This is a genomic window from Tritonibacter mobilis, from assembly GCF_001681715.1.
Taxonomy (GTDB): Bacteria; Pseudomonadota; Alphaproteobacteria; order Rhodobacterales; family Rhodobacteraceae; genus Epibacterium; species Epibacterium mobile.
This window is the reverse complement of the sequence record NZ_LNWY01000011.1, coordinates 1-91157: the sequence shown is the minus strand read 5'-3', so window position 1 is coordinate 91157 and position 91157 is coordinate 1. Positions and strand designations below refer to the sequence as shown.

Genomic DNA, 91157 nt, shown 5'->3' with positions numbered 1-91157 from the left:
TTTGTCAACACGTCCTAGGCACCCGTGTTGCCGGACGTTCGGGGCAACTACGTGAGGTTGTCCAACCGATTGTCGCCGAAGATGCGCATCCACGATCCCTGAGCGCGCAATATGGGTTAGGCGCTTTGCCGTTTCATATTGAACTCAGTCATCGCCCGAGACCATGCCGCTACCTGCTTCTCGGGTGTATCGATCCAGGCGAGACACCTACGGCAACGATGTTACTCGATTGGCGCAAGCTCGGCTTTGAGCGAGAGGAGCTTGCGCTTCTCGAAGAGGCACCAGTCCTCGTTCGCACCGGTCGACGATCCTTCTACTCGACCATCCTTGCGCCGGGCGGAACGTTTCTGCGCTACGATCCCGGCTGCCTTGAACCTCTGGGCGAGCGTGGCCGAGAAGCTATGCAACTAGTCGCGGACAGGATCACGCGCGCCCATTCGTACGCGCTTCATTGGCGGCAGGGCGACATCCTAATCATTGACAACTGGCGCGTCCTACTCGGACGCAGCCGGTCGGCCCACGGGTCCGGCCGAAGCCTCGCGAGGATTCTCATCGATGCCTGAGAATGTCTACATCGCCATCGACAGCGATGCGCTGCATGCCAAGTCGAAGGTCTACATTGGTCGCGCCCTCGCGCGGAAGGGCGTCGGCGATCTTGATGAGTACCAGCTCTGGGCCTCGCTCGCGCTCGAGCTACTCGGTAAGGCTGCGCTGGCTCGGAAACACCCCAGCCTCGTGGTTGATCCGACACACTGGCAATCGTTGTTCGTCGCTGCCGGCATCAACGTGACTACCGACGTCAAGACGATCGCCACAAAGACTCTTTTCGAACGGCTCACTCACCTTGTCCCCCGTTTCGACAAAACGGTGCAGAAGTTTTGCCAAGATATCGCCGAGCGTCGAAACGCGGAGCTGCACTCAGCAGACCTCCCATTTAGGACCATGCGGCTCGACGCCTGGGAGGCGCGCTATTGGCATGCGTGCGACACGATTCTGCACCAGATGGGATCATCTCTGGAGAAATGGCTCGGCGCCGCGGATGCCAAGGCCCCTCGCCAGTTGCTCGAAGAGGCAGCAAACGCCCTCGATGCTGCGGTCAAACTACGCGTTGAAGCCGCAAAGGAGCGGTTCGGCGCACTGAAGAAGTCTGAGCGGGAGCGCTTGGCCGCCGAGGCCGATCTACGCGAGCCGCACCATCAGGTGGAGCTTTTCAAGGGACGCTACGACGAGATTTGGGTCGAAAGCTGTCCGGCCTGCAAATGCCGTGCCTTCATGACGGGCGAGCAGTCCAGCGAGGAGATTAGCGAGGAGCGCGATGAGTACGCGATCTGGGAAATCGTCGACCGGGAGTTTCTCGGCGAGGAGTTCCGCTGCCCGACGTGCGACCTGATGCTCATGGGAAGCGACGAAATCGATGCCTCCGGTCTCAGCTACATCCATGAAGACCAGCAGGAACGCGAAATGGAATACGAGCCGGACTACGGCAACGATTGAAAACACGAACAATTCAGACAAGGTATGGGGGGGCACTAATTTGGCGAGGCGACCAGGTAATACGCTTGAGAAGTGGGAGGTCGCGATCGTCAAGGCGATGTTGTCCCGCAAATACGTGCCCCAAGATATCCAAGCGTACTTCTCCCGGCCGACGCGCTCGATCAACAACGCACGCATCTCCGAGATAAAGGACGGCACGAAGCACAAGGCCATCAAGGCCGCGTCTGATGATGAGCTCGATACCTTTCTGGACAGTTGGCCGAACATTGATCCCAAGACCGGCCTCCACCTCCAAGGCGACGAGCTGATTGTCAAAGCGCGTGAAGCCATGATCGCTGCCGTCCACACCTTCAATAGCGCCGGTCTCTACTTTAGGGCCGAACTCTTCATAGTCACCGCGATCATCGCGTGGACCTATCTAATGCACGCCAATTATAAGCGTGAAGGCATCGACTACCGGCACAAGAAGGCTGGCGTTGTTGAACGCACGCCATCCGGAGCCGAGAAATACTGGGAACTGAGCCAGTGTATCTCGACTGGTGCCTGCCCCCTCCAAGGCGGCGTCGTCAACAATCTTAAATTCCTGATCGAGATCAGGAACGAGATCGAGCATCGGTCCACCAACAGGATCGATGATGCGCTTAGCGCGAAACTGCAGGCCTGCTGCATCAACTTCAACGATACCATCAAGGACCTCTTCGGACGCGAATTCGCCCTAGAGAAGCGGCTTCCTATCGCGCTGCAATTTGTAACTTTTGACGGTGTACAGCGGCAAAGCCTGATAGCTACCGACCTACCGGCGCATATTGCGACTGCCATGGACGCCTTCCACGAGGGGCTTTCGGAGGATGAGCAGAAGGACCCGAAATTCCGGTTCCGCGTCGCCTTCGTCCCGAAGGTCGCAAGCAAAGCCAGCAAGGCGGATCTCGCGGTGGAGTTCATCAAACCAGGCTCTCCGGAAGCAGAGGCCGTCGAGCGCGTTCTGTTGAAGGAGGTCGAGCGACCGAAATATCTGCCTGGCGAGATCGTCACGAAGGTGAAGGCGGCAGGACACGCCGCGTTCAGTATGTACGATCACACCAAGCTCTTCCAGCAGCTTGATGCCCGCAATCCCGGCAAAGGCTATGGCGTGAAGGTCGCGAACACTTGGTATTGGTACGAAAACTGGCTGGAGAAGGTGCTCGAGAAGCTCGACGAAGGATGGACGCGACCGAAGAAAGTGTAGCTGGGCGTCAAGGAGCAGTGATTTGATACAGGCCATCTACCGTGCCGAGCGCGAAGGTCGGATCAGGGCCGGGAATGTCTAGCATTTACTGTTTCATATTGGCGCTGCGCGCCAATATAGGAGCAATGGCGTGTGATAGCTAGATGCCACTTGCGGGGTCAGATGCAACGCTTACGTTCGACGCTCATTGGCGTGGCTTCCGGGACTTCGGCGGCATACCCGGTCGCGGGATTTACGATAGCAAGTCCTTGTTCGCCATTGCTTCAACAACAATGGACGCGCGATGACGGCGGTGGACCGCGTTGGCAAATGCAAGCAGCGCAATATCAATGCACGCTTCGAGGCGATGGCCAGCCACTACGTGTTTGAGCCTGAGTATTGCAACCCTGCAGCCGGTTGGGAGAAAGGCCAGATCGAGAAAAGTGTGCGGGATGCTCGCAACCGCATGCGGTAGGGATTGCCTGTTTTTGCTGATTTGGAAGAACTGAACCAGTGGCTTGAAGATCGCTGCATCGCTCTGTGGGCGGAGACACCGCACAAGTCCTTGCCGGGCGGGGTCCATTGCTGAAGTCTGGAAAGCCGAGAAGCCTGTTCTTATGACACTGCCGCCGGCATTCGACGGCTTAATAGAACACAGCAAACGTGTATTGCCCCTCTCGTGACATTGCCTTTGGCAATTCACTGCCGGGCAGTGGACGTGCCTTATCACATTCGAGCGCAATCGCTACAGCGTGCCCGCCAGACTTGCGCACCATCGGATCAACTTACACGTGTATTCCGAACGGCTGGTCATCGTCGCTGAGGGGCAAACGGTTTACGAGCATGCGCGGATTATTGATCGATCCCATCGCAAGCCGGGCAGAGTCATCCATGACTGGCGCCACTATCTCGCGCTGGCCATTGTTCGAGAGCAAGGGCCGCAGTCAGCCCTAGTCGAACGACAGCGAAGCGCAGAAAGCACCATTTGCAAAGTCGTAGAACTTAGGGGCCCGATGAACGGTTTGTGCTGCATATGCAGTGGCAAAAGCGGCCATTCGCTATGAGGTTAACGCTAGAGCATGCCGTAACAAATCGTCTGGCTTGCCTGACTGGACCAAGGCTAGATACTTGGTCGAAGAAGTGCCCCGAGCCTAATTCAGGAGTGACAGCAGAATGATGGCGAAGCAGGCGGTATTTGCCCCAATCAAGAGCGCGACCGCCAGCGATCCAAGGTCTTTTGCGTGCTTTGCTTGTTGAGACCATTCGGGCGAAACCAAATCAGTCAGGACTTCGATGGCAGTGTTGAGCGCTTCAATCGCTAGTAGCAGCAGGAAAAGAATGGAAAATGCTCCAATCTGCATTCCCGGCGCACCCAAAACCCAGAGCAAAATGATCGCTGCGCCCCCTATTGCAAGTTCTTGCCTTGCCGCGGCTTCTGCGATCAGCCGCTGAAAACCACCTAAAGAATAGCGAGCCGCGGCAAACAGATGCGCAAGACCTGTCACTTTAGGTGGGATTTGCGGAGACGTCTTTTGTGAAGCTTTAGGTTGTGTCACGCCGGGGTCCTTTCGGTGCGGCAGTTGGCTGTTATGTCAAGCTCTGGCCGATAGACCTCAGTGGAGATGTCCATCAATCCGAGTACTGTATGGAAAAGATTATCCTGACTGACCGGTTGTGAGGTGCGGTCAGTCAGACATGCAGCGTTAACGTGCATGGTTTCTTGGAATTTTTGTGGCAACCACATCAGAAAAGGCACCTGCGTTTGAACTTCGGGTGCCATGAACATCGGAGCAGCATGCAGGTATAGCCCTGCCTCTCCCAAAGACTCACCATGGTCAGACAGGAAAAACAGAGCGGGCGACACGCGATCCTGCTGGTCCAGCATTTTAATGGCGCTGGCGATGATATGATCGGTGAAAGCAATACTGTTGTCATAGGCATTCACGATCTCCTGCTGGCTGCAGTAGTCGAACTCAGCCGTGCGACAGTCTGGAACAAACGGTGCAAAACCTTCCGGATAGCGCAGGTAGTACGCGGGACCATGGCTACCGATCATATGTAGAACCAGAACCGTATCCTCAGTGATGCTGCCGATCTGGGCACTGAGTTCCGTCAACAGAGCCGCATCAGTGCATTCGCCACCAGCACATGCGGCTGGGTTCAATGTCACATCGACCATCCGTGCGCCCGTCCGTCTGGCGATGTTTTGATCGCCTGTATTGTTGTCAACCCACACCGGATCCACACCTGCGTGGGCAAGCACATCCAACAGATTTTCGTTGCCCATAAATCGCTCGTGACTGTAGTTCGAGCGATCAAATGGGGAAAACATGCATGGCAATGACACTGCGGTCGAAGTCCCACAGGACGTAGCGTCTTTGAAATTGAAGACATCGAGTTGGGACAGCTCTGGCGTGGTGTTACGGCTGTATCCATTCAGCCCAAAATTCTGCGCACGTGCCGTTTCACCAGCAAACAGGACCAGCAAAACCGGCTTCTTTGTCGCCAGCAAAGCAGGCCCCTTAGCCGCATCCTGCCCCAACGGTTTAACTTCGACATTCCCGGCACGGAGTTCCATTTTTGCATATCGCACAAGGGCGCCGATCGTGGCACCGGGCTGATAACTACCCAGCAGCTCGTGATGCTCGCGGATGATGGAAACATTGGCTTTGAGGTTGATGAACAAAAATCCAAATGTCAGCAGGAAACTCGCCGCTATGGTCAGCGGAAATCTCCACAGCAATCCCCGGACCCGTGCATATGTGATGCGCGGCCAAAACAGTAAAGCAGCAGGTATGACCCCGGTCAGAAACATGTGGCGCAAGTAGGGTACCGTGATCAACTGCCGCGACTCTGCAACCGTGGTGTTCATTACGTTCTGGATCATCAGCTTATCGATGACCGCTCCCAGGTGATCCTGATACCATGCCGCCGCCGCAGCCAACAGGATTAACCCTGCAGCGAGGGGGCGGTGCAACAACGGCAAACTGACCAGACTGAGCGTAAAGAACGTCAGCATCCATACTGCCACCCCAAAGCACGCAATGTTCATCGGTGCGCCTTCAAAAAGGCGTAGAAGATGTCCCCAAAAGGCGGCGTTGAAGGCAACCATCATGTAGGTGGCGACAATCAGATTAAGCCCTGCAGGCGTGAGAGTCGGCTGCCAAGCCTTCGCTTTGTCACCTAGCTGTAAAAAATGCCGCCCGAATATTTTTTTCAGTGGCGCACGCGATGATGTTGTCGGGATATGTGTCAAAAGCTTAGTGTCCTGCTCGATGTCCGAGCAGGGATAGGTCAACGCAGATCACTCAAACCTTGCGCGAACTATACCAATCCGTAATCTTCTGGCAGGTTGACGGTCAGAAAATCCACAGTATTCAAATATCCAGACCTCTCCTTCGGAAAGCGGATGAATGCGTGTCCTTGTTGTCGAAGATGACCTTGAAACAGCCGACTATATTACCTCGAGCCTGAAGGCGCAGGGCCATGCTGTTGATCATTGTGACAATGGCAAAGATGGCTTTTTGAATGCGTTGGACAACGATTATGACGTGATGGTCTTTGACCGAATGTTGCCGAGATTGGATGGGTTGACGCTCATAAAGTCAGTTCGCGGGGCCGGGATAGAGACACCTATTCTATTCCTAAGTGCGATGGATGGCATCAATGACCGAGTTGAGGGCCTTCTAGCCGGGTCTGATGATTATTTAGTCAAACCGTTTTCGTTTCATGAACTCTCGGCCCGTTTGGTTGCGCTGGCACGCCGTCCGCCGCTCAAGACAGAGGAAACTGTGCTGCGAGTGGCTGATCTTGAGATGAACCTGATCCGCCGGACGGTTAGCCGGGGCGGCACCGAAGTCGAGTTACAGCCGCGCGAGTTCAGCTTGTTGGAGTATCTGATCCGGAATGCAGATCGGGTAGTCACCCGGACAATGCTGTTGGAGGCGGTCTGGGATTTTCATTTCGATCCCAAGACGAATGTTGTCGAAACCCATATCAGCCGCCTGCGCAACAAGGTCGACAAACCCTTCGCGACAGAGCTGATCCACACAATACGCGGCGCAGGGTATAGTCTGCATGGCTAGGGACGCGTTATTGGGCCGATTTCTTCGCTCGACCTCGGTGCGATTATCGCTGAGGTTTGCGTTCTTGTATTCTTTTGTGACAGCATTGGTTTTCGCGGGAGCTTACAAACTCGCCGAATATGAGACGACGGACTGGATCAAGGAACAGCTTGTCGATGAGGAGGCCGCGTTTCTCGCTATATATGAGGATCAAGGTCTTGATGGGGTGATTGAAGGGCTGACAAAATACGGCGCATTCAATTTCGAAGACCACCGGATATACCTGCTACTTGATGCAAACGGCCAGCGCATCGTGGGAAACGTCGACACCATTGGCCGGACAGCCAAGGCTGATTACGTCGACGCCTCCGCCATAGGCTTCTCGGGGCACAACGAAAACGAAGCCTTCGGTTATATCCTGCGAAGTGTTAACCTTGGCGAGAACACTCTGGTACTTGGGACAAGCACCTACTTCCTGCTGGAACTGCTTGAGGGTTTCGGCGGTGGATTGATAATTGGTTTCGTCGTTGTGATCATGGTTGGGTCTGGCGTTGGTATCGCCGTCGGTCGCCGTACGGAAACACGCTTGAGGCAAGTGTCTGGAACGCTCGAACGCGTTGCAAAGGGGGATCTCGGGGCGCGAGTGTCTTTACACCACAACGATGCAGATGACTTGGCACGTTTGTCGCGTGAGATTAACAGCACCATAAGCCAGCTTGAAAAAATGGTGGAAAGCCAGAACCAGATCACAGCAGATATTGCGCATGATCTGCGCACACCAATGCAGCGCTTGCGACAAAGGCTCGAAGCCATTGGCCAGTCCGAGGAACTCGCTGATCACCTGAGTGGGCAAGTTTACCAAGCTATTGAGGCCGCTGACGATCTGATCGAGACGTTTCATGCACTCTTGCGGATTTCTCAAATCGAGGCAGGTGCGCAGCGGGAGAGCTTTCGCGAAGTCGATCTTACAGCGGTTCTGTCCCGAATTGAGGATGCCTACAGTGCGGTTGCAGAAGAAAATAACCAGACACTCGTCTTCACAGGAGGCGCTGCACCCCACACCGTCTTAGGGGATCAACAACTCCTCACGCAGATGGTGGCCAATGTGGTTGAGAACGCATTGCGCCATTGCCCCTCGAAGGCACGTGTCGAAATGTCCCTCTTGTCGACGTCAGATCACACCACCTTTACAGTCTGCGACAATGGGCCGGGTATTCCCGAAAGAGACCGCGAAAAAGTCTTCCGGCGCCTCTACCGGGTGGAGAAAAGCCGCACCACATCGGGAAACGGTCTTGGCTTCAGCTTAGTTAAAGCGATCGCCGATCTACATTGCGCCAAAGTGGCCCTTTCAGACAATCAGCCAGGTCTGAAAGTCACTGTTCTTTTCTCCAAATAACTTTCTGCCAAGAGATGACTTTAGGGAGCGTGTGGAAAGCAGCGCTGCAGCGGATCTTTCAGCTTGGCGTTTCGGACGGCTGAGTTCGAACACTCCAGTATTTTTGTTTTTCTGGCATCGGGGTCAACCGCTGCATCATTGTGATCAACATCGCCGACCTATCAAGGTCCGGTCTCGGTAATTTGGAGGAATTTATTGCTCCTGAGGCAAAGTGCCTGCAGCGCCTCTATCGAATGACTGCATTGGGCTGGGAGCTGTTGACCGGCCTCTATGCAGCGCGCACTTGGGCCGTTAGGTCTGCTTGGCACAAAAAGTGAGTTTGGCAAAGTCAGAGCGGCCAGCGAGGCCCAAGGGTTTAACAACCCGGAACGGACATTCGCAGCGCGGCGAACAAAGGTCAGCACAGGCCCGTCTACTGCTCGGCTTTCTCGTCAACATCCGTGGCTCTGTAAAAGCCGGTAACATGGGCGAATATTTCCTCCACGTCCTCCCATTGCCCCGCCATTGGAAAAATTGCCCGATGGATAACGAGCCAGATGGAGTAAACAAAATATGGATCAAAACGCCTTCTCAACACTTTGCATGAATATCGGCGTACAACGAATCGTGGGATAGCTCGTCGAAAATATCTCCCCCACTGGGGGATGAAACAACGTCCTGTCAGGATATTGCGCGACCATCCGGTCGAATTGCGCCTGTGCCTTTCGGTGATAGACCATGTCATCAACGCCGGTAATTGCGCCGTTGCGCATGACGAACCGCCCCGCGATCATCACGTCCGACACGTCACGACCCGACCCGTTGAGCAAGATGGTCTGAATTGGATCAATGCGTTGACCGATGTCGGGGCTGTCCAACCGGATGACATTCAGGTCCGCCGCACAGCCCGAGGCAAGCCGTCCCAGATCCGGGCGGTTTAGCGCGGCCGCGCCGCCCAGAGTGGCGGCATCGTAGAAATCGGCGGCGCGAACGGAAGTCGGATCGCCCTCCGCGATGCGGGCGGTCATCACGCCCAGGGCCATGTTCTGGATCATGTCAGCGGGATGCGTGTCGGTGCCCATGCCGATAGGGACGCCCAGGTCCCGGAACCTTACGAAGGAATGCATGATCTTGCCGCCGCGGGCCATCACCAGCGGGCAATGCGCAAGGGCGGCGCCGGACGCCGTCAGGATATCGAGGTCGGGCGCGGCATGGGTGATGCCGTTGAGGCCCGACAGGAACAGCCCATGTGGCAGGATCGTGGACGGCGCAAAGAAGTCGGTATCGCGCAGTAGCTCCAACGGGCTCTTACCATGCTGTTGCAGTACAAGATCGTATTCCAGCCGCGACTGGCAGCAATGCAGGCGAATCGGCACTCCGAGAGAGCGGGCAGCGGCACCGCTGCGGCGCAGAAGCTCGGGCGTGCAGGTCTCGATCCGGTCGGGAGCCAGCATGGTACGGATCAGCCCGCCTTGGGTGTTTTCGTGCCGCGCGACGAAATCTTCAGCCTCTGCCACCCCCGTCAATCCGCGCGTTTCGTCGTAGTGAAAACCGATCTTCCGATTAACATCGACCACCAGATTACCACTGCGATAGGCCGGGCCGAGATAGACCCGCAGCCCGAGGTCCGCCGCCGCTTCTGCCGCGGCGTCGAATTCCTCCGCCGTTTCGCCCCAAGCGCGGTAGAAGAGCGAGGCAATGGGCAACGCCGTGGTGATGCCGTTGCGGATCAGACGGGTGAAGGCATAGCGTTTCTGAAAGGCCAGTTCCTCGGGCGTGTACATCTCGCGCGGGCCGGCGGCCATGTAGCTCTCGGGCCAGACCCGACCCTTAAGTTCAGGCGGATGATTGTCATAGCTCAAAACGGTGGTGTCGAGATCGGCCAGCGCATCGAGGTCGATGAACCCCGGCCCGATCAGCGCCGCACCAAAGTCGATGGTTTCGGCCACGTCGCCCACGAAGTCATGTCCAACGTGCAGAACCTTCTTGCCTTCGACGACCACGGTGCCGTTGCGGTAGAGGCAATGTTGCCCGTCCACGTGCCCCACGACCCAGTCGGCGGTCAGCGCGGTGCGTTTCAAGCGCTCTGCCATGTCGCCTCCGTCTCGCCATTGCGGGCCACGATCTGCCCGCCCGACAGTACCAGTCGGCGCGGCGGCCGTTGGGTGACCGCTTCCGAGATCGCCTCAACATCGACCAGCACCAGATCGGCACGATGGCCTTCGGCAAGGCCATAGCCAGCAAGACCCATGACCCGCGCGCCGTCGGTGGTACAGGTGTCGAGGGCCCAACCGACCTCCACATCCGCGCGGAAATTGTTGCGCAGGCCCACCAGCATGGCGCGTTCCAGCATGCAAGCGTTGCCATAGGGCGTCCAAGTGTCGCGGATGCCGTCGTTACCTGCGCAGATCGCGATCCCGCAGTCGCGGCAAGCGGCGACCGAGGGCACCGGACGCGCGGCGGGCGCGGTGGTGGCCAGCGAGACATCCAGCATCGCGATCCGGTCGAGCAGCCCCGCCACCCGCGCCTGATCACCCATGCCGAGGCAGAAGGCATGGCTGACCGTCACCCTACCCTGCATCGTCAGTGCTTCGGTCCGGTCGAGGATCATCTCGAGGCTGAAGGCACCCATCTCGCCCGGCTCGTGCAGGTGGATGTCTATCGGCTTACCGTGTTTCTCCGCCAACCCGAAGACTGCGTCGAGTTGCCCCTTGGGGTCGCGGTCGATGCCGCAGGGGTCGAGCCCGCCGACAATATCGGCGCCTTCGCGCAAGGCCTGGTCCATCAGCTCCAGCGTACCGGGGCGGATCATCAGGCCCGATTGCGGGAAGGCGACGATCTCGATCTGCATGACATCCGCATAGCGCGCCCGGGTGGCGACCACCCCCCGATGCAGGCTCAACCCATGCTCGGTGTCGATATCGACATGGCTTCGGATCGCCGTGGTCCCCTTGGACAGCGACAACGCCACCTGCCGTGCCGATTGCCGCTCCGCGTCCATATCGAGTTCGTGGCGCAAAGCCCGCTCGGTGTCGATCATCTGCTGCAGGCTCTTGCCCTGCTGGTGCGGATGCCAGGGCATGCCCCACAGCGTCTTGTCGAGATGGGCATGCGCATCGACGAGGCCCGGCAGAGCCAGCGCGCTATCGCAGTCCTCGACGGTGACCTCTGCGGTCGGATTGATCTTGGGGGCGATCTGCGCGATGCGCCCGTCCTCGATCAGCACATCGGCGGCATCCGTCCCCATCAGCCGGAGGTTCTTGAGCAGCAAAGGCTTGGTCATATCTTGTCCTGTCTATCGTGTCAGTGGAGCGACGCGCACTTGCGGTACGGGAGATTGCTTGACGCGCGGCAGGGCATAGGCACCGGTCTTGGCGGTCACCAGCCCCGTCGCGGCAAGCCCGGCCGCTATGCGTATGGCAAAGCCCACGCCGTCGATCACCGGCACGCCCGCATCGCGGCCCAATTGTTCCAGATGCGCACTCATGCCCGCGCAGCCCAGCACCACGGCCTCGGCCCGGTCTTCCTCAACCGTCTGGCGAATTTTGCGAGCGATCAGAGGCAGGGTCTGCACCGGCGCATATTCGAGATCGAGCACCGGGATGTCAGCGGCATGTACGGCACAGAGCGCGCGGCCACATCCGTAGCGGTCTCCGAGGTCTTCGATGATCGGCACAGCCCGCGGCAAAGTCGTCACAACCGAGAAGCGCTTGGCGATCCGTCCAGCTGCAATGAGCGCCGCTTCGCAAAGACCGATGACCGGCCCCTTGGCAACGGCGCGGGCGGCATCGAGACCTGGATCGTCGAAACAGGCGATCACATGAGCCACGGCCCCCGCCGCCTCTGCTTCAAGAATTGCGTCGAGCATGGCAGGCACGGCGCGGGCCTCATCCGCATAGCCTTCGATGCTGGGCGGTGTTGCACGCGCAGTGGCAGAGACGACCTCCACCCCCGGCCCGGCCTGAGCGCGGGCGGTACGGGCGATGGCCTCGGTCATGCCCGCGGTGGAGTTCGGGTTGATCAGGTGAATTTTCATCAATTGGCTTTCTGTGTCACGCCAACCGGCGGCGTGTCGGGGACCTTGAGCTCAAACTGCCGGTCGGAGGTGATGTAATTGTCTGCATGCAGCCGCGCGATGGGCTGGTAATTCTCGGGCCGGACATAGCGACCCGCGTCGTCAAGGCAGTTGTCGCGCACATGCATCTGCAGGACACGGCCCAGTATGATTTCGCGCCGCGCATAGCGGATGGTCTCTTCGACCACGCATTCCATGGCGCAGGGGCTTTCCGCGATCCAGCCGCCGTCGATCTGGCTGGCGGAGGTCATGGTCAGCCCGGCAGTCGCGATCTCATCTACGTCGGGCGCATAGCTGATCCCGCAAGTGATCATCGCCTCGGCCAGCGCCATATCGACCATATTGACGCAGAAACTCTGACGGCGGGTGATGTTGGTGACCGTATCCTTGATGCTGCCGTCGGGACGACACTGGATGCCAAGGATTACGATCGGCGGCTCCTGCGAGAAGACGTTGAAAAAGCTCATTGGTGCGGCATTGGCGATACCTTCGGCGCACAGCGTGGTGACGAGCGCGATGGGGCGTGGTGCCACGAAGCTTGAGAGCAGCCGGTAGCGGTCGCGCTCTGGCAGGGTGGTGAAATCGAACTCCATCCCCCTACTCCGCCGCCATTCTGAGCCAAGGCTTCAGCCGTTCCTCGTCCGCGGCATGGCAAGCCGACTTTTGACCGCCCTCGCGCAGGTTGAGCGCGGGGGCCACACTCCGACAGGTGTCGTTCGCCATCGGACAGCGCGGGTGAAAGGCACAACCGGACGGCGGCGAAATCGGGTTTGGCACCTCCCCTGCAACTGGCACTCGCTCGGAACCGCCCACGGTCAGCTTGGGCACGGTCTCCATCAACAGGCGCGTGTAGGGATGCTGTGGGTTGCCGAAGATCTCCTCCTTCGGGCCGACCTCGACGATCTTGCCCAGATACATCACCGCCAGCACATCGGCCATATACCAGACCACCGCCAGATCGTGACTGATGAAGATGTAGCTCATGTTGAACTCGTCTTGCAGGTCCTTCATCAGGTTGAGAATCTGGCTTTGAACACTCACGTCCAGCGCCGAGGTCGGCTCATCGCAGATCAGCAATTCGGGCCGGGTGGTGAGGGCGCGAGCGATCGACAGGCGCTGGCGTTGACCGCCGGAGAACTCATGCGGGAATTTCTTGGCATCTGCGGGGTTCAGACCGACCTGGCTCAGCAGTTTTTCAACCTCTCGGGTAACCTCCGCATTGTTCTTGCAGATGCCGAAGTTCTTGAGCGGCTCGCCGATGATGTCGCGCACCCGCCAACGCGGGTTGAGCGAGGCATAGGGGTCTTGAAAGATCATCTGCATCCGACGTCGCAACGCCGCGGGTTTGCCGGGGGGCATACGGGTGATGTCGTCCCCCTCGAACCGGATCGTGCCGCCACTTGGTGTATGCAGCCCCATCAGAAGCCGCGCCACGGTGGATTTTCCGCAGCCCGACTCGCCCACCACGGCAAAGGTCTTGCCGCGCGGCACGTCGAAACTGATGTCGTTCACCGCCGTCAGGATACGGCGCGGGCGGCGCTCCAACACCCGGTTGAGGAATGGCTCGGACACGTCGAAGCGCTTGGAGATGTTCTGCACGCTGAGGATATCGTCGGGGGTGATCTGGGGGGTCATGACGTCTCTCCGTAAAAGTGGCAGGCGACCTGCCCGGTGCCGGCGTCCTGCGGCGCGGGGCGGATGCTGTGGCAGTGTTCCATCGCCCGGGGACAACGGGGCGCAAAGGCGCAGCCGGGCGCAGCGTTGCGCAGGCCGGGCATGGCGCCCTCGATCTGCGTGAGGCGCCGGTCGCGGATGCCAATCTGCGGGATCGAGGCCATGAGGCCGCGGGTATAGGGATGCAGCGGCTCCTCGATGACCTGTTTCACATCGCCGATCTCGACCAGCCGTCCCGCGTACATCACCGCGACGCGGTCGGCGGTCTCGGCGATCACGCCCATATCATGGGTCACCAGCACCACCGCAGTGCCGTTCTCGCGGCAGAGCCTTTTCAGCAAGGCGAGGATCTGCGCCTGCACGCTGACGTCGAGTGCCGTGGTCGGCTCGTCCGCAATGATGAGCTTTGGCTCGGCGCAGAGCGCTAACGCGATCACCACCCGCTGCCGCATCCCGCCCGAGAACTGGTGCGGATACTGGTCGAGCCGTGCCTCGGGGGCCGGGATGCCGACTTCGGCCAACCAATCGATGGCGCGCTGGCGGGCAGTCTTCTGGTCGAGGTCGAGATGCACGCGCATCGTGTCGATAAGTTGCTCGCCCACGGTATAGACCGGGTTGAGGCTGGTCAGCGGGTCCTGAAAGATTGCACCGATCTCCTTGCCGCGGATGCGGCGCATCTTGTCAGCAGGCAGGTTGTCGACCCGCGCGCCGCGCAGCCGCACCTCGCCCGAGCGGATCAGGCCGGGCGGTTCGATCAGCCCGGTGATCGCGGCCCCCGTGATCGACTTACCGGCGCCGGATTCACCGACCAGCCCGAGGATCTCACCTTCGTCGAGGTCAAGGCTCAAGCCCTTGACGGCCTCCAGCGGACCGCGCCGGGTGGGGAATTCGACAACGATGTTGTCCAGTTCAAGAAGTGGCATGGGATTACCTCAGCGCAGTTTGGGGTTGAGCGCATCGCGCAGCCAGTCGCCCAGCAGGTTCACCGCCAGCACGAGGATCGCCAACACAGCGGCCGGAAAGACGACGACCCACCAGATGCCCGAAAACAGGAACTCGTTGCCGATCTGGATCAGCGTGCCGAGCGAGGGCTGGGTGGGCGGCATGCCGACACCGAGAAAGCTCAGCGTCGCCTCGGTCAGCACCGCCATGCCGAGGTTGATCGTCGCGATGACCAGCACCGGCCCCAGCACATTGGGCAGGATATGCTTAATCATGATCGCCAGCTTGCCGGTGCCGAGGGTGCGCGCCGCCTCGATATACTCTTTGCGGCGCTCCACCATGGTCGAGCCGCGCACGGTGCGAGCATATTGCACCCAGTTGGTCAGGCCGATCGACAGAATCAAAACGATTAGCGCCGACTCGGCCTGCGCCGAACTTGGCAGCGCACTGCGCAGCACGCCGTTGATCAAAAGCGCCACGAGGATCGGAGGGAAGCTGAGCAGCACGTCGGCGATCCGCATCAGCACCGCATCAACGATCCCGCCGAGAAAGCCGCCAAGAAGGCCAAGCGCTACGCCCATCACGGCGGCAAGGATCACGCTGGCGAAACCGACCAGCAGAGAAATCCGCATCCCGTACATGATCGAGGACAGCACGTCGCGGGCCTGAGTGTCAGTGCCGAGCAAGTAGGCGGCGCTGCCGCCCTCGACCCAAGCGGGGGGTAACTCGCTGTCGAAAAGGTCCAGCTCGGCGATGTTGAACGGATCCTGCGGGGCGAGGCTCGGGGCGAAGATCGCCGTGAGGAATATCGCCAGCAGCACCAGCGCCGAGATCACCGCCACGCGCGACTTGCGGAAGCTGTAGGTGATATCGCTGTCCCAGAAGGCGTAGAGCATGGGCATGAAGTTTGACATGGGGGAACCTCCTCAGACGCCGTGCGCGGGCGTTCTCTCGGCCCGCAGGCGCGGGTCAGCGACGTTATACAAAAGGTCGACCAGCGTGTTGATGACGACGAAGATGAAGGACACCAGCACCAGATAGGCGGCCATAACGGGGACATCGGTGAAGTTCACCGCCTGGATGAACAGGAAGCCCATCCCCGGCCACTGGAAGACCGTCTCGGTGATAATGGCAAAAGCGATGAGCCCGCCCAGTTGCAGACCGAAGATGGTCATCACCGGAATAAGCGTGTTCTTCAGAGCGTATTTGAAATGCAGCATCCGGTTGGGAATGCCGCGCGCCTTGGCGAACTTGATGTAATCAGCACGCAGCACCTCGAGCATCTCGGCCCGCACCAGCCGCATGATCAGCGTCATCTGGAACAGGGCGAGCATGATCGCGGGCAGGATCAGCGCCTTGAGGCCCGAGGGGGTGAGGAACCCCGTCGTCCACCAGCCGAGATCGACCACCGTACCCCGCCCGAAGCTTGGCAGCAGTCCGAGTGTGACCGAGAAGACGAGGATCAGCAGGATACCGGTGACGAAAGTGGGCACCGAGATCCCCAGAAGTGAGATCACCTGCAATCCCTGGCTCAGCCATCCGCGCGGGTTGAGCGCGGTGTAAATGCCCAGGGGCACCCCGAGCGCAAGCGCCAGACCTGCGGCGACCAACACCAGTTCGGCAGTGGCGGGAAAGCGTTCGGCAAGAAGGTCCGACACGGGGCGGTTGTTGCGGTAAGATTGCCCAAAATCACCCTGCGCGGCATCGGCGATAAAGCGGCCGTATTGCACCAGGACAGGGTCGTTGAGCCCCAGTTTCTCGCGCATCTCGGCGCGGTCCTGCACGGTGGCGTCCTCGGGCAGGAGGTTGGAAATCGGGTCACCGAGAAAACGGAACATCAGAAAGGCGATCGAGGCGACGACGAGCATCACCAGCGCGGCCTGTATGATGCGACGGATAAGAAAAGCGAACATGCTGGCCTCCGGCTGGCAAGGTTGAACTGGGGCGGACGTGGGGAGAGACGCCCGCCACGGGGGAGGTTACTCGATCCGGGCGAGCCAGAGGCGCGGCTTGTCATCCGCGGTCTGGGGGATTTTCACCGCATTGCGCGCGGCCCAGGACAGGGGCTGAGCGTGCAGCGGCAGCCAAGCCACCTCCTGATCGGCGATCCAGAAGGCCTCGATCATCATCTCCATGCGCTTCTCGGCATCCAGCTCGGTGGCCACGGCCTTGGTCAGGCGGTCGACTTCGGCGTTGGAATAGCCACCGGGGTTCCAGGTGCCCATCTGCCCCTCGGGAGTGTGCAGCATCGCCGAGAGCACCGAATAGCCGTCGAGCATCGGCAGCGTGGCCCATCCCAGCATGAACATGTCAGTCTCATTGGCGCGGGCGCGCTCGAAGTGGATGGCCTTGGTCTCTGCAGTGAGGTCCGTCTTCACGCCCACACGTGCGAACATCGCCGCCAGCGCCTGACAGATTGCGGCATCGTTGACGTAGCGGTCATTGGGGCAGTTCATGTTCAGGCTGAACCCTTCCGGATAGCCGGCATCGGCCAGCATCTGCTTGGCCTTTTCGGGATCATAGGCAGGGATCTCGTCGACCGCTTCGTCGTAGCCGGGCACCTGCGGGGCGACCAGACCGCCGAGATTGCGGGATTTGCCGCGCATAATCTTGTCGCGCAGTAGGTCATAGCTGATCGCATGGACCAGAGCTTGACGGACCTCGACCTGCTGCAGCGGGTTACCCTCCTGATTGGGGTTATTCGACGTACCAGACAGGTTGAAGCCCATCATGATCGCGCGCAGGCCCGGTGCCTCCAGAACATGCATACCCTCGGTCGCCTCGATCCGCTTGGCGTCCTGCAGGGGAGACGGCACGATCATATCGAGCTCGCCTGAGAGCATCGCCGCCACGCGGGTCGCATCGGAGTTGATGGGGTTCAGCTCGATCCGGGTCAGGTTGTGCTGCGGCTCGTCCCACCAGTCGTTGTTGACTGTCAGCACGGTCTGCGCGTCAGGAGTGCGGGACTCAAACCGGAAGGGGCCGGTACCATTGGCGTTCGATGTGGTGTAGCCTTCTTCGCCCTTCTGCGCATCGATCGGGTCAAGCGCGTCATGCTCTTCCAGCCAGCCGCTGTCAAAGATCAGAACGTTGGTCAGGAAGTTGTTGAGCAACGGGTTTGGACCGTCCAGCATCAGATCAACGGTCATCTCATCGACCATCTTGGCATCGATCAACCCGGCGATATTACCGCGAATGGGCGAGTCCTCATGCGCTGCGCGCTTTACCGATGCCACCACGTCCTCGGCCGAGAAGTCCTGACCATCGTGGAACTTGATCCCCTCGCGCAACGTGTAGCGCACGGTAGTCTCGTCGATCTGTTCCCAGCTTGTGGCCAAGGCTGGCTCAATCTTGAGGTCAGCGTCATATCGCACCAACGCCTCATAGACGTGGTTGAGGAATGAGACAGTAAAGCTGTCCGTCATCGAATGTGGATCAAGGCCGTAGAGGTCGCCGCTGGTGCCCAGCCGAAACGTTTCGGCCTGAGCGCCCCCTGCACAGGCCAGCGCCAGTGCCGAAGTAACCGTGAATAATAGCTTGCGCGGTGTCATTGTTGTCTCCCTGTTTCTGTCGCCAAGCGGGCTCGAGCGGCCTGCAGTTCAGCAACTGAAGAAAGGCTGGCACAAATCGTTTTTTCTGTCTACAATTATTGTTAACAATTTTTGCAGACATTAAATGCTTGCACTTCTGGTGTCGTTTCGGCGACTGTTGCACAAGGTACGAGCAGAAAAGTTACGGGTGGGGATAAGCAGTTGCCGGAAACCAAACTCACGGAAAAGCAGATCTATGAACGGATCTGGAGATCAATCGCAGAACGCCGTCTGCCGCCCGGCACCCGTCTTAAAGAGGAGCGGCTGTGTGAAATCTTTGGCGCGAGTCGCCCGCGAATCCGCCGGGCGCTTGACCAGCTGACCCACGATGGGTTGGTGAGTCACATCCCCAATCGGGGAGCCTTTGTCACAACGCCCTCCGTGGATGAGGCGCGCGATGTCTTCTTCACCCGCCGAGTAGTTGAACGGGGTGTTATCGACGCACTTAAGAAGCATGGTGCGCAAGATAAGTTGGCGGCGCTCGAGGCCCATATAGCCGAGGAACGCGAAGCTTTGGCCGAGGGGGATACCGCCCGGATCATCCGCCTTTCTGGTGCCTTTCATATGTTGCTGGCCGAACTCGCGGCCTCGCCCTTGCTTGCAGATATCCTGCGCGACCTTGTGTCAAAGAGCACCTTGGTCACAGCGGTTTTCCAACCGAAATGTGACACGCAATGTGGCCCGGATGAACATGCCGCCATCGTCGCCGCACTGGCTGCGGGGGACTTTGACACTGCTAAAACTGCGATGGATGAACACCTGCAGGAAGCGGAAAGAACATTGAAATTGGAAGCGTCAAGTGAAGGCAACATCTTGCAGGACGATGTCCTCGGCACAGCCTTGAGCGAGGGTTAAGAATGACTATCCATGCGATTACCAACACCACCGCGATTACGATGGACTCCCACCGGAGGGTGATTGAAAACGCGACGATCCTTTTTGAAAATGATCGCATCACTGCCGTTGGTTCGGCAGATGAGGTTGCCGTGCCTGCGGAGGCAGAGCGGATCGAGGGCGCGAATATGATTTCGCTGCCGGGACTGATCGACAGCCATGCCCACGCGGGCCACGGCCTGACACGCAACTTGGGCGGCGGCGATGGCGACGCATGGTTTCAGGCCTGCGAAGCAATCTACACAAGGGAGTCCACACCCGGATTCTGGCAGGCCGAGGCCCGGCTCTCGGGGCTTGAGCGGCTGAAGGCGGGGATCACCACCTGCACGATGCTGCTCGGCGGCGGGGCGGATCACTACCGCACCGATACGGTCGAAGCGGGCAATCTGCATTGCGAAGCCACGCGCGAGATCGGTATCCGCACCATGCTCGCCGTGGGCCTGAACCGCCGCCCCTTCCCCAAGGCATACCGCAGCCTAGATCTTGCCAAGGAGGTCAGCCTGTCCTTCGAGGACCAGCTTGAGGTCTGCGGTGAACTCGCCCGAACCAATCGGTACTTCCTAAACGATTGCGCGGGGATTTGCCTCATTATGCCGGTCTATTCGCCGGAGGATTTCGCACAGGCTCCCGAGGATATCCGCCGGATGTGCCGCGCGGTGATGGACCTGCGCGAAGACCATGGCCTGCTGTTCACCCAGGACGGTCATCGATCCGGCTCCATCGCGCTGGCCGAAGAACTCGCCATCCTTGGCCCCTGGGCCTATCTGTCCCATTCGGTCGACCTCACGCCCGAAGACATGGCGGCCGCCAAGCGCAGCGGCGCGTCGATCGTCCACAACCCTTCGGCCATCATGTCGGTTCTGGGCCGCTGCCCCGCGCCAGAGCTGCGCGACATGGGGGTGAATGTGGCGCTCGGCTCGGATGCCGCAGCACCGGACCGGGGCTATGACATGTTCCGGCACATGGCCCAGTGCCTGCACTATCACCGCCGGCACTTCCGCGATCCCGAGGTGATGATGCCGAGTGACGTCTTGCAGATGTGTACCATCGATGCGGCCAAGGCCATCGGGATGGAAGCAGAGCTTGGGTCTCTGGAGGTGGGCAAGAAGGCCGATATCATCATGCTAGACCGCCGCAAGCCGCATCTCTACCCGCCGATGATGCCCCTGACCACGGTCGCCCAGTTCGCCAATGCGGCGGATGTGGATACGGTCATCGTGAACGGCAAGATCCGCATGAAAAACCGCCAGACGGCCTTGGACGAAAGCGCGATATTGGACGCGGCTGCAAGCGAGATGGATGCTGCCCTGTCCCGAAGCGGCCTCACGCATCTGCTTGTTGAATAAAAATAGGTTCGCATAATGCTCCGAGAGCGTAAGTGTTGGCGTTAGCGTCGGCTGGAAAGCTATAGCGAGTAACTCGTGCTGGCCGGATATTCTTTTCGCCACCGATGTGAAGCGGACGTTCGTTGCAGATGCCACAAACGGCTGCTTCCCGCTCGATTAGTGTTCATCATTGAAGGGCGCATGTCCGGTTCTCGACTGCATGTCTACCTAGATGGTCCTTTGCAAATCGGTTAGAATGGTTCAATCAACTCCGGCCCGTCGTCCCGCACGCCAAAACTGCGCACTTGGTGATGTTGCAGGCGCACGTCGCTTCCGAGGTCTTGCACCTGGTCGCTGTCAGACAGCCAGAGTTCGCGCTCATCGAGGTTTAGGATCACTGGCATGCGATGGTGGATATCTGCGACGTCTAGGTTCGCGGCGCGTGTCATGATCGTACATGTGAGCAATTCATCCCAGCGTGAGGCAAGGCCAGCAAATCAGAGTGTGTTCTCGTTGGAGTTGGACAGCACCGCGTATGGTGTTTTCTGGCCATTCTCCCCGGTCCATTCATAATACCCGCCAGCAGGGATTAGGCAGCGACCGTGCCGCCACACTCCGCGAAAAGTCGGCTTGTGCTGTGCCTCTTCGATCCGGGCGTTGAACGTTGTCGCGTGCCAATCCTTTAGGTCGCCCTTGTGCCAAGAGGACACGAGTCACCAGCGCGCATTCATTGCCACCAGCGGCGACTTCCCCAAGATCAGAATGTCTTGTGTCGGGACAACGTTGTAGCGGCGCGGTCAGCATGGCGGGATGATAACCGGCTGCTCTGGAAACGGATCAATCTTGGTTTCTGAGTGCTCTTGGTCAGTTCCAATGAGTTCCGGTTCAATAAATCGACCACACATACTGTCCTCTGCCAAACAGGATACTTGGGACAGTGTGAACGAAATTGCATCAGTGGTCTATCACAGCGTCTAGGATTTCGAATGGCTAAGCCTAAGCGGAGGCCTCCAAAAGAGTTCCAATGTCATGTATATGCGCAAGACTTGAAATACTCTTGAAGAATATCAGTGGAGTTGCGGGTCTGAAGGCATCGCCTGGGTTTATGGCAACGTGCAATATGACTAGAGGAGTTTCGATGCCACAAAGGTTGCGATCCCCTAAAGAGCGGGCTGCAAGGGCATTGTGTGATATGCATGGGCGTCCACCTGACAACAAGATGGGCGGGCAGCCAACGTGGGTGTCCTACCTCCCAGAGGCGGATGCAGTCTTAAGTGCGGCTATGCCTAGGCAAGATTGGATACAGAGGGAAGAACATGGTGCTGTCGATCAATAACGACTTATGATGCAGAGCGAACTAGTGGCAGCGAAGCTGCAGATAGCGACGTTTGCAAAGATCTGCACCAGTGCCCGGGCCGAGAACTGGAACGTCCCAAACCGGCCGTATGAGCGATTGTCAATGCCGCTGCGCGGTGTCCCGAAAGCGGACCCATGCTATCCTCGCCAGGTTGTGAACCCCGAAATGAATGCCTTCCGTATCAGCTCGGCCAAGGTGCCAGCGAAAAGACCCCAAAGCGGGTTCAACAAGACCGTAGCTAAAGCCGTTGTCGCGATGACCGGATGGCATGAGGGCCGCGCGTCGATCAGGCGGCGGCTGACGGCAAGATCCCATGCCGCGATCAACAGCAGTGCGCCAAGCGTCGCGGTGGGAATGGCGGACAGGACCGCCCCCTGCATCTGGGCGGGCAGCAGCGCGACGACCAGCAGCATGCCCCCGATCAGGCAGGGCGCCGCACCGTTGCGGGCACCGAAGCGGTGATGCGCCGCAACACCGCCCGCGCCGTGGCACATGGGCAGGGCCCCCAGCGGCGCCAGCAGCAGATTGGCCAGCCCCGAGGTCAAGCACAGCCGGCGCGGGGTGACATGGGCCGCGCGCGCGCCGAACAGATCGCCCGCGACCAGCGAGGTCAAGACGACCGCATTGGTCAGGGTCAGGGCCAGTTGCGGCAGGGCCGTGTCGGTGACCGCGCGGCGCAGTTCCTGCACATCGGGGATGCCCAAGGACCAGGGCGCGGCGGCAAGCACGGGCGCCTCGGGCAGGCCCAGCATCATCCCGGCACCGACTCCGGTGGCAATCGTCAGCATGGCCGCATGGGTTCCGACCCGCAGCGCGGCAAGCGCGCCCCCAAGAGACAGCGCGCCGATCAGCCAGTGTTTCCACATCAGTCCGACCGCGACCCAGGCCAGCGACAGCCCCAGTTGCAGCCCCGACAGCACCGATTGCGGCACCAGCCGCCTGATCCGGTCGATCAGCCCGGTGCCACCCAGCCCCAGCAAGACCAGCCCAATCAGCACCCCGCTCAGGGCGATCTCGGTCGGCGAGGCGACCCCCAGCAGCACCACCGCCGCAATCGCCTTCATCGGCTGCGCCGGGATCGGCAGGCGATAGACAAGCCCCGTGGCGATGTAGAACAGGCCAAAGCCCAGTCGCACCATCGGCGGCGACAGCCCGGTAAGCGCGATGACGCCAAGGGCCAGCGGCAGCAGCGTGCCGATGTCGCCCAGGGCCCCGTTGGCCTCGCGCAGGTCGAGGCGGAATGCATGTCCTCGCGGATCACCCATGGCCATTTGCTCCGTTGAAATCGCTTCGCCGCATCAAATCCTGAAGGCAAGACAATTTCAGCAACAGTGGAAAGCCCATGAAAATCAGCGCGCGCAACAAGCTGGCCGGAACCGTTGTCGGCATCGAGAAGGGCTCGGTCAATTCCACGGTCCAGATCGATCTTGGCGGGGCGGTGATCGTCACGGCGATGATCACCAATGCCTCGGTCGAGGAGATGGGGCTTGAGATCGGCAAGACCGCCTACGCCATCGTGAAGGCGTTGGACGTCATGGTCGGCGCAGACTGAGACAGCGACGGCAGGCAGACCCTGCGGCCCGAAGAGGTGGTTTCGACCGTCACCGGCAGGCCGTAGACGGTGGACAGGTTCGCGTCCGTCAGCACCTCCGGGGCGGGGCCCTCGGCGTACACACCGCCCCGGCACATCAGCAGAACCCGCGCGTCCAGCGCAAAGGCCTGATCCGGGTCATGGGTGGACAGGATCACCCCGTGACCCTCTGCCGAGGCATCGCGGGCCAGGTCCGCGACCTGCGCCAGCACCTGCGCCTGGTTGCCGAAGTCGAGGCTGGCGGTCGGCTCGTCCATGACGATCAGCGCCGCCTCCTGTGCAAGGGCGCGGGCGATCAGCACCAGCTGCCGCTGGCCGCCGGACAGGCGCGAATAGTCGCGATGGGCAAGGTCGTGGATGCCAAGCCGCCGCATGGCGTCATGGGCGGCGGCGCGGTCGGCCTTGCCGGGCTGTGAAAAGGCCCCCAGCCGGGCGGTCCGCCCCATCAGCACGACCTCGACGGCCTCGAAGGGAAAGGGCGGCGCGTGGGCCTGCGGCACATAGGCGACCGCCCGCGCGATCGCGGCCCGGGTCATGGCGGTGATCGGGCGCCCGTTCAGCAGCACCGTGCCCCCATGCGACGGCAACAGGCCCAGCAGCGTGCGGAACAGGGTGGTCTTGCCGCAGCCGTTCGGCCCCAGCAGACAGAGGATCTCTCCGGGTTTCACCGCGACCGACAGGCCGGTCCCGATGGGCCTTACGCCATAGCCGATGGCAAGGTCACGCGCCTCCAGCATCACGACCACCCACGGCGCCCGCGCGCCAGAAGCCAGACAAAGAACGGCGCGCCGATGACGGCGGTCAGCACGCCCAGCGGAACCTCGACCGCGGCGATGGTCCGCGCCAGGGTGTCGACGATCAGCAGGTAACAAGCGCCGATCAGCGCCGAGGCGGGCAGCAGCCGCGCAAAACCCGGCCCGACCAGCATGCGCGCGATATGCGGAATGACCAGCCCGACCCAGCCGACAACCCCGGCCAGCGCCGTGACGCTTGCGGTGATCAGCGTCGCCGCCGCGATCACCACGAACCGGGTGCGTCCAGCCTCGACCCCCAGCGCACGGGCCTCGTCGTCGCCCAGCGACAGCACGTTGATGCGCCAGCGCAGCAGCGCCAGCGGGATCAGCCCCACAAGCACCATGGGCAGGGCGGGCAGGATGTCCCGCATCGTGATCGAGGCCAGCGAGCCCAGCAGCCAGAAGGTGATCGCGGGCAGCTGATCGTAGGGGTCGGCCATGACCTTCAGCAGCGAGGTCGCCGCCCCCGCCAGCGCGCCGACCACCACCCCCAGAAGGACCAGTGTCAGGGTCCGGTCGGTATTGCGCACCAAAGCGCCGACCAGCATCACAACGCCCACCGCCACCATGCCCCCGACAAAGGCCGAGGCCTGGATCGCCGCCACCGGCAGCGACAGGAAGATGCCCGCCACCGCGCCCAGCCCCGCGCCCGCCGAAACCCCGAGGATGTCCGGCGAAACAAGCGGGTTGCGGAACAGCGCCTGATAGCTTGCCCCCGCCGCCGCAAGGGCCGCGCCGACCAGCAGCGCCGCGCCCACGCGCGGCAGGCGGATGTTCCAGACGACGATCTGCGCCTGCGGGTCGCCCTGCCCGGTCAGCGCCGCCAGCACCTGCCCCGGTGTCAGCGCATAGGGGCCGATCATCACGGCCCCGAAGGCCAGAAGCGCCAGCGCGACCGCCAGCGCCCCGGTCAGGGTCAGACCGGGGCGCGGCAGGCTTACATCGGCGGTCGTCCCTCGGCCCATTCCAGCAGCCTTTCCAGTTCCTCGTCGGCCAGGTCGACGTGATAATAGAGCTTGTAGAAAGCCCGCGTGTCCTCGCGCAGGTCACCCTGCCAGCGGTCAGGATACAGCAGTCCCGCCATCCAGTGCAGCCCGATCATCCGGTTCAGCGACGGCGGCCGGTCGATCCAGCCGAAGGGCGCCGTGGGCGACAGGTAGACCCGCCCCCGCTGCACCGCGTCAATCCCCTGCCACATCGGATCGTCGAAGACGCTGGCAAAGAAATTCGGATCCCATGTCACGACGGTATCGGGGTTGGCGACGATCAGCTGTTCCATCGAGGCATTCACCAACCCCTTCGACGCCCCGCCGTCGTCGGCCACGTTCCGCCCCCCGGCGCGTTCGATGATCTCGGTGTTGATCGAGCCTTTCATGCCGGTTTCCAGCCCCTCGGGGCCACGGGCAAGATAGACCCTCGGGCGCGCCTCCTCGGGCACCGCCTCCAGCACCGCGTCAAGCCGGGCAAACCGCGCCTCGACATCCTGCGCCAGCGCCGCGCCGCGCTCGGGCACGCCAAGGGCCTCGCCCAGGATGCGCAGCGCCTCGGCGGTGTTGTCGAAGCGCCCGTCGATCAGCAGGTAGGGAATGCCGGTCTGCTCCTGCACCCGGTCGGCAAGGTCGATATAGGTGTCGCGCACGCTGCCGAAGTCGACGATCAGGTCGGGCTTGATCTCCAGCACGCGCTCGAGGTTCGCCTCGCCGCCGCGCCCGGTCAGGCGCCCCGTCTCCGGGAGGTCGCGGTAGGGCTCTGCTACATAGGCGCGCTCTTCGGGACGCAGGGCGCGCGGCCAACCGGCCAGCGCCTCGGGCTTCAGCACGTAGACCAGAACCGAGGCCGGCGCGCCCGCCGCGAAGACGGTGGTCACCGTATCCGACACCTCGACCACGCGCCCGGCGCTGTCGGTCACGGTGCGCGCCTGAACCGGCGCGGCCAGAAGCGCGAGAATAGCAAGGAGAAACCGCATCTTACCCTCCGTTCGGAGTGTCAAAGCCGTAATCGGCCAGCACCGTCTGCCCGTCCGGCGACAGGATGTAATCGGCCAGCGCCTGCGCACCCTCGGGGGCGCCCTCCAGCACGATCAACCCGTAATCGGCACCGACGGACAGCGCCTCCGGGATCTGGACGATCTGCAGGTCCGGCACCTCTTTGCGCGCCAGCACGGCATTGGTGCAGTAGGTCAGGAAGACATCCGCCTGATCGCTGTCCATCACCCAGGCATAGGTGTTGCGGCCCTCGGGCGGCGTCGCGCTGTCGGGGCCGCCGGTCAGTTGCAGCGCCTTGCCCTTCAGCGCCTCGGCGTGGCCGCTCTTGTCGAACAGGGCAAAGGCATAGTCGCCGGACGGGTCCGCCTTGGGGGTCGAGGTGCCCAGCCGGGTGTCCTCGGCCAGCATGACGTCCAGCAGGCTGTCGGTGGAGACCGCGACCTCGGGCCGGGCCAGCGCACACAGGCGGTTCCGGGCGAACAGCGTCACCGCGCCGCCCCTGCCCGCGTCGGCCAGCGTCTGGGGGTGGCGCATGTTGGCCGAGGCAAAGACATGGGCCGTCTCGCCCGCCTCGATCCGCTCGCGCATCAGGCCCGAGGGGCCAAAGCTGGTGGCAACGGCGGCGCCCGTGGCGTCAGAGTAGTCCTGCGCCACGTCCGACAGCGCGGCCTTGAGGCTGCCCGCCGCGAACAGCGACACCTCCTGTGCCATGGCGGGGGTCAGGGTCACCGCGAGGGCGGCGGCAAGCAGGGGGGTCTTGTGCATGGATAGTCTCCCAAATTCTGTCTCAGGCAGTCTGGCTGTCGCCGGGCTGCGGGGGCGCCTTCGGGGTAAAGGCGCAGCGGTCCGGCTTGAGGTCGAGCAACGGCGTGCCGTCGACGCAATCGAGCCCCTGCACATGCAGCACGGGCCCCTCGATCCGCAGCAGCCGCACCATCGACGTGCCGATCGGGTTGGGCCGCGCGGGCGAGCGCAGGGCAAAGGTGCCCACGGTGCTGCCGTCGCTGCGCGGGCTTTGCCGCGTCAGGTCGCGGCGGCTTTGATCGAGCCAGTAAAGCACTTCGATGGTCTGGTAGAATTCCAGTCCGTCCAGCGCGTCGTGCCATTCGGGTAACAACGCGATCTGGCATTCCGGCCCGTCGATTCGCCCCTGCCGCGGGCATTGATCGCGCGTGGACCACGGTGTGCGGATCCGGCCGATGAAGCGCACCGCGGCGTCTGACGCCTGCGCGAGTTGAACGATTTGTTCGTTTTCACGTAGATCCATTCGCGCCCCCTTTCATGATTTGGGAAATTATGCAGTAAAATGGCAGGGCCCAATAGTGTGGCACGCCACATACAGCGTTATTATATGCTGAAAAAAATACAAAAACATAGATTCGAACTTTCTTGGGTTTGAGGCAAGAGATATCGCGCCTGGGAAATAATGCATAACAAAGCACGACTTGGGTATTCGGATCAGGGGGAGACGACGGTGACAAGCATATCCGAGGCGACAGCCGACCCTTTGCACAATGCACACATCCTGATCGTCGATGACGAACTAGGGATGCGGCGCAAGCCGCCGAGGTGGCGGCTTTGACTTGTATTTCCGTTCCAACCGCATCCCCCAAAAGGCCGAACATTTCGCCTGAAACGATGGTCCTCATGGCGGACCAGCGCTTTGCCGCCCAAACCTTTGCGCCAACATGGCGCACGGTTCTCGTCGGCTCCAAACATCGTTCTGCTTCTGCCCGGACCGCGGTATACTCGGTACTCGAATGGCGGCTTTTTGCATTTGTAGGAATTGTCGTGCAACCACAGCGATTTGCAGCTTCCCGTCCGCCCCGCATAAGAGCCCATCACAGCTAAACGACAGGCCGGAGGTCCGCTTCGGGGCTGCCTGGCGTCATTCAGTGACGGGAAGCGGGCGCGGTATCTGTGCAACCAAGCTGCCGTAATGCCACAAGTGGATCGTGGATCCTAACCGACGATGGATCATATCGGCGACGATTTTTGTCACGTCGGCGGGGCATATGTTTCGCCGCGCTACCAACATCTACGACCTCGGACTCGGCGATACGCTCCTAGGCACCTTTTCGCCAAGGTTCTTTTTGGATGGCAACACTTTGCAGCAGCAATGGCTATCTTTGTGGACAGCAAAAAGAAACGGAGCAACATCATGAGACGGTTATTAGTTCTAATTGCGGCAGCGGGCACCTCTTTCGGGGTGGCTGCAGAGGCGGGAAACCACAAATCTGGACAAGGGCATTCAGGCGGTGCGTACAAAGTAACCAATTGCCCTCCTGGCCTCGCCAAGAAAAACCCTCCTTGCGTTCCGCCCGGTCAAGCCCGCAAGTACAACCGTGGAGATGTGATCTATGGAGATTACACCATCATCGGCGATCCGCGGCAGTACGGACTTAATCGCGATCAGACCTACTACCGCGTGGGTGAATATGTCTATCGTGTGGATCGCGATACGCGCGAGGTGCTGGACTTAATTGGCGCGGTCGCGCGCGTCTTGGACTAGTGCGCGATTGCGCAGCTTTGGCTCGAGGGTTTCGAACCGGGACAGCTCGATGCGCGACCGAGGTCGGATGACCTACAACCGAGAGGCCGCGTCGTGGTCTGATGGCCGCGTAGCTACCGCTGTGAACCATGCGTCGTCCCACATCCCCGCCTTTCGAAGGTGATTGGGGCGGTATCTGCGGCGAAGGTCAGGTCTTCCTTGGGTGCCTGCGGAAGGGCTCGCCCCACGTCGTTAAATCCGCCGACTTTGCAAAGGGCGGTATCTGCGCTTCGCTACCCCGGGTGCTGTCTGCAAGCTAGGGATGTTTCAGCTGCCCCCCGGCACAGCCTCAATAGACCCCAGCCGCACCCAGAGATCATAAGGCGCTTGACGGCATCGATGCCATGCTGGTGTTGCTTACCCGCAGATCATTTTTTTTGTCAGTACCGGAGTTGGTCGCCATGCAAAGGAGCGGTTGTTTGCGGAACTTGAAGCCCCGCTCCAGCATATCGATCACATCCCGGTTGGGTTACTCATGCACCTCATCGGTGAGCGCACGATGCGGACGCGGGCCGGATTGCGTCTTCTCCGCCGAGAGCGGCTTGAACTTGCGCTTGTCACCGCTGCGCCCCCGATAGGTCATCTGCCAGACGGGGGTCTCGCCTTGCTGCTGTACGCGACGTTTAAGCACCGGCGATTGATCCACCATCGCCACCGCATCCTGGAATAGGATCCCCGCCTAGTCTTTCTTGGCCGCCGCCGCATAGATCTCGGCCCGGGGCTCTCCATCGGCCACCATCATGTAGAGGCCAATGCCGCCCCGCCCGCTCTTCCAGATTGTGAAGCGGCATGCCCTCCTCTGCGAGGAGCACAAATTTTTCCTCTGCCGGTCTGCGCCCTCGCATCTCCCGATCAACTCCTTGTTCATGTGTCTTTTTCTATTCAATTTCCATTTTGCACAGAAAAAGGCTCTCCCTCCGGTTGCCACCGATTCCGGATTTCCTTCGAACCATCCCCCCGGGGTATTCGCTCCGCTGCGTCAGCGGTTGGCCGGGTGCTGTGGATCCACCGGCCAGCCATCCGCGCCGCGCTCTTCCGAGTATCCGCGCGCCTCCAGCCGTTGTTTGTTCTGATCGTGGTCATCCGGGCACAGCGTCTACAGATTGCCCGGATCCAGAAACAGCGCCGGATCGCCCCGATGCGGGATCACATGATCCACCACCAGGCGGCAGCGCTTTGGGTTCACCTGTCGAGACCTCGACGCCGTCAGCGTGCCATCGTTCAAGATCCCCCGCCGCAGACACGCCCGGCACAGCGGCTCCCGTGCCAGATGCTCAGACCTCAGCCGACGCCGCCACGCCGACAGGTTGTACAAATGGTGATACTCGCTCCGTGCCGTCATACCATACCCCGGAACGCAAAAGCGCCCGCCGGTTTCCCGTGGGCGCAATCAATGATGATGCATATTTTACTGATATGCCGGTGACATCAGCGTCAAGGGGGAATGTGGAAGTGTAGTTTAGAGAGCAGGGTTTTCAAGATCATTAGAATTTCGCGAGCTCACACGAACAATCCTGCGACATTGCGAGTTCCGGCTAAACTTCACCCATTGTATTCCTCTATAATATGTTTTGCAGCGCAGAGGAACGACGGCCAGTGCTCATATCCTGTCTTGCGGGCTTCCTCAGCCACATAGGTACGCCAAAAGCCATTGAATTCTTCGATACCAATAAGGGAGCGATCATTTCTCGCCTTATTAGTTCGCAGTCCACCGATCGTGTAGTCTTGGCCTTCAATCAGTCCATGCTCAAGAAGATACTGAACGATGGCTTGCCTTGTAGGTTGCAATTTCATCCCGTCCAAATCCGATACTGCTTCGCCAATGCAACAATTCTCGGCAAGAGATACGCGACCGCAGATTCTTCGTCTGGCCAAGCCCGATAGGCATTCTTGCTACCTCGCTCGCTGAAATATGTATGCCAAACGCCATCGATCTCCTCGATACCGTCAATATCGCCTCCACCGAGGCCACCATGCGTATAAACTGAGCCGTCTTCGACGCCATGGCGATCTAGGTAGTCCTTCATCTCTTTAAGTGTCATTGTTGTCTTCATGGATACACCTGTCGAATAAATCCGTTGTTAATCAAGTCGTTCAATGGGCGGTCGAGCATATACTGCGTTGCACCACCCACCTCACCAAACCATGGTGCAGCCTGTCCAGCCGACACCGGGAGATCCTGAACGACTTCATAAACCGCATATTGCTGCGTTGAAGGGTCATAGGGAAGTGCACGAGAGCCAAAATCGGTGCCCTCGGGAGATAGATACCTGCCCGTATCATCCAAGCCAGTGCGACCGCTGAACCGGTCAATACGCGTTCCGGGTCTTAAAGTTTCTTGGGTTGGAGCGGCACCAAAGCCATCATTTGGGGGCCAACGAAGTTCCCCAGTTTCAGCGTCATACCACTCCTCATCTAAATCCTGACGCTCCCAAGGCTTTCTTTTTGGGGGAACGCGTTGCACCGCAGAGCTACGTTCGATTTCAATCTCTGCATCTGTAGTCCCTGCACGACGCTCCCGTCGCCCTTTGAGTAGGGACTTCACAAGATCGGTGAGTTTTTCCACCAACCCGATTAGCGTTGAGAATAGATCCCCCAGAACCCGCCCCGCGCGCGCGGCGCGAGTGGTCAATTGAGTGGTTACCCGAGCAGCGAAGGCAGTAAGCCGAGCCGCAAGGGCAGCACCGCCACTCCCTCCCGTGAAGGCTGCGATGAGAAGAAACACAACGGAAATTATTGCCTCGGGGATCAGAAAGCCTATGCCTTGACCGACCACTTCCGCCCAGAAGTTCGGGGGCACAAGCATCAACACTCCAAGCGAAGTAGCTGCCATCACGCGCAGAACATCTGTACGTGTTGCGACCTCGATCATCGCCCCGCTCCATTCTGCTGAGCGACGGACGAGATCTTGGAGAAGTCCTGCGACTTCATTCAAATCAGGGATTTCTGATACGATGTCAGCCAGCGCTTCGATGCCCTGCTCGAAAGTATTCACCGCCCCTTCGGCCAAGGCCTGTATCATTCCGACGATGCGATCACGGTTTTCCCAAAGCGCGCGAGCGCCATCTGTCATGCTATCCCAAGTGTTTCCAATCGCGTCAGGCAAGCCCGCTATCCAGTCTCCGACCGCTGACCAGAATTCACCTTCCCCGTTCCACCAAGCCGTGACGCCACCACGCACTCCTTCAAAGAACGTTCCTATTGCACCCCACCATCCGTCACTTTCCCATTCGCGTATCCAATGCTGCAACGAGGTTTCCATTCGCATCGCCAGCGCACGCAGATCATCTTTAATTTTCTTAGACAATTCTTGAGCTTCTAGCAGAGCTGCTTCGTCGGCAAGCAATTCGGCGACGACTCCGCCACGCTGTGCGTCATTAAACTCGGCATAGCCAAGTTCATTTTCGAGGCCCTCGGTCCCATCGCCATCCTGCCGCCCGAAGGAAGGCATCCCTTGAAGGCGCAAACCACCATCGAGTGCGATACCATTCGCATCTTCAATCCGGAACTCTGACATCGTGATGGGTGAACGCCAATAGTCGTCATAGTAGCCGCGCACCATCACTGGCCCGCGACAGGTGGCACATACACCGTTGGGCGGTGTAGCTTCAGCATATGCGGATCGTTCAGAACGGGCGGCAATTGAGGCAGGTTCGAGTGTCTCCGTCATCAAACTGCCCTCTTCGTGGTGAAAGTCTCGAACCTTCGCCTGAACGCGCGAAATCGCTCAGTTTCGTGCGCATCGGAATCTAGTATGGCCTCCAACTCCCTCGTAGGATCACTCCGCTCGAAGGCCGGACCATAAAACAACGACCACGCTGCAAAAAAGTGAAGATGTGCGTGATTGCGAAAACCGAATGCCCCAAATCGCTCCACCGCATGATGAACGGCCAATTGAATTTGCTCAATGGGACGCCCTTCCAACTCTGTTGCAAAGTCTTGACGCAAACGCTCAGCAATACGGGTGTTTCTCTGGATCGCCCGCTCACGCGCAAGATCATCAAAGTCTGCATAACACAAGCGCAATGGCCGCATCGGTTCTAACAAAAGATCAGCATCCGGAGAGATGCGAACCGCGACAAGATTATCTGGATCTACTGTTTGCACTTTGGAGCTTGGTAGAATGTAGGCTATGGGTAACCCTTCGTCGGTTATCGCCATTCTGCGGGCACGACTTCTGTCATCTTGGATTGTCGTTAAAAATGGGGTCAAGATACGTGGATCCCAAAAGCGGAATGTGAGCACTCTACCGTCATCTAGTATGGGTCGCTTGATGAAGCGCTTCAGATGACCGCGGAGTGCGTCGAATGAAGCATCTGTAGATATAAGTATGCTATAACCTGCAGGCCAATGGCGGGCGAAAAAGTCGTGAAGCAGGCTCACGTCTCCAGGTTCGTTTTGGTTAGAAATCGATAGATCCACTAACCATGGCCCTGCTTCACCAAGACTCTCGGCAACTGTATCGGTGAATAGTGACGATGCATTCGCACTGACCACATCTAAATCAAACAGCCCTGCCACTTCGGCTCGCAGAGTGCCATCTACCAGAAGGTAAACATGTTTCGGCGCACTGGGGCCGTAGAGAGATGCGAGCAAAGCTGCCGGCGCCTCTGGCAAGCTCGAGCGTAAAGCGGAAATTTCATTGCACGAAGGTATATCAACATCTGAAATATCTTCGAGGTGGAGGGCAGTTGACGATACCTGTTCACTAACTGGCTGCCCCGATGTCTCCACCCAACAGTCAAAGCTCTCTTGGCTTCTCACAACAATACCTGCTAATAAAAATACTACCAATAGGTAGCCGCATTGCATATTTGCGAGCAAGACACAACCATAGCGTGACGGCACATTGAGCACGCGATTACTAGATCGTATAGTGTTTCATTTAGCTTTCGAACACTTCGTGAATGTAATATTCGGCGATCTCCGCTCTAAGTTCGTGATGTAAACCGAATGCCTTAAAACGCGGCACCTTCAAAGTATTACCCGCTCCAACACCTCAGCCAAAACCTGCCGCAACGCACCGGACGTCTGCCCCCGCACACTCCACCCATTTGCCCGCAGCACCGCGCTGATCGGCTTGTCCTCCAGACACACCATATCCACCAGCCGCCGATCCGTGATGTTCACGCGTGAACCACGTTTGGACGGGCGGATCTTGCGCACGGCCATAGCAGTACCCGTGCCGATGCGCCTTTGGATGCGCTCGATCTCTTCGCGTTGCCGCAGCACTGCATCGATGAAGCTGCCACTGCCACCACCGCCGCTACGGATGGCCTCAACAGAGGAGCAGCGCACTCCGGCGCAGGCGTGGCGCTCGACCAGATCCCGATAATATCGCCCTGCGGCCACCTGCGCGCGGGTGAAGGGCGCGGGCTTGCCGTTGCTGGCCGCCTTGGCCGCCATCACATCGAACACATCCGCGCACTGCATGGCCGACCGGCCACGGTATCCCGAGGGGCGGGCCTTCCAGTCGTTTTCACCATCGGGAAACAGGCTCATCGGTTGGAACACGCGGATTGCTCCCCGGGCCGGAGCCTCGGGGATGGCATCACTGCAGACCTCGGGAACATAGCCCCGGGCCTTCACCGCCTCGATGCGATCTGCCTCCGCCTTCAGGCGCAGCTGGCGCGCCGCCATGAACTTTGCCACCGGGGTCAGATCCGCCACGCCATCAGATGCTGCGATCACAACATGCTCGCTCATGCTGCTGCATCCCGCTGTACCTGGTCTGCAATCTCTTTGCATTTCTGCAGCGCTTCAGATCGTCGGGCGCGAAAGCTCTCATCCTCCATCGACAACCGATCCCCGCGCCCTGCCCGCATTTCGATATCTGCCCTCCGCCGCGCGGCCCCATCCGCCTCATTGCGGATCTGGGTAACGGTGTAGCGTCCCGGCCATTCCCGCGCCCCGCGCAGGTAGCGCAGCAACTCCGGAGCCCAGCTCCCGGCCGTCGCCTCTTGCCCTAGCGCGTGCCCGAAGACCTTGAGCATCAGCGGCGACGGCCCGCTCTCCGGCGGTTGGATCTCGCGCGCCTTGTTCAGGATCTTCAGCCCAATCGGAAACCGATCCTTATCCTTGCCGCCCGGGTGAGCCTCGACCCAATCCCGCAGCACCGCGAGGCTCGCTGGAGACATATAGGCCAGCTTCTGGCGCAACTCGCCCAGCGTCACCGCAAACTGCGCCTTGGTCAGCGTCGAGGGCCGCGCCAACCCCAATGCCTCCAGCGGCGTGATCAACAACTCCTGCACCCGCCCCTCCGAGACCACTGAACACATGCGGCGCGTTGGAGGATTGCGCGCCGCCGACTGTCCCGAGGTTTCGCACTGCTCTCGCGGTGCGGATCTGGCGCGGGCGGATCAATCCTCCAAGTTGCCCACCGCCCGCGCATCATCCGCCGAGATCAACACCCTTGCGCTCTATGCCGCGGCGGAGACCCTCAGAGCGACACCGATGCATCAGAGGTCCGAACAATTCTCAGACCTCGGCGGATGCATGACTGCGCCCATGTCAGACGCTTGGCTCTATGATGAGGCGCTCTGGCTGGTGGATCTGCTGGGCATTCATAGCACCGGCACATCCCGCCAAAGCGCCCTGAACAGCTGGATCAAGACCGCCTCAGGCGCGTAGCGATGGCCATCCAGATTGCCCCTACAACGGCCAATTGCCCGCGCCGACTTTGGTGCAAGGTGGCCTCAATGGCTAAAGCACTGGTCGCCTGCGAAACCAGCAGCACCATTCGCCGCGCTCTGCTGGCCCTCGGCCATGACGTCTGGTCCTGCGACCTTGCTCCGGCAGAGGATCGGACCAATCGACACATCATCTGCGAGGTCCGTGACGGTATCCTTAATGAGGGTTGGGATCTGCTGGCGGTCATGCACCCGCCCTGCACGTGCCTGTGCCCCTCTGGTCGCCGCTGGATGTCACACCCTGGCAAATGGACCCACCCCAAGAAGCTGCCGGAGGGGCGCCGAGGCGGACATTGTACGGGCGAGAGCAGAGCGAGGTGCAGCATGACGCCCCTCACACTGAAACGGGAGAAAAGAGATGCCTGACATTCAACCCAAGCCATTCACTCCCGACCAACTCGGCGAACGCTGGGGCTGCTCCGGCGAAACCGTCCGGCAACTGGTGAAACGAGGCGAGTTGCGTGGATTCCGCATCGGTCGCATGATCTGCATTCCACAAAAAGAAGTAGAGGAATTCGAATGCCAGACGTCAATATTGGAAGATTGCGCGGCGGCTTGTGCGTCTACTGGACGGGGCCGGACGGAAAGCGAGTGCGTCGTAAACTTGAGGCACGCACCAGAAAGGAAGCAGAATCCGAGGCGATAGAGGTCTATCGCGCGGCCACATTCTCGAGCCGCCCCCAGAACCCGACTATTGCGCAAATTTAGGAAGCCTACCGGGAAGACCTCGAGGGCAAGCCCACGGCTGAGACGATGAAGTGGACCGGGAAAGCAATTCTGCCCCACTTCGGACACCTGCGCCCCGACAACGTGGTGAAAAAGACCTGCATCGAGTACGAGACGCTGCGCCGCGCAGCAGGGAAGAGCCAAGGCACCGTCCACACCGAACTCGGCCACCTTCGGTCAGCTCTTAAATTCGCCTGCGACACCAGGATGATCGAAACTGCGCCGAAGATATGGCGCCCTGCCAAACCCCTGACAGACAAGCGCATCCTTTCCGCTGGTGAAGCTCGCGCACTGATAAATGGTGCAATTGAACCTCACATTAGGATCGCTCTCATCCTGCTTCTCGGCACCGCAGGGAGGGTTGGCGCGATTCTGGATCTCACTTGGGACCGTGTAGATTTTGACCGGGGCACAATCAATCTGAGGCTCGAAGATTCCCAGACCAGGAAATGCCGCGCCGTCGTTCCGATGAACCCAAGCACCCGCGCCGCGCTGGATGTGGCGTATCGAGCCGCCCTCTCAGAACATGTCGTCGAATATGCCGGCGGGCAGATCAAGTCGATCCGCAAAGGGTTTCAAGGTGCGGTGACCAGATCAAAGATCGGGCATGTCCGGATCCACGATCTGCGGCACACGGCGGCGGTAACGATGCTGGCCAGTGGTGTGCCGTTGGAAAAAGTGAGCCAAGTTTTAGGCCACAGCAACACAGCAATCACGTTCTCGACCTACGGTCGCTACCTGCCGGAACACATGACCGACGCCGTAAATGTGCTGGACTTTATGAACCTGAAGGCACACCGCTAGGTTCACACGACCAAGGAACACTTTGTACATCAGTGTCGAGATTTGATAAATCTCATTGTTTTCAAGAGGTAAGGTGGTGGGTCGTGAGAGGCTCGAACTCCCGACATCTTCGGTGTAAACGAAGCGCTCTACCAACTGAGCTAACGACCCGGTGAGCGGGGATTTAGAGAATGCTGAGAGAAAGTGCAAGAGGGCATCGCAAGGTTTTTTGAGAAAATGTGACAGCCTTCAGCGCAACACGGTTTCGCGCCCCTCTTCAAGCACATAGACACAGCCCTGTTCATTGGGCAGGGCCGCCATCTCGTCACGCTCCAGCCCGCATATCAAGCCACGCACCACCTGCCCCAGCAGCCCATGCGCAACCAATACGGTTGGGGCTTCCAGACGCTGCAAGAGGCCCAGAATGCGGTCGTGCAGCGCGGCAAATCCCTCGCCTTCGGGCGCGGCGCAAAACAGATCGAGGTGGGTGTCAACGCGGGCATCGATTTCAGGATAGCGCGCGGCGATTTCCTGAAGGGTAAGCCCCTGAAACTGGCCTGCATAGACTTCTGCCAATGCAGGCTCGGTCACAAAGCTCTGCGTGCCAAGTGCGATACGCGCCGTGTGCTGGGCGCGGCGCAGCGGCGAGACAAGACAGGGCGGTCGCTGATCACGCAGAATAGGCGCCATCAACTCCGCCTGCCGATGCGCATGCGCGATGCCCAATTCTGTCAGATCAGATTCCAGTTGCCCCTGCACGCGCTGTTCAGCGTTCCATTCGGTCTGACCATGCCGCAAGAACCAGATCTTGGGGAAATCTCTCATTTTCAAATCCTTATTGAATGCACACCACGCAGGTGCAGGTCCGCGCCCGTTCCAGCCCGATACCAAAGGGGCTGCCGATTGCTACCCTTGTGAGGACAAACGGCTTGAGAGCAAATCACCGGATTCATCGAGGATCGGATAGCCTGCCATCGCAAAGGAGGTATTGACCTGTTTCAGGATGCGCAAGGTTTCCTGATGAATGGCGCTGGTCTCAATGCTTTCGCTCACGCCTTCGCGCAGGCGTGTCAGGTGTTTGCTTTGTAGTCTCTGCTCTGCAGTGCGGATGCTTTCCTTCTCAGCAACCAACTCGCGTGCATCATCAGGGTTGCGCGTCATCATCACCGTCAGCGCCAGTTGTACGTTGGCCTGAATGCGGTCCATAAAATCGTCGATCTCCTGCTTGCCACTTTTGGAAAAGCTGATCCCCTCATGCGACAGTTTGCGGGCCAGATCGGTCATTTTTCGCGCCACCTGATCGGCGGCGGCCTCAAGGTTGGCCGCCATCAGCGACGCCTCAATCGCGCCATTGACGGCACTGTCATCCAGCTTGTGACGGTTCATCCCCGCCAAATAGAGTTTGAGGTCCAGATGCATCTGTCGCAGCGCTTTGTCCTCGTCACGGATCGCACTGGCGACGCGGTCGTCCCAGACCTCATAAAGGCCCATGGCGGCGACCAGCATTTTCTCGATGACCTCCCCCATCCGCAACAGTTCCCGCGCAGCGCAGCCAAGTGCGCGCGGCGGATCTTCAAGGGCGGCGGGGTCCAAGGCACTCATCCCGCGCCCCAGCGACTGAACGTTGGGATCACGCATCACGCCTTTGCTCATGCGAGCAATGAGGCCGACAAACGGCAGCGCCAGCAGGCACAACGCAAGGTTAAAGGCCAGATGCAGCCCCATCACCTGTACCGCCGCGCCCTGCCCCAGCCATGTGGGATCAAGCGCATCCAAATTGAGCGCAAGCAGCATAGCCAAGGCGCCACCACCGCGCAGCGCGAGATTGGCGCTCACGATACGGCGGGCGCGCACATCGGCCGCCAAGGTCAGCACAAATGCGATCATGGCGCCACCAAGGTTGGCCCCCAGAACCATTGCCATCGCTGCCATCGGCGGCAGCGCCCCCTGCGCCACCATGGTTACAAACAGCAGGATGGCTGCAACGCTGGAATGCACCACCCACGCAAAGACTGCACCCAGTAGGAAGGCGGTCAGCAAATCACTGTCGAGATAGCCAAGGACGGCCACTGCGCCGTCGCTCTGGATAATCGGTGCCGTGGCCGTGCGCAGCATATCAAGCGAGACAAAGATCAGCGCCAGTCCGATCAGGATGCGGCCAGTCTGGCGCAGCTTGCGCTGGTTGCTGCGCAAGAACAGGGCAACCCCTACCAGCAGCAGTGCAGGCACCAATATGCCGGGACGGGCCAGCAGGATCTGCGCCACCAATGCGGACCCGAGATCCGCACCGAGCAGCATCGCCACCCCCACGGCAGCACTCAGCGCGCCTTTGCTGGCAAAGTTTGAGACCAGCATCGCAACGGCAGTAGAGCTTTGTAGCAGCATGGCCGACACCAGCCCAGAGATCGCCGCCAGCAGCCGGTTATCCGATGCCCGCCTCAGGCCTTGTCTGAGTTGCGTGGCAAACGCACGCTCCACACCGGTGCGCACCAGTCGCACCGCCCACAGCAAGAGCGCTGCCGCGCCCGCGATCTGTATCAAAAATGCCGTCAATCCTGTGTTCCGCCCTCGCGTATGGTCGAACCTTCGTCCGACGTTTTTTGACGAGATTACGTCGTTGCGACGATCCAGCTCGGTCGAATTGCGCTCTTCTCGATGTAAGGCGCGACATCATGGCCGCTGAACAGCCCGTGATCGGTGATCAGAATAGATCCGATCCCCGCCGCAGCGCCACCCAGCACATCCGTGTGGAGCGTATCCCCCACCATGGCGATACGGGCGCGGGGAATGTCCGCCAGCCGCGCCAACGCGGTGTCAAAGGCATTGCCAAAGGGCTTGCCAAAGAACATCGCCTTGCCGCCGGTGCGTTCGGTGATGTCATGCGCGATAAGGCCCGGCTCCAGCGACAGGCCCTCTTCGCGCGGGGCCACCAGATCAGGGTTGGCCACCACCAGCGGGCGCGGATTTTCCAGCAGCGCGTCGGTCAGTGCGCGTGTGTCGGCCTCATCCCAGCGCGCGGATGACAGCAGCAAAAAGCCCCCGGCGGTGTGCAGCAGGTCCGGGTTGTCCGCGAGATGTGCAATCTGCACGCCCAAAGGCGCATCGCTAAAGTCATCTTCCTGCGCCGCTGCCGCAGCCCAGCAAGTGCCCTCGGGCAGCGTCGGCAGCCCGGCAAAGGCCACGTCGCGGCTGGAAACCACCTCGGATGCGGTGAAATCAAAGCCAAGCCGGTGATATTTGGCCAGCACCTCTGCGCGCGTGTAGCTGGCGGCATTGGTCAGCACCACCAGCCGTTTGCCCAAGGCGCGCAGTGCTGCCATGCGTTCGACCGCGCCGTCGATGGCGGTCTCGCCTCGGTTCAGCACGCCAAAGGCATCAAGAATATAGGCATCATAGTCATCGACGGTATCGCCCAGATCCCGCCCCTCATGCGACGCAGCGGCAAAACGTGCATCCGGCAGTGTCGCGCGCACGCTCTCATATCGTTGAAACGCCCAGTCGGTGCCGATCATTGTGCTCATATCCCTCATGTCGCGATGGCGGGTGTCGGGACACGTTCGCTCCAGCGCAGGCCGCGCTCCAGCAAGAGACGCTGCACCCGGCCCGGATAATCCGTCACGATCCCATCAACACCGGCATCAATCATCGCTTCGATATCGGCGGTCTCATTGACAGTCCAGACGGTGACCGGAAGCGACAGCGCGCGGGCCTGTGCCAACAGCTCCGGCGTGACATCCTGAAACCACGGACACCACATCTGACCACCGGCTTTGGCGACCACTTCAGGCAGGGCAGTCACATCGGTGACACCTGCTGGTTGCTCGCCTTCTGTTCTGCGCGGGGCCTCGGACAGATAGGAGGTTGGCATCTCCGGGGCCTGACGGCGGCATTCGTCCAGAAGCGCCCAATCGAAACTATGCAGCGCAGTGCGCGCGCTCAGCCCATGGGCGCGCACGACCTCCACCACCGCCGAGACCTGCTGCACGCGGATTGCCGCGATATCCGGATCGCTCAGATCGGTCTTGAGCTCCAGCAGCAGGGCAACGTGGTCATATTGCGGCTCTTTCACCAGCGCGCAGAGATCAGCAAGCGTGGGGATGCGAACCCCGCTCAAAAACGCCTGATCGGGGAACCGCCGCCCATAGGTGGACCGGCTGTCGAGCCCACCCACATCGAGGCGGCGCAACTCGCTCAAGGGCAGATCCGCGACCTGAATGTCGTCCTGTGCGATCCAAGCGCCCCCGGCATCGCGCACCGCCGCTGGCGACAGCGCGTGATTGTGGGTGATCACCGGCACACCGTCCGAGGACAGCACCACATCGAACTCCAGCGCGTCGACGCCGATATCGAAGGTGAAGCGAAAGCCCTCCAGCGTGTTTTCAGGCATGACACCACGGGCACCACGATGGCCGATCACTCGGATCAGCCCAGCTTCGCCACGATAGGCGTCGATTTGGGGAAAATGACTCATGCGTCCACTCGTTTACCGCTCTGCGTGTCGAACATATGCAGATGTTCTGGCGCAATGGCAAAGCGCATCAGCGTTCCGGGCGCGGCGGATACGTGACCGGGCATGCTGGCCACACATTCCACATCAGTGCCGCTTAGATGGCCATGCAGCAATGTGATCGCACCCAGCTGTTCGCAAAGCTGCACATTGATCTCGATGGGACCCGTCTCATCGGCGATCAGGTGTTCCGGGCGCAGGCCCAGCGTCACCTTGCCCGAAGCGGTGCCCCCACCCGCAAGGCGCGCGCCATTGGCCAGCGTCACCATGCCCGAGGCGACCTCGGCAGGCAGGAAGTTCATCGACGGAGAGCCGATGAAGCCCGCGACAAAGAGCGTGGCGGGGCGGTCATAAAGTTCAATGGGCGTGCCGAACTGTTCGACATAGCCGCCATTCAGCACCATCAGCCGGTCGCCCAGCGTCATCGCCTCCACCTGATCGTGGGTCACGTAGATCGAGGTCACGCCAAGGCGCTGTTGCAGCTTGCGGATCTCAAGGCGCATCTGCACCCGCAGCTTGGCATCCAGATTGGAGAGTGGTTCGTCAAACAGGAACACCTGCGGATCACGCACAATGGCGCGCCCCATGGCGACCCGCTGCCGTTGCCCGCCCGACAATTGCCGGGGCTTGCGGTCAAGATAAGGCCCGATTTCGAGGATCGCGGCGGCTTCTTCAACGCGGCGGTTGATGTCGGCCTTGCTGTTGCCGCGGATCTTCAGGCCGTAGCCCATGTTTTCACGCACCGACATATGCGGATAGAGCGCGTAGTTCTGAAACACCATCGCGATGTCACGGTTGGCGGGTTCCAGATTGTTGACCACCCGGTCGCCAATCTGAATGTCGCCAGAGGTCACGGTCTCCAGCCCCGCAATCATCCGCAGGAGGGTGGATTTACCGCAGCCCGACGGGCCGACGATGACGACGAACTCGCCATCGTTGATCGCGCCGTCGATGTGATGCAGGACCTCGGTGTCACCGTAAGATTTCACCAGATCCTTGAGGGTAATGCTTGCCATGTGGGATGCCTATTTATCTGTCTCGGTGAGGCCCTGAACAAAGAGCTTCTGCATTGCGACGACGACAAAGACCGGCGGGATCATCGCCAGAAGGGCCGTCATCATGATGATGTTCCATTGCGGGGATTGCTCTGCGGCCTCCAGCATCTGTTTGATGCTCATGACAATGGTGGTCATGTCGGTGTCGGTGGTGATCAGCAGCGGCCAGAGGTACTGGTTCCAGCCGTAGATGAACAGGATCACAAAGAGCGCCGCGATATTGGTACGGCTGAGCGGGATCACGATGTCCCAGAAGAACCGCATCGGCCCTGCCCCATCGATCCTTGCGCTTTCGAGCATTTCGTCCGGGATGGTCAGGAACACCTGCCGGAACATAAATGTCGCGGTGGCCGAGGCGATGAGCGGCACCGACAGCCCCCAATAGCTGTTGAGCATGCCGAGATCCGCGACCACCTCAAACGTGGGCAGGATGCGCACCTCAACCGGCAGCATCAGGGTGATGAAGATCAGCCAGAAGAACCCCATGCGGAACGGGAACTTGAAATAGACGATGGCAAAGGCCGAGATCAGCGAAATCGCGATCTTGCCCAGCGAGATCATCATCGCCATCGCCAGAGAGTTCAGAAGCATCCGCCAGACCGGGGCAATCTCGGTGCCCGACAGGCCGGAGCCCCAGAGCGTTTGCTGGAAGTTTTCCCAGAAATGACTGCCCGGCAGGAGCGGGATCGGCGCTTGTGTCATGCGCACCGCATCATGGGTGGCGGCCACAAAGGTGATCCAGATCGGCAGCGCCACGATGGCGATGCCGAGGATCAGGACAATGTGGCTGACGATGTTCAGGATGGGTCGATTTTCAACCATCAGTACTGCACCCTTCTCTCGACAAAGCGGAACTGAACCACGGTCATGGCAATGACCAGCACCATCAGGATCACCGACTGCGCGGCAGAGCCACCCAGATCAAGGCCGACAAAGCCATCGTTGAACACCTTGTAGACGAGGATGGTGGTGGAGTTTGCAGGACCGCCCTGCGTCACCGCGTGGATGATGCCGAAGGTTTCAAAAAACGCATAGACCGCGTTGATAACCAACAGGAAAAACGTGGTCGGCGACACCAGCGGGAAGATGAAATCCTTGAACCTGCGGATCGGGCCTGCGCCATCAATGGCGGCGGCCTCGATCACCGAGCGCGGGATCGACTGCATCGCGGCAAGATAGAACAGGAAGTTATAGGCGATCTGCTTCCATGCGGAGGCAAAGACCACCAGCGCCATCGCCTGATTGCCGTTGAGATAGTGGTTCCAGTCCACGCCAACAAAATCGAGGATATAGGGGAAGATCCCCAGCGTCGGGTTGAACATGAACACCCACAGCGCACCCGCCAGAACCGGCGCTACAGCGTAGGGCCAGATCAGGAGTGTGCGATAGGCCGTCGCCCCGCGCACGACCCGGTCGGCAAAGCCAGCAAGGATCAGCGCCATCGACATCGACAGGATCGCCACGGCAGCGGAGAAGAAGATCGTGCGGCCAAAGGTGGCCAGGTAGATGTCGTCCTCGAACAATAGCTCGAAGTTCTCGAACCAGACGAATTCGGTCGACAGACCAAAGGCGTCCTCAATGAGGAACGACTGATAGACCGCCTGACTGGCGGGCCAGATGAAAAACACCAAAGTGATCGCGATTTGCGGCGCGACCAGCAGGTAGGGCAACAGGGATGAGGGGAAATGGACGCGTTTCAGCATAGGCGCCTCGGGGTCCTTTCTGGAAAAGGATAAAAATCGGCCCTCCCCGGCCCTGCATCACTGCAAGACCGGGGAGAGCCGTGGGCGATTACTTCACGGAGCGTTCGAACTTACGCAGAAGTGCGTTGCCGCGTTCCACCGCAGTATCAAGCGCCTCGGCAGCGGTCTTGTCACCAGCCCAGAGCGCTTCGAGCTCTTCGTTGATCACGTCGCGCACCTGCACGAAGTTACCAAAACGAATGCCGCGAGAGTTCGGAGTCGGCGTGTTGAGGCTCAGCTGTTTGATCGCAGTGTCGGTGCCGGGGTTTTTGTCATAAAAACCCTGCTCCTTGCTCAGTTCATAGGCGGCAGTGGTGATCGGAACATAGCCGGTTTCCTGATGCCACCAAGCCTGCACCTCAGCCGAGGACAGATAGGTCATGAATTTCGCCAGACCTTTGTATTCCTCAGCTTCGTGACCGGCCAGCGCCCAGAGGGTCGCGCCACCGATGATGGAGTTCTGCGGCGCATCCGCGACGGAGGTGTCGAGCGGCAGCATGGTCTGGCCGAACTTGAACTTCGCCTGTTCCACCATGGAGCCGTAATAGGCCGAAGAGTTCATCCACATGCCGCATTCGCCATTGGTGAACAGCGGCAGGCTGTCGCCGCGACGGCCACCGTATTTGAACAGGTTGCCCTCGCTCATGGAGGCGATGTCGTCCAGGCGGGCCTCAACCTTGTCGTTGTTGAACACAAATTCGGTGTCAAACCCGGCAAAGCCGTTTTCCTTGGTGCCCATCTCCATGTTGTGCCACGCGGAGAAGTTCTCGATCATCACCCAGGACTGCCAGCCAAAGGACAGGCCGCATTCCATGCCGTTGTCGACCAGCGCCTGTGCGGCGGTTTTGACGTCATCCCATGTTTCGGGGACATCAACGCCCGCAGCCTCCAGCGCGTCGGCGTTGTACCACATCACCGGGGTGGAGCTGTTGAAGGGCATCGACAGCAACTCACCCTCGGGGGTCTGGTAGTAGGAGATCACCGCCGGCAGATAGTCGGATTTGTCAAACGGCTCGCCCGCGTCGGCCATCATCTGCTCGACCGGGTAGATCGCACCCTTGGCGGCCATCATGGTGGCGGTGCCGACCTCGAACACCTGCACCAGATGCGGCTGCTCACCGGCGCGGAAGGCCGCCACGGCAGCGGTCATGGTTTCGGTGTAGTTGCCCTTGTAGGTGGGCACGATCTTGTAGTCGGACTGGCTGGCGTTGAAGTCGGCCGCGATCTTGTCCACGCGCTCGCCATTGGCACCGCCCATGGCGTGCCACCACTGAATTTCAGTCTCGGCCCAAGCGGCACCGGCGGTCAGGCCCGTTGCCAAGGCGCAGGTCAATGCGATTTTTGAAACACCCATCGTTTTATCCTCCTCAGGTCATTCGCGGGCAGCATTTGACAGGAAAGAACATAATTCAAGTGAAAGTTTCACAACAATGTCATAACACAATATTATAAACATCTCATCACCCCTCGACCATCAACCGCAATAAGGATGCAAGAGTGCAGTTCAAATTACGCCAACTTCAGGCTTTCAAAGCAGTCGCGGAGACCGGAAGCATCACCAAAGCGGCAGAGATGCTGGGGATTTCACAGCCCGCTGTCAGCCGGTTGATTTCTGATTTTTCCGCCTCGATGGACCTCGAATTGTTCCAGCGCCGTCGCGGAATTTTGGAACCCACAAGCGATTCTCGGCACTTGTTGACCGAGGTGCGCCGCATCCTAGCGGGTCTGGATCACCTCGAAGATCTGCGCCGCGATCTCAAGGAGCGCACCGGCGGACACATGCGGATTGCCTGCCTGCCCGGCTTTGCCACCTCGCACCTGCCACAGATCCTTGCACGATTTCTAAAAGAACGCCCCGGCGTCACCGTGGCGCTGGAGCCGGATCGCCCCGAGCGCATTCTGGAATGGATCATTGGTGAGCAGTACGACTGCGGCATCACCGATGATTTTGCCGGTCACCCGGCAACCGAGAGCATTGATCTCTTTGTGCGTTCCGCCTGCATTCTGCCCAAAGGGCATCCGCTCGCGCACAAGCCCGTCATTACACCGCGTGATCTCGCCGAAGAGAAACTCATCCACACACGGCGCAACAGCGGCTTTTATCGCCGCCTTTCGCGCGCCTTTGCTGAATATGAGACCGAGATGAACAGCCTTGTGGAGGTGCGGCAGTTCACATCTGCCTGCCTGATGGTGCGCGAAGGTATCGGCGCGTCTGTGGTGAGCGCGCTCGATGCCGAAGGGTTTCGCGATTCTGGCATTATTATCAAGCCGTTCGAGCCCAAAATTCACCACCGGTTGTCGATCCTTTTCCCCAGCGCCGTCAGCGTGCCACGGGTCGTGCGCGATTTCATGGATGTTTTTGTCGACAGCCTTGCCCCGGTTCTGGCCTCGCCGCCGCCCAAGCAATAGCTTGAAAATGAAACTGCCCGCCGTGCTTAAAGCACCGCGGGCAGATTTCTCTCGGATCTCAATCACCCAGCTCAGCTATCCGCACAAAACACCACCGCGTCCTGCTGACGAATCCAGATGCGCCCGGTACCGCGCGGCTGTGGCTCTTCGACGCTCAGGCGCAGGGTGATCCCGGCCACATGCACGTCCTGTTCAAAATGATCGCCAAGATAGCTCTCGGCGCCGAACTCGACAGTGATTTCCGACGCATCTGCGCAGGCCTCGTGGCGGATCAGATGGGGGCGCACCGCCAGCAACTGCTTGCCCGAGACCAGCCCGCCCACCGGCACACGGCCATGGATCGGCTGCCCATCGGCCAACGTAACAGTGCAAGCTCCCGGCTCTGCCACCGCGCCGCCGGACACCTCCAGCAGGTTCGCATTGCCGATAAAGCTCGCTGCAAAAGGATGCTGCGGGTCGCGGTAGATATCTTTGGGGGTGCCAAGCTGGATCACCTTGCCACCGCGCATCACCACAATGCGATCCGACATGGCCAGCGCCTCGTCCTGATCATGGGTCACGTAGATCGTCGTCAGGCCCAGCTCGCGCTGAATATCCTTGAGCCAGACCCGCGCCTGCTGGCGCAACTGCGCATCAAGGTTGGACAGCGGTTCATCCAGCAGCAGCAGCGGCGGGCGGAAGACAATCGCGCGCGCCAGTGCAACCCGTTGCTGCTGGCCCCCAGAAAGCTCGCCCGGATAGCGTTTCGCCAGGCCGCCCAGCTCCACCAGATCCAGCGCCTCGGCCACCCGCTTTTTGCGCTCGGCACTGGGGACTTTGCGCAATTTGAGCGACATGGCGACGTTGTTTTCCACTGTCATATGCGGCCAGAGCGCGTAGCTCTGGAACACCACGCCAAACCCGCGCGCTTCGGGTGGCAGATAGGCGCCTGTATCCGCATCCACCAGCACCCGATCACCAAAGGTGATCCGCCCGCCGGTCGGCTGGTCCAGTCCGGCGATGGAGGCCAGCGTGGTGGACTTGCCGCAGCCCGAGGGACCAAGCAGTGTCAAGAATTCGCCTTCAGACACCGTGAGGTTCAGCGAGTCGATGGCCAGCGCCGCGCCATAGCGGCGAGACACGTCACAGAGAACAAGTTCAGTCATAGATCTTAACCTTGAAGAGGAAACGGGCGAGGAGCAGCAGCGTGGCGACCAGCACGATCTGGAAGGTGGCAAAGGCCGCCAGCACGCCCACGTCACCATTGGTCCAGAGCGACAGCATCGACACGCCCATGACCTCCAGCCCCGGTGCCATCAGGAAGATGGCGATGATGTAGGATTTGAGATGGAACACAAAAAGCAGAATGAAACTGCCCAACAGCGCCGGTTTCAGCAGAGGCAACAGAATGAAGCGCATGGCATCGCTCCAATCCGCCCCCACCGTGCGCGCCGCCCGGTCGAGATCCCGCCCGATCTGCACAATCGCAGGCTGGATCACGCCCATCGCCAGCGGCAGGGTCGCCATCACATAGGCCACCACGATGATCCCGATATTACCGCGAAGCCAGCCCATCGGCGGCAGGATCACCGCAGCATAGAACACGCCAAGACCGGTGATCATGCCCGGCACCACACGCGGCGAATAGGCCAATGCCTCCAGCGTGCCGGCAAAGCGAAAATCGGATCGCTGGATCACCAGCGCCACCGCCACCGCCAGCAACGTGCCCAACCCCGCAGACAGCAGCGCGATTTCGACCGTATTACAGATCGCGCGGATGTTGGCCTCATCTGCAAAGAGCTTATCAAAATTGTTGAGCGTCAGCACCTTGGACACCGGCACCAATGGCGACAGGAAGGAGGTGAAGGCCCGCAAGATGATGCCCGCAATCGGCACAACCACGGTGGTTATCAGCACCGTTGCGAACAGGATCGCCAGCGGCCAGCGCAACTTGCCCAGTCCCAGCACCATCGGGCGCGAGCCCTTGCCCTTTACGGTCTCATAGCGGTGGCCATGGCGCAGCAGCATGCGTTGCAGCATCAGCGTGGAGCCAACCAGCGTCATCAACAGAAGCGATGAGGCCGCAACCAGCCCGTGATTGGGATTGGAGGCCGCGATGCCTTCGGCATAGAGAAAGGTCGACAGGGTATCGATCCGCGCCGGTCGGGCCAGAAACAGCGGGATCGACAGGGTTTCCACCGCAATCACCAGATTGAGCGCCGTTGAGGTGATGATCGACGGAATCATCAGCGGCAGCGTCACCTTGCGCAGCACTTGCAGTGGACCGGCGCCCGTGGTGCGCGCGGCACTCTCCAGTGTGGAATCCACTGACCGCACCGCCCCGTAAAGACAGTAGAGATAGGCCAGCGGAGCCTGACTGATTCCGGCCACCACCGACATGCCCGCAATGGAATAGAGGTTCCACGGCGCTTCTCCGGTGCTTTGGGCGATCAACTGCGTCACAAATCCTGAGGGGCCGTAGATGATCACCCAGCCCAGCGCAAAGATAAGGTGCGACAGATAGAGCGGCCACATCAAGACATCGCCCATGACCTTGCGGCCCGGCATGTCCGTCCGTCCGATCAGCAGCGCGGCGGCGATACCCAGCACCTCGGCGATAATCACACTAAAGAGCGCAAACAGCCCGGTGGTCAGCGCAATGCGGCCAATGCGCTCTGACTGAAAGATCTGCGCAATATTGCCAAGGGTGAACTGCCAGTCATCCGCATAGAGGGGGCGATCAACGACCACCTGCAACAGGATAGGCAGCGCAGGGGCCAGCATCAGCGAGGCCGTGACCAGAAAAATCAGCCATTGAATGAGCCGCGCCCGGTCAAACGGCGGCGGGGAGGCCGTGCCGTGATGGGGGCCGGTCCGAGACAGAAATGCCATGGGGGAGAGGTCCTTTCAGACGGGGCCGATTGCATTTATGCCCATCGGCCCCGGAGAGATTACATGTTGAAGGCTTCGCCCCAGCGGGCGTTGAAGGCCTTGAAACCTGCGACCATTTCCGGATCGTAATCGATCAGGATGAGGTTTTCGGCACCACCGATGGCCTTGATCACGTCATCCAGCGCATAGGCATCCTCGTCCTCGGGTGCGACACCCGGACGATAAGCCGTGAGGCTGCCGGCGCTTACGGCCTGCTGGCCCGGCTCGGAGAGCACAAAATCAAGGAACACCCGTGCCGCCGCTGCATTCGGCGCGCTCTCGGTGATGCCCATGCCACGCAGGAACACTGGCGTGCCATCAGAGGGAAAGGTCCAGCCCAGAACGGCTTCCAGCCCGTCTTTCATCTTGCCAAAGACCACCGGGCCGGAGACGAAGAACGACGAGGACAACTCGCCCGTCAACGTGCGCTCGATCATGCCACCAGCACCGCCCCCCGGACGGGTCAATGGCCCGGCCGCGGCAAACCAGTTCCACGCCGCATCGCCGTGATGCTGAGTGAAGGCATAGCCTATGGAACCACCAAAGGCGTAGCGCCCATCATAGGTGCCTACTTTGCCCTCAAAAACCGTAGGATGCGCGGTGATATTGGCAAAATACTCCTCCATAGAGCTGACCTGCAGCTCTTCGGGCACGGTGATTTTGTTGTAGATCGTCACCATCGGATCGGCAGAGAATGTATAAAGCCCCGGTTCGGGATAGGACCATTCCGGCAGGTTCGCCCGTTCGGGCGAGGCATAATCGGCAATGACGCCTTCCTCGACCGCGCGAATCCAGTCGGGGATCGAATTGGCGATGATCAGATCAGCGCTTTCAACACCGGTGCCCACCTCAGCCTCATAGCGCGAGAAGGCCTCAGAGGGGCCCATCTCGATCGTTTCCACGGTAATGTTGGGGTAAGCCTCTGCAAAGGCTTCGACGACGGGGCCGAGGTTGGTGTTGGAAAGATTGGTATAGATCAGCAGAGAGCCCTCAGTCTCGGCTGCGCTGATCAGTTCTGCATAATCGGCGGGGTAGCCCTCGGGAATGGACTGTGCCTGCGCCACACCTGCGGCAAACAGGGCTGCCGTGCCAGTGATCCAGAAACCTGTCATCTGTGTCTCCTGTCGGATGTTGGAAGAGTGCTTGCTTGTTCTTGGGTCAGCCAATCGCGCAGGATCACTGCGGCGGCCTCAGTGCAGGGGGCAAGCTTATGCCCCACACCGGGAAGTTCTGTGTAAGTCACTGGTGCACCATGGGCGCTCAGGCTGTCGCGCAACGCGCGCGCCTTGTCGATGCGGGTATCTCCGGCAAGGCCTGCGTCACGCGCCCCGAATTTTGTGCCCTCCGCGCGCGAGACCATGCCAGCGGCGCGATCTTCCGCACCGACAAGGATTGCCGTGCGCAGTGTTTTGAGCGCTTCGAAATCCACCTCTGCCCCCACGGCCCGCGCTGCACCACGCAGCCCCGGCCACCAGTCCACATCCGCGCGCAAGAGCGTCACTCCACCGGGCGCTGCAAGGATTAGCCCGTCCAGTTGGGCCGCGCGAAACAGCGCGTAGCGTTGCGCGAATTGCGCCCCACCCGAAAACCCGAACAACCAGATCTGGCGGGGCCTGCCATTGAGCCGCGTCAGCGCATCCGCAAGAATGCGGTCCATCAGAACCAGATAATCCGCACCACCCCCGGTCAGAAATTTGTAGTCATCGCCAGTATTTTCGCCGTCGATCTCTGCCGGGAACAAAGGCGCAAGAACCGACACCTGCCCCTCCAGCGCCACCCCGTCGAGCAAGCCCCGGATGTCGCGATCACTTCCATGCGCCGCGATGACCAGCGGCGCATCCGGGGCCTCGGCCACCTGAAACGCGTAGCGCCAAGGGCTGTCGGTCAGCTGACACGTCGCCAGCGCCTTTGATTCAGCATCAGATGTCATACGAGACCTCGTGATCGAAATAAGGGGGTAAGTCCGGTGCCAAGCCCCGAAAAATCAACGCAAAATTTGGGCACTTCACGCCTCATGGCTCACCTCGCCGATCTCGCGGGTCTGTGCAAGCACTGGCAGGCGGCGGCGGGTCTCGGTGACCTCGGCCAAATCAATCTCGGCGCAGATCACGCCCGGCTCATCCCCTGCGGCGGCCAGCACCTCGCCCATGGGGGAGATGATCCGCGACTGACCATGGGTGCGCAGCCCGTCACGGGTGCCAGATTGCGCCGCCGCCACCACATAAGACCCGGTCTCGATGGCGCGGGCTTTCAGCAGCGGCTCCCAGTGCAAGGGGCCGGTGATCGGTGAAAAGGAGGCAGGGATCATCAGGACCGAAGCGCCCGCGCTGGCCAGTGCCCGAAAAAGATAGGAAAACCGCAGATCATAACAGATCGACAGGCCCAGCTTCAGCCCGTCCGCCTCGCAGGTGATAGCACCGCGCTGCCCCGGTGCCACCGCGCGGCTCTCGATGAAATCGCCCGCCCCGCCCAGCGCCACGTCGAATGTATGCAGCTTGTCATAACGCGCCGTGATCGCCCCTGTGGGTGAAATCATATGGCCGCGGTTCCAAATACGGCTGCCTTCTTCGGCGCGCAGCAACAATGATCCGGTGTGGAGCCAGACACCCAGTTCCTGCGCCAGCGCCTGACAGAGCGCAAGCGTGCTGTCCTCAGCTTCTGGGAGGCAGCGCGCGGGATACTCCATCTGGTCGCGCAGCAGGATGTTGGCGGCCTCCGGCAGGCTGATCACGCGTGCGCCCTGCCCTGCGGCCTCGCGCACGAGCACCTCGATCGATGTATTGTTCGCAGCAACATCCGCTGTCGAACACATCTGAATTGCGGCAAAACGGATCATTTTGTGCTCCGGTCCAAGAAAGATGACACCACCTGCATACAGAGCGCATGCTCCTCCACATGTGGCATATGGCTGGACTGGCCGAGGATCAGCCATTGCGCGCCGGGGATACGGGTGGAATAGGCCTCAGCAGCGCGCGGCGTGGCCTCGTCAAAGCGGCCGGTTAACACCAGCGTCGGCACCTCAATTCGGTGCAGGCGATCCTCGATGGTCCAATCCTTCAGAGTGCCGATGACGTGAAACTCGGTCGGCCCATTCATGGTGTGATAGACGGTGGGATCAGCGGCCACCGCAGCAAAGGTCGCCACCACCTCGGGCGGCCAGGGATCAAGGCGGCAAACATGATTGCGATAAAAGACATCGCTCGCGGCTTGATATTCGGGGTGGTCGAAATCATCCGTCGCTTCATGCTTGAGCAAGGTCTCATGCACCCCGCCCGGCAACGCACGACGCAGGCGCAGCGCCTCTTCGACCCAAGTGGGAAAAGAACTCGGTGAATTTGCAATCACCAAAGCTTTCAAACCCTTAGGTCGGCGCACCGCATGTTCTGCTGCCAGCATGCCGCCCCAGCTTTGCCCCAAGAGGCAATAGCCATCGACAATCCCCAGATGCGCCAGCAAGGTGTCGAGCTCATCAAGAAACAGATCTACGGTCCAGAACTCTGCCGGAGCCTCCGGCAAGTGGGTCGAGCGCCCGTTGCCCAGCTGATCATAATGGATCACCGCCCGCCCTGTGGCAGCAATGGCTTTATAGGCATCGACGTAATCATGGGTGCAACCCGGCCCCCCATGGGCCACCACCAAGGGCAGCGCGCCGTTGCTCAGATCTCCCGTCACCCGATACCAGGTCTGGTGCTCACCAAAGGCGCAGTAGCCCTCTTGGACCTTCGGGATTTGATGCATGGCGCGGCTCCTTCCATTGGCCCCGATGCTCAGACCGGGGGCGATATTCGGGCAAAACTGCCGCAGCCGCTGCCCCGCCAACAAGCTGCAAGATCTTGCAGGATGCCGCCTGCGCCAGTCCGCGTTAGCCTCATGCAAAACCGGAGAAGCCTCATGAAACCCCTGCGCCAGACCCTGCTGAACGGAACCCGCCTGCCCGGCGCGTTTCTGTTCCTCGCCAACCCCGATGTGGATGAGGTGATGGCGCAAGCGGGCTTTCCACTCTTGATTATCGACCGCGAGCATGCGGCGGCAGACATGCAATCTGCCCTGCACGAACTGCGCGCCATTCGCGCGATGTCGGATGCCTTTGTCATGGCCCGCGCCCGAGACGGTTCTGCCGGGGCGATCAAGCCGCTGCTCGATGCAGGGTTTGACGGGATCATGGTGGCCGATGTGCGCTCTGGCACAGAGGCCCGCGCCATTGCAGAGGCCGCGCGCTACGCGCCGCTGGGCCGTCGCGGCGCGCAGTTCACCGTCTCGCGCGCTGCCCGCTATGGCGCAGACGGTTCCCATGCGCAAACAGCAAATGACTCGATCCTTGTTGCCGTAATGATCGAAAGCCGCGCAGGGCTGGAGGCAATCCCCGAGATTGCAGCGGTCGAAGGGATCGACATGCTCTTCCTGGGTCCGCTGGATCTGACCAGCGACTATGGCAGCTTTGGCGATCTTGCCTCGCCCGAATTGGCACAGGCGCTGCGAGATGCAGAAACGGCGATCCGCGCCTCTGGCAAGCTGCTGGGGGGCGCCGCACTGCCCGGAGAACACGCGCAAGATATGTTTGCCCGAGGGCATGCCTTGGTCACTGTCACATCTGATGTCGGCCTGCTGCGTGACGCCGCCGCGCGCGCGGTTCAGTCGATCCAGCCCTGACGTGTGGCAATCGCGACCGCATGGCTGCGATTGCGCGCGCCGAGTTTGGACGCCGCAGCCTGCAGATGTTTGACCACCATGCTCTCGGAGCGGTTGAGTTCATGGGCGATCTGTTTGGCGGATAGCCCCGCTGCGGTATGGCTCAGACATTCGGCCTCGCGCAGGGTCAGCGGGCCGCGCGCCTGCTGCAGCTCGACCGAGATCCGATCCTGCAACTCAAAGGCCTGCAACGCAAAACGTGCCAGCATATCCATATCTGCCCGCCCCTCGACAAAGGCCGACAGCGTCGCAAATCCCCGCCCCGGAAGATGCAAGGGTACGGTCATGCCGCGCCCCAGCGTCCAGTCCAAGAGCCGCTCGCGCACCTCACGCACATCACCTTGGCCCAGATCCTCGCGAATGACCGAGCATTCCTCGGCGTGGTAACTCCAGACAAAAGGATTGAGGATTTTCGCAGCCCGCCGCTGCACAGGGTCGGCCCGATACAGCGACCGGCCACACCAATCGTCCACCAACACCTCTGCCGCACCGCGCGCCTCGATAATTTCGGGCAGTACAAATCGGCCCGGTTCGTGGGAAAAGGGCACCGGGGAGTAATCATAGACCAGTCCCTGCACCTGCGGGCCGAGGTCTGCATAGACCGCATCCACCAGATCTGCGACGGTGCCCATCCCGCTCAGCCCGCCGGTGCCGTGAGCCGCGCGACCATCTCGCTTGCGCCGGACAGATCACCAATCCGCTCGCCACGTGCAACGCCTGCAATGGTCGTGTCGGTGAGCGCTTGCAACGCTTCTGCTTGTGCAAGAATTTCGGGCAATTCCACCGCGTGGAGCGACACCACACCCAGCCCGTCGGCAAGGATCGCATCGCCCGCCAACACCGGCACCCCCCCAACACTCACGGGGCGGTTCAGGGCACCACCTTGGCCTGTCAGCCGCGTGGTCTGCGCAGAGGCCCCACGGCTAAAGACTGGCAAGCCCAGCGCTGCCAACTCCTCCGTATCCGTGTGGCAGCCATCAATCACCACCGCAGCCGCGCCGGAATTGCGGATCGCCATGGCGACCCCGCCACCCAGACATGCGGCCTTGTGATCGCCGCAACGGTCGATGACCAGTACATCGCCTTGGCGCAGCATCCCCGCCGCGTGATGCAGCAACGTGGAATCAAACCCCGGCAAAGTCAGTGTCACCGCCGTCCCCACCACCCGAGGCGTCGCCGCAACCGGACGGATCGCCGGGTCCAACATGCCACGATAGAGGAAATGCCCCAGCAGCACCGTCTCAAAGGCGCAAAGGCGCGCAAGGCTCTGGGGTGCAATCGCCTGCGGCATAGGGTCGAGGATATAGGTCATCTCAGCTCCGGTTCGTTTTCTCTATCACGTACCAGCTGATATGAACGGGTCCACTTGAATTGGCGGATCAATCCGATAGGATTATTCTATCAATTAGAGAATGCCATGCAAATTCACAGCCTTCGGACCTTTTACTGGGTCACCCGCCTCAACAGTTTTCGCAAGGCTGCAAAGGTACTGAATATCTCACAACCGACGGTCTCTTCGCGCATCCGCGGACTGGAGGAAGAACTGGGTGTCACCTTGCTGAGCCGCGATCAAAATCTCGCGCTGACAGTGCAAGGGGAGGAACTGCTGGAATATGCCCGCACGGTGCTGCGCCTGACGGAGGATCTGTCGTTTCATCGCAGCGCCGACGCCCGCGACAGCCGCCTGCGCCTTGGTGCCAACGGGCCGGTTGCGGCCACATGGCTGATGCCTTTGGTGGAGCGCATGGAGCGCAAGTTCCCCGACCTGCGGGTCGAGATCGAAGTCAACCAAAGCGCAACCCTGCTGCGCCACATGGGGTCCGGTCAGCTCGACATCGCCTTTGCCTCAAGCGAGAGCCAGGACAGCAGCCTGAAATATATACCGCTTGGCAGTTTTGATATGGTTTGGATTGCCGCGCCGGGGCTGTTTCAGGGTTGCCTCAGCGATGATGATCTCGGGCGCTCTCCGATCATCGGCTACAGCTGGGACTCGCCCATCCATGGCAGCACCCACCGGCCCGCCTTTGGACTGGGGCGTCACCGTCGCTTTACCCAAAGCGACAGCTTGTTCATGATGATCCGCATGGCGGTCGAAGGTGCAGGGCTTGCGCTGGTGCCGCGTGCCGCGATCACACGGGAACTGAGCAACCGCCAGCTGGAGGTCATTGAGGTCGACAACACGCCGACCAGACTGCCTTTGTTCTGCGCCCGCCCGCGCAATGCGGCCAATGCGTTGATCACCATGGCGGCTCAATACGCGCAGGAGGCTATGAACAGCCTGCCGCAACATTAGCGCGTCTATTGCGCCCCAGACGCGGGGCATAAGACGAGTTCAAATCATGTGCGCGTGGCTGGAATAGATCAGCGGCGATAGCAGCGGGATTTCTTTCCAAACCCGGCAGGTGTGCACACATAGCTGCCTGAGCCAGATGCCAGAACGACCTCTTTAGGGCTGCTCACACCCGTTGCTTGTGCGCCCAGCGCTGCACTCGCAAGAAGCGATGTTCCGATTGAAAATGCCAAAAAACCGCGCCGACACTGGCGTGCTACCTGTCTTACCAAAACTGCTCTCCTCGGGTTGTGAGCCCACCCTTGATTAAGCGGGTCCCGTTACCTGTGCCTCATTTAGGACAACATATAATTAACGGTCAAGCGGCCCCCAAGGCAGGTCCGGAGCCGCATATCGTCAAGTGAGAGAGAGTTTGGGGAAACGAAAACAAAACACGCGCGCCCATATTTCAGAGGCGGCGGTGTATTTTCTTGTGAACTGCCAGTTTGTTACCGGAAATACTTGCGGCGACCTTTATATGGTTGACCAAACCACACTTTGCCAGCGTAGAGCGCAGGCAAAAACCCGCCACTACGGCCAAGCCGGGCGCGAATATATCGCAAAAACTGCGTATTTGTGATTCTTCATCTTTGGCGAAGACCCGACCTCGCGCAGTCTTGCAGCAAATGCCCTTGCCCGTGGGCTGCGAAATCACTCCAGAACGTTTGCCGTTTGGCGCCAGTTCGGCAGGCCAAATCCATCCGGCCAAGGGTAGACCTCCTGCTGGTCGAAATAGACCACAGCCGTCAGCTCCGGATAGAGATCTCCCTTGGTTCTGACATCGGCGTTCCATTGGGCGACATGCTCCGCATCCCCCACAAAGCCCAGCTCGGCCACCATCACGGGTTTGCCGAATTGAATGGCACGCTCGTACCGCGGTCCAAATATGTCCTCAAAGCTCTGCGCACCGCCCAGCACCGCCCCTTCCCATGGCTGATAGCTGAACACCGAAAGCCCCACCACATCGACGAAGTCATCTCCGGGGTAGTAGTCGGCCATGTTCTCAAGCCCCAGTGGCGACCACATGTATTTAGCATCCGGGACACTTTGGCGGCAGACATCATTCATCCGGCGATAGGCGGAGATATACGCCTGCGGCTCCCACCCGGCCCAGATAAACTGGCCGCTCTTGTCGTCCATCTCCTGCGCCCAGCGGATCGTCATCGGAATGTCGAGTTGCCCCAGCGCGGCGCAGATATTGGCCATTTTTTCGTCATACGCACCGCTTTCGATCCCGTTGCGCAGCACCCGTGGCGTGTTGCGTTCGTCACGCGACCAGGTCCAGGGTTCGATGGTGACTAGCAATGTACGATCACGCGCCTTGGCATAATCCTCGGCTTCTTCGAGGCTCGACAACAGCACGTCCTCCCATGGCAGGAAGAGATGTTCGATCGAGACCCCATTGAGGTCGGTAAAATCACCATTGGGGTCATAGACACCAAAGGGCAGGCTCCCCGGCGGAACCGTCTGAGCCGCAGGCGCGCTGGCAGTGGCAAGCACCAGCGCGGCTGTGACCCCAAGATATCTGAAGGTCTGGCATTTCAAGTCCATGAGGCGTTTCATTTTCCCGTCCTTTGCGAAATCAGAGAGTTAAGTAATTGAGAGTACCAGTCGGGGTCGTAGGCCATGACTGGGCTGTTGGTGGTGCTCCGCCCTGCCCCGGAAACCGGGAAATACGGTTTAAAAATCTTGATCTTGCCGCCGGCATCGGTCAGCGCGACCAGCGCCGCATTGGTGCGCTCCACAAAGCCCACCATGATAAAACCAGACAGCAGCACCACGCATCCCATCTGAGCCGCCGTGCGCAGCGGCCAGTTGAAAATTCGGATTTGGTTTTCCTGCAGATGCTTATGCGCAATCACAAAAAACAGCACCGTGTAGATAATCGCATTGATCAGCGCGAAGATGTAAAAGCCCGCCGCGTCCGAGATGTGCTCAACCAGCAGCACTGGCAGTAGCGACATCATCGCCAGCACCGCATAAGGCAACAGCACCGCCCAGGGGATCATGGCGACCACGCCGGAGCCTTTGGGCGTGACACGGAAATCGACAAAACCGCCAAACAGCCTGTCCCGCACGGCCATCGCGATACCCAAGAGAACCCAAGGCCATTGCGCAAAGGCAAAGGCCACCTTTTCCCAGCCCAACACCTTGGCGTCATAGGGCCGCAGGAATCCGTCCCTGCGAACGCAGCCCACCAATATCAGCAGCACCAGTGTCGACGGCCAGACATGGGCAAGAAAGGCCGGAAACGTCACTTCCGCATAGCGTACGTCACACAACAGCGCGACAATGGGAAAGAGGAACATCAGCGCCATAAACCCCGCAAGCAGCGGGTAGCACATCTGGCAAAAGACAAACTGCACCCGGTGCCGGGGCGAGAGCGCCATGAAATAGCGTGGCGTGTATTGCAACAGAATGGTCATCAGGCTGCGAGACCATTGAAACTCTTGTACAATCAGATCGACAAATGTGGCCGGCCCATCCCCCAGCGCAATGGCATCCATGGCGTGCATGCCCTTCCAGCCGCCCGCGTTCATCAGCATCGAGGTGGAGTGATCTTCGGCCAGTTCCGGCCCCAATCCGCCAATGTCGCGCAGGGCTTTGGTCCGCACTGCATAGTGCGACCCGATGCACATCGGCGCCCAGCCATTGGCATAGCCCGCCTGCACCACACCGTGAAAAACCGCCTCGCTGTGCAACCGACTGCGGGCAGCCCAACTGTTGGCAGAATTCTGCGAGCAGATGCTCGGCGCGCTGACATAGCCCACATCCGGGTCAACAAAGGCGCGCAGAATTTCCCTCAGGTAGTTCGGTTGCGGCACATGGTCCGCATCCAGTTGCGAGACGAAATCATAGCGATCATAGCCGTAATGGTCATAAAAATAGGCAAGGTTGCCCTCTTTGCAGCGGGTGCGCCGGGGCCATGTTTTTTGGTGGTAATCCTCGACGCCTTTGCGGGTGGAGACCTGAACTCCGTGCCGGGCGCACCATTCAAGGGTTTCTTGGTCGGGGTCTTCGTCCGCCAGCCATGTGTCATGAGGCACATCCTGCGCCAACATGGCCTCCAGCGTGACCCGCACCACGTCGAACGGCTCTGAGGGGGCCTTGGTCACAACCATCGCCACCCGATGCGGCCCCAGCGCGGCGAGGCTGCCAGTGGCATGCTGCGCGCGCAGGAAAAACACCAAGAGATAAGCCTGCACAAAGAACACCCAGAACACACACAGGGTGACGGGCCAATAAAGATACCAACTCGTATAATGATCCGGGCGCAGCCACCATTGCCAGAAGAACACCGCCGCGATCAGCCACAGCAGCGCCAGCGCCAGGTATTTGCGACGCAATCGCCCCTGCAGGACCGGCCTACGGAACGGCTGGTGGGAAAGGTCATGCGGATTCTGCATTTTGCGCCTCCAACAGGCCAAAGCTGCGCGCCGCATCGGTGACGATGGTCTCAATATCAGAGCGTTGCGGCTCAAAGCCGAGGATCTGATTGGCGAATGTGGTGTCGGCAACCAAAACCGGCGGATCTCCCACCCGGCGCTCTGCAGTTAGCAATCTGACGTGGCGCTGGGTGATTTCCTCGACCGTGCGAATGATCTGCAGGTTGGACACTCCGTGACCGCTGCCCAGATTGACAATCAGGTTGCCCTTGTGGTCCTCAAGATGATCCAGCGCCAGCAGATGCCCTTGCACCAGATCGCTGACATGGATGTAGTCACGAATGCAGGTGCCATCGGGCGTATCATAATCAGCGCCAAACAGCGTGAGCACATGCCGCCGCCCCGCCGCCGTAAAGAGCGTCAGTGGCACCAGATGGGTTTCGGGGTCATGTTGCTCTGCCAATGCGCCGCTGGGATCAGCACCTGCGACGTTAAAATACCGCAGGATCGCAAAGGACATTCCGATCTGAGGCGCAATATCGCGCAACATGTGTTCGCAGATCAGTTTGCTTTCGCCATAGGGATTGATCGGGCGTTGCTCGGCACGTTCATCCACGGGCAAAACATCTGGTATCCCATAGGTGGCACAACTGCTGGAGAACACAAACCGCTCCACCCCCGCCAACGCGCATGCGCGCAGCAGCGATAGCATGCCGCCAACGTTGTTGTCGTAATACTTCATTGGATCTGCGACGGATTCCCCGACATAGGCAGACGCTGCAAAATGCATCACGGTCGAAATATCATGGGCGATCAGCGCTTGTGCCAGCCGCTCAGTATCGCGCAAATCAATCTGGCTCAGCGGCCCCCAGCGAATGGCGCTGCGATTGCCCGTCGACAGATTGTCCACCACCATCGGCGAGACCCCTTCGCGGGCCAGCGCATAGCAGGCGTGGCTGCCAATGTAACCGGCCCCACCGGTCACGCATATGTTCTGCCCCGTCTTCATTCTGCAACCAGCAGGCGGGCGGCAGGCCGTTGAAGCTGCCCCGCAAAATAAGGAACCGTCATCCGCAGCCCATCCGCAAGCGACACTTTGGGCGCCCAGTTCAGATCAGCCTTGGCACGGGAAATGTCTGGGCAGCGCTGGCGCGGATCATCCACCGGCAGGTCCAAATAAGCGACCTCTGACTTGGACCCCAAGGTCTCAATGATGTGCTGCGCCACCTCCCTTACGGTGAACTCACCGGGGTTGCCGAGGTTATAGGCCTGAACCGGCGCATCCTCGCATGCCATCAGCGCCATAAGCCCCTCCACCAGATCGCTCACAAAACAGAAGGAACGGGTCTGACTGCCATCGCCATAGACGGTAACCGGCACCCCGGACAGCGCCTGAGTAACGAAGTTGGAGATCACCCGCCCGTCCTGAGGGCACATGCCCGGACCGTAGGTATTGAAAATACGGGCCACGCGGGTTTTGGCGCCGCGTGCATGATGGAAATCGTAAAACAGCGTCTCCACCGCCCGTTTGCCTTCATCATAGCAAGAGCGCGGCCCCATGGTATTGACGTTGCCGCGATAGGTCTCCGCCTGCGGCGTAATCTCCGGATCACCATAAACCTCAGAGGTGGAAGATTGCAGGATCGTCGCATCGTGTTGCAACGCCAGCTCCAGCAGGTTCAACGCCCCGAACACATTTGTCTTGAACGTGTGGATCGGATCGACCTGATACTTCTTGGGAGAGGCCGCACAGGCGAGGTTGTAGATCTCATCCACCTGTCCCAGATCAGGCAGCGGGTCGACAATGTCGTGCGACACACAGGTGAAATTCTCGTCATCCAAAAGATGCACGATATTGCACATGCGACCGGTTTGAAAATTGTCGATGCAGATGACCTCATGGCCATCGTGAACCAGCCGTTGGCACAGATGCGCGCCGACAAAACCTGCGCCCCCTGCCACCATGATCCGACGTCTGTTTTGGCTCGTTTTCTTTGAGACCGGAACCAATGAAACTCTAGCTGCCATTACTCACACCCCCCGGTGTCAATCAGCAGCCCAGAATTGCGGTTGTGCCGGATGCATTTCTTCGGAGTTATGGAGTGAAAACCGTCACCGTCCCTCACCGCATCCAAGCTGCTCAAAATTAAAAAACACTGAGCTTATCATCATAAAATCAAAGCATTTTCTGTGAAGCTAGCAATAGGGTTAGACCGTTTGGCTAGGGTCTTGGGGCCGAGATCTCAGGCCGGATAACCAAACTGTGCAATCACCTGCCAGATACCGTGATTTATCGCCGTCAATTCCGAGATCGCCGTCTCGATATCCTCAGCGGCGGCATCGTTCAGCGGTGTGGATTGACCGATTTTCAGCGTGTCCTTGCGGTCCGCGATTCGCATGAGAATCGTGTGGAGATTCCCATTCTCAGGGTCAAACGCATAGATGCAGTGATTGTAGCGATTGCGCAGTGCGGATTGACGTTGGATGCGCCCGGTCAGCGCAAGCACCGGCTCTCTTTCATCGGCGGAAACCCTGTCGAGTTTGCTCAACCGCTCGACCAGATCGATGCGCGCACGCGTGGTGTTAAGAGTCAGGAAGATTACCGTCGCGGTTTCCTTATCCACCTCGGCCAACCCGGCAATCAGATGGATCAACAGGCTTTCGGTATTGGTCCACGCATAGTTAAGCCGACCGACCAGCAAGAGGAACGCATCAAAACTCGGTTGATGCGCGGCCCCCTTCATTGAACGAACTGATCGGAGCCGTGGTTTTCCAGAAACCAAACAGCGGCCTCGGTTCGGTTGTTGACGCCAAGCTTGGCAATCACATGGTGGATATGGAGCTTCACTGTATGTTCCGACAACCCGAGCCGATTGGCGATCAGCTTGTTCTGCTTACCTTCGGCGACACAGGACAGAACCTGTGCCTCGCGCGTGGTCAGGCGGATATTGCCTGCCTTTGATGCGCGCTGCTGACCTGCGGCGCACGGCTTGGGAGAGGATGGCTCCGGTTCGCTCGGCGCTGGCAGCCGCTCATGCGCCGCCGCGACGTCAGCGCCCGAAAAAAAATCATCATAGAGCTCCCCCGGCACGTAGTTTTCCCCCCGCACCAGCAACCGCAAAACCGTAAGCCAGCGATCAAGATCCCGGTTCATTGGCAGAAAGCCAACCCCGCGCTTCGGGCGTTGGTTTTTCATTCGGACTAAAAAAGAACGTGCCAATTCAGGTTGCCGATACGCAAAAGCCGTAGTGGCACTGGGAAATTTATCTTGAATTTGATCTATGAAATTGCTAAACGATTCACCCATAGATTGATTTAAAATAATCGAACGCACGCGATCTACCCGATCCACATCTAGGGAAAGGAGATCTTCAATCGTTTCAAGACGTTCGAACCGAACAGACTTGAAACTGATCGTCGCCAGTTCGATGGCTGGTTCTGAGAAGTCATGCGCATTTCCTACGAAATAGCACGTGATCCCACTTAATTCACTTTTGAACTCGTTACTCTTCATGTCGCATCCCACTTGGTTTTCACATGTTGCGAACGTACCTGCACGACTAAAACTACTTTTTTGCTTCGGATTTATACATCCGATAGCAGGGCGCTCGATATCGCCCGATGCACCAATTGTCCCTAGAGCGTGATGCTCCCTCCCCCCGGAGACGGGCACATTGATTAATGCCAAACTAACTACAAAAAATTATCACAATTTATCGTAAGTGTCTGCCGTGTTCGGGCGTAAATTTGCTCAATCGTGACGAATATTCTCGCGATCAACATGTTTACTTTCGAAAAACACCCTGAAAAATCAAAAAGTTGACGCAAGGTCAATAAGCCCCCTACTCAACAGAACAAACACTGCAACCATGCAGAAATCACGGCATTTTCACGCCAGAGAGTTGTTGTTCTCACAAATTCTCACACCGAATGGACTGCTCATTTGGAGAAGGTGCGGCGTTTTCATACGAATCTTCGAATCATCTGCGCACAACCTTAATAATTTCCACGAGTTACGCCGTATCTCATTATAGTTGCACGGCTGGTTCGGGAATCTTTTTCGTTTTTGGCAGCATACATTATAGTCAGCCTACGTATTAAATCAGTGGATTAAATTTGTGGTCACAGATTGCCCCTCCTTCATATGGCCTACGCCTTGTGAACGGTCACTGAAATCTTCTTGTTTCAACTGAACTAAACCCATCGATTAGGCCAACCGAAACGAATGATATCCACGGCCAGCGCATCGTTTCGCGACCACAAGAACGATGTAAAAAATACTATAAAAACAAATACATAAGTAATTATTTTCCATTCTTAATCCTATGGTTGGGTGGTTTTACGTTTCTGCTTTCGCAATGCTCTGAACGTCACCTTTTGTGACCTTGCTGGCCTCAGCGCCCGCAGGAAAGAGCCAGCAATACAGCGCGTATCATCGCCTGTTTGTCTCCGGCTCTTTTGTTTCAAAAATGCATAGCGAGGGGGGATCAAATATCTGACACACGAAACTTCTGCAGCGCACCGGCAGAAGAGAAATCTCAACGGCGCGCAATTTCATGAAAACACATCAATGGCAAACCCAAATGATCGCTTTTGATATGAGTGGCGATCCCGGGAATGCATTACGGGAGACATCCTATGTCTAAGAAAAACCAATTCCACTTCGGCCCGATGGGCGACCAGTCTCAGGATCAGGATCAAGACCAGCTGCAGGGCCAAGGCCAGGCGCAGGCGGAGCTGCAAGCTCAGCTGCAGGCGCAGGGTCAGCTGTCCGACCAGGATCAAGATCAGGATCAGGGCCAGTACCAATCCAGTGAGAGCTGGAATGGCAATTTGAACGGCAATGGTAACGGGAACGGCAACCTCAATGGCAACGGGAACGCGAATGGCAACGGCAACCATAACGGCAACGCCAATGGGAATGCCAACGGCAACGCGAATGGCAACGCCAACGGCAATGCCAACCTCAACGCCAATGGCAACCTGAATTCCAACACCAACGATTCTACGGTCACCGTGGATGTCGCGGTGGGGATTGAAGGCTATGAGCCCACCGACGATGATTTTGCCGACATCGATCTGGATCACTCCAACGCCGGTGACTTCATCATGGCGAAGGGCAACATCGACTATAATCCGGGCAACGACCTTGATCTGGATAGCATGTTGAACGACGCGCTGAACGGTGCTGGCAACGATGCCGGAACCATCAATGCGCAGTCCAACAACCTGCAAGACAACGACCACCTGAGCAACGTGTCCAATAATGGCACGATGAACCAGACCAACACCGCAAAAGGCGGCACTGCAACTGCTGATGATGGTATCGCAGCTGGCGCAGGCGGCGGTACTGGCGGCGGCGGAGCCACCGCAAACGGTGCAGGCGCACTTGGCGGTCTGGGGATCGGCGGCGCAGCCGGGGCAACTGGCGGAGCCAGCGGCAACGGTGGCAACGGATCCGCACAGGGCGGTAACGGTGCAAACGGCGGCAATGCTGCATCCATCGGCCTTGGTGTCGGGATTGGTGGCGCAGGGGCAGACTCTGACGCAACCAGCGACGACGGCGGAGCGGCAACCTCCATCGGTGCGGGCCTCGGTGTCGGCGCAGGGCTGGCTGGATCGAATGCAGACGGTGGCGACACCGGTGATGCAGGCGGTCTTGGCGTAGGCGTCGGCGCTGCAGGAGCGAACTCCGACAGCAGCGACACCGGTGATACCGGCGCTATTGGCGGTGGTCTGGGACTTCTGGGTCTTGGCCTTGCAGGTGCAGACGGCGGTGACGGCGGCACATCCGATGCGGATGCAATCGGCACCGGTATCGGTGGCGGCTCTGGCGAAAGCGGAAACGGCGGTGACGCCGGATCTCTGGCAGCTGCAGCTGGCAATGGTGAAGGCTACGGCTCTGGCGGCAACGCCAACGGTGGTGACGGCGGCGACGCTGCGGCATGGGCTGCTGCTCTGAACAACTCTCAGGGCAATGGCGGCATGAATGTTGCAGGTGCCGGTGACGGTGGCGATGGCTACGGCGGGCACGCCTGGGGCGGCAGCAGTGGTGACGGCTTCGGCGGTCAGGCTGTCGTTGGCGGCGTGCAGGCCGGTGGCGGAACCGGCGGAGCTGGCGGCATGGCGACCACCGGTGCTGGCGGTGCTGGCGGCAACGCGGGCATGTGGGGATCGAACAACGGTGACGATGGTTTCGTAACCGGTGAGTCCTTCGCTTCGTCGGCGGCTCAGGTCGATACCACCGCGTTCAACCAGAGCATCGTGATGGGTGCCAACGTGCTTGGGAACACCGTTGATATGACCGTGGTCGGCGGGGGCTTCAGCTCCAGCTACATCGGCGACGATGGCGACGGCGCATAATCGCACAAAAAACCAACGGACCGGGCCCGATCATCGGGCCCGGTTTTCCACCATTTCCCAAGCTCGCACTGCGGATAATTCAATCCGCCCATAACAAAAAAAGAGGTGAGCAGCCATTCATTCCCAGCAATTGGGGCCAGTACCATGTTCGACAAAGTAACCGAAATTGTCGCCCATATGATCGGTGTATTCCACATCGCCATTGAAGAAGCGCGTATGCGCGACGTCTACGCCCAGTTTCAGGCGGCCAAACTGGAAGATCCCGCAGTTGAGGATCTTCTCAATATTTCAGTCAAGATCAGCGCACCCTACACACTCACGGACTTTTCACCCTCGATCGAATACACGCCATCGGCGGCGGATTATTTTTTCGCCCCCGATGGCTACGGCCTCTATCTCGCAGATCTCTTCTACCAACCCTTGGGCCAACTTGGCCTGATCGAGGGGTCACCTGATGGGCAGGCCGCTCCGCTGCCCTTTTTCCCGGCACGCCCACATCTAACGCTGGAGCCGCCGGGCAGCGTCGCCACCATAACCGCTCAGGTTGCATGGATGGAAGATGATGATGAGCTTTACCTCAACGAAGAGCAGGCAGAATTTGTCGACCCTTCGACCTATCTGACGTCTCTGCACAGTTTGGCGCTTATCTCCAAGGCGCTTGGCGCGACCACCTCTGAAGCACCGCTTGATTTCAGCGAAAGCACCCTTTCAGCTGCGCTCGAATTTTACGAGGCGATCAGCGCCGTCGAGGATGCCTCCCGCATTGGTGAAACAGTGACCGTATCCTTCGGTGCCGACGCGCAAGGCAGTTTCGTGAACGGCGAAACCGTCGAGGAAACACCGGTTTTGGACGATGTGATGCCCGCCTATTTTCAGGCGGAAAATCCCGATGTGACACTAGAAGAGGAAGAAAGCGACACCGAAGAAGACGGTGACGCGCTGGCGGACACGGATCCGTTTCAGGGCCTCGACGGGTCCTCCTCGGATGCGGATACTTTTGAAATCGACGACGGCCATAATGTGGTGACCGGGGCCAATGTGATGGTCAACGACGCCTCCGTTATGGTCGGGTGGCTCGATGCGCCGGTGATTTCGGTGATGGGCGACGTGGTGGAGCTCAACTCGATCAGTCAGGTCAATGTGCTTTTCGAACAGGTCAGCTTTAACGGTGACACCGCGGCATCTGCGTCTGCCACCATAAATGTCGCCGTCATGTCGAATGTGTCGTCCATGCCTGCAGTCGAAGACGGCAGCACCGTGGAGGACACAACACCCCAAGATCTGGGCCTTCCCAGCAATTGGGCCGTGACCCGCATCGATGGCGACATTCTGACGGTCAATTGGGTCAGCCAGTTCAGCTTCATGACCGACAATGACCGGGCCGACGTCCAATTCACCGGCACCAACACGCAGATTGTGATGGGCGACAATACCATCGCCAATGTGGTCGATCTGGCCGAGATTGGCTACGGGTATGATCTGATTATGATCGGCGGAAACCTGATCACCATCAATCAGATCAGCCAGACCAATGTGATGATGGATTACGATACGGTCACCTCCTCGAATGGGGTGCCTGTGGGGTATTCCGGCGGAGATAACCTGCTCTTTAACGGCGCCAGCATCACCAACACCGGGCTCGATACCTATGGTGAGATGACCGACAACTTTGCAAAGGCCAGTGATGCCTTTGCACAGGGGGCCAACTCGATCACCACAGATGTCGCACATGACGGTGCATTTGCGGGCGATGACGTTTTAACCGTGCTCTACATCTCTGGCGATCTGACCACCATCAACTGGATGGAGCAGACCAATGTGATGGGGGACTCCGATCAGGTTCACCTCGCACTGGAAAATTTTGCCGAGGAGACCGGTGCCGAGATCAATCTGACCACCGGATCAAACGCGGCCATCAACCTCGCGAGTATCGACACCTATGGCATCGATTCAGAGGTGAGGGTTGGTGGCGATGTCTACAGCGAAGCGCTGCTGTATCAGGCCGATCTGATCGACACCGATGCGGACCCGCTTGGCGTCGCCCTGCCCGCACTTGCCAATGAAGCGGTGGCCTTTCTCGCCGACAATATGATCGGTCCCGAAATCGACACAACCAACGACACCGAAATCATCGCGACGCCGCCTGAAAACAGTGCGGGCCCCGACCTGATGCAAACGATGTTGGCCTGACAGTGACAGGGAAAAATTATGTTAGATAAGACCTTTACCGGCTCTGGCCAAACGCCGGATGTCACCGCAGACGACACAAAAGCCACCGCTCACGGCTGTTCTGAAAAAGACCCATTAAAACTCACACCCGATCTCAGATGCGATAGCGCTGAAAGTATGAAGGCCGCGCCAGAACGCATCGCCAAAGGGTTGGGAGGCGTTCAGATCGAGGCCGATACCGGCCCCACCCTCAAACAAAACGGGGGCCAGCCTCCAGCCAATACAAATGGCGGGAATGGTGGCGGCGATGGTGGCGGCTCAAAGCCGGAATTTCACAAACGCCCGGGACCAGAACAGTTTGTCCAGCAGTTGCGCAAGGGCCGTCAGGTGGTGCGCCGCAACCTCGGCTTTGTGATGGTCCTCACCTGCGCCACCAATCTTCTGGTGCTCGCAGTACCGATTTACCTGTTTCAGATCTCTGACCGCGTTCTGACCAGCCGCTCGATCGATACGTTGATTATGCTCACCATTGTGATTGCGGGCGCGGTGATCTTGCAGGCGGTATTTGACGCCATTCGCCGGTTTATCCTGATGCGCACGGCGGTCGAAGTCGCGGTGCTGCTGGGGGCACCGGTGCTCAGCGCGGCGGCCCATGCGTCCCTTCACGACAACGGGCGGCAATATCAAACGCTGGGGGATTTGCAGTTGCTCAGGTCATTCCTTGTGTCCGGCACCTTGATTTCCTTTTTGGACGTGCCTTTTGCGCCGTTGTTCATCCTTGCAATCTTCCTTGTGCATCCGCATCTCGGGCTCATTGTAATTGGAACGGCTCTGGCCTTGATGGTGATTGCGATGATCAACCAGAAAGCCACCTCCAAACCCTTTGCCGAGGCCAATCTGGCGCAATCCAAGGCGAACATGCATCTCGACTCCATGTCGCGTAACAGCCAGATCATCAATGCGCTCGCCATGGTGCCCGAGGCCGTGGCGCTCTGGGGACGCGACACTGCCGCTTCACTCCGGGCGCAGGTTGTTGCGCAGGATCGCAATATCGTCTGGGCCGCTGTTTCGCGGGGCGCGCGCCTGTTGACCCAGATCGGCATGTTGGGTTGGGGCGCATTTCTGGCGCTCGAAGGTGAAATCACCGGCGGTATGGTCATCGCCGCTTCTATCATCGCCGGCCGCGCCCTTGCGCCCATTGAAGGGTCAATCGAGGGCTGGAATGGTTTTTCGCAGTCGCGGGCCGCCTATGACCGCGTCAGCAACCTGATGATGTCCTCGGTGCAAAAATACGAAAAGCTCCGCCTGCCCCGCCCCGAAGGCCGCCTGAACGTCGAACGGCTGCTCTATGTGCCTGCAGGCACCAAGCAGGTGGTGTTGAACGGTCTGACCTTTGGCCTCAACCCCGGTGACTCTCTGGCGGTGATCGGCAACTCTGGCGCAGGCAAGACCACGCTTGGGAAAATGCTGGTGGGTTCGATCCTGCCAACATCGGGTAATGTGCGCCTGGACCTTATGGATCTGCGCAACTGGGATGACCGCCAGCTTGGTGAGAACATCGGCTATCTGCCGCAGGACGTGCAGCTCTTTCCCGGCTCGATCAAGAACAACATCGCCCGCATGCGCGAAGGTGCCAGTGACGACGACATCCACCGCGCCGCCCTCTTGGCGGATGTGCACGACATGATCGCCTCCCTGCCCCATGGCTATGAAACCATGGTGGCCGCTGATGGCTCGCCGCTCTCTGGTGGGCAAAAACAGCGGATCGCCTTGGCGCGGGCCTTCTTCGGCAACCCTCGCTTTTTGGTGCTGGACGAGCCGAACTCCAATCTCGACACCTCTGGCGATCAGGCCTTGGCCAACGCCATCCGCCACGCGCGCGAGGCTGGGATCACCGTGGTGGTGATTACGCAGAAACCGTCGCTGTTGAGCGTAGTCGACAAAATCATGCTGCTGGCAGACGGCAATATCGTGTTGTTCGGAGAACGCCAGCAGGTGCTTCAGAAACTTCAGGAACGCTCCAACGGTGGTCGGCTCGCGAACCAAAATCAGGGAGGAGCCGGAAATGGCTGAACTGGTAACTTATGCCGAACCCACGGTCTGGTATGAAGAGGTTCCCCGCTCTGTCGAAAGCCATGTGCGCTGGGGCATGTTCCTTTTGATCTTCGGTCTTGGCGGGTTTGGCATTTGGGCCTTCATGGCACCATTGGCCGCTGCGGTGATCTCTCAGGGCAGTTTTGTCGCCACCGGCAGCAATAAGATCGTGCAACACCTTGAGGGCGGCATCATCAAGGCCATCCTCGTCGAGGAAGGCGAAAATGTCGTGGCAGGTCAGCCCATTGTGCTACTGGATGAAACCTCCGCACTGGCAACGCAGCGCGAATTGTTCCTCCGTCAAGTCCGGCTGGAGGCCATGGAAACCCGCATTCTCGCGGAGTTTGATCGCAAGGACACGCTGATCTATCCGCCCCGACTGGAAGAGTTGCGCGCAGATTTCAATGTCGCGGCCATGCTGGATGGCCAGCAAATCGTATTCAATGCTGCAACCCAGCAATTGCGCAATGATATCAATCTCCTGACCCAGAGTATTGAAGCCCTCAAAGATCGCTCTTCCGGTTATGAAAAACAGCTCATCGCCACCAGAGCGCAGCTGGAAATTCTGGAAGAGGACTCAGCCGCCAAGGAAGTTCTCTTGGAAAAAGGACTGGTGCGCAAAACCGAATACAACACGCTGCGCCGCGCGCTCGCCGAAGCCATTGGTGAAATCGGGCGTCTGGAGGCCCAGGTGGATGAGACCGCCTCCTTGTCCCAACGCTATGAATCGCAGATCACGCAAACCATCGCGGATCGACAGAGCGCCGCACTTGATGAGCTACAGGCGGTACAATCCGAATTGGAGAGCGTGCGCGAGCAGGCCCGCCGTGCCGAAAGCGTCCTGACCCGGACCGAGATTGTCGCACCGGTGTCCGGCACTGTCATCCGGCTCCACTATCACACCCCCGGCGGTGTGGTCGAAAGCGGCAAGGCCATTCTTGAGATCCTGCCCACGGGTGAGCCGCTGATCATCGAGGTGCAGATCCCGCGCACGGAAATCGATGTGGTGCGCAAAGGACAGGCCGCAACCGTCAGCCTCACAGCGCTGAACCAACGCACAACGCCCACGCTTCAGGGCGAGGTGTTTTATGTCTCAGCCGACGCTATTTTAGACCGTTCGCAGGAGTTGCCGCAGGAGATTTATGTTGCCCGGATTTCCGTACCACCAAGCGAATTGGACCGGGTGCGTGGCTTCAACCCGACCCCCGGCATGCCCGCGCAGATCATGATAAAAACGCAGGACCGCACCTTTGTGCAGTATTTGATCAAGCCCGTGACCGACAGTATGACGCGCGCGTTTCGCGAACAGTAACCCGATCCCTTTGGGGGCCGCCCCAATATGGCGCCGCCCCCATGCATCGCTTACACAGCGAGGGTGATGGCCTTTGCGCGGGTGTAGGCATCAATGCCTTCCAGCCCTTTTTCGCGGCCAAATCCGGATTTTCGGTTGCCGCCAAAGGGCAGTTCGATCCCGCCGGCCCAATAGTCATTTACCGTCACCTGCCCTGCATCGATGCGGCGCGCCATGCGCAATGCGGTTGCGATGTCTTTGGTATAAACCCCTGCCGCCAATGCAAATTCGGTGCCATTGGCGAGGGCCAGCGCTTCTTCCTCATCCTCAAACACCTGCACGCCCAGCACGGGGCCAAAAATCTCCTGCTGGATCGCCGGGTCCTGCGCGCTGAGCCCGTCCAAAATCGTCGGCTCAAAGAACCAGCCCTTGCCCGTCTCCGGGTCAGAGGTCGCCTGACCACCGCAGAGGATCTCCACCCCGCGGCTGCGCGCATGTTCCACATGGGCGGTGATTGCTGCCAGATGACGCTCGGAATTCACCGCCCCCATATCGGTATTGCGCAGCCCATGACCGAGGGTCAACGCCTTGGCCTTTTTCACCAGCAGCTCCAGCACCGGCGCATGAAGATCGCGGTGGATCACCAGACGTGAACCTGCCGAACAAATCTGACCCGCGTTGGAGAATATCGCCCAAAGCGCCCCCTCGGCCACCGCCTCGGCATCTGCATCGGCAAAGGCCACCAGCGGGGACTTTCCACCCAGCTCCAGCGTCAGCCCGGTCACATTCGGAGCCACCGCCTGCATCACGCCAACACCTGTAGCGACAGAGCCGGTAAAGGTCACATGACGCACGCGCGGATCCTGAACCAGTGGCGCGCCGGCCTCTTGGCCGGTGCCGGTGACCACATTAACCACCCCCGCCGGAACCCCGGCACGGATCAGCAGTTCGGCAATCATCAGGGCGGTATAGGGCGTGGTCTCTGCCGGTTTCACAACCGCCGAACATCCCCCCGCAAGTGCTGGCGCAATACCGCGCACCAACGTCGAGGTCGGGTAATTCCACGGCACGATATGCGCGGTCACACCAACAGGTTCGCGCAGGGTGAAGGCTGCGTTGTCATTGCCAAGATTGACGCTGCGCCCATCGAGTTTATCCGCAGCACCCGCGTAATATTCAAACAACCGCGCCGATCCATGAATATCGCCATAGGCCTCAGTCAGCGTTTTGCCACTGTCGAGACTTTCGACAACCGCCAGCCAATCCGCCTCAGCCCGCATCAACCGTGCGGCCTCCATCAGGATCGCACAGCGCCGGGCGGGCGGCGTGTCGCGCCAGAGGGCAAAACCCGCGCTGGCACTGCTGACCGCATGGTCCACATCCGCCGCAGTGCCCGCCGCAAAATCACCAAAGACAGTGGCTGTACCGGGATCAAAGCTCTCCATCCGGTTGCCACGCTCAGAGGGCACGAACACTCCATCGATAAAGTGATCGCTGGGCAGATCAGACAGCGCACCCGTAGTAAAATAATTAGAGATCAGGGCATTAACGCTCATTGCTCGTCCTCGCTGCATTTGTAGGTAGATTTAGAAAGCCACTCCGGACAGATCTCTACACCCCAGCCGGGGGCGTCGGTGACATGCGCCTGACCCTCGGTGATCTGATAGGGGTCATTCACGAACAATTCGCGTTGCCAGGGGTAATAATCATCCCCTTCGATGGAGAACTCCAGATAGCGACCCGGATTGGGGACCGCGCGCAGCAGATGCATGGTGAACAATGTCACCAGCGACAGATTCGCCGCGTGCGGCGTGCAGGCCAGCCCCGCCGCATGCCCCATTCGCGCCACATCCATGCTGCGCACCATCCCGCCCAGATAAAGGATATCTGGCTGAATGATATCGACCACTCGGTTATCAATCATTCGTTTCCAGTGCTGAAGATCGCAGTCCTGCTCTCCGCCCGCCACATCGATGTTCAAAGCGCGGGTCACCTCAAGCGTTTGTTCTTGCTCCCAATAGGGACAGGGTTCCTCGAAATGCTCATAGCCATTGGCCTCCAGCATGCGCCCAACCTCGATCGCGCGGGCGGGGCTAAAGCCTGAATTGCCATCAACCAATAGCGCTACATCCGGTCCCAATGCTTTGCGTATGGTGGGAATGATCGCCTCGGTGCGCCCGTCCCATTCATCCCGGTCCTGCCCGCATTCCGCACCGACCCGGACCTTAAAGGCATCAAACCCATGTGCGTCGCGCAGCCGCTGCATGCGTTCGGCCTCTGCTTCGGGGGTAATGTCGCGCCGCATCGAGGAGGCATAGGCCCGCACCGTACCGCTTGAGCCGCCCAAAAGCTCTGCCACCGGTTTGCCCAGCGCTTTGCCGCGCCAGTCCCACACCGCCGTATCCAGCCCCGCCATGGCGCGGCGCAGATAGGTGCCGGGAAATTTATGCTCGCGCAGCGGGATCTCGGCGATCACCGCCTCCAGCGCATCCATGCCCCGTCCCAGCGCCCAAGGCGCCACCTGACGGTGCAGGATCTCTGAGGTCAGATCGCTGTTGTAAGTCGACACCTGCCCCCAGCCCTGCGTGCCATCCTCGGCAGTGACGCGCACAAACCCGATGAGCGGCGTGCAAAAGGTCTCAATCCGGGTGATGCGCGGGCCGGTGTCAGCCGCGCCGCGTTGATAACTGACCGGCACTGCGCCGGATGTTGAATAAGGCGTGCTCATGCATCCTCCAGAATGAGATCGGCGGCCCTGAGGGCCAGCATCATAGTCGGGGCATTGGTGTTGCCCGAAGTGATATTGGGAAAAACCGACGCATCCACCACCCTCAGCCCCGAAACGCCATGGACCTTCAGACGCGGACACACCACGGAACGGCTGATGTCTTCTCCCATGCGACAGGTGCCGATGGGGTGAAATACAGTCCCCGAGCGGGTGCGAAAATCAGCAAGGATCTGCTCCGGGGTCATCTGGCGCAGATCCTCCCCCATTGGAGCTTTGATCAGACCGGTGATCGCGGCGGTCTTAGCAAGTCTCTGGCACAGCAGCCCACCTGCGATCACCTGTGCCTGATCCTCTTGTGTGGCCAGCGAATTGGGCCTGATCCGGGGCGGCGCGAGCGGGTCATTTGCACTGATGTCAATGCGCCCGCGACTGCTGGGGCGCGTGGGTTGGAACCCGATGATGAACCCGGCAAAGGGATCAGGTTCTATCACTGTGCGCGTGCCCGCAGGTGTCGTCGTATAGGTGACGGGGTTGAAATAAAGCTGCTGATCGGCAGCTGTCAGCCTAGGGTCAGAGCGAAAGAAGCCACCGCATTGATTGACCGAAAGCGACAGCGGCCCGCGCCGCGTCAGTGCATACTGAAGTGCGGCGCGGACCTTTCCGTGCAGCGGGCGCAGCTGATTGTTAAGCGTCGGCTCTGTTGCGCGAAAATAGTAGTTTACGCCAAGATGATCCTGCAGATTGCCCCCCACATGAGGCGCATTTATCAGCGGTGTGATCCCATACTCTTGCAACATACCCGCAGGACCAATGCCCGACAGTTGCAGCAAGCGAGGCGAGCTGACCGCACCTGCCGACAGGATGATCTCTCGCCTTGCATGCAGGCTTTGCGCGCGCCCCTTATGCGTGACCTCGACGCGGGTTGCGCGCCGCCCGTCAAACCCGATCCGTGCCACCATCACGCCGGTCATCAGCGTCACATTCTGTCGCCGCAACGCCGGGGCTAGACAGGCCCGCGCCGAATGCATCCTGCGCCCGCCACTGGTATTGATCCGATAGGCGCTCGCCCCCTCAGACGAGGTGCCGTTCATATCCAGCGTCTGCGGCAGGCCCAGTTCACGCGCAGCCGCGAAAAAATGCCGGTTCACCTTGTGGATCTGGTCAGAGACATCCTGCACATGGATCGGCCCACCGCCGTGCCGGGTGCCATCCGGGGCGATGCGGGTCTCCAGGCGCTCGTAGGTCTGCTGAACGGTTTCCCAGTTCCAGCCCTTGGCCCCTGCGGCCTCCCAGTCATTGAAATCCTGTGCCAGACCACGGGCATAGACCATGGCATTAATGGAGCCCGACCCGCCCACAACCTTGCCGCGTGGCCAATATCCGCTGCGCCCGCCCAGCGCTTCCTCGGGCTCGCTCTGATATTTCCAGTTCACCGCCGGGTCATAGAAGGTCTTGCCATATCCCAGTGGCAGCGCGACCCACGGCTTGCGCGGCGTGCCACCCGCCTCCAGCACCAGCACGCTATGGCGGCCATTTGCGCTCAGCCGCTCGGCCAGCACGCAGCCCGCCGATCCTGCCCCCACAATGATGTAATCGTATTCACGCACTGCGATGTCCGTCCTTATTCATCGCGCCAGCGTTACAGGTGCCGCTGCAATCCCCATAACGAAAAATAATTCGTCACTACCTTAAAAAATTTCGCGGATTGGCTTATCTTTCATTGCATGTATCAGGAATTGCCCCCTCTGCCGTGGTTGCGCGCCTTTGATGCCAGCGCGCGGCTTGGAAACTTCACCCTCGCCGCCGAGGAATTGGGACTTACCCCCTCTGCGGTCAGCTATCAGGTGCGTGGACTTGAGGCAGCATTGGGGCATAAGCTCTTTATTCGAAAGCAAAAGTCCCTATTCTTGACCCGCTTGGGTCAGGCCTATTTGCCTGTGGTCAGCAAAGCCTTTGGCGATATCGAGGCCACCACATCGAACCTCTTTGGCAAATCCGCCGCGCAGGAGGTCACGATCCGGTGCCTCAGTTCGCTCAATATGCTGTGGCTTGCGCCAAGGCTCTCGAACTATCATCGCCTCTACCCCAATGGCAGGCTCCGGCTGCTCTCCTCACTTTGGAGCGAAACCCCGGACGCGGCGCAAATCGACATCGACATTCGCTATGGCGATGGCAATTGGTCCGATGGCGAGGCCACGCGCCTGTTGCATCATGATGTGATCGCGGTCTGTGCGCCCGCGCTGCATCCCGGCCCCGACCCAAGGCAGATCGCCACCCGCCCATTGATCGAAGTTTTAGGCGTGACAGATACTTGGCACCATTTCTTCGCCCTACACGGGCTGGAGCCTGCCGCCTCAGATCCGACGCTCAAGGTTGACCAATCCCTGATCGCATTGGAGCTTGCCTCTCGCGGGATGGGGGTTGCCCTCATCGCCCGTGTCTTTGCGCAAAGCTATCTCGACAGGGGCACATTGGTGGAGGCCACGGATTTGACCCTGCCTGCCCGACAAGGTCACTATCTGGTGCAACCCAATGCTCGAAACCGCTTTCGCCCCGAGGTCTCTGCGGTGAAGGACTGGCTCTTGCAGGAGGCCGCCACCACGGCCTGTTGACCTCCCCCACCGCAACACCTGCGGCGGGGGAGATTTGGGATCAGTTCGTCGCGATGCTGAGCGGATAATCCACATTGAGCGACAGCGCCGGAATTTGCGGACGCTGCTGGCCCTCGGTCAGTTCCGGCACCCGCGACGAGGTAAAGAGCACCAGTTCCTGCAAGGAGTTAAACCCGTTGCGATCCCCGACGCGGTTGTCGGCAAGCCCGCGCAAGCCCTCCAAAAGCGCCGCCGTGAAGGCCCCGTGACCGCCGCCAAAGCTCTCATCCTCAAAGCTGAGTTCGGAGCCGGACGAGGATGCAAACACCACTGCACCTGTGCCTTTGGTGAGGTTTTGCACCGCATCATCGGCCACCACCCGGTTGCCACCCGCACCAGAATGGCAAATATCAAGAAGCATCAGCGCATTCTGGTTGAGCGGCCGGTTTTCCAGATAATCGCGGAAGCGGTCAACGCTCATGCCGGTATAGGGTTTGGCCAGATCGCCCTCATGGGTCATGAAGTAAAGCTCTTGTTCCTCGTCGACCACGCCATGCCCGGCAAGGAACAGCACAACCACATCGTCATCCGCTGACTGGTCGAGAAACTCGTTCATCTGGATGCGGACATTGCGCTCTGTGGCCTCTGCATCGGTCAGAACCCTGGTCTCGACCCGGTTAAACAGCTTGCCCTCCTGCGACTCCATCAGCTTTGCCAGTTCCGTTGCATCACGGTCGGCAAAGTTCAGGTTCTGGCTGGACCGCTCGTAATCGGAGACCCCAACCCCAAAGAACCACAGCGTCTGGCCGGAGGGTTTTTCATCCGGGGCCTCGCCGCCTTCACGGATAATCTCCAGCGTCTGGGTCTGGATGCGCGCATCGCGCCACACCAATGATGCCTCAATGACGTTGCGCCCCGGATTAAGGTCAAACCGGCGACTGAAACCCACGGTTTCCTGCCCGTCGAAAAACGCCTCTTCCTCAAAGCCGCGTGATTTCAGCACCCGGCGCCCGTTGAGTGTATATTCGATCTCAGGATCGGCCAGATCGGCGTTGTCCTTCAGCACTTCCAACTCCACCACATAGGTTTCGTCTTTGGTGCTGCTGCGTTGGGGCGAAATCAGGCGCACCGCATAGGGCGCTTCAAAAACATCCGCATCCACATCCACGCCATCATCCGGCAATGCTTCCCCACGTGCGATGGCGTCCAGAAGATTGCGGATCAGGCCCGGACGCTCATAGTTCTCGGCCAGCGCCGAGAAGGGCACGTAGTTATCACCCAGCGACCAATAGACATCCTCCGTCCCCTGCAAGGAGGCTGTGTAGCGCCCATCGGGGGTATAGGCGATCCATTCGCCATCCTTGCGGGGCGCAATGGTCAGCGCCTGCTCCATCCGGTTCAAATCAATAAAGATCAGCTCGTTACCGGTGGTGAGACCAATTGCCAGATTGCGCTCTGCGTGGGCCTCCAGATAGCGCAGGTTGTGCGGGAAAGTCAGCTCTTTGCCATCCAGTGCGACGTGATCCCAGAACCATTCCAGCATCCGACCATCCGCAAGCTCGATCTCATAGTTCGGGCTGGGCGTTTCACGCCCGGTGTTTTTGCCATTGCTGGGATCGTGCAGATACCAAGTCCCCTTGCCGCGGAACTTGAGCACATCGCCCCCCTCGGCCCATTCCATCTGGAAATAGCGATCCTCAGCCTGAAACGTCGTTACCTCGCGATTGGCTGGCCCATCATAGATGGTCACGACGCGGCCATCGGTCGCCCCCTGTTTGAACCCGGCCATCCAGGAGGACGTCACCGCCACCATGCCATTGTCCGCAAGTCGCACAAACACGCGTGGATCATAGATGTCATTGAACCGTACAGGTTCGGACACGATGTCGAAGCTCTTTTGCATCACGACATTCAGCGTCGCCTTTTCGATCATATAGATCGTGGATCGCGGCGCCTGAAACGGCCCCTCGCCCTGCGGCACCGTGCCCACCACAATATGCGTGTCGTTTTCGCGCATGCTGTAGGGTTTGCCGTCGATCTGCTTGATCACCTCACTGCGGAAGGTGGTGGTGTCGAACTTCAGCATCTGCCCATCTTCGTCAAAGGTGAACAGAACCGAACCATCCTGATTGAGCGGCCTCCACGTCTGGTAAACCTCCCCCTCGATCCGGTGCACCCTGCGGCCCGTCTTGATGTTCCAAACGCTGGTGCCAGCGCTGTCGCGCGACATCACCAGATCCTGCGAGGGCACCATGGTCAGCCCACGGCCCTTATATGCGGCCCCGTCCTTGCGCTGATCTACGCTCAGATCACGGGTATCAAGATAGACAATCTGGTCATCCATCGCCGTGATGTAATGCCCACCATCCGGTGTGAACCCACCATAGAGGATCTTTTCCGGGTCCCCCTGAAGCTGCGCGGTCACGTTGAGGCTCGGCACCTCCACCAATGCCAGACGGGTGTTATTGGTGAATGTATCGGCGATCATCACCTTGGATTCCGTGGGATGGGCGATCAGCTTAAACGTCATCGCAGGCATCCGCTTGCGTGCAATCTCGCGCCAGTCCGAGGTGGTCCAGACGATCAGCTCATAGCTGTTGTTCATCCCCACCAGATACTTACCGTCAGGCGTATTGGCGAAGCCATGCAGCCAGCCGGTATTGCGCAGCGACCCCACCGGTTGCAGCGATTTGGCGTCCCGCACCACCGCATGCGCGGTACGTGGCGATTTGGTCACGATATGCGCCCCATCCCCCGACCAGACGATCTGCTCGGAGCCGCGAATTGTGCCCATCTTGGTCACACCGCGAAACTTGCGCGTTGCCATGTCATAGACCTTCAGGAAACCGGTACGGTCGCTGTAGGCCACCGCATCCGAGAAGGGCGACCAAGAGATCTCGTCGATCTCGATCGAGTTGGGCAACTGGCTGTGCATCAGCCCGGTACGCATGTCGTAGATATAAAGCAGATTATCTGTGACACCGGTGACCCCCACAAAAGAGGATTTCACCGCGATATAACGCCCATTGGGCGAAATTACCCGCGAGTTGCCACCGATGGGCAGTTGATGAACCCGCAGCATCCGTTCCAGATCCCAGACCTGTGCGGGCGTATTGCCGGTCACCGCATAGCGGCCATCGGGGCTCAGCGTCAGCGAATGTGCATCCAGCCAGCCCGAGGTTGAGATCTGCGGCGCAGAGATATTGCCATAGGGGCGGATTTCGACCCGTCGGTTGGTCTGCTTGCCACGGTCGGTGGCATTGGTCGCCAGCGGTATGCGCGAACCGTAGCCCACGGTTTGCAGGCGCTCCGGCGCAATACCAGCGCTCTCGACAAAATACTGCTCCACCGATTTGGCACGCGCATCGCTCAGCGGCAGATTGACCTTGTCGCTGCCGGTGATGTCGGTGTGACCTTCGATCAGGAACACATAGTTTTCAGCGCCCAGCGCCTTGAGCGCATCTGCCGCCTGCTGCAGCACACCCAGACCCGCCTCGCGGATGTCGGCCTTGCCGGTGGCAAATTCCACCGTCACCCGCAAACTGTCCCCAAAGCGCTGCTCCCAATCCTTGAGAAAGGGATTTTCCGCAAAGAAACGTTCGCGCTGACCCTGCAGGCGCAGCGCGTTGTGAATGCGGTTTTCCCGCCCCGCGATCCAGTTATCCGAAAAACCGCCATACTCTTTGGCGCGTTGCAACAGGCGGTTGGCCTGCTCAAAATCACGCGCATGAACACGGTTGTCGACGTAATCGCCCAGAATATTGCGATAGGCGGTGCCGTTCACCGTCGGCAGGTGTTTTTCAAACACTGGCACCGCGCGATCATAAAGCGCGGCCTCTTTGGCGAACCGGGCATATTGGTTGATCGCATTATCAAGCTCGCCCTGTGTGGGGGCCATCGCGATTGCACGAGCCCCGTAGTCTTCGGCCTTTTGCGGATCGAACTTGAACTCGCTCCACGCCCAGTTCGCTGCGATCAACACATGATAATTGTTCGGAAAATCGCGCAAGCCCTGATTGAGCACCGCAATTGCGCCCTCAAAATCATCATTGCCGATAGAGCCAAAGGCATCATGCGCCGCCTCTGGCGAAGGGTTCATCTCATAGGCCGCGCGGAAAATCGGATGCGCCTCGCGGTGCATCTTGAAATCATCCCACAGGATTTTGCCGATATGGCGCAGCGCCGCGTCATTGCGGTTGTCATTGGCCCAGTCAATTGCTTCGCCAATAGCATTAAACCGCGTATTGCGGTCTGCGCGTTGGGCGCTCAGAATCCGCAACCGATTATCAAGCCACGCCGTCAGAGCGCTAGCGTTGGTGGAGCGATCCAGCGCCTGTTTAAAATAGCGATCCGCCGTGCTGCGGTCGCCCTTGGTGCGCGCCATCACCCCGCGCACATAATCATACACCCAATCCTGCGCCGGACCGGTCGGTGCGTAGCTGTTGAACCACTCGTTTGCGGCGGCCTCACCTTCCCGGTTTTTCAGGTTGAAATAGGCGTATTGTACAAAAAATGCGTGATGCGGCCAGGCTTTGGCCCCTTGCAGATAGAAATCAAACGCCTCGTCGTACCGCTTTTGGCGTTCCAGATTGTAGCCCAGATTGGTAAAGCCAAGACCAAGCGAAGGGTCGCGTTTGATGCCTTCCCTATAAAGCTGCTCAACTTCTTTTAAATCACCGCCGCTTTGATCAAGCACCCAGGCGCGCGCCACATATCCTGCGGGCGTATTGGGGTGTTTTTCGGCAATCCAGCCCCGGATCTGAGAGCGCAGCGCGCCGCTGTCGCGCGACACCGACAGCTCAATCAGATCGCCAAGGTCCTTGCCTTCGCAGTATCGACATTCCAGCGCCTGCGCAGAGGCCCCCCATGCCAGCGATAGAAAACAAATTACTCGAAGTATGGCAGTTCGGATCACGGAACGTCTCCTGCAAGGATCAGTTGAAAGTCAGGCTGAATTGGAAGGTGCGGCGCGCAGTGTTGCCTGCCGCGTCTCGGGTCTCGATGCTGATCGGGTGCGGCCCCGGTCCCTCGGGCAGTTCGATCTCTGCCCGGAATGGCCCGCGCGAGGAATAGCGGCTGCTCAGCGCTCCCTCGACCTTGAGGGATGCAATCTCGCTTTGGTCCTGCGCCATGCCCTCTAGGCGGAACAGGCGGCTTGGCACCGGGATCACCGCGTCATCGCTGTCAAAAGCCTCTGGCGCGGGCTCCGTCAGCACGATGAGCGGCGCGTCGCTGTCGTCCTTGGCCGGGTCTGCCGCGACATGATCGATGCTCAGAACCACCGCCGCCACATCGGCATCACCGCTGTCGGCCTCAAAGCCAATCCCAGAAGCCAGCAGCTCCATTTCATCCTGTGGCACCAGCCGGTTGCCCAAAGCACTGCGCAGCCGTGCAGCCACGCTGCCCGAGGCACGCGCCATCCGCGCGGCCACCGCCTGCGCATCCAGTGGCTCTTGGGTGTACAGAAGCACGTAATAATCGGTGCCAACCGTGTCATTCAGTCGGGTGAAATGCTGCTCTGTCGGCCCCGGCAACAACAGGGTGGTGCCGCTATGCGTATAAGGCGTCACCCGATCTCCGCGCGGAAACAGGGTCACATAGTCACCACTTGCATCGCCCCCGATCACATAAAGCGCACCGTTGAACTGGCTGGAGGCCTCTACCCGGAAACGTGTCCCCGAAGGCAGAGGCTGGCGCAGCCGATAGCCGTCAGTCGTGCGCGTCACATCCAGCGCGTCGCCCGAAATATGCAGCACCCGCGCGCTGCCGCCCATGTCCACCACCCGAGGCGGCGGTGGCGGATCAGGTGGCAGCACCTCATAGCCTTCATAAACAAAGGCGTTGAAATCTTCATAGGAGATCCAGAAAAAACCGCGATTGCCCCAACCGCTGCTCCATGAGTTTACCACCTCAAACGCACCGCCCCCGCGCGTGTCATCATAGCCGATCACGGTCATCGCATGGGCGCCCAGCGTGTTGCTGCGCAGTTCATTCCACTCGGTCGAGGACGGCTGCCATGTGCCGCTGCCGCTATGGCGCATAAAGCCCTCGCCCACACCCATCACGATCACCACCGGGTTGCCATTGGCCAAGGCCCGACGAGTGGCGACGTGTTTGTTGCGCCCCGAACCGCCCCACAGGCGGGAATATCCCTTGATGCGAAAGGCGCTCGCCTTGTCGCGCACGCTGGAGGAGGGCTGCGCCGTGCAGGAATATTCATCGTAGGGAAAATCGCTCAGCAGCGACACGCCCTGACGCTGCATCAATGTCAGCGCCTCCGCCACATAAGAGCCATTACAGCCCGGCTGGTGGATTTGGTTGAACACATAGGCAGGCGACAGCACCATATTGCGCAGGCGCGACGAGCTGTCGACCTCCATATCCTTGGCCGACAACAGCGTTCGGGCGGCATAAGCCGTGGCCCAGCCAACGCAACTGCCCTGCTGCCCCTGATCGCCAACCGGAGGCACGAACCGCTTTAGCGACATCTCGGACGGGGCGCTGAGATAGTCACCGCGCGCTAAGGGGGCCGATTTGGGCACCGCGCCATAGGCTTCGGGATCGGCCACAGCGCCCAGACTATAGGTTTGAGCTTGCGCCGCAGACAGCCCGAGCGACACCACAAATACGGCGGCCTGAGCCATGCTCTGAATAGGTCGGGTCGTGCTAAAAGAAATCAAAGACGTGCCTTTCAAACCAAGCAATGCGCGCTCCCAGTCATCGGAGCGGTCACTGCCTCAGCGTTCCGTATAAGCTGCACAAGAGCTCTAGCCCGGCTTTGCTGAAGCAATATGACGGTAGCTTTGCTGCCTGTGCTGGCGGCAAAGCCTGCAAGCGTCAGGCGCGTATCCTTTCGAAAATGACCATGTTTTGTCCCCCATTGTAATTTTTAGTCTCGGTCCCGAATACATATCCTTACGTCGATGTTTTCTCAGGTCAAGAATTTGCGCGCGCCTACGCTTAGGGAAATTTCTTGATGGTGAATTTATGGCCGCGGTTCGCGGGATCTGGGGCGCGACAGTCTGCGTTGGCCTGTTGGGTCCGCCAAACGCCACACATCGCCCACGCCACGGCGGCAGGCGATGTGTGTGGTATTCCACCAAACAGAGACGTGGCTCAGGCCGGAATCATTGCGCCTGAGGGCGACGACGCGCTTTCAGGCCCTTTAAGATCGGCCATAGCACCAGCCCGAGGGTCGCCAGCGCAATCACCGCCGACAATGGCCGCGTGAACAGCTCGGTCGGGTCGCCTCGGCTGATGAGCAATGCACGCCGCACGCTCTGTTCGGCCATCGGGCCAAGGATCAGACCCAGCACAATCGGGGCCAAGGGCACGTTGATTTTCTCAAGTATGTAGCCAGCAGCACCGGCTGCAAACATCACCCACAGGTCGATCACCCGCCCGTTGATCACATAGACCCCAACGGCCATCAAAACGAGGATCATTGGCACCAAAAGCACCCCCGGCAAGCGCTGAACCTGCGCAAAAATCCGAGTGGCAGCCGCACCACCAACCGCAAGGATCAGCAGCGATGTCAGCAACATCTGCACCATAAACCCGCCGACGAGTCCGGGGTTTTGATGAAACAATTGCGGGCCGGGTTGCAGGCCATGGATCAACAGCGCCCCAAGCACCAAGGCGGCGATCACATTGCCCGGAATGCCCAAGGTCAGCGCCGGAATCATGGACGCTGCATTGTCAGAGTTATTGCCACATTCCGCCGCCGCAACGCCCTGCGGATTGCCTGTGCCAAAGCTCTCTGGCTGATCACTGGCACTCTTGGCCGCATTATAGCTGAGGAACGCCGCGATGTTGCCACCGGCCCCAGGCAGGATACCAACGCCAATCCCAATGAGCGACGAACGCAGCCACGTCGGCACCAGCCCCCGGACTTCGCTCCATGGGACTTTTACAGCTTCCAGCTTCAGATCACTTGCAGAAAGCCCTTTGATATCTGAGGCTTCTGCCAATGAGATCACCGGCGGCAGCGCATAAAGCCCGACAAGGATCACGATCAGATCCAGCCCGCTCAGCAGCCACACCTCGCCAAAGGTGAAACGCGCAACACCCGACAGCTGATCCAGCCCAACCGTGCCCAGCAACAAACCAAGCGCCGCTGCCATCAGCCCTTTGACCGCATCACTGCCCACCATGACGCCGATCGACGCCATGCCAAACATCGCGATCCAGAAATATTCTGCGGGACCAAAATACAAGGTGGCGCGGGCAAGGATCGGGCCGATGGTCATCAGCGCAATTGCCGAGGCCACACCGCCAATCGCAGACGACCAGCATGCAATCTTGAGCGCCCGTGCCGCCTCGCCCTTCTGGGCCATTGGATAGCCGTCAAATGTCGTGGCAATTGCGGCAGGTGTGCCGGGGATGCGCAGCAGGATCGCGGGGATCGCTCCGCCATACATCGACCCGTTGTAGATGCCTGCGACCATGCCCAGCGCCACCAATGGCTCCATCGAGTAGGTGAGCGGCAGCAACAGCGCGATGGCCATCACTGGATTAAGCCCGGGAAGCGCGCCGATAAACACGCCAAGGATCGAGGCTCCGATCATTGCGACAATGGGGCCCGCCGCAAAAACACCCCCTAGGATTTCCGAAATCAAACCCATGGTTTGTAGCTCCTCAGTAGCTCAGCCAAACCGGCGCAGGCAGCGGTTTTTCAAGCACGACAGAAAACACCAGCCAGACAATCCCGATAAAAACACCCGTGCTCACCAGACTGTAGAGAGGCCGCCGAAAGCCGAGACACAGCGGCACCACCACCACCACCAGCGCCGAGGCCAGATAAAACCCAAGCACCGGCACCAAGACGAGATAGAGCGCTGCCAGCCCAAGCGTGAGGGCCGCGCGGGGCGCGTTTTCGACCAATGCACGCGGGCCGTCTGCCCCTCGCAGAACAGCGCGGATTGCAACCAACGCCCCCAAGCCCGCAACCACACATCCCAAGGCCGTCGGGTAAATCCCCGACGCCCCCGGATAATCCGCAGCCATCAAGGCTGCGGTGCTGCCGACGGCGGCAAAGACGCCACCAAGCAGGATGTCCTGCCGCCGCTCGGTCACTGGCTCAGCCCCAGCGCTTTGGCCACTTTAGCGAGCGCGTCATACTCACCTTGCACCCGTGCAGTCAGCGCCGCGCCCGTTACGACATTTGGAATTTCACCTTTGGTGGCAAGAAACTCTACATATGCGGGGTCATTTACGGTCTTCTCCAGTGCCGCCGACAGGGTCGCCACCACATCCGCATCCATGCCTGCAGGCCCCAAAACCATCCGCCACAGCAATGTTTCCTCATCTCCCAGCCCGAGGCTTTCCAACCCCGCCGCCTGAGGCAGCGCCTTCACCGGTGCAGCAGAGGTGACGAGCAGACATTTGGCCTCGCCGGTCTCGGTGTAGGGCAAGACCGGTGAGATTGACCCGCCGTAGATATCGACATGTCCCCCCAGAAAATTCTGCAAGGTCTCCCCTGCGCCGCCAAAGGGGATCGCAACCGCCTCGATCCCCCGGCTTTGGAAAATCCGCTCCGCCGCGAGTTGCATCGTGCCGCCGATACCATCGTTCCCGTAGGTATATTTCCCCGGATTGGCGGCAAGCTCCTCCAAGAACGCCTCCCCCGTGTCCGCCGGAAAATCCGGATTGACGCAAAGCGTATATGCCGTCTCAGACGTCGAAGCGATGGGGGTGAAACTGTCGGGCTGATAGGCGGTCTGCTGCACCTGCGGCACCGTCGTGATCGGACTGTTCCAAGTCGCCAGCAGCGAATAGCCGGTGGGCTTTTGCAACATGAACTGTGTCACACCGACAGAACCGCCCCCGCCTGCCACATTCAAAATTGCAATCGAAGTACCCAGCTCTTCTTCAAGAAGCGTGGCCAATTTGCGCGCGCTGGTGTCCGTGCCTCCTCCGGCAGGTGCCGGAATGGTCACTTCGATCGCGCGCTCGGGGTATTCGGCAAACGCGGGCGTCGCCAGCGCAAGCACGGCGGCCGTGATGGCAAGATGTTTCATAAAAGTGTCCTCCCTCAGGTGTGATGTCAGGTATTTGGCAGCTCTCAGCCGATGCGGCTGCGGTATCGGAAACTGTCGGCGCGCCCGCGGGCAATGCGCCACTCAATGGGCTCGCCCGCCACGGTAAAGGCCGTGCGCTCAATCACGGCCACCGGGTCGCCTTGCTCCAGCCCAAGGCGCTTTGCCGTGACGCCGTCCGCCGCGCCAAAGCGCACCTCATCCTCGGCGCGGTTCACAAACACGCCGTAACGGTCGAGATAGACAGGATAAAGCAGCGGCCCCACTTCGCTGTCGGGGAGCGTTTCAAACCCGGCAAAGCTGGCATAGGGAATATAAAGCTCCTCCGAGAGGAAAGGTTGCTCAGACAGGTACCGCAGACGCTCGATGCGAATGACGTCACCGGTGCCCAACGCCTGCGCCACATGATCGGGCGCGGTGATGCGTACGCGCGAAATCAGACGGCTGGTCGGAATGGAGGCTTCGGAGTTGGCCTCACGCGCTTGAAAAAAGCGAAAGAGCGTCGCGTCAAATGCGGGTTTGCGCAAGAACGTGCCCGTCCCCTGACGGCGCTCCAACAAACCTTCGTCCACCAATTGTTGCACGGCTTTTCGGACAGTCCCAACCGACAGCCCGTGGTCCCGCGCCAAGGCGTTATCAGACGGAAGAGGCTCTTCTGCCGACCATTCGCTGGCAGCAATCCGGCTGGCCAATTCATCGCGCAACCGCAGATACGCTGGCAGCCGATCATCAAAGCGAGACTGTGCCTGAACCATGATTCCTCCTCTTCACTGACGCGAAAATGGAGGATTTGACTGCATCAGTCAACTAGTTCTATATAGAACCGAATAACCAAAGGACTCTGCCGGTGATACATTTCGATTGCCACGCCCATGTCTATGACCAGATCGTCGCCCAAGGCGCGGTGCGCTATCTGCCCACGCGCCCTGCCCCGCTTGCAGATTGGCGCGCGCTTCAGGATTCTCATGGTCTGTCTGGCGGTGTCATTGTGCAGGTCAGTTTCCTTGGCACCGACAACAGTCAGATGTTGGCGGCTTTGCAAAATCTGCCCACCGGGCGCTTTGCCGGGGTTGCCGTCATCGACATTGACACTCCAGACGCAGAAATCGCGCGGCTCTGCGCTGCTGGGGTGCGCGCCATTCGCTGGAATCTTGTGGCCGGGGCGACAATCCCGGATCTGACCTCCTCTGCCGTACAATCGCTGATGCGGACCCTCGCGCGCCACGACATGCACCTCGAACTGCAACTGGAAAGCAAACGCCTCGCGCCGCTATTGCCGCAATTGGCAGATCTGCCGCTGCCTGTGGTGATCGACCATCTCGGCCTGCCCGAAACCACCGCAGCGCAGGAACCATGGTTAAATGCGTTGGATGCGCTACCGGAGAGAGAGAATTTTTACGTCAAAATTTCAGCGCCTTACCGGGGCTCAGCACAGGGTCTAGACCATATCGATCGCCTGCTGGGCCTGCTGGCAGCGGATCGCTTCGTCTGGGGCAGCGACTGGCCGCACACCCGCCATGAAAGCCACGCCACATATGCAGGCCTGCTGGATGATCTCAAAAACCGCATCGATGATCGCGCAGCGGTGCGCCGCCTCTACCAATTGCGCCTCGATCACGCGTGAGGTCCTATTCCACTACTCCGTCACGCAGAGGCTGGCTGTAGCGGCCGCACATCGCTCTTGAACGGGACATGTCGGCGGCGAAAAGACGTGCCTTCAACGCATTCCGGTGCGCTGATGCGGTCCATGCGGAAATGCCTGAAATCCTGTCGCGCGGGATCCCACGCCACGAGGTACCAGACCGGGGGCAAGATCAGCATCGCCTGCGGCTCAACATCGCGCTGCGTGACCACACCTTTGGCGTCACAATAGGAAAACTGCAGGCGCAACTGTTTCAGGAACGCAGGCTCAAATGCCGCTAGCAAGTCCGCATCCATCTCTCCCAGATCAGAAATATCGACCTGCGGCGCAAGCTGCCCGACATAAAGGCAATCCAGAAATCTGCGCAAATCGCGCAGTTTTTCCGGAGGCAGCGCTTTTTCAATCTTCGCCAACCCCTGATCTGCAAGGTCAGAGAACGGCAACCCGCCAGCCGCGCGCATTGATGCAACGCTGATCAGCAGCGCAAAAACCTCCGCCACAGATAGCCGCGTGGTGGTTTGGACCGATTGCGGATCAAGTTGTAACCCGCCCCCGCGCCCCGGCTCGGAATGGATCACAAACCCCTCATCCCGCAGGCTGTTTAGGTCGCGCAAAATCGTACGCCGAGACGCGCCGACCTCCTGTGCAAGGTCAGCAACGGTGGTTGCACCAGTGCGGCGCAGGTATCGCACAATCGCATCTTGTCGAAGACGTGTGTTCATTTCCGCGGCGCCTCTTAATGGTGCCAGGTTTTGGCATCATTAAGATCTACGCCCCTTCTGAGCTTAACAACAAGAGGCAAGCGACATGTTTCATCACCCTGATTTTCCCAGTCCCAAGCTGATCTGCGTCAATGGCGTGACACTCGAAGTTTTTGAGGCCGGTCACAAAACCGCCGGGCCGCCCATAGTGCTGTGCCACGGCTGGCCGGAGCATGCGTTTTCATGGCGCGCGCAAATTCCCAAACTTGCTGCTGCGGGCTATCACGTCATCGTCCCCAATCAACGCGGCTATGGCAATTCGTCAAACCCAAGCGATGTATCCGCCTTTGATATCACACAGTTGACGGGTGATCTTGCCTGTTTGCTTGATCACTTCGGCTATCGGGACGCAATTTTTGTCGGGCATGACTGGGGCGCAAATGTGGTCTGGAGCATGGCGCTCCTTCATCCAACCCGCGTTAGAAAAATCATCAATCTGGCGCTTCCCTATCAGCCTCGCACGCCAAAACCCTGGATCGAGTTTATGGAAGAGGTCATGGGAAGCGACAATTACTTCGTGCATTTCAACCGACATCCCGGCGTCGCCGACGCCGTACTTGACGCAAATACCGGCCGTTTCCTGCGCAATTTGTTTCGCAAGCATCTGCCGCGCGTGCCGCCTGAGCCGGGAATGCTGATGCTTAACCTCGCGCACTCAAAGAGGCCATATGGGGAGCCTCTTATGCGCGAGAGTGAACTCGCAGTCTTCATCGACTCCTTTCAGAAAACCGGCTTCACCGGCAGTATCAACTGGTACAGGAACCTGGATCAAAACTGGCATACTTTAGCGGATGTGGATCCGGTCATCCGCCATCCTGCTCTGATGATTTACGGCGAGCAGGATAGTATTCCACGCGCGCAAAACCTCAGCGATCTGGTGCCAAATGTGGAGGTCATCAGTCTCGATTGCGGCCATTGGATACAGCAAGAAAAGCCGAAAGAGACCACCGAGGCCATCCTGAACTGGCTGCGCGACTAACCGCATCTATGGTCTCAGCGACACTGGATTAGGGTCATTAAACCAGTCCAGACCTACACGCAGAGCCCCAATCGTCAGCGCTCAGCAAAGCGCTGGCGAAATTTCCAATGGATGCGGCATGGCTTCGGGCCAGAAACCACACTCAACAATGCATGCCTTACCCACATAAAAGGCCTTCTGGATTGGAGTTTGGTTATCAGACCCCTAAAAACTCCAACCCTTCAGGGTGCGATCCGACGATGCACTCGCTATATTCGCCGCCACAGCAATAGGCCGACCTGGTGCGAACTGGTCTACGTCCCCGTTGCCTTGACGTCATCGAAGTCGGACCAGTCTGTCACCCTTGGCGTTTCAGCTTCGAC

Annotated in this window: 79 protein-coding genes, 1 tRNA gene and 3 pseudogenes; 24 read left to right on the top strand and 59 right to left on the bottom strand. The window is 59.6% G+C overall.

The features are described from left to right. The 4 genes and pseudogenes from UB90_RS11240 to UB90_RS11225 all read left to right on the top strand — a co-directional run. Positions 1–563: TauD/TfdA family dioxygenase (locus tag UB90_RS11240; RefSeq protein ID WP_204166602.1), on the top strand; the 563-nt coding region annotated here is incomplete at its 5' end. Next, positions 556–1494, top strand: a complete 939-nt coding sequence (locus UB90_RS11235) for a hypothetical protein (protein WP_065327175.1) — start codon at positions 556–558, stop codon at positions 1492–1494. The genes UB90_RS11240 and UB90_RS11235, both read left to right, overlap by 8 nt. Next, positions 1439–2719 (top strand): DUF3644 domain-containing protein, encoded by a 1281-nt coding sequence (locus tag UB90_RS11230; RefSeq protein ID WP_204161395.1) that lies wholly within the window; start codon positions 1439–1441, stop codon positions 2717–2719. Before UB90_RS11235 ends, UB90_RS11230 begins: the two co-directional genes overlap by 56 nt. Before the next feature lie 170 nt (positions 2720–2889). After that, positions 2890–3636: pseudogene (locus tag UB90_RS11225) on the top strand (Mu transposase domain-containing protein); the annotation flags it as partial. 213 nt (positions 3637–3849) lie between these two features. Here UB90_RS11225 and UB90_RS11220 read toward each other — a convergent pair. Beyond that, complete coding sequence (locus UB90_RS11220; RefSeq protein WP_065327036.1) at positions 3850–4254, bottom strand: diacylglycerol kinase; 405 nt, start codon at positions 4252–4254, stop codon at positions 3850–3852. After that, complete coding sequence (locus tag UB90_RS11215) at positions 4251–5954, bottom strand: phosphoethanolamine transferase (RefSeq protein ID WP_081285572.1); 1704 nt, start codon at positions 5952–5954, stop codon at positions 4251–4253. Before UB90_RS11215 ends, UB90_RS11220 begins: the two co-directional genes overlap by 4 nt. A gap of 157 nt (positions 5955–6111) precedes the next feature. On the opposite strand from UB90_RS11215, the gene UB90_RS11210 reads away from it, so the two are divergent. Together UB90_RS11210 and UB90_RS11205 are read left to right on the top strand one after the other, a co-directional pair. Continuing rightward, positions 6112–6783 (top strand): winged helix-turn-helix domain-containing protein, encoded by a 672-nt coding sequence (locus UB90_RS11210; RefSeq protein ID WP_065327035.1) that lies wholly within the window; start codon positions 6112–6114, stop codon positions 6781–6783. Positions 6784–6847: 64 nt separating this feature from the next. Next, positions 6848–8158, top strand: coding sequence for a sensor histidine kinase (locus UB90_RS11205; protein WP_227512111.1), 1311 nt, complete (start codon positions 6848–6850; stop codon positions 8156–8158). Positions 8159–8715: 557 nt separating this feature from the next. On the opposite strand, the gene UB90_RS11200 is transcribed toward UB90_RS11205, so the two are convergent. The 9 genes from UB90_RS11200 to UB90_RS11160 form a co-directional block, all read right to left on the bottom strand. Next, positions 8716–10230 carry a chlorohydrolase family protein gene (locus UB90_RS11200; RefSeq protein ID WP_065327033.1) on the bottom strand — a complete coding sequence of 505 codons (1515 nt, stop codon included), beginning with the start codon at positions 10228–10230 and terminating at the stop codon, positions 8716–8718. Continuing rightward, the gene (locus UB90_RS11195) at positions 10215–11420 is read right to left on the bottom strand and encodes an amidohydrolase family protein (RefSeq protein WP_065327032.1); all 1206 of its coding nucleotides are present in this window, start codon (positions 11418–11420) and stop codon (positions 10215–10217) included. Before UB90_RS11195 ends, UB90_RS11200 begins: the two co-directional genes overlap by 16 nt. A 12-nt stretch (positions 11421–11432) precedes the next feature. After that, the gene (locus UB90_RS11190) at positions 11433–12173 is read right to left on the bottom strand and encodes an aspartate/glutamate racemase family protein (RefSeq protein ID WP_065327031.1); all 741 of its coding nucleotides are present in this window, start codon (positions 12171–12173) and stop codon (positions 11433–11435) included. Next, positions 12173–12805 carry a flavin reductase family protein gene (locus tag UB90_RS11185; protein ID WP_065327030.1) on the bottom strand — a complete coding sequence of 211 codons (633 nt, stop codon included), beginning with the start codon at positions 12803–12805 and terminating at the stop codon, positions 12173–12175. Before UB90_RS11185 ends, UB90_RS11190 begins: the two co-directional genes overlap by 1 nt. Positions 12806–12809: 4 nt before the next feature. Beyond that, complete coding sequence (locus UB90_RS11180; RefSeq protein ID WP_065327029.1) at positions 12810–13847, bottom strand: ABC transporter ATP-binding protein; 1038 nt, start codon at positions 13845–13847, stop codon at positions 12810–12812. Then, complete coding sequence (locus UB90_RS11175; protein WP_065327028.1) at positions 13844–14809, bottom strand: ABC transporter ATP-binding protein; 966 nt, start codon at positions 14807–14809, stop codon at positions 13844–13846. The genes UB90_RS11180 and UB90_RS11175 overlap by 4 nt, the downstream gene beginning before the upstream one ends. A gap of 9 nt (positions 14810–14818) precedes the next feature. Continuing rightward, the gene (locus tag UB90_RS11170) at positions 14819–15742 is read right to left on the bottom strand and encodes an ABC transporter permease (protein ID WP_065327027.1); all 924 of its coding nucleotides are present in this window, start codon (positions 15740–15742) and stop codon (positions 14819–14821) included. Between the two features lie 12 nt (positions 15743–15754). Continuing rightward, positions 15755–16741, bottom strand: coding sequence for an ABC transporter permease (locus UB90_RS11165; protein ID WP_065327026.1), 987 nt, complete (start codon positions 16739–16741; stop codon positions 15755–15757). A gap of 66 nt (positions 16742–16807) precedes the next feature. Beyond that, a complete protein-coding gene (locus tag UB90_RS11160; RefSeq protein WP_065327025.1) occupies positions 16808–18379 on the bottom strand; it encodes an ABC transporter substrate-binding protein in 1572 nt (523 codons plus the stop codon). Positions 18380–18580: 201 nt separating this feature from the next. On the opposite strand from UB90_RS11160, the gene UB90_RS11155 reads away from it, so the two are divergent. Both UB90_RS11155 and UB90_RS11150 read left to right on the top strand, forming a co-directional pair. Beyond that, on the top strand, positions 18581–19273 hold the full coding sequence (locus UB90_RS11155; protein WP_065327024.1) for a GntR family transcriptional regulator: 693 nt from the start codon (positions 18581–18583) through the stop codon (positions 19271–19273). Between the two features lie 2 nt (positions 19274–19275). Next, positions 19276–20658: an amidohydrolase family protein gene (locus tag UB90_RS11150; RefSeq protein WP_065327023.1), complete on the top strand. Its 1383-nt coding sequence runs from the start codon at positions 19276–19278 to the stop codon at positions 20656–20658. Between the two features lie 230 nt (positions 20659–20888). Here the strand turns inward: UB90_RS11150 and UB90_RS11145 are convergent. After that, positions 20889–21347 (bottom strand): annotated as a pseudogene (locus UB90_RS11145) (SOS response-associated peptidase). A 784-nt stretch (positions 21348–22131) separates the two neighbouring features. Continuing rightward, positions 22132–23259 carry a putative sulfate/molybdate transporter gene (locus tag UB90_RS11140; RefSeq protein WP_227512110.1) on the bottom strand — a complete coding sequence of 376 codons (1128 nt, stop codon included), beginning with the start codon at positions 23257–23259 and terminating at the stop codon, positions 22132–22134. 77 nt (positions 23260–23336) lie between these two features. On the opposite strand from UB90_RS11140, the gene UB90_RS11135 reads away from it, so the two are divergent. Beyond that, positions 23337–23546 carry a TOBE domain-containing protein gene (locus tag UB90_RS11135; protein WP_065327021.1) on the top strand — a complete coding sequence of 70 codons (210 nt, stop codon included), beginning with the start codon at positions 23337–23339 and terminating at the stop codon, positions 23544–23546. Here UB90_RS11135 and UB90_RS11130 read toward each other — a convergent pair. The 5 genes from UB90_RS11130 to tsaA are packed head-to-tail and all read right to left on the bottom strand — an operon-like array spanning position 23501 to position 27631. Next, positions 23501–24322, bottom strand: coding sequence for an ABC transporter ATP-binding protein (locus UB90_RS11130; protein WP_204161392.1), 822 nt, complete (start codon positions 24320–24322; stop codon positions 23501–23503). The two genes, UB90_RS11135 and UB90_RS11130, sit on opposite strands and share 46 nt — an antisense overlap. Continuing rightward, positions 24322–25344: a FecCD family ABC transporter permease gene (locus UB90_RS11125; RefSeq protein ID WP_065327020.1), complete on the bottom strand. Its 1023-nt coding sequence runs from the start codon at positions 25342–25344 to the stop codon at positions 24322–24324. The genes UB90_RS11130 and UB90_RS11125 overlap by 1 nt, the downstream gene beginning before the upstream one ends. Beyond that, positions 25317–26345, bottom strand: coding sequence for an iron ABC transporter substrate-binding protein (locus UB90_RS11120; RefSeq protein ID WP_065327019.1), 1029 nt, complete (start codon positions 26343–26345; stop codon positions 25317–25319). Before UB90_RS11120 ends, UB90_RS11125 begins: the two co-directional genes overlap by 28 nt. A gap of 1 nt (position 26346) precedes the next feature. Beyond that, positions 26347–27129, bottom strand: coding sequence for a molybdate ABC transporter substrate-binding protein (locus UB90_RS11115; RefSeq protein WP_065327018.1), 783 nt, complete (start codon positions 27127–27129; stop codon positions 26347–26349). 22 nt (positions 27130–27151) lie between these two features. Further along, on the bottom strand, positions 27152–27631 hold the full coding sequence (tsaA, locus tag UB90_RS11110; protein ID WP_065327017.1) for a tRNA (N6-threonylcarbamoyladenosine(37)-N6)-methyltransferase TrmO: 480 nt from the start codon (positions 27629–27631) through the stop codon (positions 27152–27154). 852 nt (positions 27632–28483) lie between these two features. Here tsaA and UB90_RS11105 point away from each other — a divergent pair. Further along, the gene (locus tag UB90_RS11105; protein ID WP_227512109.1) at positions 28484–28876 is read left to right on the top strand and encodes a hypothetical protein; all 393 of its coding nucleotides are present in this window, start codon (positions 28484–28486) and stop codon (positions 28874–28876) included. 508 nt (positions 28877–29384) lie between these two features. Here the strand turns inward: UB90_RS11105 and UB90_RS22980 are convergent. The 8 genes from UB90_RS22980 to UB90_RS11065 all read right to left on the bottom strand — a co-directional run bounded on the left by UB90_RS22980 (position 29385) and on the right by UB90_RS11065 (position 35166). Next, entirely contained in the window at positions 29385–29564 is a 180-nt protein-coding gene (locus UB90_RS22980; protein ID WP_065327016.1) for a hypothetical protein, read from the bottom strand. A gap of 447 nt (positions 29565–30011) precedes the next feature. Further along, positions 30012–30257, bottom strand: coding sequence for a hypothetical protein (locus tag UB90_RS22975; protein ID WP_207517345.1), 246 nt, complete (start codon positions 30255–30257; stop codon positions 30012–30014). Between the two features lie 200 nt (positions 30258–30457). Continuing rightward, entirely contained in the window at positions 30458–30709 is a 252-nt protein-coding gene (locus UB90_RS11090) for a hypothetical protein (protein ID WP_065327014.1), read from the bottom strand. Next, on the bottom strand, positions 30706–30957 hold the full coding sequence (locus UB90_RS11085) for a hypothetical protein (protein WP_065327013.1): 252 nt from the start codon (positions 30955–30957) through the stop codon (positions 30706–30708). The genes UB90_RS11090 and UB90_RS11085 overlap by 4 nt, the downstream gene beginning before the upstream one ends. Before the next feature lie 8 nt (positions 30958–30965). Beyond that, positions 30966–32585: a TNT domain-containing protein gene (locus UB90_RS11080; protein WP_065327012.1), complete on the bottom strand. Its 1620-nt coding sequence runs from the start codon at positions 32583–32585 to the stop codon at positions 30966–30968. Beyond that, complete coding sequence (locus UB90_RS22485) at positions 32585–33739, bottom strand: DUF4123 domain-containing protein (RefSeq protein WP_131818814.1); 1155 nt, start codon at positions 33737–33739, stop codon at positions 32585–32587. The genes UB90_RS11080 and UB90_RS22485 overlap by 1 nt, the downstream gene beginning before the upstream one ends. Before the next feature lie 150 nt (positions 33740–33889). Continuing rightward, positions 33890–34621, bottom strand: a complete 732-nt coding sequence (locus UB90_RS11070; RefSeq protein ID WP_065327010.1) for a hypothetical protein — start codon at positions 34619–34621, stop codon at positions 33890–33892. Then, on the bottom strand, positions 34618–35166 hold the full coding sequence (locus tag UB90_RS11065) for a hypothetical protein (protein WP_227512108.1): 549 nt from the start codon (positions 35164–35166) through the stop codon (positions 34618–34620). The genes UB90_RS11070 and UB90_RS11065 overlap by 4 nt, the downstream gene beginning before the upstream one ends. Before the next feature lie 25 nt (positions 35167–35191). Here UB90_RS11065 and UB90_RS11060 point away from each other — a divergent pair, with 25 nt between their 5' ends. From UB90_RS11060 to UB90_RS11055, 4 genes and pseudogenes are all read left to right on the top strand, one after another. Continuing rightward, positions 35192–35545: a hypothetical protein gene (locus tag UB90_RS11060; protein ID WP_227512107.1), complete on the top strand. Its 354-nt coding sequence runs from the start codon at positions 35192–35194 to the stop codon at positions 35543–35545. 59 nt (positions 35546–35604) lie between these two features. Further along, a pseudogene (locus tag UB90_RS23095) lies at positions 35605–35880 on the top strand (hypothetical protein); the annotation flags it as partial. Between the two features lie 82 nt (positions 35881–35962). Beyond that, positions 35963–36250, top strand: coding sequence for an excisionase family DNA-binding protein (locus UB90_RS23300; RefSeq protein ID WP_074712649.1), 288 nt, complete (start codon positions 35963–35965; stop codon positions 36248–36250). 107 nt (positions 36251–36357) lie between these two features. Next, the gene (locus UB90_RS11055) at positions 36358–37134 is read left to right on the top strand and encodes a tyrosine-type recombinase/integrase (RefSeq protein WP_227512106.1); all 777 of its coding nucleotides are present in this window, start codon (positions 36358–36360) and stop codon (positions 37132–37134) included. 74 nt (positions 37135–37208) lie between these two features. Here UB90_RS11055 and UB90_RS11050 read toward each other — a convergent pair. From UB90_RS11050 to ugpB, 9 genes are all read right to left on the bottom strand, one after another. Continuing rightward, a tRNA-Val gene (locus UB90_RS11050) sits at positions 37209–37284 on the bottom strand. A 78-nt stretch (positions 37285–37362) separates the two neighbouring features. After that, on the bottom strand, positions 37363–37938 hold the full coding sequence (locus tag UB90_RS11045; RefSeq protein WP_005622866.1) for a histidine phosphatase family protein: 576 nt from the start codon (positions 37936–37938) through the stop codon (positions 37363–37365). 81 nt (positions 37939–38019) lie between these two features. Beyond that, on the bottom strand, positions 38020–39666 hold the full coding sequence (locus UB90_RS11040) for a Na/Pi cotransporter family protein (RefSeq protein ID WP_065327008.1): 1647 nt from the start codon (positions 39664–39666) through the stop codon (positions 38020–38022). A gap of 56 nt (positions 39667–39722) precedes the next feature. Then, entirely contained in the window at positions 39723–40625 is a 903-nt protein-coding gene (locus UB90_RS11035) for an HAD-IIA family hydrolase (protein WP_204161393.1), read from the bottom strand. A gap of 14 nt (positions 40626–40639) precedes the next feature. Then, the gene (locus UB90_RS11030; protein WP_065327006.1) at positions 40640–41584 is read right to left on the bottom strand and encodes a glycerophosphodiester phosphodiesterase family protein; all 945 of its coding nucleotides are present in this window, start codon (positions 41582–41584) and stop codon (positions 40640–40642) included. Next, positions 41581–42636 carry a sn-glycerol-3-phosphate import ATP-binding protein UgpC gene (locus UB90_RS11025; RefSeq protein WP_065327005.1) on the bottom strand — a complete coding sequence of 352 codons (1056 nt, stop codon included), beginning with the start codon at positions 42634–42636 and terminating at the stop codon, positions 41581–41583. The genes UB90_RS11030 and UB90_RS11025 overlap by 4 nt, the downstream gene beginning before the upstream one ends. 9 nt (positions 42637–42645) lie before the next feature. Next, entirely contained in the window at positions 42646–43497 is an 852-nt protein-coding gene (gene ugpE, locus UB90_RS11020; RefSeq protein ID WP_009179267.1) for a sn-glycerol-3-phosphate ABC transporter permease UgpE, read from the bottom strand. Further along, positions 43497–44378 (bottom strand): sn-glycerol-3-phosphate ABC transporter permease UgpA, encoded by an 882-nt coding sequence (gene ugpA / locus UB90_RS11015; protein ID WP_005608093.1) that lies wholly within the window; start codon positions 44376–44378, stop codon positions 43497–43499. The genes ugpE and ugpA overlap by 1 nt, the downstream gene beginning before the upstream one ends. A gap of 88 nt (positions 44379–44466) precedes the next feature. Beyond that, a complete protein-coding gene (ugpB, locus tag UB90_RS11010) occupies positions 44467–45771 on the bottom strand; it encodes a sn-glycerol-3-phosphate ABC transporter substrate-binding protein UgpB (RefSeq protein WP_065327004.1) in 1305 nt (434 codons plus the stop codon). 143 nt (positions 45772–45914) lie between these two features. On the opposite strand from ugpB, the gene UB90_RS11005 reads away from it, so the two are divergent. Continuing rightward, positions 45915–46826, top strand: coding sequence for a LysR substrate-binding domain-containing protein (locus UB90_RS11005; RefSeq protein ID WP_065327003.1), 912 nt, complete (start codon positions 45915–45917; stop codon positions 46824–46826). A gap of 71 nt (positions 46827–46897) precedes the next feature. On the opposite strand, the gene UB90_RS11000 is transcribed toward UB90_RS11005, so the two are convergent. The 6 genes from UB90_RS11000 to UB90_RS10975 all read right to left on the bottom strand — a co-directional run bounded on the left by UB90_RS11000 (position 46898) and on the right by UB90_RS10975 (position 53474). Next, complete coding sequence (locus UB90_RS11000; protein WP_065327002.1) at positions 46898–47971, bottom strand: ABC transporter ATP-binding protein; 1074 nt, start codon at positions 47969–47971, stop codon at positions 46898–46900. After that, positions 47964–49697 carry an ABC transporter permease gene (locus tag UB90_RS10995; RefSeq protein WP_065331968.1) on the bottom strand — a complete coding sequence of 578 codons (1734 nt, stop codon included), beginning with the start codon at positions 49695–49697 and terminating at the stop codon, positions 47964–47966. The genes UB90_RS11000 and UB90_RS10995 overlap by 8 nt, the downstream gene beginning before the upstream one ends. 59 nt (positions 49698–49756) lie before the next feature. Next, positions 49757–50848 carry an ABC transporter substrate-binding protein gene (locus UB90_RS10990; RefSeq protein WP_065327000.1) on the bottom strand — a complete coding sequence of 364 codons (1092 nt, stop codon included), beginning with the start codon at positions 50846–50848 and terminating at the stop codon, positions 49757–49759. Then, positions 50845–51666 (bottom strand): alpha/beta hydrolase, encoded by an 822-nt coding sequence (locus UB90_RS10985; protein WP_065326999.1) that lies wholly within the window; start codon positions 51664–51666, stop codon positions 50845–50847. The genes UB90_RS10990 and UB90_RS10985 overlap by 4 nt, the downstream gene beginning before the upstream one ends. 75 nt (positions 51667–51741) lie before the next feature. Beyond that, complete coding sequence (locus tag UB90_RS10980) at positions 51742–52572, bottom strand: carbon-nitrogen hydrolase family protein (protein WP_065326998.1); 831 nt, start codon at positions 52570–52572, stop codon at positions 51742–51744. Then, a complete protein-coding gene (locus UB90_RS10975) occupies positions 52569–53474 on the bottom strand; it encodes a proline iminopeptidase-family hydrolase (protein ID WP_065326997.1) in 906 nt (301 codons plus the stop codon). Before UB90_RS10975 ends, UB90_RS10980 begins: the two co-directional genes overlap by 4 nt. Positions 53475–53627: 153 nt before the next feature. Between UB90_RS10975 and UB90_RS10970 the strand changes: the two genes are divergently transcribed. Beyond that, on the top strand, positions 53628–54386 hold the full coding sequence (locus UB90_RS10970) for an HpcH/HpaI aldolase family protein (protein WP_065326996.1): 759 nt from the start codon (positions 53628–53630) through the stop codon (positions 54384–54386). Here UB90_RS10970 and UB90_RS10965 read toward each other — a convergent pair. Together UB90_RS10965 and UB90_RS10960 are read right to left on the bottom strand one after the other, a co-directional pair. Beyond that, positions 54368–55057 carry a helix-turn-helix transcriptional regulator gene (locus tag UB90_RS10965; protein WP_065326995.1) on the bottom strand — a complete coding sequence of 230 codons (690 nt, stop codon included), beginning with the start codon at positions 55055–55057 and terminating at the stop codon, positions 54368–54370. The two genes, UB90_RS10970 and UB90_RS10965, sit on opposite strands and share 19 nt — an antisense overlap. A gap of 5 nt (positions 55058–55062) precedes the next feature. Continuing rightward, positions 55063–55737 (bottom strand): RraA family protein, encoded by a 675-nt coding sequence (locus UB90_RS10960; RefSeq protein WP_009178945.1) that lies wholly within the window; start codon positions 55735–55737, stop codon positions 55063–55065. Between the two features lie 105 nt (positions 55738–55842). Between UB90_RS10960 and UB90_RS10955 the strand changes: the two genes are divergently transcribed. Further along, complete coding sequence (locus tag UB90_RS10955) at positions 55843–56718, top strand: LysR family transcriptional regulator (RefSeq protein WP_065326994.1); 876 nt, start codon at positions 55843–55845, stop codon at positions 56716–56718. A 687-nt stretch (positions 56719–57405) separates the two neighbouring features. On the opposite strand, the gene UB90_RS10950 is transcribed toward UB90_RS10955, so the two are convergent. From UB90_RS10950 to UB90_RS23090, 6 genes are all read right to left on the bottom strand, one after another. Then, complete coding sequence (locus UB90_RS10950) at positions 57406–58317, bottom strand: glycoside hydrolase family 26 protein (RefSeq protein ID WP_005620023.1); 912 nt, start codon at positions 58315–58317, stop codon at positions 57406–57408. Next, entirely contained in the window at positions 58314–60161 is a 1848-nt protein-coding gene (locus tag UB90_RS10945; protein WP_065326993.1) for a glycosyltransferase family 2 protein, read from the bottom strand. The genes UB90_RS10950 and UB90_RS10945 overlap by 4 nt, the downstream gene beginning before the upstream one ends. Beyond that, the gene (gene galE, locus UB90_RS10940) at positions 60145–61149 is read right to left on the bottom strand and encodes a UDP-glucose 4-epimerase GalE (RefSeq protein ID WP_009178754.1); all 1005 of its coding nucleotides are present in this window, start codon (positions 61147–61149) and stop codon (positions 60145–60147) included. Before galE ends, UB90_RS10945 begins: the two co-directional genes overlap by 17 nt. Next, positions 61146–62168, bottom strand: a complete 1023-nt coding sequence (locus tag UB90_RS10935) for a UDP-glucuronic acid decarboxylase family protein (protein ID WP_065326992.1) — start codon at positions 62166–62168, stop codon at positions 61146–61148. Before UB90_RS10935 ends, galE begins: the two co-directional genes overlap by 4 nt. A 215-nt stretch (positions 62169–62383) precedes the next feature. Next, positions 62384–62884 carry a hypothetical protein gene (locus UB90_RS10930; RefSeq protein ID WP_065326991.1) on the bottom strand — a complete coding sequence of 167 codons (501 nt, stop codon included), beginning with the start codon at positions 62882–62884 and terminating at the stop codon, positions 62384–62386. Further along, the gene (locus UB90_RS23090; protein ID WP_227512105.1) at positions 62881–63654 is read right to left on the bottom strand and encodes a response regulator transcription factor; all 774 of its coding nucleotides are present in this window, start codon (positions 63652–63654) and stop codon (positions 62881–62883) included. Before UB90_RS23090 ends, UB90_RS10930 begins: the two co-directional genes overlap by 4 nt. Before the next feature lie 1124 nt (positions 63655–64778). Between UB90_RS23090 and UB90_RS10920 the strand changes: the two genes are divergently transcribed. The 4 genes from UB90_RS10920 (at position 64779) to UB90_RS10905 (ending at position 72078) form a co-directional block, all read left to right on the top strand. Beyond that, positions 64779–66503, top strand: a complete 1725-nt coding sequence (locus tag UB90_RS10920; RefSeq protein WP_065326989.1) for a hypothetical protein — start codon at positions 64779–64781, stop codon at positions 66501–66503. A 144-nt stretch (positions 66504–66647) separates the two neighbouring features. Continuing rightward, the gene (locus UB90_RS10915) at positions 66648–68693 is read left to right on the top strand and encodes a type I secretion protein ATPase (protein WP_065326988.1); all 2046 of its coding nucleotides are present in this window, start codon (positions 66648–66650) and stop codon (positions 68691–68693) included. Between the two features lie 18 nt (positions 68694–68711). Continuing rightward, positions 68712–70745 (top strand): type I secretion system permease/ATPase, encoded by a 2034-nt coding sequence (locus UB90_RS10910; protein ID WP_065326987.1) that lies wholly within the window; start codon positions 68712–68714, stop codon positions 70743–70745. Then, the gene (locus UB90_RS10905; protein WP_065326986.1) at positions 70738–72078 is read left to right on the top strand and encodes an HlyD family type I secretion periplasmic adaptor subunit; all 1341 of its coding nucleotides are present in this window, start codon (positions 70738–70740) and stop codon (positions 72076–72078) included. Before UB90_RS10910 ends, UB90_RS10905 begins: the two co-directional genes overlap by 8 nt. 50 nt (positions 72079–72128) lie before the next feature. On the opposite strand, the gene UB90_RS10900 is transcribed toward UB90_RS10905, so the two are convergent. From UB90_RS10900 to UB90_RS10890, 3 genes are read right to left on the bottom strand one after another with little or no spacing between them, the layout of a single operon-like run. Further along, complete coding sequence (locus UB90_RS10900) at positions 72129–73613, bottom strand: aldehyde dehydrogenase family protein (protein WP_065326985.1); 1485 nt, start codon at positions 73611–73613, stop codon at positions 72129–72131. Further along, positions 73610–74785, bottom strand: coding sequence for a mandelate racemase/muconate lactonizing enzyme family protein (locus UB90_RS10895; RefSeq protein WP_065326984.1), 1176 nt, complete (start codon positions 74783–74785; stop codon positions 73610–73612). The genes UB90_RS10900 and UB90_RS10895 overlap by 4 nt, the downstream gene beginning before the upstream one ends. Further along, the gene (locus tag UB90_RS10890) at positions 74782–76392 is read right to left on the bottom strand and encodes a GMC family oxidoreductase (protein ID WP_065326983.1); all 1611 of its coding nucleotides are present in this window, start codon (positions 76390–76392) and stop codon (positions 74782–74784) included. The genes UB90_RS10895 and UB90_RS10890 overlap by 4 nt, the downstream gene beginning before the upstream one ends. Positions 76393–76509: 117 nt before the next feature. Between UB90_RS10890 and UB90_RS10885 the strand changes: the two genes are divergently transcribed. Beyond that, positions 76510–77397: a LysR substrate-binding domain-containing protein gene (locus UB90_RS10885; RefSeq protein ID WP_065326982.1), complete on the top strand. Its 888-nt coding sequence runs from the start codon at positions 76510–76512 to the stop codon at positions 77395–77397. 40 nt (positions 77398–77437) lie between these two features. On the opposite strand, the gene UB90_RS10880 is transcribed toward UB90_RS10885, so the two are convergent. The 6 genes from UB90_RS10880 to UB90_RS10855 form a co-directional block, all read right to left on the bottom strand. Continuing rightward, complete coding sequence (locus UB90_RS10880; RefSeq protein WP_065326981.1) at positions 77438–82291, bottom strand: OmpA family protein; 4854 nt, start codon at positions 82289–82291, stop codon at positions 77438–77440. A 19-nt stretch (positions 82292–82310) separates the two neighbouring features. Beyond that, positions 82311–84020, bottom strand: a complete 1710-nt coding sequence (locus tag UB90_RS10875; RefSeq protein WP_065326980.1) for a C1 family peptidase — start codon at positions 84018–84020, stop codon at positions 82311–82313. 483 nt (positions 84021–84503) lie between these two features. Beyond that, complete coding sequence (locus UB90_RS10870; protein WP_065331967.1) at positions 84504–86000, bottom strand: tripartite tricarboxylate transporter permease; 1497 nt, start codon at positions 85998–86000, stop codon at positions 84504–84506. A gap of 13 nt (positions 86001–86013) precedes the next feature. Then, the gene (locus UB90_RS10865) at positions 86014–86451 is read right to left on the bottom strand and encodes a tripartite tricarboxylate transporter TctB family protein (RefSeq protein WP_065326978.1); all 438 of its coding nucleotides are present in this window, start codon (positions 86449–86451) and stop codon (positions 86014–86016) included. After that, positions 86448–87395, bottom strand: a complete 948-nt coding sequence (locus tag UB90_RS10860) for a tripartite tricarboxylate transporter substrate binding protein (protein ID WP_065326977.1) — start codon at positions 87393–87395, stop codon at positions 86448–86450. Before UB90_RS10860 ends, UB90_RS10865 begins: the two co-directional genes overlap by 4 nt. Before the next feature lie 44 nt (positions 87396–87439). Further along, the gene (locus tag UB90_RS10855) at positions 87440–88168 is read right to left on the bottom strand and encodes a GntR family transcriptional regulator (RefSeq protein ID WP_065326976.1); all 729 of its coding nucleotides are present in this window, start codon (positions 88166–88168) and stop codon (positions 87440–87442) included. 92 nt (positions 88169–88260) lie between these two features. Between UB90_RS10855 and UB90_RS10850 the strand changes: the two genes are divergently transcribed. After that, the gene (locus UB90_RS10850) at positions 88261–89037 is read left to right on the top strand and encodes an amidohydrolase family protein (RefSeq protein ID WP_065326975.1); all 777 of its coding nucleotides are present in this window, start codon (positions 88261–88263) and stop codon (positions 89035–89037) included. Between the two features lie 20 nt (positions 89038–89057). Here UB90_RS10850 and UB90_RS10845 read toward each other — a convergent pair whose 3' ends face one another. Then, complete coding sequence (locus UB90_RS10845) at positions 89058–89777, bottom strand: helix-turn-helix transcriptional regulator (protein ID WP_065326974.1); 720 nt, start codon at positions 89775–89777, stop codon at positions 89058–89060. Positions 89778–89964: 187 nt separating this feature from the next. Here UB90_RS10845 and UB90_RS10840 point away from each other — a divergent pair, with 187 nt between their 5' ends. After that, positions 89965–90795, top strand: coding sequence for an alpha/beta fold hydrolase (locus UB90_RS10840; RefSeq protein ID WP_235859294.1), 831 nt, complete (start codon positions 89965–89967; stop codon positions 90793–90795). Positions 90796–91157: the final 362 nt, after the last annotated feature.

Coding starts and splice junctions, on each gene's coding strand:
- UB90_RS11235 (WP_065327175.1), top strand. CDS start 556: ATGCCTGAGAATGTCTACATCGCCATCGACAGCGATGCGCTGCATGCC.
- UB90_RS11230 (WP_204161395.1), top strand. CDS start 1,439: ATGAAGACCAGCAGGAACGCGAAATGGAATACGAGCCGGACTACGGCA.
- UB90_RS11210 (WP_065327035.1), top strand. CDS start 6,112: ATGCGTGTCCTTGTTGTCGAAGATGACCTTGAAACAGCCGACTATATT.
- UB90_RS11200 (WP_065327033.1), bottom strand. CDS start 10,230: ATGGCAGAGCGCTTGAAACGCACCGCGCTGACCGCCGACTGGGTCGTG.
- UB90_RS11195 (WP_065327032.1), bottom strand. CDS start 11,420: ATGACCAAGCCTTTGCTGCTCAAGAACCTCCGGCTGATGGGGACGGAT.
- UB90_RS11190 (WP_065327031.1), bottom strand. CDS start 12,173: ATGAAAATTCACCTGATCAACCCGAACTCCACCGCGGGCATGACCGAG.
- UB90_RS11185 (WP_065327030.1), bottom strand. CDS start 12,805: ATGGAGTTCGATTTCACCACCCTGCCAGAGCGCGACCGCTACCGGCTG.
- UB90_RS11180 (WP_065327029.1), bottom strand. CDS start 13,847: ATGACCCCCCAGATCACCCCCGACGATATCCTCAGCGTGCAGAACATC.
- UB90_RS11175 (WP_065327028.1), bottom strand. CDS start 14,809: ATGCCACTTCTTGAACTGGACAACATCGTTGTCGAATTCCCCACCCGG.
- UB90_RS11170 (WP_065327027.1), bottom strand. CDS start 15,742: ATGTCAAACTTCATGCCCATGCTCTACGCCTTCTGGGACAGCGATATC.
- UB90_RS11165 (WP_065327026.1), bottom strand. CDS start 16,741: ATGTTCGCTTTTCTTATCCGTCGCATCATACAGGCCGCGCTGGTGATG.
- UB90_RS11160 (WP_065327025.1), bottom strand. CDS start 18,379: ATGACACCGCGCAAGCTATTATTCACGGTTACTTCGGCACTGGCGCTG.
- UB90_RS11150 (WP_065327023.1), top strand. CDS start 19,276: ATGACTATCCATGCGATTACCAACACCACCGCGATTACGATGGACTCC.
- UB90_RS11140 (WP_227512110.1), bottom strand. CDS start 23,259: ATGGGTGATCCGCGAGGACATGCATTCCGCCTCGACCTGCGCGAGGCC.
- UB90_RS11135 (WP_065327021.1), top strand. CDS start 23,337: ATGAAAATCAGCGCGCGCAACAAGCTGGCCGGAACCGTTGTCGGCATC.
- UB90_RS11130 (WP_204161392.1), bottom strand. CDS start 24,322: ATGCTGGAGGCGCGTGACCTTGCCATCGGCTATGGCGTAAGGCCCATC.
- UB90_RS11125 (WP_065327020.1), bottom strand. CDS start 25,344: ATGGGCCGAGGGACGACCGCCGATGTAAGCCTGCCGCGCCCCGGTCTG.
- UB90_RS11120 (WP_065327019.1), bottom strand. CDS start 26,345: ATGCGGTTTCTCCTTGCTATTCTCGCGCTTCTGGCCGCGCCGGTTCAG.
- UB90_RS11115 (WP_065327018.1), bottom strand. CDS start 27,129: ATGCACAAGACCCCCCTGCTTGCCGCCGCCCTCGCGGTGACCCTGACC.
- tsaA (WP_065327017.1), bottom strand. CDS start 27,631: ATGGATCTACGTGAAAACGAACAAATCGTTCAACTCGCGCAGGCGTCA.
- UB90_RS11105 (WP_227512109.1), top strand. CDS start 28,484: ATGGCTATCTTTGTGGACAGCAAAAAGAAACGGAGCAACATCATGAGA.
- UB90_RS22980 (WP_065327016.1), bottom strand. CDS start 29,564: ATGGTGGATCAATCGCCGGTGCTTAAACGTCGCGTACAGCAGCAAGGC.
- UB90_RS22975 (WP_207517345.1), bottom strand. CDS start 30,257: ATGACGGCACGGAGCGAGTATCACCATTTGTACAACCTGTCGGCGTGG.
- UB90_RS11090 (WP_065327014.1), bottom strand. CDS start 30,709: ATGAAATTGCAACCTACAAGGCAAGCCATCGTTCAGTATCTTCTTGAG.
- UB90_RS11085 (WP_065327013.1), bottom strand. CDS start 30,957: ATGACACTTAAAGAGATGAAGGACTACCTAGATCGCCATGGCGTCGAA.
- UB90_RS11080 (WP_065327012.1), bottom strand. CDS start 32,585: ATGACGGAGACACTCGAACCTGCCTCAATTGCCGCCCGTTCTGAACGA.
- UB90_RS11070 (WP_065327010.1), bottom strand. CDS start 34,621: ATGAGCGAGCATGTTGTGATCGCAGCATCTGATGGCGTGGCGGATCTG.
- UB90_RS11060 (WP_227512107.1), top strand. CDS start 35,192: ATGCGGCGCGTTGGAGGATTGCGCGCCGCCGACTGTCCCGAGGTTTCG.
- UB90_RS23300 (WP_074712649.1), top strand. CDS start 35,963: ATGCCTGACATTCAACCCAAGCCATTCACTCCCGACCAACTCGGCGAA.
- UB90_RS11055 (WP_227512106.1), top strand. CDS start 36,358: ATGAAGTGGACCGGGAAAGCAATTCTGCCCCACTTCGGACACCTGCGC.
- UB90_RS11045 (WP_005622866.1), bottom strand. CDS start 37,938: ATGAGAGATTTCCCCAAGATCTGGTTCTTGCGGCATGGTCAGACCGAA.
- UB90_RS11035 (WP_204161393.1), bottom strand. CDS start 40,625: ATGATCGGCACCGACTGGGCGTTTCAACGATATGAGAGCGTGCGCGCG.
- UB90_RS11030 (WP_065327006.1), bottom strand. CDS start 41,584: ATGAGTCATTTTCCCCAAATCGACGCCTATCGTGGCGAAGCTGGGCTG.
- UB90_RS11025 (WP_065327005.1), bottom strand. CDS start 42,636: ATGGCAAGCATTACCCTCAAGGATCTGGTGAAATCTTACGGTGACACC.
- ugpE (WP_009179267.1), bottom strand. CDS start 43,497: ATGGTTGAAAATCGACCCATCCTGAACATCGTCAGCCACATTGTCCTG.
- ugpA (WP_005608093.1), bottom strand. CDS start 44,378: ATGCTGAAACGCGTCCATTTCCCCTCATCCCTGTTGCCCTACCTGCTG.
- ugpB (WP_065327004.1), bottom strand. CDS start 45,771: ATGGGTGTTTCAAAAATCGCATTGACCTGCGCCTTGGCAACGGGCCTG.
- UB90_RS11000 (WP_065327002.1), bottom strand. CDS start 47,971: ATGACTGAACTTGTTCTCTGTGACGTGTCTCGCCGCTATGGCGCGGCG.
- UB90_RS10995 (WP_065331968.1), bottom strand. CDS start 49,697: ATGGCATTTCTGTCTCGGACCGGCCCCCATCACGGCACGGCCTCCCCG.
- UB90_RS10990 (WP_065327000.1), bottom strand. CDS start 50,848: ATGACAGGTTTCTGGATCACTGGCACGGCAGCCCTGTTTGCCGCAGGT.
- UB90_RS10985 (WP_065326999.1), bottom strand. CDS start 51,666: ATGACATCTGATGCTGAATCAAAGGCGCTGGCGACGTGTCAGCTGACC.
- UB90_RS10980 (WP_065326998.1), bottom strand. CDS start 52,572: ATGATCCGTTTTGCCGCAATTCAGATGTGTTCGACAGCGGATGTTGCT.
- UB90_RS10975 (WP_065326997.1), bottom strand. CDS start 53,474: ATGCATCAAATCCCGAAGGTCCAAGAGGGCTACTGCGCCTTTGGTGAG.
- UB90_RS10970 (WP_065326996.1), top strand. CDS start 53,628: ATGAAACCCCTGCGCCAGACCCTGCTGAACGGAACCCGCCTGCCCGGC.
- UB90_RS10965 (WP_065326995.1), bottom strand. CDS start 55,057: ATGGGCACCGTCGCAGATCTGGTGGATGCGGTCTATGCAGACCTCGGC.
- UB90_RS10960 (WP_009178945.1), bottom strand. CDS start 55,737: ATGACCTATATCCTCGACCCTATGCCGCAGGCGATTGCACCCCAGAGC.
- UB90_RS10955 (WP_065326994.1), top strand. CDS start 55,843: ATGCAAATTCACAGCCTTCGGACCTTTTACTGGGTCACCCGCCTCAAC.
- UB90_RS10950 (WP_005620023.1), bottom strand. CDS start 58,317: ATGAAACGCCTCATGGACTTGAAATGCCAGACCTTCAGATATCTTGGG.
- UB90_RS10945 (WP_065326993.1), bottom strand. CDS start 60,161: ATGCAGAATCCGCATGACCTTTCCCACCAGCCGTTCCGTAGGCCGGTC.
- galE (WP_009178754.1), bottom strand. CDS start 61,149: ATGAAGACGGGGCAGAACATATGCGTGACCGGTGGGGCCGGTTACATT.
- UB90_RS10935 (WP_065326992.1), bottom strand. CDS start 62,168: ATGGCAGCTAGAGTTTCATTGGTTCCGGTCTCAAAGAAAACGAGCCAA.
- UB90_RS10930 (WP_065326991.1), bottom strand. CDS start 62,884: ATGAAGGGGGCCGCGCATCAACCGAGTTTTGATGCGTTCCTCTTGCTG.
- UB90_RS23090 (WP_227512105.1), bottom strand. CDS start 63,654: ATGAAGAGTAACGAGTTCAAAAGTGAATTAAGTGGGATCACGTGCTAT.
- UB90_RS10920 (WP_065326989.1), top strand. CDS start 64,779: ATGTCTAAGAAAAACCAATTCCACTTCGGCCCGATGGGCGACCAGTCT.
- UB90_RS10915 (WP_065326988.1), top strand. CDS start 66,648: ATGTTCGACAAAGTAACCGAAATTGTCGCCCATATGATCGGTGTATTC.
- UB90_RS10910 (WP_065326987.1), top strand. CDS start 68,712: ATGTTAGATAAGACCTTTACCGGCTCTGGCCAAACGCCGGATGTCACC.
- UB90_RS10905 (WP_065326986.1), top strand. CDS start 70,738: ATGGCTGAACTGGTAACTTATGCCGAACCCACGGTCTGGTATGAAGAG.
- UB90_RS10900 (WP_065326985.1), bottom strand. CDS start 73,613: ATGAGCGTTAATGCCCTGATCTCTAATTATTTTACTACGGGTGCGCTG.
- UB90_RS10895 (WP_065326984.1), bottom strand. CDS start 74,785: ATGAGCACGCCTTATTCAACATCCGGCGCAGTGCCGGTCAGTTATCAA.
- UB90_RS10885 (WP_065326982.1), top strand. CDS start 76,510: ATGTATCAGGAATTGCCCCCTCTGCCGTGGTTGCGCGCCTTTGATGCC.
- UB90_RS10875 (WP_065326980.1), bottom strand. CDS start 84,020: ATGGCTCAGGCCGCCGTATTTGTGGTGTCGCTCGGGCTGTCTGCGGCG.
- UB90_RS10870 (WP_065331967.1), bottom strand. CDS start 86,000: ATGGGTTTGATTTCGGAAATCCTAGGGGGTGTTTTTGCGGCGGGCCCC.
- UB90_RS10860 (WP_065326977.1), bottom strand. CDS start 87,395: ATGAAACATCTTGCCATCACGGCCGCCGTGCTTGCGCTGGCGACGCCC.
- UB90_RS10855 (WP_065326976.1), bottom strand. CDS start 88,168: ATGGTTCAGGCACAGTCTCGCTTTGATGATCGGCTGCCAGCGTATCTG.
- UB90_RS10845 (WP_065326974.1), bottom strand. CDS start 89,777: ATGAACACACGTCTTCGACAAGATGCGATTGTGCGATACCTGCGCCGC.